The organism is Halomonas sp. AOP43-D1-4 (assembly GCF_052446175.1).
Lineage (GTDB): Bacteria > Pseudomonadota > Gammaproteobacteria > Pseudomonadales > Halomonadaceae > Vreelandella > Vreelandella citrativorans.
On the sequence record NZ_JBQSVY010000007.1, the window covers coordinates 115,343 to 227,612 of the forward strand.

Consider the following 112,270-nt stretch of genomic DNA (forward strand, 5'->3'; position numbering starts at 1 on the left):
CACCGCCATTAAGCCCTGCCGGCAAAGGCAAGTGGAAAACCCATGGTCAACACCAGGGGAAAGAGGTGCCCATACTACTGGTCGAAAAAGCAGCTGACCGCTTTGCAAGCTTATGGTTTGACAGTAGCCATACGCCTTGGATGACCGACCAGGAGTGCGCGCAACACGCCGCAGAGGCGCTGCAAACGGAAGTGCGCTGCTCGCTTGGCGGCTGGCATCCAGGCGATGATCCTGACCGCTTCTGGCAGGTGCTACCCGGTGGAAAAGAAGGCGCTATTGAGTGGCCCGACTCAGGCCGCTAACGCTGCCTGAAAGAAGACGGCATAAAGGCGGTTTTTTTTTAAGACTATTTTTGAAGACTGTTCTTGAAATGCAATCGACCCCGCCGGGGCGGGGTCGATTATGTTCACATTGGTACTACGCTTGTGGACATGCTACTCAATAATGCTCACATCATCGGCCTGTAAACCACGGTCATTCTTGATGACGTGGTAACGCACAATTTGGCCTTCTGCCAGCATACGCGGGCCGCGACCCCGAATAGCACGAAAGTGAACAAACACATCTTCGCCATTATCACGAGTAATAAAGCCATAGCCTTTATTGGTGTTAAACCACTTTACTTCACCCTCTTCCCGACCGTCGTTGGGGTCGATGACGTCTTCCTCTTCATCGTCCCGTTCGTCGGCAGGCTGGGGCTGACGCGGCGCAGCTTTAACACGCGTGTCGCCTGAGCTTTCTACTTTCGGTTTAACGACTAGCGGAGGAGCCAGAGCAGCCGACGCTAACGTACCTATAAATAAAACGATGAAGCTGCCCAAGGCAACGGCAATGTAAACACCACTGATACCGCTAATGGCTAACTCTGCCTGCCATAAATCGGCCAGAGGCGCGTTGGTTAAATGAACAATCCCCGCCAGCAAAAGCGGCGTGGGGGCGGCTAGTAATACACTGATTAAGAAACAGCGAAACACAACTTTTGGATTCATAGATGATAAAAGCTCTCTTGTTGTATGGGTAACGAACGAAAGACAATACCCGAACCATCAGGCCCATTCCTAACAGTACCGGACATATTACACAAGGTTGCCATGTTACCATGACACAAGACTTTTCTCCTGCTGAGCTAAATCAACTTTTCGAAAATCTCGAAAGCCGCCTGGCTTACCAGGAGCACTGGCTGGACACGCTTGACCAAGCAGTTGCCCAACAGGAAAAGCGGCTTGCCAAGCTAGAACAGCTTAGCGCATTAATGCGTGAACGCCTGCGTGAACAGCATCAAGCGTTCCAGGCAGGCGACCATCAGGGGGAAAGCCGCCCTGAAGATGAGGTGCCGCCTCATTACTAACGATGACAAACATTAAAAACCCACTGTCGCGCCCTGCGGGTTAGCGCACCTGATCGGTCATTCGTACTTATCGTGATGCCGCGCTTGCTGGGGCGATACACGCCAAACCAAAGGCATCGGCAACGGCCTGGTAGGTCACCTGCCCTGCATGCACATTAAGCCCTGGCAGAAAGTGAGGATCGTCGTGTAGCGCCTGCTGCCAGCCTTTATCGGCCAGCGCCAGCACGAAGGGCAGCGTGGCATTGGTGAGTCCAAGGGTTGACGTGCGTGATACGCCGCCCGGCATATTGGCTACACAGTAATGAACAATGCCCTCCACGATATACGTAGGCTCGGCGTGAGTGGTGGGCTTACTGGTTTCAAAGCAGCCACCCTGATCAATCGCTACATCCACCAGCACGCTGCCTGGCTTCATATCGCTCAGCATAGCGTGGGTAATCAACTTGGGCGCCGCCGCGCCCGGGATTAACACGGCGCCAATAATCATATCAGACTCGCGCACAGCGTTATCCAGCGCATCGGCGGTGGAATAAACCGTTTTGATGCGCCCCTGGTAGCGGCTATCCAGAACGTCTAGCCGCGCCAGTGAGTTATCCAGAATAGTGACATCCGCGCCCAGCCCCAGCGCCATTCTCGCGGCGTTTTCACCTACGACGCCGCCGCCTATTACGGTGACGGTTGCCGGTGCAACCCCCGGCACGCCCGGCAACAGAACGCCAGCGCCCCCTTGGGCTTTTTCCAGGCCATGCGCCCCTGCTTGAACGGCCATACGCCCAGCCACAGTACTCATTGGCGCAAGCAGCGGCAGCCCACCATTGGCATCTGTAATCGTTTCATAAGCGATACAGGTAGCCCCGCTCTCCATCAAGCCCCGCGTCAGGGCTTCTTCCGCTGCAAGATGCAGATAGGTAAACAGCGTATGCCGGGAAGTGAGGCGCGCAACCTCTTCCACCTGTGGCTCTTTTACTTTAAGAATCAGCTCAGCATTCTTCCACAAGGCGTCGACATCACTTTCGATCTGCGCACCCGCAGCCTCATAGTCGCTATCGCTAAAACCAGCGCCCTCTCCTGCGCCTGCCTGCACACTAACGGTGTGGCCACGCTGGGCAAGCTCACGCACGCCGGTGGGTGTTAGGGCGACACGATATTCATGGTTTTTGATCTCTTTGGGGACGGCAATCTGCATAGCGATCTCTCTTTTTGTGCGTAAGATTAAACAACGGTCTTAGCATTACAGCACAGCTCAAGCGACCCACCACTTCCTTAAGCACAAAACAAAAAAACGCCGGTTAAGGCGTTTTACAGGAGTAAAAATCCAGCGTTTGAGGGTTTTATACCGAAAACTTAACGTCACTCTGTTATTAAGGCCCCGCCGTAGACTCTCTGATACTCCTCTGGCAGGCGCTTGGGGCGCCCGCTTGAAAGCGCAATACACGCAAACCGGGTGCGCGCCTGGAAGAGTATTTTGGCATCTCGCACCCGCTTAAGCTCGAAACGCCGGGTAAGGCTAAAGCGCCCATCACAGGCGACGACCCACGTCGCTAATTGAAGCTCATCACCCGCAAAGGCAGGAGCAAGATAGTCCAGCTCATGGCGATGTATGGCCAGGGCGCGGTCCAGCTCGCGGTAGCGCTCGATGGAAAGCCCCAAGGCTTCGGAGTGGGCCCAGCTAACCTGCTCAACCCAGCGCAGGTATTCGCTGTTATTCACGTGCTGATAATCATCTATCGCCGCTTCGCTAACATGAATATCGATCACAAAGGGATCGGGTAACGCCCACTCCATTGCTCTGCTCCTTGTGCCACTACCGTGCTAATCCAGCTTGCCCACCCCGCCTAATGACTCAATGGATTAATCGCGAAACACGCGCACGCCCAGCGCTTTAAGATAAGCGGTTTCTGGAATGGCCGGGTGAATGGGGTGATCTGGCCCTTGATGGCCCTGGAAGATCACCTGCCCATGGCGATCCTGATGACGTACCGCGCCTCGCACGACATCTACCAAGCGATCTTCCCCCAGGTGCATGGAGCACGACGCTGAAAGCAACAGGCCATCGCGGCCCAGCAAACGCATCGCTTCGCGATTCAAGCGCGCATAGGCCCGCTCGCCATTAGGAATATCCTTACGCTTCTTGATAAACGCAGGCGGATCCAGAACCACCACGTCGAACTGTTCGCCATCGGCTTTTAGTGCTGCCAAAGCTTCAAAGGCATCGCCTTCGCCAATGGCGACCTGCTCTTGCACACCGTTAAGCTCAGCATTTCGCGCCACTTGCTCAAGCGCGGGGCCTGAAGCATCGATACACAGCACCTCAGAGGCGCCATTGGCCGCCGCCTGGACACCCCAGCCACCCACATAGCTAAAGACATCCAGCACGCGCTTGCCAGCCACCTGGCGGTTCAGCCAGGCACGGTTCTCGCGGTGATCAAAGAACCAACCGGTTTTCTGACCGTTAAGCACCGGCACGGCAAAGCGTGTGCCGTTCTCTTCGATCAATACTTCATCGGGCAGTGTGCCTTTCACTACATCGACGTGAGTTTCCAGCCCTTCCTGACGACGCCCGCCGGTATCGTTACGGAACACGATGACGTCAGGCTTAACCACTTTCTCAAGCGCATCGACAATCTCATCGGCCAGCGCCTGCATGCCGGCGGTATTTAGCTGAACAACCAATACATCGCCAAACCGGTCAATCACCAGACCTGGCAACAGGTCACCCTCACCGTGAATCAGGCGGTAAAAAGGCTTGGCATATAAACGCTGACGCAGTGACAGCGCTTGATTGAAACGGTGCACAAACAGTGAACGGTCCAGACGCATGTCCGGATCACGGGACATCACGCGACCCGCAATCAGCGAGTGCGGATTGATATACGCCACGCCCAGGACTTTACCGTTAGAGGCCTCGACCAACGCGGTTTCGCCAGCAGTGAAATTCTTAAGCGGCGTTTCTTTAATATCCACTTCGTTGGAGTAGATCCACAGATGGCCTGCTTTTAAGCGGCGATCGGCGTTTTTATTTAAGCGCAGGCGTTGAGTCACAACAGTCTCCAAAAGCGTAGACAACAGATAACAAAAGGGTAATCAGCTATCAATGCTGACAGCCAGGGCAAAACACACTGGCGCGCTGGCCAAGCGTAATACGCCGAAGCTCCCTACCGCAGCGTAAGCAGGGCTGCCCCTGGCGCCCATAAACATTTAACCGCTGAGCAAAATAACCAGGCTCACCCTGGCCGCTCACAAAATCGCGCAGCGTGGTACCACCTTGAGTGATAGCCGCCGCCAATACTTCTTTTACAGCCGCCGCTAACTGCTCATAGCGGGCAAGAGAAATACGCCCGGCTGCACGACGAGGATCAATACCGGCCATGAACAGCGCTTCAGTGGCGTAAATATTCCCCGCGCCCACCACGACCCGGTTATCCATTAAAAAGGGTTTTACCGCCACGCGCTTGTTACGCGAAAGCGCATATAGCCACTGGCCATTAAAGGCCTCATCAAACGGCTCAGGCCCAAGGTGGACAAGGCGCCGGTCTGCCGTCCCATCGCCTAACTGCCAATCCACAAAACCAAAGCGACGTGGGTCATGATAGCGCAACACATAGCCGTCTGCGGTGACCACATCGACATGATCATGCTTTTTGGGGATATCCCCCACTTGGGCAATGCGCAAACTGCCCGACATTCCCAGGTGCCACAGCAACGTTGCATCGTTTGGCGACTGCTTTACAGGGATTTGCAGGTATTTGGCACGCCGAGTCAGGGTGCCGATGCGCGCACCGACCAAACGCTCAGCCAAATCGTCAGGCACCGGAACACGCAAGCGCGGCTGGCGAACACGCACCTCGGTAATTTCCTGGCCTTCCAAATAGGGAGCAATACCGCGCTTGGTAGTTTCGACTTCGGGCAGTTCGGGCATGAAGAGAACCTGATTAACGATAGGGATATCGACAGGATAGGCACTTACAAGGCAGGCAATGCGAAGCCACTATTAAGTCGCCTGCATCTGCAACCCCCATGTATGCAAAAACCCGGCACGGGCCGGGTTTTTCAACAGGCGCTCGCCTGCAGTGGAAGCCGATCATCATCGCTTACGCGATTACTTGATCTTGGCTTCCTTGTAGATAACGTGCTTACGGACAACCGGGTCGTATTTCTTGAATTCGAACTTATCCGGCGTGTTCCGCTTGTTCTTATCAGTGGTGTAGAAGTGGCCTGTACCGGCACTGGACACCAGCTTGATCTTATCGCGCATGGTTTTACTCTCCCAAAAATGCTGTCTTAGATGGCGTCGCCGCGCTTACGGATATCAGCCAGAACCGTCTCGATACCTTTCTTGTCGATGATGCGCATGCCCTTGGAGGAAACGCGCAGCTTGACGAAGCGGTTTTCGGCTTCAACCCAAAAACGATGGGAGTGCAGGTTCGGCAAGAAACGACGACGTGTCTTACGCTGGGAGTGTGAAACGTTATTACCAGTTACCGGACGCTTGCCGGTAACCTGACATACTTTGGACATGAGAGCCTCCAACCGCTTGGCCAGGATATAAGCCTGAGTGTTCAAAACTGTCGGGCAAACCGGAAGAGAGGGAGTCGACGCCGTTAACCGTCTAGCTGTACCCAAATCCGTTATTCAACCCAAGTTTAAAGGTGGCACTTTATACCAGAGCACCGGACCACCGGCAAGCAAAACCGTCTAAAAAGGCGTAAAAAAGCCACTTTTTAGGTATTTTACCTAGACAGCAGACATTAAATGCCTGCCCTCTATCTACTGCCTATAGCCAGCCGCGCTCAGCAAAAGAGACCACGTCTCCATCTCCCACCACGAAATGATCCAAGACACGTACGTCAAAGAGGCCAAGGGCCTCTTTTAAGCGTTCGGTGATACGACGGTCAGCATCGCTTGGCTCAGCCACACCGGAGGGGTGATTGTGGGCCAGGATAACGGCGCCAGCGCTAAGTTCTAATGCGCGCTTGGCAACTTCGCGGGGGTAAACGGAGGCGCTGTCTAGGGTACCGCGAAACAGGGATTCATAGCGAATAATTCGGTGCTGCGTGTCTAAAAAAATTACCGCGAACTCCTCATGCCCCAAATGGCGCAGTTGAGAGCTCAGGTAATGACGCACCAGTTCAGGCGATGTCAGCGCGTTGCCACGTGCCAATTGGCTGGCTAAATGGCGCTTTGAAATCTCAAGCGTGGCCTGCAGTTGGGCAAACTTGGCACTTCCCAAACCGTGCGCCGCGCAAAAGCTTGCCTGGTCCGCTTCCAGCAGCGGACGCAGGCCGCCAAATGCGGTGAGCAGATCACGCGCCAAATCAACCGCCGAGCGCCCCTGCACGCCCACGCGCAAGAAAATCGCCAGCAACTCTGCATCAGAAAGCGTCTGCGCGCCCATGGTTAATAGCTTTTCTCGTGGCCGCTCACCCTCCGGCCAATGATTTATCCCCATCCCCCTACCTCCTCACCCCAAAGACATGTACGCAAAAAGCTCAGTAAACCTAGCTTACGCATTATTTGTAGCAACATGCCAAATTAGCAAGACGAATGGTATGGTAAGCCTCTTTAAGAACGCGCATGTGGGCCCTTTACCATGGTTTCTGTTTCTGCCTCTGTTACTCCAACGACGCTCTCAACGCTTGCAGGTAAACGCATTCTGTTGGGCATTAGTGCAGGCATAGCGGCTTACAAAAGCGCGCTGATCGTGCGGCTGCTTAAACAAGCCGGTTGTGAAGTGCGTGTGGTAATGACCAGTGGTGCTCAGGCGTTTATTACGCCACTGACACTGCAGGCGTTATCCGGCGAGCCGGTGCGCACGTCTCTGCTTGACCCGGAAGCGGAAGCCGGGATGGGGCATATTGAGCTCGCCCGCTGGGCGGATATTATCCTGATCGCTCCCGCAACGGCGGACCTGATAGCTCGGCTGGTCCACGGCATGGCGGATGATTTACTCACCACGCTGTGCCTGGCCAGCGAGGCCCCTAGGCTGATCGCCCCGGCCATGAACCAGGCCATGTGGCGCCACCCGGCGACGCAACGCAATGTAGCGCAACTGCACGCTGATGGCTGGCAACTTATCGGCCCCGCGGCGGGCGACCAGGCATGTGGCGATGTAGGCCCAGGGCGTATGAGCGAGCCTGATGCTATCTTTGAGGTTGTTGCACGCCTCTTTTCAGGTGCACCCCAGGCAGGCAACGCCCCTCATGTAGTCATTACCGCAGGCCCTACCCGTGAAGCGCTTGATCCCGTGCGTTACCTATCCAATCACAGCTCAGGTAAAATGGGCTACGCCTTGGCGGCGGCGGCGGTAGCGCAGGGCGCTACGGTTACTCTGATTAGCGGGCCTGTGGCCTTGCCAACGCCCAACGGCGTTACGCGTATTGATGTTGAATCGGCCGAGCAAATGCATCAAGAAGCCATGCACCGGGCGCCTGAGGCGGCGTTGTTTATTGGCTGCGCGGCAGTGGCTGATTATCGCTCGGCCTCGCCTGCCGAGCACAAGCTTAAAAAGCAGGAAGATAGTGATACGTTCACGCTTACACTGATCAAAAATCCTGACATCATTGCCGATGTGGCCGCGCTGCCTACCGAACAACGCCCCTTGGTCGTAGGGTTTGCCGCAGAGACACAGCAACTGGAGCATTACGCCCACGATAAGCTTAACCGCAAGGGGCTTGATATGATTGTCGCCAATGACGTCTCTCAAGCGGGCCTGGGCTTTGGCAGCAATGAGAATGCCGCGCTGCTGCTCTGGCGCACAGCGCAAGGCACCGAGCAGCGTTTGGAATCCCCTCAGCCAAAAACTCAGCTTGCGCAGGTCATTGTTCGTCAAGCGCTAGCGCTGATCTAGCCCTTAGCACCTATTTTTAAAGCTGTTTTCAATATCCTTTTTACTATCGTTTTTTTAAATGTTGGAGCTCTACATGACCACCCGCCCCCGCCTGCAGTGCAAAGTGCTTGATGAGCGCTTACACGACCACATGCCGCACTACGCCACTGATGGCGCTGCGGGCATGGACCTGCGGGCGCTGCTCGACGAACCGCTAACGCTCAATCCTGGCGAATGCCAGCTCGTACGAACGGGTCTTGCCATCTATATTGAAGACCCAAGCCTTGCTGGCATGATTCTTCCCCGCTCGGGCCTGGGCCATAAACACGGCATTGTATTGGGCAATCTGGTAGGTCTGATCGATTCAGACTACCAGGGTGAGCTGATGATTTCGGTGTGGAACCGCGGCCAAAGCGCTTTTACACTGTCGCCTTTTGAGCGGCTAGCCCAGTATGTTCTCGTGCCGGTGGTGCAAGCAGAACTCTCTATTGTTGATGCCTTTACCGACTCCACCCGAGGCGGCGGCGGATTTGGCAGCACTGGCCGTCATTAATACGGGGCGGCATTAATACTGTCCGTCATTAACAAGGCTCGGGCGAACGTTACGCGCTGACAGGAGTAGCCAATGGATGTACCTGCTTCGATTTTTCGTGCCTATGATATCCGCGGCATTGTCGATAACACGCTGAGCGAATCCACCGCAGAGTGGATTGGCCGTGCGATTGGTTCAGAAGCGGCCGCCCGGGGTGAGCAGTGTGTCATCGTTGCCAGAGACGGTCGCTTATCCGGCGAGCGCCTGCAAGCCGCCCTGATTCGAGGCTTAACAGCCGCTGGGCGCGACGTTATTGATATCGGCATGGTGCCCACGCCTGTTCTCTACTTTGCCACCCACGTGATGCCTGAGAGCTGCTCAGGGGTCATGGTGACCGGCAGCCATAACCCGCCCGACTACAATGGCTTCAAAATTGTCCTGGCAGGTGAAACATTATCAGGCGACGCTATTGCCGCGCTGTATGAACGCATTCACACCCATGACCTCACCAGCGGCCAGGGCAGCATTCATCAATACGACATCCGGCACGCGTACCTTACCCGTATTTTGGAAGATGTTAGCGTTAAGCGCCCTATCAAAGCTGTTGTAGACTGTGGTAACGGCGTAGCCGGTGAGCTAGGCCCCGAGCTAATCAAGCAGCTGGGGGTTGAAACAACGGTCTTGTTTGGTGAGATTGACGGCCATTTTCCTAACCACCACCCTGACCCCGGCAAGCCTGAAAACCTGCAAGACCTGATCAAGAGTGTTCAGACAACCGGCGCGGATATCGGGCTTGCCTTTGACGGTGATGGCGACCGAGTTGCCGTTGTTACACCGCGCGGCCGCATCATCTACGCTGACCACCTCCTGATGGCCTTTGCGACCGACATGCTTTCGCGTAACCCAAGCGCTAGGGTGGTCTATGATATTAAATGTACGGGTAACCTTGCCCGAGTCATTAGCGAAGCGGGCGGCGAGCCAGAAATGTGGCGTACCGGCCATTCGCTGATTAAAGCGCGCATGAAGGCAACCAACGCTCTGCTGGGCGGGGAAATGAGCGGCCATATTTTCTTCAAAGAACGCTGGTATGGTTTTGATGACGGCCTTTATTCCGCCGCGCGCCTACTGGAAATTCTGGCGCTTTATAACGAAGATGCAGACGCCTTTTTTGACCGCTTTCCTCAAGATCCAAGCACGCCAGAAATTAATATACTCGTTAGTGATGACGAAAAATTTGGCCTGATCGAGGCACTTGCCCGTGAAGGTGACTTCGGCGAAGGTATTAAAACCACGCTGGATGGCATTCGCGTTGATTACCCCGATGGCTGGGGCCTATGTCGCGCATCCAACACGACACCTGCCTTGGTGATGCGCTTTGAAGGGAAAAATGCCGTGGCACTAATGCGTATACGGGAATGTTTTGTCAACGCGTTAGCTCGTGTGGCACCGGCACTCAAAATTCCCGAGATGCCAGCTTAACCGCGCACTCGTGATATGCAGCACGATAACAATATTCATTAGCCACGTATCATCTGGATAAAAGAAAACAGCAAGCAAGGGACAACACGATGAATTCAGCCAGTCGCGACCCGCAGGTCGTTGTGGAGGTGCTTTCCGAAGCACTCCCCTATATTCAGCAGTTCTCCGGCAAAACCGTTGTGGTCAAGTACGGCGGCAATGCGATGACTGAAGACACGCTCATCAACTCTTTCGCACGTGATATCGTGCTAATGAAAGAAGTTGGCATTAATCCCGTGGTGGTTCATGGCGGCGGTCCACAAATTGGCAGCCTGCTTGAAAAGCTTAATATCGAATCGCGCTTTGTGAACGGGATGCGCGTGACCGACTCCCAGACCATGGACGTGGTTGAAATGGTACTGGGCGGACTGGTGAACAAAAGCATCGTCAACCTGATTAACCAAAGCGGTGGCAAGGCAATAGGCCTAACAGGGAAGGATGGCGCACAAATTCGTGCTCGCCAGCTAAAGGTCGAGCACCAAAGCCCCGAAATGACCGTTCCGGAAATTATCGATATTGGACATGTGGGAGAAGTCGAGTCCATTTCAACAGACCTGATCGAAATGCTCGCTGCCCGCGACTTCATTCCAGTGATCGCGCCCATCGGCGTTGACGATGAAGGCCATAGCTACAACATTAACGCCGACCTGGTGGCGGGTAAATTAGCCGAGGCATTAAACGCTGAAAAGCTAATGCTACTGACCAACGTCGCCGGCCTCATGGATGCGGAAGGCAAGGTATTAACCGGGCTAAGCACGCTTCAAGTGGATGCCCTGATTGCCGACGGCACCATTTATGGCGGCATGCTGCCCAAAATACGCTGTGCGCTTGATGCCGTTAAAAATGGCGTTAACAGTGCGCATATTATCGACGGTCGTGTTCCCCATGCAGTGTTGTTGGAGATTTTCACCAACGCTGGCGTAGGTACGCTTATTACTGACGCGAGCTAACGGCAACGGAGGGCTAACGTCATGAGTGACGACCGTAAACCTCGCCGTCGCGAGCAGATTCTTCAAGCACTCGCGTTAATGCTGGAAGAAGATAGTGGAAAGCGTATTACCACGGCCGCCCTTGCACGCCAGGTCGGCGTTTCCGAGGCGGCACTGTACCGCCACTTTCCCAGCAAAGCGCGAATGTTTGAGGGCTTAATCGACTTTATTGAAGAGAGCATTTTTGCACGCATTACGCGTATTTTAGAAGAGGTGCCCGACGCCATCCCCCGCTGTGGCACTATTCTGGCGCTACTACTGGGCTTTACCGAAAAGAACCCAGGACTTGCCCGAGTGATGGGCGGCGATGTATTGACCGGCGAAACAGCCCGCCTGCGCCAGCGCGTTCATCAGCTATTTGAGCGTTTGGAACTACAACTCAAGCAGATTATTCGTGAAGCCGAACTGCGCGAAGGGCGCCGCGCCAGCATTCCAGCCTCAGCGGCCGCTAACCTGCTCGCCGCCCAGGCGGAGGGACGCATTTCTCAATACGTGCGCAGCGACTTTAAACGCCTGCCCACTGAGTACTGGGAAGATCAGTGGACGCTTCTATCAAGGCAGTTACTGCTCGAAGCGCCACAACCCGCCTAAGAGTATCAAGTTGGTCAACAGGGACGTTGGCTCATTCTTGGTTAACATGCTCTCTCCCCTGCCACAGGAAGGCACTTTTGAATATTACCCACCTTGAGCACACGATTATCGCGCTGATCATTATCTTCCCAAGATTATAAATGGTATTACGAATAGCAGAAGCCACTACCAGGCTGACCATCAAAATGCGTTGCTTCAAAGAGAAAATAAATGAGCTTAACGATTAGACAGGCGACCCTCGAAGATACTAATGGGCTCGTTGATATTGGCCGTAAGACTTACCTTGAAACCTTTTCTGATTTCTATCCGCCCGAAGTCATGAGCAAGTATCTGAGCCAAGCATTTTCTGTCGATCAAATGGCAAATGAGTTACAGCGCGAACAATCCCAGTTCTGGCTGCTGGAAGTCGAAGGCCTATGCGCGGGCTACCTAAAAATAAATTGGGGAAGTGCTCAAACCGAGATGCAGGAAGGAGCAGGGCTGGAGATTGAAAGAATTTACCTCGCGCATGAGTTCAAAGGAGCAGGGTTCGGCAAGCTGCTTTTCGAGAAAGCCCAAGAAATTGCCAAAGCGCTTGCTAGGGTAATCCCCCCGAAAAATAATTTGGTTACTAATTGACTTTATTCAGCTCATCAGGTAAGCAGACAACCACATAGAAACCGAGGCTATTGGCCTACGATTTGCCGCACTCCCCTAATTGTATAGATGGTCCGTCAGGTTGGTCTTGACATGCTGGGTTGTCGGAAGAACACCTCGTATTTCACTGTTTGTAGCGACACTGGCCATGGCACCCATTCATGGTCGTTGGCTTCGGCGCTGCTGGTCGGCGCTGGGGCCTTGCTGGTGCAGTTCTTCGCCATCTTCCTAATGTCAACGTCGATGAAGGTTGTCGGCTTTGGGGGTGCGGATGAATACATGAACTACCTCCGATGTAGTCCAAGATTTCATCTGCACCCCCTTTACGGACTTATAGCACCGTTGCTGACACTAATGCCGACAGCACTCGCAATGCGCCTGTTGGTCGCCACTTCCATTATGGTCTTCTCTGCGCTGCAGATTCACTTGCTCTCCGGCCTGATCGAAGTTGACAGCATTTTCTGATCTTCATCTTATTGTCGGTGCTATTGGCCTATCGCGACTGGCGCACGATAACGTGGGGAGCTGTGGTTATCGCAGACCATACCTTTTTCTGTTATCTCCAGCATAACGGCTTCGGCATTTATGTGATGTCTGATATGTACCCAATGTCATCGCCTCTCTCCATGGTAGTGGTACATGCCGCTTATTTAGTCGTGCAGACCATTGCGTTATGCATTCTTTCTCTGCAGATGGAAAAAGACGCTAATTCCGCCGAGTAATTAGGACGATTGAGCTCGCATATCGGTCGCCGTCAGGGCGTGTTCGGTCTGGGCTTTAGCAACACCGGCATACGCAGCCATCTCGGCGCTCACTTCAAGCGCACCATGCTGGCGGTGCGCAGCAAGCTGACGAGTGTTTCCAGCAGTATTTCCCATGTCTCGCGCACCTGGGAGGTTATTCCCAAGGGAAACAACGACCTTCCCGCACGCAATAAACGCCAGCATGACGCGTTAGGCCATACGATTGGTGCACTTTACCGAATGGGCGTTCCCGATATAGCAAAAACCAGACTACTGTATTCAGGATTCCTGTCACATTATGAGCCCAATAGCCCTTTTACATGTCGTAAAATAAGTGACTGGTTAAGTGACAAAATTTGACGGCCCGCACTTCCTTGCACACGCTGTCACTTAATCGAACGTATATGTGACAGGTGCAACATGCTGATAGGTTACATGCGGGTATCCAAGGCTGACGGCTCCCAAGCCACCGACCTACAGCGCGACGCGCTAAGCGCTGCCGGTGTCGAGCCGGCACATATCTATGAAGACCAGGCGTCCGGTAAACGTGAGGATCGACCCGGCCTGACGAACTGCCTGAAAGCACTCCGGCCAGGAGACACTTTGGTCGTGTGGAAGCTGGACTGACTCGGGCGCGACCTGCGCCATCTGATCAATACCGTCCATGACCTAACCGGCTGCGGCATCGGCCTAAAGGTGCTGACCGGTCATGGTGCATCCATTGACACCACGACTGCCGCTGGCAAGCTGGTATTCGGGATCTTTGCTGCTTTATCTGAATTCGAGCGTGAACTGATTTCCGAACGGACGCAGGCGGGACTCGCATCCGCACGAGCACGAGGCCGAAAGGGTGGCCGGCCGTACAAGATGACAGCTGCAAAGCTGCGCCTGACGATGGCCAGCATGGGGCAGCCGGAAACTAAGGTCGGCGACTTGTGCCGGGAGCTTGGGATTACCCGGCAGACGCTCTACCGGCATGTGTCTCCAAAGGGCGAGTGTCGTCCAGACGGAGTAAAGCTGCTCTCCCGCAGTTCAACTGTATAGTTGGTGACGACCTGTAACGGACAGCGGTTCACTTCGGCAACGATCCAATTTCTTGTGTCGACCTGAAGCGGTAATTTCGACGAAGGCAGCACGTACGTTTATTGATATTGGGCGCAGTGGTATCTCTCTCGCCGGCGCACCGGTTGATGTCAGCTCCGTTTGCCTGGAGGAACCATGTCAAAACCCTTTGTGAATCTTGACGACCTCGAGCTCAAGGATCTTGAGGAAAATGGCTACTACACCTATCGGCGAGCACGGTTTAGTTCTGCTATTGGTGCCCGAAAACTTGGGTACAATCTGACGGAATTGCCACCGGGCGTGGCACAATGCCCATTCCACTCGCACCGTGCCGAGGAAGAGGTGTTCCTTGTCCTCGAGGGAGAGGGTGAACTGCGGTTCGGTGGTCAGAATTACCGTATTCGCAAGCACGATGTCATTGCATGCCCCACTGGCGGCGCTGAGGTCGCTCATCAGCTTATCAACACTGGCAGCAAACCTATGCGCTATCTGTCATTGTCGAATGTGGCAGAAGTAGAGATCTGCGAATATCCGGACTCAGACAAAATCGGCGTCTACGCCGATGCGGCCGAGGCGCCCAGCCTGAGGCAGCTCCACCGCACTTCCTCGGTTGTGGATTATTACGACGGGGAAAGCAAGGATCAACCAATTGAGTAGCGCCCAACAAGTAGCTGCAGTCGATCGTCACTGTCGGGGCACCGGCAGAGCGCGGCGTTATGTCGGCCCACGCTGAACGTCCGTTTAATAGCGGAATACGACCCACAGCGGACATGGCGGCAAAGAGTACCTAGTAGGACGATTCACATCTCAGACAATTCTTTAAAATCAGCATCTTGCTCCTCTCTGCATAGGCGAATTGCAGAGAATTTACAGAGAGAAGATCAAACAGAATCGCCATGAAGCTCAAGTAGAATATCCAGGAATACCAGACGCTGGCAGTCGAAGCACTGGTGGACATACCGCAGGTGCTGCGCTTATTGATTGAATTCAAGATTACTAGAAATGAATTTGTTAATCAGAGTCTAGCCAGATTCTGTATTTATGACCGACGCCGACGTTTCACTATGGCCCTCCTAGAGCCTCACCGCTTGATCCAATGCTTCGGGTAGGCACCGGAAATCAACGCCAACGGACCTATTAGACATGGCGATCTCAAATTCCAAGCGCAACACTATTGAAGTGTGTCTGGTCCAGCGACTGATTTTCTAAGGACTTCTGCGTAAACTTCCAGCGGCGTGCGCCAGTCCAATGTCATACGGGGTCGTGTATTCATCGAATCGGCGATCGCATCGAGTTCTTCCTGGCTGTAGACAGATAGGTCTGTGCCTTTTGTCAAGTACTGACGAAGCAGACCATTGGTGATTTCGTTGGAACCGCGCTGCCAAGGACTATGCGGATCGGCAAAGTAAATCGCCGTGCCCGTCTTCTGGGTAATCTCGGCATGGCGGCCATTTCCTTGCCTTGATCGTAGGTCATAACCGTAGCGCTCGTGGCACCTCGTTGAGCTTGTCACTGAAGCCGATGGAGGCCGCGGTTGCCGTGGTGCCATGCATCTTCGCCAGGACCACCAGGAGGGTTGTGCGTTCCACCAGGGTGCCGACGGCTGACTGATTATCAGCGCCCATGATTAAGTCGCCTTCCCAGTGGCCGGGCATAAGACGATCTTCGGTCTCGGGTGGGCGGGGGTGGATGCTGACCAGATCCGGTAATTAACCACGTCGGTCCTTGCCACGACTACGGGGCCGGCGCTTGCCGTTTCCCTGGCGTAAACAGGCAACGAGTTCTTTCTTGAGCGTGCCGCGTGGCATCACGTAAAGCGGGTTATAGATAGCTTCATGCGATACCCGACGGCGGGAATCATTGGGACACATAACTCTCAGTGTGCGCGCTATTTGTTGAGGTGACCAGTACTTGCGAAGCAGGTACCCACCAGTTCGAACAGCTCTCCACCGGGATGCAGCTTGGGCTGGCGACGTGATCGATGACGCGCCAATCGAGCCCGATGTCCGGCTAGGCTGGCGTCGTAGCGTTGATCTGCCCTGAAGGCATGCCGAGCTATTTCTCGGGATACCGTACTGGGTGCTCGTCCGATATGTCGGGCGGTAGCGCGGATGGAATGGCTTGCCTGCATCTGCATAATGGCGGCTCGATCTTCAGGGGCGAGATGGTGGTAGCAATGTGACATGGCAGTACGATACCTGATAGGTCAGGTGTTGCACTTGGTCACTGAGACCGCCCTCGTATTTAGCCGCTTTCAATTTTCTGAGGGCGCTCAGCTCAACCCGATTCCCAGGGGCGAGCTGAACTGACTGAAAATATGTGTTTCTCGATGGGCGCTAGCTAGTTTTACAGCCGCTTCTCACTATAGCCCTCCTAGACAGACATATTTCAGCTCTGTAAATTCATCCAGACCATAATGAGCCCCCTCCCTCCCAAGGCCCGATTCTTTAATGCCACCAAAAGGGGCTAATTCTGTAGTTAGCAAACCTTCATTGACAGCAATCATGCCACATTCCAGACTTTCCATGACGTGCCAAATACGCTGGTAATCTCGAGCAAAGAAATACGCAGCCAAGCCGAATTCGGTATCATTTGCCATAGCAATGGCCTCCTCATCCGTCTCAAACCGGAATACAGGGGCTAAAGGGCCAAACGTTTCCTCTCGCGCCACGAGCATCTCAGAGGTAACATCAGCTAACAAGGTAGGCTCAAAAAATGTGCCGCCCAGCTCGTGGGGCTTACCCCCACAGACAAGACGGGCGCCCTTGCTCAAAGCATCTTTGATGTGGGATTGAATTTTATCCACCGCAGCTTGGTTAATCAGCGGTCCTTGATCTACACCTTCATCTAAGCCATTACCGACGTTAAGTTCCCGTATACGTACCGACAATTTGTCAAGGAAAGCATCATATACGTCAGCTTGAACTAGAAGTCGATTGGCGCAAACGCACGTTTGTCCTGAGTTGCGAAATTTTGACGCAATGGCACCCTCCACTGCTGCATCCAGGTCGGCGTCATCAAATACGATGAAGGGAGCATTACCGCCCAACTCCATGGACGCTTTCTTAACTGTATCCGCACATTGAGCCAACAACCGCTTACCTACAGGGGTAGAGCCTGTAAAGGATACCTTACGAACACGAGTATCAGAGGTTAAAACCTCGCCAATAGCTGCGGGTTGCTCGGCGGTAATCACATTGAGTACGCCCGCAGGTATACCAGCATCATCCGCTAAACGCGCCAGCGCAAGCGCGGTCAGTGGAGTGGACTCGGCGGGCTTGATCACCACAGGGCAACCAGCCGCCATGGCCGGAGCACATTTTCGGGTGATCATGGCCAGCGGAAAGTTCCATGGCGTGATCGCCGCGACTACACCTATCGATTCACGGAATACCAGGATACGCTTGTTGACGCCATGACTGGGCAGAGTCTCCCCAGCCATGCGCTTGGCTTCTTCAGCATAAAACTCGACGAAAGAAGCTCCATAAGCCACTTCTCCACGAGACTCAGCCAGCGGCTTACCCTGCTCCATTGTCATCAACCGAGCCAGAGCCTCCTGATTGGCCATGATACGCTCATACCAATTTCGAAGCAGAGCCGCCCTATCCTTTACCGTGCGCTTTCTCCAGGCAGGCCAGGCAGCCTCTGCAGCTGCAATAGCCTCGCGCGCCGCGGCAGGATCCAGATCAGGAACCTCAGCCAGCAATTCACCCGTTACTGGATTGGTGATAGCAAAATGATGGGGAGCATCACGCCACTGACCATTAATATAGGCTTTGGTTACTAGCAACTCGGGTAACGACATGGAATTTTCCTTTTTAGAACTAATTAGAAGGCTCACTACCCCTACTCGACCAGGATCAATATATTCCGATGGGAATAGCTAACCGCACGGTTGTATGTTGAACTTTATTTCTGTCTAGATCGCCCTAGCACCCTACGTAGCGCAACCTGCCCAGGCATTTGCGAGCTGGGCGGCATTACGCAGAGGTAGTGCGCCATTCGGACTATGCCAACGGGCCGGTATTGAACGCTGAGCTAGGAGAACTCTTCATTACGGAAGCCGAATGCTAAGGGAACCATTGCCCTCCCAAAACACTAGGGCATCGAGCGACGCATCTGGAGCGAAATGGCACGTCGGCTGGTGATGCCTTATGACCGACGCGCCCAACTCTGTGAATTAAGTTGGCTGGCAGCCGCCAACTGCTCCGCCAGTTAACTCACATAGCCTGAAATATTTATAAACACCCTCTTAGAACTCGACCACCAGCCGAATAACTTCCCCTCGATCCAACCTATCGAAGCCTTCATTGATCTCCTCGAGAGAGATAATGTCGCTCAACAGGCGATCCACGGGTAGCTTTCCGGCTCGATAGAGCGCTATATATCTCGGAATGTCTCTCACCGGTACGCAGGTACCGATATAGCTGCCCTTCAAAGTTCGCTCTTCAGCAACCAGACTGACGATATTGACCGGCAAATCGACATGGGGCGCAGGCAGCCCTGCCGTTACGGTGGTTCCTCCCCGCCGCGTCATCCGATAAGCGGTTTCCAGCGCCTTGCCCGACCCCGCGAACTCGAGTACGACATCCGCTCCACCTCTGGTGAGTTCGCGGACTCGCTCGATCGCGTCCGGCTCCGCTGCATTGATTGTCGTTGTGGCTCCCAATTCACGGGCGATCACGAGTTTCTCATCGGAGAGATCGATAGCAATAACCTGTTCGGCACCGGCCGCCAAGGCACCAAGTAGCGCGGCCAGCCCGACACCCCCCAAACCGATCACGACTGCGGTCTGACCAGCCTGAAGCTTCGCTGTATTTATGACGGCGCCTACCCCGGTCAACACCGCGCAACCAAACAAAGCCGCCTCGGCGAATGATAGAGCTGAATCGATCTTGACCAAGGAGCGACGCGACACCACAGCGTATTCGGCAAATGCGGAGCAGCCCAGGTGATGATGAATCTCCGTGTCTTGACCTCGAAACCGAATATGGCCCGAGAGCAACGTACCGGCCGCGTTCGCTGCGGCACCGGGTTCACAAAGCGCTGGCCGCCCCTCCGCGCAAGGCAAGCAATGCCCGCAACTGGGTACGAACGTGAGCACTACGTGGTCGCCCACGGCGAGATCGTCGACGTGGTCGCCCACGGCGAGATCGTCGACGTGATCGCCCAGCGCTACGACCTCTCCCGCCGCCTCGTGACCGAGCGCCATTGGCATGGGCCTGGGTCGGTTGCCGTTGATCACGGATAAATCAGAGTGACACAGTCCTGCGGCGCGGATTCTAACCAGTACCTCGCCCGAGCCTGGATCGTCGAGCTCAAGATCCACCAATTCCAATGGGCGGCTCGCGCTGTAGGGTTTAGCGGGTTTCATTTCCCTTAGAACGGCAGCTCGAGTTTTCATGAGGCGGTCTCCGTAGTGATCAAAGTTTGTGAACTGACCTTTTTAGGGGCGAATTAGGCGAAGGGTGAAAAACTAAGGATTTTTGGAGCAGGAAAATCCCGTCCACCGATTTCACCATCTTCGGCGAATTCGAATTCCATGTTGCCCTTCCGCGTGCGAACTCGGCCCGCGTGCGGAGCAATGAAGTGGCCGGTCATCAGAAGCGTCGAGGTGTCGGTGATCTTCTCGACCAGCTGGCGCCGGGTCTCATTGGCCTGCTCGGGTTCTGCGCAGCCGATGCAGCTCCAGTGGGGGTAGCGTAGCTGTATGGGGTGATGAATGATGTCGCCAGTAAAAACGCATGAGGCACCGCGCGAGCGCAGCCAGAGGGCTACATGTCCCGGCGTGTGCCCCGGCGCCGGATGCACGCTGAGGCAGTCGTCAATAGTGAAGCCATCATTTATGATCTCGACCTGGCCGGCCTCAATCACCGGTAGCACACTGTCGCGGTAGGCCGCTAGGTGATGTCCGGTGCCATCGTCGTCGTGGGCAGCCTTCTCCCAGTAGTCGTACTCGACTCTCCCGATGAGATAGGTAGCGTTAGGGAACGTTGGCCGCCACTCACCGTCGATTAGTTGCGTATTCCAGCCGACGTGGTCAGCGTGAAGATGAGTACACAACACGTAATCAACGCTTTCCGGCGAAATGCCAGCGTCTGCTAAGCGCTCGAGAAAAGGCGTTTGCAAGTGCGTCCAATGAGTTCGAGCGTGGCGCTCCTTGTTATTGCCCACACAGGTATCCACTAGCACGCGATGCTTGCCGGTATCGATCACCCAAGTATGAATGCTAAGCGTGATGCAGCGGGTCTCTGGGTCGAGAAAAGGCGGTGCCAACCAGTCGCTCTCGGCCGCCAGGCTCGCCTCGTCGGCCTTGGGAAAGAACTGACGAATCTCGAAAGAGTGGTCCTCTATCTCTCGCACAGCGCGCACTCTTATATCGCCTACGCAAAAGTCGCTCATGACTTGCCTCCCTAGCGTTGCTCGGCGTCTGTCGTCTCTCCGGCTTCTTGCGTCGCCACACTCGGCATAGGCGGCCAGCCGGAGCCCGCTTCATCTATCGCGAGCTTACTCAACAGTTGTTTAAGTACGCGAATGTCGTTGTCTTCCATCGGCGTCAAGCACTGTGCCTCTGATGACTTGAGTATCGCCACAATTTCAATCATCGCGCGCCTACCGTCGGAAGAAAGCCAAGCTCTTGACATGTCGTCGTTACCGCTGGGGTGTAATTCGATTAAACCGCGGTGCTTAAGATCCTCTAATGTTTCTTGGTTGACCTCATCACCCCGTGAGCGACCGATCTGATAGATTTCGTCAAGCGTTCGGCCATCCTCATGCCCGAGCAACGTCATTACGGCGTAATTGGCACCGCTCCAGCCGCGTCTTTTTCGCTCGGCGACGGCCGCCTCGCGGATCCGATAGAACACGCGAGAAATCAGGTAAATGAAGTCTTCTGGCGAGAGGCTCTCGGCACGACGGGCGAAAGAGAGCTCAGCCTGATTATGGCTCACCAGTTGACCATAGCGGCCGCCGTGAAAGAGCAGCGGCGGCGTCGACGAGTGCTGGAAATCAATCACTTCACCTACGAAAATGATGTGGTCGCCGCCCTCGTACTGATAGGTCGTCTTGCACTCGAATCGCGCCGCACACTCCTCGATCAGGGGTATGCTATCGTGTCCGCGCTTGACAGCCACGTGGTCGAATGAATTCGCCGATGAAGAGGCGAAGGTTCCCGATAGCGCGTCCTGATCGGCAGAAAGGATATGCACTGCGAAGTAGTCCGCCTGCTTGAAGGCATCGAAAGACGAGGAAGTTTTCGACAGACTCCATAATATTAGCGGTGGATCGAGCGAGACGGAGCTGAAGCTATTGGCGGTTCTCCCCAGATCTTTGCCGTCCTGTGTCTTGGTCGTGACAATCGTCACGCCAGTGGCGAATGCCCCGAGAGCGTTCCTCAGGATACGTTTTTCGTCGCTCATAATGCTCCTCCTTTAGTACCTTGTATGCCGACGACCGAGGCACCTGATTTTGGGTGTACGGACGTCTCGTGGTCGCGGCCGTGGGGTTGTCCCGACGCATCTTGAATGCTGCCATCGGCTGCCTCGAGTGATGCTCCGGCTGCTTCACGCAACGGCAGAATCGAGAATACGGAGAGGCAGGCCGCTGCGATGATATAAAGTGCCAGCGGAATCCAGCTGCCTGTCCACGCCCACAGCGTTGCTGCGATGATGGGTGTGGGACCACTCCAGATCACAGTAGCGAACTGATAGGCAATGGAGACACCGCTATAGCGCATTGATGCGTCGTACTGCTCAGCGAACAGACTCGGCTGGGTAGATTGGGTTGTGGCCTGCCCGAAGACAATTGCCACCGTCATTCCGATCGTCACTGCCATGGCATTTTGCATGTCGAGCAGCAAGAAAAACGGAATAATGAAGAGGCCGTTGAAGATCATGCCACCGGCGAAGACTTTCCGACGGCCGATCCGATCGGAAAGTGCACCGAAGATCGGCTGTGCTATTACGCAAAAGACGGCCGCTATCATCAGTGACTCGAGCACGGTAGATCTCTCCATGCCCACCACGGTGGTCAGATACGAGAGCGAATAAACGGCCAGCACGTAAAAACTGACGTTCTCAGCGGCTTGTGAAGCCACTAGCCGAAACGTCTTGCGACCATGCTGACGAAACACTCGGGCTGCTGGGAACTTCTCGCGTTCGCCACTCTCCTGAATTTTACGAAAGCTCGGCGACTCCGAGAGAGTCCAACGTAATACGATGCCCAACACCAGCAGTACGCCGCTGAATAGAAAGGGTAATCGCCAACCCCATGCCATGAACTGCGCTTCGCTAAGCAGAGCGCTCACCGCAGCCATCACGCCGGATGAAAGCAGCAATGCCGATGGGATGCCCATCTGCGGCCAGCTCCCATAAAAGCCACGCTGCCTCTGTGGCGCGTGCTCAACAACCATCAGCGTAGCCCCGCCCCATTCGCCCCCAACCGCGAATCCCTGTAGGAACCGCAGCAACGTGACCAGGATCGGCGCCCAGATGCCAATCGAGGCATAGGTAGGCACCAATCCGATCAGGAAGGTTACTCCGCCCATCATTGTCAGGCTCAGCACCAACATCGCCTTGCGCCCAATGCGATCACCATAGTGGCCGAAGACGATGCCGCCCAGCGGACGCGCGATGAAGCCCACGGCGAATGTCGCGAAGGCAGCAATCGTACCTGTCAGGGGATCGAAATCTGGAAAGAACAGCTGATTGAAGACCAGTGCAGCTGCGGTACCGAATATAAAAAAGTCGTACCATTCCAAAGTCGAGCCGACATAGCTTGCCAGCGCGACTTTGCGGATATCGGATGTCTGAGTTGTCATTGTTATTCACCTCTTCGGGCCATGACCTTTCCAGCCCGCCCGACGATTGGTCATCGCCGAACGGAAGCGTTAAAGTCGTGCCACTAGTAGTCGAGTGCCTTGCCCAGTCGCTATTGACTAAGCCGAGATGGGTATATCGACGTCGAGCAACGGAGCATGCTGCTGTGCCCCGTAAACGTCGGTATCCCCTAAATCTCCAGCAGGAATAGTGCGTGGCAGGGTCGCTTTGAACGCCAAAGCCGTGTCGTAAGGCGTGAAAAGCACGTCATTCTCTTCGACCCCATAAAGCCGAGAGAACAGCGCGGCACAGAGTACGCCAGTCTTTTTGACTTTGGCGTAGGTCTCTGGATCCTCAAAAAGGACATCAATAGTGATATAGAAAGGGCCAGCATTCTTGCTTTTGCAGATTTGTGCGATGTCTTTGATCAAAGCCATGGTCGTCAAACCTCTTCATATTCGATAGGAAAGATTGAACAGGGATCATCGAGCTCGACGACATGGAAAATACTGAAGCGATAGCACTCCCCCATCTCGATATCGGAGGGGCTGAACGGGAAAGCCATGTTACCCTCCTTGCACAGTCGTCCCTGGAAGTCGGCATGGAGCATTGAGGTTCTCGCCATGGCCAGCACGGCGTTGGCGGCCTCCTGGGTCTTGCCGACGACCTCAATCACAAAGCCGAGCTCGTGAGACTCGAACGTCTCGAGCGGCTCCCAGTCGCCCATAACGCCGTTGCGGCCATAGCAGTGCACGATCAGCGAATAATCCTCGCGAGAGACACCGAAGGATTCAGCCTTGCTCATCACCTTCTCGCGGTGCACCGCCAGATAGTCGTCGATCTGGCGGATCAGTATCGGGTCGCGGGTACCACACAGCGTGATCGCACGATAGCCCATGCTCTCGACGCCCTCGAGCTTGACGGTGTAACGCTCGGCGGGCTGCCAGGTCATGCCATCGATTTTCACCGCACGGTCATTGAGGGCTTCGAAGCGACACTCGCTGGTATCGAGGAGCCCACCAGGTTCGATGTGATGAATCGGGCTGGCATTCTCGTGCATCGCGAAGTTGGCCACAGCCAGCGGGGTAGAACGCCGAATCGGATTGGGCGGCTCGCACACGACATGATCCTCGCGCACGCGCAGAAAAATGCAGTCCGGCTCCTTAGGCACGGTGGGCTCGGCGCCGCACTCGAGCATCTTGCCGGCGTACCAGGAAGGCGCCGGTGACATACCTGCGCGGATCGCCGGCGCGGCCCATTGAGCGGGGTCACTGCTGCGCCCGGCGAGAATGACCTGCGCCCCTTCGTCGAGCGCTTTGGCGAAGGGCTCCGGGCCCATCATCGCCACGATTCGTTCGGCTCGATCGACCGTCGCCGTATCGAGTGGCGCCATACGTGCCAACGGCTTTGTCGCACCCGCATCGATCCACGCTTTCACGTCTTCCTTGGACTGCTCAGAGTGGATCAGAGCCATTTTAAACGACAGCTTCTCCTCCCGGGCGATCTCGCGTACCAGCGCCGCCATGTCCTGCAAGTGTGGTTCACCGCCGGAGCCACCTGCGGTTCCGACGATGCACGGCACTCTTGCTTCGACGCTCGCCAGAAGCATTAGGCGCAGGTCGCGCTTGACCGAGAGCCGGGAACAGAATGACTTGCCGGCGCCGAGGTAATAAGGCCCAGGATCCGTGCTTCCACCGTCGCAACCGATGACGTGGGGATCCCAGGACATCCCGATCTTGAGCGACTCCTCGGCGAAGCCGTAGCCGAGGATTCCACTCGTCGACAACATTCGAAATTCTTTCATATCAGCCTCACGTAATAAGCGGTAAATCACGGCGTTTGCTTGCGACAATCAAACTGAGCGACCAGGCACCTTCAGGCCTAAGCTGTCGCGCAGAGTAGTGCCCGGATAGTCGTGGTGATAGAGCCCGCGTCTCTGAAGCTCGGGGACCACCATACGGGTGAAATCCTCAAAGGCGCCGGGGGTATGAGTAGCGGCGAGCACGAAGCCGTCGCAGGCGCGCTCGACGAACCACTTTTCCATCTGGTCGGCGACCGCAATGGGGGTACCGCAGAAAATCGGAAATTCACCGATGGTCCCGCGCCCCGAGAAGTGAACGAAGTCACGCACCGTCGGGTTGGGCTTGCCACTCAGATCTACCACACGCTCGCGGAAACCGGTCCAGGAGAGTTTCTCGAGTTCTTCGTCGGTGAACTCGTCGTCCATTGACTTGCTGCCGAAGTCGTAATTGAGCGCTTCCGAGAGAAGCACCAGAGCATCGATCGGCTTGGCTAGATTGCGAATATATTCGCGCTTCTCTTCGGCGATTTCTTGGGTCTCACCGACGCAGACATAGCAGGCCGGGCAGATCGCTACGTCGTCGGGGTTGCGCCCAGCCGCCTCGACCTCCTGCTTGACCGCGGCATACTGCTTCTTGCCCGCTTCTAGGTTGGGATAGACAACAAAGATCAGTTCACCCCAACGCCCGGCGAACTTCCTTCCGCGGCCGCTCTGACCAGCCTGGATCAACACCGGTTGGCCTTGAGGCGAACGCGGCACAGGTAGCGGGCCACGGGAGGAGAAGAATTTACCCTCGTGAGAAAGTCGATGAACCTTGTCGGCATGGGCGAACTGACCGCTCTGTTTATCAACGACCAGGGCGTCTCCGTCCCAGCTGTTCCAGAGTCCCTGTACGACTTCCAGGAATTCATCGGCACGCTCGTAGCGGAGATCGTGGGCCAGATGCTCGGTGCGCCCAAAATTGGCGGCTTCAGAGTTGTTTAGTGACGTCACCACATTCCACGCGGCACGCCCCTTGCTCATTAGATCCAGCGTGGCAAAGAGCCGAGCAACGTGGAACGGCTCGTAGTAGGTGGTCGAGTAGGTAATGCCCAGCCCGATTCGGCTCGTGGCCATTGCGATCGCCGAGATGATCGACACCGGATCCATTTTGACAACGCGCACACCGTTCTCGACGGCTTCGCCGTGATCATCTTGGTAGATGTCCGGCATCGCCAAGCGATCGTCGAAGAAGGCCAGATGGAACTTGCCTTCCTCCAGCACGCGTCCAATGCGCTGGTAATACTCGGGCGTCAGGAAGTCCGTCGCGCTGGCCGGATGGCGCCACGATCCGGGCGCAATCGAGCAGTTCTGGGCTTGCAGGAAACCCACCATTTTCATCTGACGTTTCGTTTCTGCCATCGGAGTCGACCTCACTAAGCTCGATAATTTCATTGGGTGCGCAAACGTTTGCGCAACTTTGGAGTCTATGACCGATTTTTATTCATGACAAGTGCTTCTCTATTAGCAATAAGGCTAATAAGGATGCGCCGAGCAAGCCCACGAGATAACATAGGTATGAAATGAGCGCGTCATTTACGTTAAGCTCACGCAGTCAATCTCACGCATAAAGCAGACGCCAATGTTATCCGACAGCCGCCGCGCCACCATCGTCACGCTCTCGCAAATGGCGGGAGTTGCGCCCTCCACGGTGACTCGCGCGTTACGTGGAGATACGCGTATCTCGAAAAAGACCCGGGAGCGCATCTTGGCTTTGGCACACGAGCACGGATACACTCCCAACGTGCTAGCTAGAACGCTCTCGTCGGGACGTAGCGGTCTTTACGGTTTGGTACTCGGCCCCTCCACCAACCCTTTCTATACTGAGCTATTACACGAGGCGACCCGCCAGGCGGAGGCCTTGGGATATCGCTTTCTGGTCATTCACGCAGGCTCTGGGCCGGTCGAAGAGCGAACGACCGAGGCACTACTGCAGTATCAGGTCGACGGCTGCCTGGCCTCATCCGCGATACAGAGTTCAAGAGTGGCCGAGGTCTGTGAGAAAAATACTGTTCCCTTGGTGATGGTCAACCGCGTTGCGCTCCAGCACGGCTGCGCCGTGACCTGCGACAACTTCTCCGGCGGACGCGATCTAGCACGCTTGCTGATCGATAACGGGCGCGAGAAATTTGCCATCGTGACCACGTCTTCACACAGCTCGACTGCTCAGGAACGCGAAAATGCCTTCACCGGCGAACTGGCACAGGCTGGCTTGAAGCTCAAGCACCGTTACGACGGCAAGTCCCATTACTACGGCGGCTATGAGGCGGGACTGGAGCTAGTAAAACTGTCGAAATCGCGCCGACCCGATGCTGTTTTCGCACTTAGCGATATCATGGCAATGGGGCTACTCGACGCGCTGCGCCTGCATGGCATAAAAGTACCCGACGATATCGCCGTGGTGGGCTTCGATGGCCTGCCCTCCTCGGCCCGCCCGATTTACGACCTGACCACCATCGAGCAGCCATTGTCGGTGATGATCGAGCGGGCTTTCGCTATGCTTGCCAGCCGCGTCGAGAGTCCCCATCTACCTGATGAAACCGTCAGCCTCAGAGGGAAGCTGATCATTCGCAGTTCCAGCGGCTCACGCTGACTACCCCACTCAGCTATAAAACGGGATATAGAGCACCACCTGTGGGAAGAAATAGATGATGAAGACCGTCGCCAGTATGATCACTACGTAGGGCAGCACCCCGCGCACCACATCCTTCAACGGCGACCCCGCCACGGACTGTATGACGAACAGATTCATGCCCACCGGCGGCGTAATTAGAGCCAGTTCGATCATCAGCACGAAGAAGATCCCAAACCACACTGGATCCAGACCGTGAACGCCGAGCGAGGGCAGTAGGATCGGCAGTACTATGAGAATCATGGCAATGCCTTCTAGGAAGAGTCCCAGCAGTAGCAGCACGAGCATCACGACAAGGAAGAACATGAACGGTGTCGCAATACTCGAGGCGATCCAGCTGGAGACCTCGTAGGGAATCCGATAGAGCATGATGCCCTTACCAAAGACACTGGCCCCGGCAATGATCAGCAGAAGCTTTGACGTGGTAAGCCCCGCCTCCGTTACCGCCTCGCGTAACTGGTGAAGCGCAATGGTACGTTTGAACACCAGCACATAGACTAGGCTGAGAACCAGCCCGACCGCCGCGGATTCCGTTGGGGTGAAGACCCCAGCATAGATCCCCCCGATCATGGTGAAAGCGATGCCGAGAGTGGGTAGCGCCTTGAGCGTCGCCCGGAACCGGGCATTGGCATCCCCACCCTCCCCCTTGTCCGCGATTGGCGCGCCGCCCATGAACGACTTGATCACGCAGTAGCAGAGAAACAGCCCGATTAGCAGAAGTCCCGGACCGATACCGGCTAGGAACATGCTGGCAGTCGATTGCTCGGCCACTGCCGAGTAGATGATCAGCGGAATCGACGGAGGAATGAGTATGCCCAGCGTGGCCCCAGCGGCCAGCGTCCCCATGACGAAGCGCTTGTCATAGCCGCGACTAGTCATTTCGGGGATCGCCACGGTGCCAATCATGGCGGCAACGGCGACGGACGAGCCAGAGATCGCAGCAAAGATGCCGCAGGAGAGAATGGTGGCGATGGCGACACCGCCGCGAACGCTCCCCATCCAGCTGTGAACAGCATCGAAAAGATCACGCGCCACACCCGCCTTGAGCAGAATATTGGATGTCAGCAGAAAGATCGGAACTGCCAGCAGGATGAAACTGTTTATCGAGCCGAGAAACTCCTGAGGAATGCTTGCTAGCGGCACGCCCAAAGACAGAATCAGCGCGATTCCCATCAGCGTCAGCGCAATGCCGACTGGGATTCCTGTCAGTAGTAGCGCCAAAAGCCCGCAGAGGATAATGAGGGTATCCATATCAGTGCGCATCCTCGCTGTCTTTTTTATCGAACAAACGCTCACCGCTTAAACAGATCCAGATCATCTCCAGAATCGCCTGTACTCCGAGCAGCGCAAAGCCGATCACCAACGCGAGATGAAAGATCCAGTAGGGCAGCGACATGCTGGTTGCAGTGGCACGCCCCATCTCGATCGACTGCACCATCTGCACGAAGGCAAACCAGCCGACCAGCGCTCCGACGGCGATCATGGCCAATAACTGCAACAAATCCAGCAGCAGTCCGACTCTGCGACCCACGCTATTGTAAAGCAGCGTAATGGAGATCATCTGGCGATGGTTGAGACATGGCGCCAGCAGCGCGAAGGTTGCCCACACCATGCCGACCCGCGATATTTCCTCGACCCAGGCAGTAGGACTATTGAAGAAATATCGCGACACGACCTCATACGCTACCGCGATACCTATGCAGAAATAGATCCAGGATGCGGCCTCACCCAAACCGCGGACGAGCCGGCGCCAGGTGAGAAGGGCGTGATTGAAACGGGTATCAGACATAGCAGTCATCTCTAAAGCTCATGAGCTAATGGAGCCCGGCTGATCTCGAACCGTCTTTCACCGCCGGCCCGCTATCCGGGTCGGCACGTGAACAACGGTTCGGAAAACCGATGGCTGTCGACATCACTGAATTTTTTCAGCTTCCTCGAAAACTTTGCGGGAAACGGCATCGCTCTGCTCGTAGAAATCATCGGCGACCAACGACGAAGCTTCCTGCCACTGTGCCCTCTCGTCGTCGTTGAGCTCGATGACTGTCATATGGTCTCTCAAATCCTGTTTGACCTGCTCAGTCTCATCGACGAGGTCGGTGCTCAGCTGCGCTTCGAGTGCCTGGCCGGCGTCTTCGAAGATCTGGCGCTGATCATCACTCAGCGATTGCCAGACCTGCTGATTCATGAGTGCGAAGTGCGTTTCGTACATGTGGTTGAGCGCTGTGACGTTATCAGTGACCTCGTAGAGTCTGCGATCAAGCACCGACGACCAGCCGGTCAAGCCACCATCGACGATACCGCGCTGCAGGGCGAGGAACTGCTCTCCGCCGCTGGTCACGACCGGTAAGCCGCCCACCGCCTCGATGAAATCACTGACCGTCGAGCCAAAGGTACGGACCTTCATGTCTTGAATGTCATCGGGGGTTCTGACGGGTTCTTCCCGCGTGACGAGAACGATCGAACCGTAGGGAATCCAGAACGGTGTAACGAATCCTTTTTTCTCCATCTCGCCGTCGAGAATCTCGCGGATGGGGCTATTCGGGGTGACCGACTGCTCTAGTTTCTCACTAGTATCGAAGAGGAAGGGAACAGCAAAAATATTGAACGCAGGGATGGTCCCCGCCAGGATCGACGCCGAGGCGACCCCGATATCGACCGTACCGTTGCTGACCGCCTGGTCCATCTGCTGGTCAGTGACCAAAGACTGGGCCGGATAGATCTCAAAGGTGATGTCACCGTTGGTGCGCTCAGCGACCTCATCGGCGAAGCGTTTGACGCTCTGCGTCAGATAGTGCGCTTCGGGAACGCTCGTAGCGATACGAATGAGGTGTTCATCCGCCTGCACCAGTGGCGTCAGCGTGAGTATCGCGGGCGTTATCATACAGGCGATTAGTTTACGCATATTGTTGTCTCGCTCTTAATGGATTTTCCAGCATACCGAGATGCTCGAGGCGGCTCTCTCGCCTGTGTGCAAACGGTTGCGCAGCGGGGCATAGTAAAAAATTTAAACTCATGGGGGGTCAATAAGCATTTCGTATAATAAGCGTCGACGAAGAGCGCTAGCGGGACGCTTCACAGGTAAAAATTCTGTATATATTCTCGATTATGTTGGTCAGCGGAGGAATATTGGCAATCGCGTAGATGCCGAAGTGAAACGCTCGATGAGCGTAGAGGTGCGGTGATCATCGATGATGCCGCGGCGCAGGAGGGCCTGCCCGTCGCAAAATACGCGGAGGCCTTGCGTAGGAGGGTCTCGTTGGCCTGCTTCAACTCCCGATTCTCGCGTCCAGCGCCTTGATCCGCTCACGCTCGGTGGTCGTGGTGTGTCTTCCCGGCGCCCGGCGTCACGCTCAACTTAACGGCAATGCCAACCTTCCTGTGTCATTTATTTAGACCAGTTAGATCGGACACATTGTCAGGCCGCAGCTATCTGCTCAACTTCCCTAGGTTTCTGGTGAACTAAATATCCGTCATCCATTGGCCTTATGTCTTATGAAGAAAAAATCACTAAAACCCGCTCAGGGCTTAGCTTGCCGCCAAAGTAATTCGTTTTTATGATCAATTGATTTGATAAATACTTTTGAAATTTATCAATATCATGACTTAAATCAAGGCAACACAACGAACAATATGTATCAGAACACATGCCTGGAGCCGTCAATGGAACTCTACATGTCAGCAAACTCACCCTATGCGCGAAAGGTAAGAGTCGTCACGTACGAGCTTGGCTTGCACGAAAAAGTGACAATGACAGAGACCAATCCCCGCGATCCCTCGACGGGATTTCGGGATGTAAATCCTCTTGGAAAAATCCCCGCCCTCGTGACGGATAGTGGCGACGTCCTTTATGACTCTCCGGTTATCTGCGAGTACCTCAACGATGTAGAAGGCGATGGTCATCTCTTGTCAAAGGAAACTAGAGAGCGTTGGAGAACATGTACATTGGTCGCGCTCGTTGACGGAGTACTGGATGCAGGAATGGCTGTTCGATTGGAAAAAATGCGCCCCGAGCATGCACGTTCAATAGCCTGGATTGATAAGCAGATAGCAACCGCATCACGAGGTATGGACACGCTGGAAAAAAGAGTCACCGAGTGGGCTGATGAAGTGAATTTGGGAACCATCGGCATGGCGTGCGCGATTGCCTGGTTGCAATTTCGTCATAGTGATCATGATTGGCTGAGCACACGGCCACAATTACGCACTTGGTATGAATCCTTTAACCAAAGAGATTCTCTACAAATAACGATGCCTGACCAGACACGCTAGACCTATCGGAATACAGCATAGTTAAGCGCTGAAATATTCATTTAATTAATCAGCTTAAGCCGGAGTCGTCGACAATGATAAAGAAACAGACAGTCTTGGTAGTCAGCTCAACAGCCCTACTCACTACTAGCTTGGGCGCTGCTCAGGCCCAAGATTCCGTAACGTTATCAATGGTACATGGCAGTCCCGACAGTCATGTGATCACCAAGCAAGGCGTAGAGCCTTGGATGTCCTGTGTCAGCGAAGAGACTAACGATCAGGTCAGCTTTGATTACTATCCAGGCGGGCAAATATCGAAAACGACTGAACTCCTCAATGCAATCGGTAGCGGTATCGCTGACGTAGCCCCGATCCCCATAGGTTACGCGAGCGATGATATGCCCTTGAATGGTGTCTCGATGCTTCCGGGGCTGGGAAGTACTGCTACTGAGATCGTCACCAGCTACTCAGACACCCTAAAGAGCGGCATTCTCAAAGACGAATTTACCTCGAACAATCTAATGCCACTTGCCGTCATGGCCTACCCTCCCTACCAAGTGGTTTCCATGAGCGACAAAATCGATACTGCTGCCGCCTTCGAAGGCAAGGTACTACGCTCTGCGGGTGGCGCAATGAACCTGGCCATCAGCGAACTAGGTGCATCACCTGCCGAAATTCCAATCGGAGACACTTATATCGCCCTTGAACGCGGCACGGCAGATGGCACTATTTCCGCCTTTGCCAGTATTAAGCCCTTCAGTCTCCACGAACTAATGAGCAGCAATGGCGCGTTTGGGACATTTACGAATGTTCTCAGCATGCGCCTGGATGATTTTAATGCCTTGCCGAGCAAGTTGCAGGATGTTGTAACGAATTGTGGGACACGCACAGAGGAGGCCATGGCTAACTACTTGGATGGTCAGGTAATCCCCCTGAAAAATAATCGCGTTGATAAGTGGAATTTTGTAACCTGAAAACACAGGAGATTTCACATGCGCAAATCACGTTTTACCGACAGCCAAATCATGGCGATTTTGAAGCAGGCGGAGTCTGGTGTGCCTGTCCCTGAACTGTGTCGCGAGCACGGCATGAGCAGTGCCTCATTTTATAAATGGCGCTCCAGGTACGGTGGTATGGACGCGTCCATGATGAAGCGCCTCAAGGACCTGGAAGACGAAAACCGTCGGCTCAAGAAGATGTACGCCGAAGAGCGCTTGAAATCCGAGCTTCGCCAGGAGGCCCTTGAGGGAAAGTGGTAAAGCCATCTCAACGCCGAGAGATGGCAAAAAATGCAGTTGATGCTGATCGCTGCAGTGTACGGCTGGCCTGTGTGGCCTTTGGTATCAGTGAGACCTGTTATCGCTACCGGGCAAAGCTGAGCCATGAGAACGCGGTGATTGCCGACTGGCTGGTGCGTTTAACCCATAACCAGCGTAACTGGGGTTTTGGGCTGTGTTACCTGTATCTGCGCAACGTGAAGGGCTTCGGCTGGAACCATAAGCGCATCTACCGGATTTACCGGGAGCTGGAGCTTAACCTGCGGATCAAGCCCAAGAAGCGACTGGTGCGGAAAAAGCCGGAACCCTTGTCGGTACCGCAGGTTCTGAACGGCTGTTGGTCTATGGACTTCATGCACGACCAGTTGGCAGACGGCCGAACGTATCGATTGTTCAATGTGCTCGATGACTACAACCGGGAAGGTCTGATCATCGATGCAGACTTCTCGCTGCCGGCAGAGCGCGTAATACGCTCTCTCACGCAGTTGATCGAATGGCGCGGCAAGCCAAAAGCCATTCGCTGTGACAACGGCCCGGAATACATCAGCGGTAAGCTCGTTACCTGGGCAAGGCAGGAAGGCATTGAACTTCGATATATCCAGCCGGGGAATCCGCAGCAGAATGCTTATGTTGAACGCTACAACCGAACAGTCCGTTATGATTGGTTGAGCCATTATCTTTTCGACTCGATCGCTGAAGTACAGGATTTTGCCACACGCTGGCTCTGGACGTACAACCACGAGCGACCGAACATGGCATTGGGTGGGATAACACCGAAACAGAAGGTGGCCATGGCGGCCTAACCAACTCTACTTATCGCTTCGGTTATAAATGGGGGGATTACCCTAGCACATACCTATGGCTAGGCGTATGGGAAAATAACCAACAAGCGATAGCATTTTACAAGTCACGAGGATTTGTCGTCATTGGTACACATGACTTCCTGATGGGTGATATTTGCGATACGGACTTCATAATGAAGCTAGAACTAACCAGTTGATATCTGATATCCAGAGCTTATCTTTTTCCTTAATCTTTAGACCTCAGGTGGTTCAAGCTCCAACACTTCGATGGCGGCCTATAGACACATCATCCATGCCAGATCAACCATTCCGCCAAAGGAAGGCGCTTTTGAATATTACCCACCTTGAGCACACGATTATCGCGCTGATCTTTCAAGGCTTGCTATGGCCGTTTGTTGGCCGCTGGGTGGCGGGTTGTTTGGTGGTGGCCATCTTTTTAGGCCGCGAGATAGCCCAGCATGAATATGCGGGTGGCGGGCCCAACGAGGTGTGGTACCTCTATGGTTTATTCAACCACTGGACGTTGGACTCGTTTTTGGACGTTGCAGCGCCCGCAGCAGCCTGCTGCTTTATCGCGTTAATACTGCCTGGTGGCGGGCTGTGGAAATATGTCAGAGCACGGCGTTAAAAAACCACTTCATACGCATAAAACAGCCATAAAAAAACCGGCGCTCTAATTGATAGAGGCCGGTTTTTGGCTATGAACAGCTAACTACGTAGACTTACGCCGCGATAGCATCGCCCATTTTTTGGCGCAGCTTTTTCATCGCGTTTTTCTCAAGCTGGCGAATACGTTCAGCGCTAACGCCGTACACATCGGCCAAATCATGCAGGGTCGCTTTATTATCGGTCAGCCAGCGGCGCTGCAAAATGTCCCGCGAACGCTCATCCAGACCTTTCAAAGCAAGCTGCAGACGGCGCGTTGAGTCTTCCTCAAAATCACTGTCTTCAAGCTTGGTCGCCGGGTCAGCAGAGGCGTCATCCAAAAAGTAAGCGGGCGCCTGATACGTGCTCTCTTCGTCATCGCTCGGTGAAGCATCATAGCCTGCATCATAAGCGGAAAGGCGGCCTTCCATATCCCGCACGACTTCCGGCTTAACGTCGAGGTCTTTAGCGATGGCATCTACTTCATCGTTGTTCAACCAGGCAAGGCGCTTCTTGGCGCTGCGCAGGTTAAAGAACAGCTTACGCTGAGCTTTCGTCGTGGCGATTTTAACAATCCGCCAGTTACGCAGTACAAATTCGTGTATCTCAGCCTTGATCCAATGAACCGCAAACGATACTAGGCGTACCCCCTGGTTAGGATCAAAACGCTTTACGGCTTTCATCAAGCCGACGTTACCTTCCTGAATCAGGTCTGCCTGGGGCAACCCATAGCCTGAATAACTGCGAGCAATATGCACAACAAAGCGCAAGTGCGAGAGAACCAAGCGGCGCGCAGCCTCTAAATCAGCTTCATCATAAAGACGAAAAGCAAGTTCGCGCTCTTCCTCAACGCTCAGCACCGAAATGCCGTTAACTGCTCGAATGTAGCCGCCCAAGTCGTGACCTGGAGAAAGCTGTCCCACCGGTAGAAGACTAGTGCTCATGTGCAGGTGGTCTCCCTTATCATCTATCGTGATTGACGTACGTAGTTGTAATGACGTCGTTGTATTTACGTCCGCACGCCTCAATTAACCATTAAGACCTTGCCTAAGCGGCAAAGTTCACTTGTTTCTGCTGCCTGTTTTGCCGAAATGTGCTATCGGCTTAAGCCAGATTGCGTCGGCGCTAGCCAGAGTAATAAAACATTATTACCGTTCGCAGACAGCGCCACACACGCTTAGCGGGGGCGGATACTGGAAAGATGACGGGTCACTGCCAGCCAAGCGCCCAACCAACCTAATAGTGTACTGCAGGATAGCAAAATTGTAGAGCCTGTGATATCCAGCTGCGGCAACGAAAAGCTTGCACCATAGCTAGCCGCTAACGCGGCGACCGGCAGCGACAGCCAGTGATTCCCCAAGCCCAGCAAACCCAGCGACAATATACCGCCCCCAAGACCATACCACGCCCCGCTGTATAAAAACGGGCGACGTACAAAAGCGTGCGTGGCACCAATCAGCATGACCACCTCGATTTCGCGGCGTCGGCTTTCAACGGCCAAGCGAATCGTATTACCGACCACCAAGAGCACCCCTAATCCAAACAGCAGACCTAGCGCTAACGCAACGCGTCGGCCAAGTGCAGCCAAATGGCGTAAGCGCTCCACCCAGGCCAAATCCACCCGAACCTCATCAACGCCTGTCAGAGAGGCTAACGAAACAGACAGTTGCTCCATGGATGCCAGCTCCACGCTTTGTGGACGCACCACGATGCTCGCGGGAAGCGGATTAGCATCCAGCCCCGCCAGCGCATCGTCCAGCCCCAGCGACTCTTGAAACTCGACCATACCCTGCTCGGCACTGATCAAGCGCGTCTCTAGCACCGCCTGCTCAGCGCTTACCGCCTCATCAATCCGCGCCGCTTGAGCCGGGTCAACGGTGGTTTCTAAGTACACCGTGAGGGTTGCGCTCTCATCCAGCTCGGCATCCAGCAATCGAGCACTATCCAGCGTCAGCCACAGCGCAGCCGGAAGCACGAGGGCAATAGCAATCGCGAGCATTGTCAGCAGGCTGCCGACGGGGTGGCGCAACAGCCGATAAAAGCTGTCCCAACTCATCGCCCGATGGTGGCGCCCCCAGGCACGTAAACGGCTTGAAAAACGCGTTTGCTGCGAATTGGCTCCGCGCCGTTTGGGAGGTGGGGCTTCCTGACGCTGGGTAGATACTTTGCGCCCCGCTTTCGGTGCAGCGCCTTTTGCGCGACGCGGTGTTGCCGATGGTTTCATACTGCGCCCTCATCAGCCACTAAGCGCCCATCACGCAAGCGCAAAATACGGTGGCGCAAACGAGCAATCAGCGCGAGGTCGTGACTTGCGATCATTACCGTGGTGCCGATGCGATTGAAGTCTTCAAAAAGCGCCATGATATCGGCGGAAAGCTGGGGGTCCAGGTTACCGGTTGGCTCATCGGCCAGGAGAAGCGCGGGCTTATTAACCACCGCTCGGGCAATGCCGACACGCTGCTGCTCACCACCGGAAAGCTCAACGGGCAGCGCCTTCTCACGGTGTAAAAGCCCCACTTTATCGAGCGCGGCGCGCACGCGGCGCGCCGACTCCCGCGGCTCAATGCCTTGAATATCCAGCGGCAGCGAGACGTTATGAAACACGCTTCTATCAAACAGCAGTTGGTGATCCTGAAACACCACCCCAATCTGGCGCCGATAAAAAGGCACCTGGCTTGCATGAAGCTGGGCAATATTGTGCCCCGCCACGATCACACGCCCACGGCTAGGCTTTTCAAGTCGCATAATCAGGCGCAGCAAAGAGCTTTTACCCGCGCCCGAGTGACCGGTCAAAAACACCATTTCACCGCGGGCCACACGAAAGTCCAGATGCGCCAGGGCTTCAAAGCGCCCTCCATAGCGCTTGCCGACATGCTCAAAAGCGATCATGCGCTGGCATCGTCCTCTTGGCGGTCAAACAGTGCGCTAACGAAGTCGTCTGCCTCGAAGGGGCGTAAATCGTCCAGCCCTTCGCCTACGCCGATAAAGCGAATGGGCGTCTCGAGCTGTTTGGCCAAGGCAAAAATAATTCCCCCTTTGGCCGTACCGTCCAGCTTGGTTAGCGTAATCCCCGTGATGGGCACGGCTTCGTGGAATGTGCTCGCCTGCGCAATCGCGTTTTGCCCCGTACCTGCATCCAGCACCAGCATCACTTCATGCGGCGCTGTGCTATCCAGCTTTTGCATCACACGATGGACCTTCTTTAACTCTTCCATCAGATGGCTTTTGTTGTGCAAGCGACCTGCCGTATCGGCAATAAGAATATCTACGCCGCGCGCTTTAGCGGCGGCGACTGCATCATAAATGACCGAAGCGCTATCGGCGCCAGTATGTTGAGCGATGACCGGTACGCTATTGCGCTCTCCCCACACCTTAAGCTGCTCAACCGCCGCCGCCCGGAAGGTATCCCCTGCGGCCAGCATGACGCTTTTTCCCTCGCGCTGAAAACGCTGGGTCAGCTTGCCGATCGTCGTGGTTTTACCCACGCCGTTCACCCCTACTACCAAAATCACAAAGGGGCCGTCCGTTTGCTTACTCAAATCAAGCGGCGTTGCCACCTGCCCAAGCATGGCAGCCAGCTCTTCCTGAAGCGCACGATAAAGCGCCTCAGGGTTATTCAACTCTTTACGCGAGACGCGTGCTTCAAGGCGTCCAATAATCTCGCTGGTCGCTTCAATCCCCACATCCGCCATCAGCAGTTGGGTTTCCAAATCCTCTAAAAGCTCATCATCAATCTGCTTTTTTCCCAAAAACAGATCGGCGATGCCGTCGGTTAAGTTAGCGCGCGTTTTGCCCAGGCCTGACTTAATTCGCGCAAACCAGCCCTTCTTCTCGCCACTAGTGGCCACCGGCTTTTCTTGAAGTGCAGGCTTCTGCTCGGGCTGGCCCTCCGGCTGAACGTCAAGCTCAGTCGGTTCCGGGTCGACTTCAGGCTCAGGAACCGGGCTAATGTCGGGCTCACGCGCTGGCTTAATTTCGGGTTCCGGCGATTCCGGCTTCACCTCGGGAGGCGCAGGTGCGGGCTCAACCTCAGGCTCAGCCGGCTCTGGCTTAACTTCAGGAGGCGCTGGCTTAACCTCAGGAGGCGCTGGCGCGGGCTCAACCTCAGGCTCAGGCGGTTCTGGCTTAACGTCAGGTGGCGCTGGCGCAGGCTCGACCTCAGGCTCAGGCGGCTCTGGCTTAACCTCGGGCTCAGGCTCTGTCACTGGCGCGCCATTTTCAACGTCGGCTAGCGGTTCCTGCGGCGGCGCGTCAAGCTGCGCATCATCATTGAGTTCCTGCGGGCGTTGCTCTTGCGGCTCCTGTTGGGAGTCGTGCTTTTTCTTACGTTTGAAAAAACCAAACATGGGAGTCATCCGACTTAAAAGGTGAACATTGTGACCATCCTACCACCGCCAACCAAGACTTTGGATAAGTAGCCCGCTACAATCCCCGATATGACACGACAACGCTCCTCTCGCCCATCCGCTTCCAAAGGCACGCCCACCCGGCAGCCTGGCAAGCTTCGTATTATCGGTGGTGATTTTCGCCGCCGCCAGCTACCTGTGCTTGACCGGCCCGGCTTACGGCCAACGCCAGACAGAGTACGTGAAACGCTGTTTAACTGGCTGGGGCAGCAGCTCTATGGCCAACATGTGCTGGACCTGTTCGCGGGCACCGGCGCACTGGGTATTGAAGCGCTTTCGCGCGGTGCCGCTCACGTTGACTTTATCGAACGTGACAACAGTGTAGCCGCCTACATTACTCAAAACCTGGCCACGCTTGGCGCAACCCAAGGCCAAGTCACTGCATGCGATGCAAACACGTTTTTGAGCCAGCCGCCTAGCCCTTATCACCTGGTATTTCTTGACCCACCCTTTCACAAGGGGCTTGCTACACGTTGCTGTAACGCACTGGAGACTCTTGGCTGGCTCGCGCCCGACGCCATGATTTACCTGGAAACCGAACGCTCATTAGACCCAACGCCTCCTGCTAACTGGCAGCTACACCGCGAAACCCAAGCGGGTGAAAGTACTGCCCGGCTTTATCAACGCCAGACCCCGTAAACAGCGCTTGCCGATGACGCCTACGGGCGTTACGCTCGCTTGATTCAACCTGTTGGCACGCCTGTTGTTTGTTTTTATAACCTGGAGGTTTACATGAGCCTGGAACTGTTCAATCAGCTTGAGCAAAAAGTCACCGATACGGTGGAAGCGTTGGAAATGATGAAGCTGGAAAATGAAGAGCTGCGCGACGAAAACACCAAACTCAAGCAAGAGCGCGAAGAGTGGGAACGCCGTTTGAACAGCTTACTCAGCAAGTTTGAAGGGATCGCTAACTAAGCGTACGCGACATTAGCAGTGCGTCTTCACGCCCGGCAGCACCCTGTACTGCCGGGTAATAGCCTTTACGCTGCCCATCCACCTCAAAATCAAAACGTTGATAAAGGCTAATCGCAGCCTTGTTGCTCGCCCGCACTTCCAGCAGTAAACGCTCACTTTGCCACTCAGCCGCTTTTAACATCACTGCCTGCATTAACCCATACCCCAGCCCTAAATGGCGGTGAGCAGGGTCTACGCCAATGGCTTGAAGCTCAGCATCAAAGGGTAAGCGCGCTACCAGCGCATAGCCTACCAGGACATTTTCTTGAAAACAGCCCACTACGCAGGCATCCGTATCGGTTAATGCCGCATTAAGCTGGCGCTCACTCGCTCCACTTTGGGCCTGCGCTTCAAGAGTGACTAAGCGTAGGCCGTCGCTTGCCTGAAGCTCAGCGATCATTGTCGGGGTCATTGAGTGTTTTCCACTGCTGGCCTAATGCGTGCAGCTGGGGCCAAAGGTCACGCTTGGCAGCGCCATTTTTAACAAGATGTTCAAGCGCTACGCCCTGCCATATCGGCAGTTCCAGCGTATCGCTACGCGCTTGCTGAATATTCAAAACGCTAAGGATATCAGCAGCGCTATCGTCTTCGGGTTGCTCCCCCCACCAGAGTACGCGCTCAAGCGCCCAGCCCTGTCGACTCGCACAGCCTGACATAAACGCAGAGAGCCCTTCTCTGGCTTCTTCAAGAGGGTCTTCTGCAAAGGTATTGGCCATTAACGGCCACTTAAACAGCGTGACGCTGGATAACGCATCCGGCGCGATACCAACGGCCTGCCAAATGTTGGCAAGCAGGCGCTGCGCCTGGGGCGTTATCTCGCCAGGGTGCAAGCTCAACCATCGCTGTCCTATACACACGCAGGAAAGCGAAAATTGCAGCGGTTTAGCTGATACCGCAGGCGTCGAGCCAGGTACGGCTTCAATGGGTACTGATTCAACGGGCATTGGTTCAGTAGGCGGCTTATCCGCTGGCGCTTGGCCGAGCAAAGCACGCACTGAAGAAGGCGCTGGCGCAGGCGAGTTAACGCTTGGTGCCTTGGGCTCGCTACGCGGGGTTGGCGCATCGTCAAGCAACGCCTGGAGACGCTCACGCGGGGGCGTTCTTTCCGGCGGCGTCTCATCCCACTCGCAAGCTTCGGTCGGCAGCGCATTGGGCAGTTGATAGCGCGATGCCCAGGCGGTAATGCCCATGGCATCCAGATAGTGGCGCCGGGTAACCTCTGGCGTCACTGGCCGCCGCCACGACAGTTGGGTGAATCAGGACGTTCTCCGCCTCTCGCCTGCCATTCAACCGGCGTATAAAGATGCAAAGCTAGCGCGTGCACCGGGCCGGAAAGCTCATCGGCCAACAGTGCGTAGATTTTCTGGTGACGCTTCACCGGCATCAGGCCATCGAAAATGTCACTAACCAGCGTTACCTTGAAGTGGGTTTCGGAGTTGGCGGGCACGCTGTGCATGTGGCTTTCGTTCTCCACGCGCACTACTTCAGGCACTAGCGCCGCTAACTTCTGTTCAATCTGTGCTTGCACCGTCATTAATGCTCTCCTCGATATTCAACATTTTTATTGTACGCGCTTACTAGCCACCAGACGATGCCCGGCGTTCAACCAGTGCACGCCGGGCAAGCGACACTCTTGAAAGGCTTGCCAAAAGCGCCAGAAACGACGTTGCCGCTCCCAGCCAGAGGGTTATCTGAACCTCAAACCCAAGCGCTAATGCTGCCCCAACTATCGCCACCCCAAACGACTGACCTACCGTGCGAATAGTGCTCATCACGCCTGACACACTGGCACTGCGCTCCGCCGGAAGGCTGCCCATCATTTCGCGGTTATTGGGTGGCTGGAACAGACCAAAACCGATACCGCACAGCGCCGTACGCCATAGGCTTTCCATGACGCCCATGGTTTCATCCACCAGTGCCAGCGCGACCAGACCGATAATGATCAACCCCAGGCCGGTGCTTGAAAGCACGCTTGGATTGATTCGATCCGCCAAACGACCCGCCAACGGCCCTACCAGCATGATCCCAAGCGGCCACGGGGTAAACAGCCAAGCGGTCTCCAGGGGCGAAAGCCCCATTTGCTCCTGATAATAAAACGACAGCGCGACAAAGGTCAGACCCTGACCAATAAACGCAAGGCCTGAGGCGGATACCGCAAGCGTAAAGCGCTTTTCAGCAAACATACTCAGCGGTAGCAAGGGATAAAGCGCGCGACGTTGGCGCATAATAAATCCGGCAGCACTTGCTATGGTAAGCAGTATCCAGGCGCCCACCAGGCCAAACGGTGCTGCGTGCCCCACCGCGTCCATGGCCAGAAAGAAACTCGCCAGCATCAGCATGGACAACAGCGCCCCCAGAACATCAAAACTTCCTTGCCGGGGCTTATCCCGAGGCAGTGCGCGCTTGGCAAACCATAACGAGCACAGCCCCAGGGGCAGATTAAGCGCAAACAACCACGGCCAGTCCGCAAAAGATAAAATAACACCGCTCAGCGTTGGCCCTGCGGCATAACCACCCGCGACAACGAGCGCACTTAACCCTAACGCACTACCCAATAGGCGTGAGGGAAATATCGCCCGGTAAAGCGAAGGGCCAATAGAGAGCGTGGCGGCGGCGCCTAGCCCCTGCAAGGCACGAAACACCAGCAGCGTTTCTAAATTACGTGACAGTGCCGCCCCCAATGCGCCCACCATAAACGTGCCAAGCCCAAACAGATAAATACGCCGCCGCGTTACCAGCTCGCTGACCCCGGCAAACACCAGTAAGAAGGCGGCACACACCACCTGAAACATGTTGGCGATCCACACCGAGCGTGCAGCAGAGGCGTTTAAGTCTGCTGCAATGGTCGGCAGCGCCAAATTAATCATGGTGGTGTCCATCACCGCCATTAGCGTGCCAGTAATCAGGGCCAATACCGCCAAGGCACGCTCCGGCCCGGGCAGGCCGTCGTCTCCAGGACGGGTTTGAAACAGTCGCATGAGTGGGGTATTCCTAAAACGAAACGGCTAACACGTTAAAACCGGCCTAAGCCGGTTTTAACGTGTCTGAGCACAACTGCCCAAGAGCAGAGAAGTGCGTCATGAGTTACGTCATGATGAGATAGCGCCTAACTAGTGCCGAACGTTAATCCTGGTCGCTGTCGAGCAGTAACGCATCATCAACGTCAGAAATTTCAAGCGCTGTCTCATCATCCAGATCGATGGCGAGATAACTGTGCTCAACGCTAAGAAATGACTTGAACAGCGCCCAATCAAGCGGCTCTGGCCATTGGCGCTCATCCTCTTCCCAAGCGCGCAACTCGGTTTCGAGGATTTCTACATAGCGGTCGTGCACGAAGGTTTCGAGCGCTTCCGGGGTATCCATTTCAGGAATCAGGTAAATGGTACTTTCACGTTCGACGTCGTCCAGTGTCAGGTCGTCGTCTCCCATGGTGGGTTCCAGCGCATTGATCCAGTCCACAAAGGGCTGGGTCGGCCTGACGCTCAGAGCGGAGCGGTTTAGCAGTTTCATGGGATTCTCCTCGCCGTCGAAACGTTGACCATTATGGGCGCTAAATCGCGCCCTTACCAACTTTTAGTCTACCTCATTCCATCCAGCGTGCTACTCAGCCTCAGGGCGCATTGCTGGGAACAGCAATACATCACGTATGGACGCGCTGTCGGTAAACAGCATGACCAAACGATCAATCCCGATACCCTCACCGGCGGTAGGCGGCATGCCGTACTCCAGTGCACGCACGTAGTCAGCATCGTAGTACATCGCTTCCAGGTCGCCTGCATCTTTCTCGGCGGCTTGTGCGCGGAAGCGCTCGGCCTGGTCCTCGGCATCGTTTAGCTCCGAGAAGCCGTTGGCAATTTCACGCCCGCCCACAAAGAACTCGAAGCGGTCAGTGACAAACGGATTAGCATCGTTGCGGCGCGCCAGCGGGCTGACTTCAGCCGGGTATTCGGTAATAAACGTCGGCTGGTCGAGCTTATGCTCGGCCACTTCTTCGAAAATTTCCGTTTGGACTTTCCCCAGGCCCCAGCTGTCTTTGACCTTGATGCCCAGCGCCTGAGCGGTCACGCGCGCCGCTTCAAGGCTACCCAGGTCTGCATCGGTAATGCCATCACCGTGATCCAGAATCGACTGTTTAAGCGTCAATCGCTTGAACGGCTGGCCAAAGTCGTAGCTTGCCCCTTGGTACTCAAGCGTGGTGGTGCCCAGCACTTCTTCGGCTGCAGTGCGCAGCATCGCTTCGGTCATATCCATCAGGTCGTTATAGTCGGCATACGCCCAGTAGAATTCGACCATGGTGAATTCAGGATTGTGCCGCGTCGAAAGACCTTCATTACGGAAGTTGCGGTTGATTTCGAAGACTTTCTCGAAACCACCCACCACCAAACGCTTAAGATAAAGCTCAGGCGCGATGCGCAGATACATATCCATATCCAGCGCGTTGTGGTGAGTCACAAACGGACGCGCCGTCGCACCGCCAGGAATCGCCTGAAGCATCGGCGTTTCCACTTCCATAAAGCCACGCGTTTCAAAGAAACGGCGCATGGAGCTGATCACCGCCGCCCGCGTTTCAAACGCTTTGCGCGACTGCGGGTTCATGATCAGATCCACATAGCGCTGGCGATAGCGCGCCTCCTGGTCCGTCAGGCCGTGGAATTTATCCGGCAGCGGGCGCAGGCTCTTGGTCAGAAGCTGGGCATCGACCATCATCACGTACAGGTCGCCCTTACCGGATTTATGCACCGGGCCGCGCGCCGCCACGATGTCACCAATATCCCAGCTCTTGATGTCATCAAGCACATCCGCCGGCAGGCCTTTTTTATCCACGTAAAGCTGGATCTGCCCCGCCACGTCCTGAATCACGATAAACGGACCGCGCTGGCGCATGATGCGCCCCGCCACGGATGCGTGATGGTCAAGCGTTTCCAGCTCGGCTTTTTCCTTCTCGCCCAGCCGTTCCTGCAGCTCAACGGTCAGGCTATCGCGGCGAAAGTCATTCGGGAAAGCACTCTTCCCTTGCTCTGCGGCCAGCTCACGACGCGCGGTGAGCTTGGCGCGACGTTCAGCAATAAGATGATTTTCGTTTTCAGGAGAAGACGCGTCTTGGTTAGCCATGGGGCACCCTATTCATGTTCGAACGCTAAAAAGATTACAAACCCTGCTTGAGACTGGCGACGATAAACTGGTCCAGGTCGCCGTCGAGTACCTTGTCACAGTTGCTGGACTGCACGCCGGTGCGCAAATCCTTGATACGCTGGTCATCAAGCACGTAAGAGCGAATCTGGCTGCCCCAGCCGATATCGGCCTTGGAGTCTTCCGCTTCCTGCTTGGCGGCATTACGCTTTTGCATTTCATGCTCCCAGAGCCTCGCCTTTAACTGCTTCATGGCGAAGTCACGGTTGGCATGCTGGCTACGCTGGTTCTGGCAAGCCACCACAATACCGGTAGGTTCGTGGGTAATCCGCACCGCTGAATCGGTGGTGTTAACGTGCTGACCGCCCGCACCGCTGGAGCGATACGTATCAACGCGCAGGTCCGAAGGGTTAATATCAACCTCGAAACTGTCATCAACTTCCGGGGACATGAATACCGACGCAAACGACGTATGACGACGGCCGCCGGAGTCGAACGGGCTTTTACGCACCAGCCGGTGAACACCGGTTTCAGTACGCAGCCAACCGAACGCATAGTCACCCTGAACATGCAGCGAGGCCGACTTAATACCTGCGACTTCGCCTGCGGAGATTTCGGTTATTTCAGCCTTGAACCCGTGGCTTTCTGCCCAGCGCAGATACATGCGCAGCAGAATATTGGCCCAGTCCTGCGCTTCCGTACCGCCCGAACCGGATTGAATATCCAGGTAGGCGTTATTTTCATCCATTTCGCCGGAGAACATGCGACGAAATTCGAGCTTTTCAAGCGCGACCTGAAGGCCATCAAGCTCTTGGCGCACTTCTTCAACCGTGTCCTCATCCTCTTCCATCTCGGCGAGTTCCAGAAGGTCGCGGCTGTCGCCAAGGCCCTGGTCCAGTTCGTCGATGGTTGCCACAATGGCTTCCAGGGAAGAGCGCTCTTTACCCAGCTTTTGTGCGTAGTCCGGGTCGTTCCAGACATTCGGGTCTTCGAGCTCGCGAGAGACTTCTTCTAGCCGATCTTTACGCTCGGCATAGTCAAAGATACCCCCTAAGAACGTCTGTCCGCTCAGACAGGTCCTTGATCTGGTTATGTATCGGGTTGGTTTCCAACATGGATCGCCCTGGCCTTGGTCAATATGACATGGTTCAAAAGAAAGACGCGCCGCTGTGGCATCTTGGCTTGATGATTCCAAGCCAGCACCACAGCGGCGAAATTCTGAAAACCCATTGTAACGAAACCTGGCGTTTCTCGCATCCACTCGCCATGACGACGAATGCCTGAACCCGGCGAGTGCCGGGTTCAGAAGTAGAGCTACCGATTTAGCGCGTGAGAAACGTATTTCACCAAGACGTCTAAAACATGGGCTTAAAAACGATCAGTTTAAAAACGATAGGTTAGCTGAGCACCGAAACCGTGGGCTTCGTTTTTATAGCCGGCGGAGTAGGTAGATGTAATGGGCGGTGTCTGCTGTCCAGCCACAGTGAAGCTATCCGTCTTTGTTTGATCCACTTGGGTTGAGCGCTCGGTTAGATAAGAGTAAGCGAAATCAAGCGTTAGGTCCGGTGTAGGGCTCCAGCCAGCACCCAGCGAGAAGATACGCCGGTCATCAGAAGGAATACGCACACTGCGTGTCGTATCCTGCGTTGGTGTAAAGTCCAGCGCTACCCCTGCTCGCAAAGCCAGTTCAGGTGTCAACTGATACTCGCCGCCGGTGGAGAATGCCCAAGCATTGGAGTAATTTTGCTGTTCGTTAGTGATCTCTTCACGCTCAGTGCCGGTAACAAGGATTTGATCAAAGCGACTCCAGCGAGCCCAGGAAGCCCCAAACATGAGTTTGAGGTTGTCGCTCATTTGCTGGGTTATCGAGAAGTTAACCGTCTCAGGCGTAGTCAAGTCCAGTGCAGCCGTATCCGTTACGGTTCCAATACCTAACTGATCAAGCACAGGGGAGCTTGCGGAAAAGCTACCGTCCAAATTGAAGTCAACTTTTGAGCGATACGTTAAACCAAACGTGGTTTCAGGCACCGGTTGGTAAATCACCCCCAGGTTATATCCCCATGCGTCATCATCACCTTCAACACGTGAATCCACCTCAGTAACGATCGGAGCCCCATTGGCTGCCTGCCCAACCGCAACGGGCACCTGTCGGTGCAGTTCGCCATCAACGCGGTTATAGGTAATCCCCAACCCGACGCCCCACTGCTCGTTAAAGCGGTAGGAGACGGTTGGCTGGGCAGTCATTACCTTCACCTCCGTATAATTCCCCTGGTTACGCCCCTCGAAACCACCTTCATACTCTGTTTTTGAACCAAACGGTGCATATACGCCGAAACCAAACGCTAACTGCTCATTGACCGGTTGTGCATAAAAAGCAAAAGGAACCAGCGTACCGGGCACCATGTCACCTTCATTGGTTCCTTCTACTGACCCCAAAGGCAGTGAGCCCGCAGGCGTTTCCAAAGAACGCCCAGAGGTAGCATTATTGACATCGGTATTGACATGAAGATAGGTGCCCCCCACCGTGATCTGCGCACGATCAAGGAACGACATACCTGCCGGGTTACCGTACACAATAGAGGCATCGTGTACGTTAGAACTGCGCCCAGCATGACCATAGCCTTGGCCGCTAACGCTTTGCTCGTTAATTTGATAACCGCCAGCGTGTGCCTGGCTTGCGAAGACAGCTGCCGAAACCGCAGCTGCTAGAGTGAGCTTATTAAATTTATTATACATGGTTGGCCTCTTGTCCCGATGATCCTGTGGATGGCGACATCCGCTGGTACTGTTTTTATAGCGTAGGCATACACTTCAGTTTTCGCCCAATGTGGCCTTTGGTTCAAGGGCAAACGAGCGTTTTATTTTGTTTTTCGCTCATACATTAGTCGTACGACCGTTTTAAATCATTGTTTTATTCGTTTTAAGCCCTTTTTAGCGAATTATTGAACAGCCCTTCTTGACCTGCGTGTTACCCATAGGTTTTACACTACGTGCATTCCCACCGCTTACTAACAGCGGACAAAAACGTAAGGAGTGCGCGATGAAAGTCAGCGAGCTTGCCAAACAGGGCGGTGTAACGGCAGAGACAGTTCGCCACTACACCCGCGAAGGCTTACTTCTCCCGAGCCGCCAACCAGATAACGGCTATCAGCTTTTCTCAAGCACCGACCTTGAGCGGCTGCACTTTATTCAGCGTGCACGCAAGCTGGGGTTTAGCGTAGCGGAGATACGCGACATTCTCCTGCATGCCGACCAGGGCGACTCGCCCTGCCCGCTGGTGCGCGACCTGCTCGCCTGCCGCCTGCCGCAGATCCGTACACGGATTGCCGAACTTGAAGCGCTGGCCCAGCGAATGGAGCAAGCGCTGGAAAGCTGGGAGCACATGCCAGACGGCACACCTGATGGGCATAGCGTGTGCCGCCTTATTGAAAGCTTTCCCGATGAGTCCTCTTCCAGGGAGGCCTTATGAACGACACAACCACTTCACGTCATACGGTTTTCCGTACGGTAGGTGGCATGAGCTGCCAAGGCTGCGTTAAGCGGATGCGCGAGGCGATTCAGGCAGAAGACCCAGCGGCTGAGGTAGTGGGCACCCCAGCTGAAAAACGCCTTGAAGTTACTACAAGCCTGGACGATAGCCGCCTGAACACGGCGCTGGAAAAAGCCGGCTACCCGGCCAGCAGCGAACCCGCCTCGCCGACAGCGCCTGAAGCACCGCCAGAGGCAGCTGAGATACCGGCCACAGCTGCCAACCTGCGCTTGGCAATTAGCGGCATGACCTGCGCCAGCTGCGTTAAAAGCGTTCAGAATGCACTGAAAAATACCCACGGGGTAGAAGCCGCCAGCGTTAACTTCGCGACCCACACCGCCCAGGTAATGGGCAGTGCCGATACACAAGCCCTTATCAACGCAGTCGCCTCAGCGGGCTACACGGCGGAGCCAATTGTGGATATGCGTGAAGCCGAGCGCGTTCGCACCGAGCAAGATGCCACTACCTATCGGCAGCGGCTGCGGGGTAGCACCATCGCGCTGGCATTGGCCATCCCCCTGATGCTCAGCATGTTTATCTATCATCCCCACGTTATAGGCCTGGGCCGCGTTTACTGGCTGGTGATTGGTATCTTGACCCTGGGCGTGCTTGCCTTTCCCGGGCGCCACTTTTTTGTCAATGCGTGGAAGAATCTCAAACGCCACCAGGCCAATATGGATACATTGGTGGCGATGGGTACGGGCACCGCTTGGCTCTACTCCATGGCGGTGGTGCTGTTTGCACCCTGGTTGCCTGAAATAGCCCAAGGAATCTACTTTGAAGCCTCGGCGATGGTGGTTGGGCTTATCCTGCTGGGTAACGCCATGGAGCTTCGCGCCCGTGGGCGTACCAGCAACGCGCTAAAGCGCCTGCTTGATTTGCAAAGCCGCACGGCACGCGTCATTCGCGACGGCCAAGAGCAGGAAATAGACGTGGATGATGTTCGTGAAGGCGACCAACTCCGCGTGCGCCCCGGCGAGCGCTTACCCGTTGATGGCGAAGTCACCGAAGGCCAGAGCCATATTGATGAGTCCATGTTGACCGGTGAGCCGCTGGCCGTCAGCAAGCAAACCGGCGATGACGTCAGCGCAGGCACGGTCAACGGCCAGGGCGGGCTGGTATATCGCGCGACCCGTGTGGGCCGCGATACCCGGCTTGGGCAAATCACCGAGCAGGTCGCCAGCGCCCAGAATTCGCGCCCGCCAATTGGTGAGCTGGCGGATAAAGTATCGAGCATCTTCGTGCCGTCCGTCATCATTATTGCCGTACTGGCGGCACTTGCGTGGTTTAACGTTGGCCCTGAGCCACGCGTGATTCATATGCTGGTGGCGGCCACCACCGTACTGATTATTGCCTGCCCCTGCGCACTGGGCCTTGCTACCCCCATTTCCACCATGATTGGCGTGGGCAAGGCCGCCGAACAGGGCGTGCTGGTAAGAAGCGGCGAAGCGCTACAAACCGCCAGCAAGCTCACCACGCTGGTGGTGGATAAAACCGGCACGCTCACCGAAGGCAAACCCAGTGTCACCGATGCACAGCTGTTTGGCATGAATCAAACCACTGCGCTGGGCCTGGTTCATGCCCTGGAGCGTGGTTCTGAGCACCCGCTGGCGGCAGCCCTTATCGCTTACGCGGATGCTCAGGGCGCCGCGCCTGCTGAGATTCAAGGGTTTGAAAGTGTTACGGGTGGTGGCGTAAAAGCCGAAACCCGCGATGGAAAAGCGCTGCTGCTGGGCAATGCGCGCCTGCTTGAGGCTGCCGGAGTTGATCTTTCATCTGCCCAGCAAGCGGTTAACACGCTACAACACAAGGCGCGTACGCTGGTATATCTGGCAGTGGATAATCAGCTAGCGGCGCTCTTCGGGATTAGCGACCCACTACGTCACGATGCCGTCGCGGCCGTTAAGCGCTTGCAGCAGGATGGACTGAACGTGGTCATGCTGACCGGCGATAACCAGCATAGCGCCGCGGCGATTGCCCGCGAAGTAGGCATTACAACGTTCAAAGCGGGCCTGACACCCGAGGACAAGCACGCTGAGATTGAGCGCTTACAGCAGGCAGGCGAAATCGTCGGCATGGTGGGCGACGGTATTAACGATGCCCCGGCGCTGGCGCGCGCTAACGTCGGCTTTGCGATTGGCCAGGGGACGGATATTGCCATGGAAAGCGCGGGGATCACCCTCATGCGTGGGTCGCTTCACGGCGTGGCCTCAGCCATTGAAATCAGCCGCGCCACGCTTGCCAACATCAAGCAGAACCTGGTGGGCGCCTTTGGTTATAACGTGCTGTGCATCCCGGTTGCGGCAGGCTTGCTCTACCCGGTAACCGGCATGCTGCTTTCACCGATTATCGCGGGGGTCGCCATGTCGCTCTCCTCCATCACCGTGGTGAGTAATGCCAATCGCCTGCGGTTCTGGAAGCCCACTCAACAGGAGGCCTCATGAGCTTATTGGTTAACGCGACGGGCGTGGGGCTCATTGCCCTGGTCGTCTGGTGGTTCTGGCTTAGCTAGAGCGCTAACTCACGCCGATGTATCGCCCGGGCTTATGGTTAAGGGCGATAATCAAGTTCAACGTCAGCGCTCCCAGCACCGAGTAGCCAACGCGGTCTAACGGTAGCTGGGTAAGCGCTACCAGCAAAATCATCCCATCGATGCCTAGCTGCACATAGCCCGCCCGCAGGCCGTGGCGGTCCTGCAGGTAGAGCGCCAGAATGTTGATGCCGCCCAGGCTTGTACGGTGGCGAAACAGCATCAGCATGCCAATGCCCATCAATGCCCCGCCCATGAGTGCCGCATAGAGCGAAGGCACGCTTTCAAACTGCACCCAGCGCTGGGTTAGTTCAGAAAACAGCGACACCAGACCAATGGCAATAAAGGTACGCAGCGTAAAGCTCCACCCCATACGCTTGATCGCCAGGTAGTAAAACGGCAGGTTGATGGCAAAAAACCACAGCCCAAACCCCCACTGCGTCACGTAATTAAGCAGCAGCGCCAAGCCCGCAGTGCTGCCAGTTAGCAGCACCGCTTGGGTATAAAAGGTAACGCCCAAGGCAACGAAGAACGTGCCCAGCAGCATCGCCATTACATCCTCATAGAGGCGGTGCGGGTCCTTGGGTAAATCGTCCACGCGCATTTTTAAACGCCCTTATGAAGTGTGCTGGGGTGATGAACAGGGTTAATGAACCGGGTTGATGAAAGCGTTTTAAACTGCGCTTGCGTGCTCAACCATCAACTGCAACGACTCCCGCCCCCGCCAGCGGTTACGGTTAAGCTTGTAAGCGCAGTGCAGCGTGTCGCCGATGGCGAACGCGGGCAGCTCACCTGGCGTTAAGGCACGAAACCAGATTGCTTTACAGGTGATGGCACCCATGGAGAGCTCAAGCATCAAGTGCGCGCCATCGGCACCCACTGGGCGCAGCGCTTCGACGATAAAACGCCCTTCAAAAAGCGGTGCGTCAAATTCACGCCCATAGGGCCCCAGCGCGTCGATCTCCTCAAGCGTGGCAAGAGAGAGCTGCGCAGTAGAAAGCTCGCCGTCCGTCCATAGCCTAGGATAGAGCGAACGCCCCTCCAACAGCTCCGCTACGGCTTTGAGAAACGCCTGTTTAAACACGTCCAGCTGTTCGCGGGGAACGCCCACCCCAGCGGCCCCGCTGTGCCCGCCAAAGCGTGGCAGCGCCTCTGGGGCCAGCTCAAAAGTACGCTGCAACGCATCGCGCAGGTGCAAGCCATCGATTGAGCGCCCGGAGCCGGTGAGCATATTGGGTGCCGCCGCCTGCGTCAGCACCAGCGCAGGGCGCCCGTAAGACTGCACCAGCCGGGAGGCCACAATGCCTTGAACGCCGGGGTGGCCATCTTCCAGAAACACCACCACAGCAGGCTCATCGGCTAACAGCGCACTGGCGGCCAGCGCCCGTGCCTCTTCGGCCATATCAGCCTCAATCGCCTTACGCGACTGGTTATCCTGATCCAGCACTTCCAACTGACGATTAGCGACAGCGTCGCTCTCGGCCAGCATGAAATGCAGCGCGGCGTAAGGGTCATCCAGCCGCGAGCGCGCATTGATCCGCGGGCCCATCTGGAAGGCCAGGGTTTCGGCGTTGAACGGCACGCTGTCCGCCCCCAAGCGCGCGGCCATGGCGCGCCAGCAGGCGGCGTCCATGCGGTTGATCAGAGTTAATCCATAGCTCACCACGGCGCGGTTAGCGGGGCTTCCGCCCAGCGACACGCAGTCCGCCACGGTGCCCAGCGCCACATAGGAGAGCCACGGCGAAAGTTTGGGCGTAGCCTCGGGCAAGGCCCCCCACTCCACCAATACGCCACGTGCCAACGACATCAACAGCCACGCCACCATGCACCCGGCGATGGTTTTATCCGGATAAGTGCAATCGTCACGTGTGGGATTTACGCAGGCGTAAGCCGAAACGGGCGGGCCTTCCAACGGCAACGCGTGGTGATCACTGACCACCACGTCAATGCCTGCCGCTTTGAGTCGCGCGATACGTGGCTCGTCGCTGCTTCCGCAGTCGGCGGTAATCACCAGGGTCGGGAATGGCTTAAGCGCCAGCGTGCGCTCAACCAACGGCAAGCTGATCCCGTAGCCATCGTGAATACGGTGGCCAATCAGGCTATGCAGCTTGTGCTCGGGCACACCAAACAGCTCAACTAGCGTGCGGCGAATAACCACGTGGGAGGTAATCCCATCCACATCGTAATCGGTCAGAATCCCGATGGATTCACCCTCCGCAACCGCCTGAGCAATACGCTCGGCAGCGCGGCGCCCATCGGCAAGCTTTTCCGGGTGAGCCAGATAGCGCAGGCTAGGCGTTACCAGCGGGGCAAGCTCGCCCTGATAGCCGGGCAGCCGTGAGGCGAGAAGGCGCGCCTGAAGCTCGCTCAAGCCTTGTGCCTGGGCACGGGCGTAGACAGCCTCGTCCAGCGGACGAGGCTCCAACATTAGCTGCGTGGTGTGCTGAGGTGTAACGGGCGGATTGGCATCTGGCAAAGCAGTCATCATGTGTTAACGACGGTTATCCGCCACAAACTGCTGTACGGCGCTCAGCTCAGCTGGCAATACCGTGTAGCGCTCTTCACGCTCCAGCAAATCATCCATATGCGTGGGCAGCGGTACGCCCTGGAAGCCTGCTTTCACCACCGCTTCAGCAAACTTGGCCGGGTGTGCGGTGGCAAGCGTTATCATTGGCGTTGAGTGATCAGCGCGCACTCGCTCAGCAGCGCGGTAGCCCGTGGCGGTATGCGGGTCGAGCATTTCACCAGTACGATGATGCGCTTCGCGAATGACGTCCAGAATGGTCGCATCGTCCACACTAAAACTTGAGAACTTCTCACGCAGCTTGGCAAGCGGCGCATCGGCAAGTGCGGTGGGCTCTTGCTGAAAGCGCTCCAGCAGTGCCGCCACGGCCGCACCATCGCGCTCATAGGCGTCAAACAGAAGACGCTCGAAGTTCGACGACACCACGATATCCATGGAAGGCGCGAGCGTTGCCTCAAGTTCCTTCTTGGAAAAGTCGTTGGCGGCCAACGTGCGGTGCAGAATGTCGTTGGAGTTGGTGGCAATGATGAACTGCTTGACCGGCAGCCCCATTTTGTACGCCATGTAGCCCGCAAACACGTTGCCAAAATTGGCCGACGGCACGCAGAAGCTGACCTCGCGATGCGGTGCCCCCAGCGCGACACCCGCCGCTACGTAGTAAACGATCTGAGCCATGATGCGCGCCCAGTTAATCGAATTGACCGCCACCAGGCGCGTGCCGTTCAGAAAGTCCTGATTGGCAAAACTTGCCTTGACCATGGCTTGAGCGTCGTCAAAATTGCCTTCGATAGCAATATTGAAGACGTTATCGGCCAACACCGAGGTCATCTGGCGGCGCTGCACTTCGGACACCCGCTGGTGCGGATGCAGGATAAAGATATCCAGGTTGTCGCAGTGGCGGCAGCCTTCAATCGCCGCTGACCCGGTATCGCCCGAGGTGGCGCCCATGATCACCGCACGTTCGCCACGCTTTTTCAAAAAGTGATCCAACAGGCGGCCAAGCAGCTGTAGCGCGACGTCTTTAAATGCCAGCGTCGGGCCATGGAACTGCTCAAGCAGGAAGTGATTGGCGTCGAGCTGCTTGAGCGGCACCACCGCATCGTGAGTGAAGGTGGAATACGCGTCGGTCACGATGGTGCGGAAAGTGTCGTCGTCGATCTCGCCGTTTACAAACGGCTTCATGACCCGAAAAGCAATCTCGGCGTAAGAGAGCCCGGCCATATCGGCCAGCGCTTCTTTCGAGAGGGTGGGCAGCTCTTCCGGTACGTAAAGGCCGCCGTCGCTGGCCATACCGGTTAGTACGACTTCTTCAAAAGAGAGCGCGGGCGCCTGCCCACGCGTACTGATATAGCGCATAGTGGGTTACTCCCCTTCGCTCAGGCTTTCCACGCGGATGCGTGTCACCGGCCCGGCGATATCGGCCATCGCTTCGATTTCACGAATTGCTTCGTTCATCTGCTTCTCTTTGGTGCGGTGCGTCAGCAGAATAATCGGCACCAGCTCGCCTTCGGTTGCCTCTTTCTGGATCAGTGCCTCAATAGAGATGCCCTGCTCCGAAAGAATGGTGGCTACGCGCGCCAGTACACCAGGGCGATCCACCGCCAACAGGCGCAGATAATACGCCGTAATGATGTCTTCCATCGGCATAATCGGCAGTTGGCTGACATCTTCATCAATACCGCTGAACGCCAAATAGGGCACGCGATAGTGGTGGGCAGTTGTAATATCACGAGCCACATCCAACACATCAGCAACCACGGCGGAAGCCGTTGGTTCAGCACCCGCACCGGCACCGTAGTAAAGCGTGGGGCCTACCGCGTCACCCATGATGGCAATGGCATTTTTGACGCCATGCACGTTGGCTAGCAAACGCTCTTTGGGGATCAACGTGGGGTGAACGCGTAGCTCAAGCCCCTGGTCGGTACGCTTGGAAATACCCAAGTGCTTAATAACGTAGCCCAGGTTATCGGCCTGCTCGACATCTTCAGCGGTAATCCGTGAAATACCTTCGGTGAAGGCTCTTTCAAACTGAAGCGGCACGCCGTAGGCAATCGAGGCCAGAATGGTCAGCTTGTGCGCCGCATCGATACCTTCCACGTCAAACGTGGGGTCGGCTTCGGCGTAACCCAGTGCCTGCGCTTCGGCAAGCACGTCTTCAAAGGCTCGGCCTTCGTCACGCATGTGCGTCAGAATAAAGTTGCCGGTGCCGTTAATGATGCCTGCCACCCACTCAATGCGGTTAGCACCCAAGCCTTCACGCAGCGATTTGATAACCGGAATACCGCCTGCAACGGCGGCTTCAAAGGCGACAATAACGCCCTTTTCATGAGCCGCCTTGAAGATTTCATTACCGTGAACAGCAATCAACGCCTTGTTGGCAGTAACCACGTGTTTGCCATTGGCAATCGCGGTGAGTACCAATTCACGCGCCATGTCATAGCCGCCAATTAGCTCGACCAGCACATCAACGTTAGGGTTAGTTGCCACCTCGAAAACATCGGTGGTTGCGTTAATACCGGTAATATCGCAGTCAGGGTGAATACTGCGATGAGCCACCTGCTCAATCACAATAGGGCGGCCTGCACGGCGTGCAATATCATCAGCGTTGCGCGTCAATACATTGAACGTGCCGCCGCCAACCGTGCCTAGCCCACAAATGCCTACTCTTACCGGTTTCAAAATACATCCCCTTTCGTGGTGGGCGCCCTTGGCGCCTGGTCTTAAATTCAGTGTCTCAGCGTCACCGCTCGTTAACGGTGCTCTCTATTGGTGGGCACTTGTTGGGCGTGCCTGTTGCTATGTTTCTGTTGCTACGTTTCTGTTGCCAGGCGCCTGCTTCAAAGCGCCTGACAGATCAGGCTTAGGTGTCGCCCAAGCCTAACATGACGGCAAGCCTTTCTGGCGGTACATAGCCTGGTACCATTTGGCCATCGGGCAGAATAATCGCGGGCGTGCCCTGTACACCCAGCGCCATACCCAGCTCATACTGTTCAGCCACCGGGTTATCGCAATCCGAAGGACCCGATAGTGGCTGGCGCTGCTGGGCACGGGTCATCGCTTCACTACGATTATCCGAACACCACGCTTGCTGCATGGAGGTCGCCGCATCGCTGCCCATACCCGCCCGTGGGAATGCTAAATAGTGTACCGCAATCCCGCGCTCATTAAGCTCAGGCACGGCTTCGTGAAGACGCTCACAGTAGGGGCAAGTGGGGTCGGTAAATACTACCACGGTGGCTTTTGGCTCATCGACACCGCGATACACAACGCGCTCAGACTCGGGGATGCTTGCCAGTGCCGCAACTCGCTCCTGATTTTTGGACTGCTCGGTTAAATTGACCAGCCCCGTCTCGGCATTTTCGAAAAGATCACCCACCAAAAAGTGGCTGCCATCGGCATTGGTGTAGAACGACTCGCCGCTTTCCAGACGCACGTGGTAAATGCCTTCCATCGGGGTCGTCGTTACGTGCTCAACCGGTATCGGCTGACCATTAACGCTCAGCGACTCACTCAGTCGTTGCGTGACGGCATCTGCGTGAGCGGCGACCGGCAAAACGCTTGCGATGGCGAGCGTGAGTAATGCCGTGCGTAAAGAAGGAGTAACCGTACGTTGACGCATTCTATCTTCAACCTCGCGGATGGTGTTCTGCATGTAAATGCTCCAAGCGGGCTTGGGCAACATGCGTATAAATTTGAGTCGTAGATAAATCGCTGTGGCCTAACAGCAGCTGTACGACCCGTAAATTGGCCCCATGATTCAATAAATGTGTCGCAAAAGCATGCCGCAGCGTATGCGGAGACAGCGGACGCGAGATACCAGCCGTGATGGCATGCGCTTTTATACGGTGCCAGAAGGTCTGTCGCGTCATGGCTTTATCATGGCGCCCTGGGAAAAGCGCTGACCTGGTCGGGTCGCTCATCAGCGCAGGTCTGGCCGTCTTCATATAGTGCGCAAGCCAATCTGCTGCTTCTTCCCCCATGGGCACCAAGCGGTCTTTATCCCCCTTACCGCGCACACGCACCACATTTTGGCGCAGGTTCACCGCATCGCCGGTCAACGATACAAGCTCCGATACGCGCAGCCCACAGGCATACAGCAGCTCCAGCATGGTGCGGTCGCGCACGCCCAGCGGCGTATCAACATCAGGCGCCATCAGCAGGCGCTCGACCTCCGCCTCTTCCAGCGTATTGGGCAGGCCTGGCTGCACTCTGGGAAGCTTAACATCCACCAGCGGGTCGCTAACCACATGCCCGTGTAAGCGCGCCCAGCGATAAAAACTTCTGAGGCTCGATAACAACCGGGCATTGCTTCGCAACTGGTAGCCTTGCTCTCGGCGGGCATCCAACCATACGGGAAGCCGCTGCCCCGTGGGAGACAATATATCCTCACCTTCTGCTACCAGATAGTGCTGCCACGCGGTTAAATCGCGCCGATAGGCGGCTAACGTATGATCACTGGCGCCTTGCTCTAACCAAAGGGCGTCCAGGAAAGCATCAATGACGCTCATACGTTAATCGTCTCCTGCTGAGTATATGAACACATAAACAAAACCCCGCCCCGCAAAGCGGTGACGGGGTTCTGGTATCCGGTGCGACACGTGCCCAAGACGTACGTCAAGAACAGTGCGCGCCCGAGAAAGCGTCGCTTAGGACAGCTTTTCTTTGATACGTGCTGACTTACCGCTACGCTCACGCAGGTAGTACAGCTTGGCTTGACGCACGTCACCACGACGCTTGACTTCAAGAGAGTCAACCAGCGGGCTGTAGGTCTGGAAAGTACGCTCAACGCCAACACCGTGAGAAATTTTACGTACGGTGAAAGCGGAGTTCAGACCACGGTTACGCTTGGCAATAACCACACCTTCAAACGCCTGCAGACGCTCGCGGGTGCCTTCCTTAACTTTTACTTGAACGATAATGGTGTCGCCCGGCGCAAAAGAAGGAATCTCTTTGCCCATCTGCTCGTTTTCGATCGCCTGGATCACCTTGTTCTTGCTGCTCATCTTCATACTCCTAAATAACGGAATGGTTTGCCACTCAGTTGTGGAAGGGGCAAACCGTGATCCCGGCGCTCGAATTGAGCCACACGGGAGTCGTTATGGGTGACACAGGTCCGTAGGCTTGCCGTCAATATGTAGACGACGTGCCCTTTCCGTCCTGCACCGCCGCTCTGCACCAGGTCGTTGAAAATAACCTACTTGGCAGACAGAGCGTGTTCCTCGATAAACTCGTTCAGCAACTGCTGTTGCTCAGCATTAAGCGCGCGCCCTTCTAACAGATCGGGACGGCGCTGCCATGTGCGGCCTAACGACTGCTTCAACCGCCAGCGCTTGATGGCTGCATGATTACCGCTTAGCAGCACATCCGGCACCTGGCGCCCGTCGATATTTTCTGGACGGGTATAGTGCGGGCAGTCCAAAAGACCGTCATTAAACGAGTCTTCGATAGCGGAGTCCTGATGCCCCAATACACCGGGAACCAACCTCGCCGCTGCGTCAATCAGCACCATGGCGGGCAGCTCACCGCCGCTCAGCACATAGTCGCCAATCGACCACTCTTCATCGATGTCACTCTCCACCACACGCTCATCAATCCCTTCATAGCGCCCTGCCACCACCACAAGGGGGCCAGCAGCGGCTAATGCCTGAGCGCCTTTTTGATCAAGCTTACGCCCCTGGGGCGAAAGGTAAATCACCGTAGGCACCTGGCCGGTGGCTTGATGTGCCCGTTCACGGGCATCGTGGATAGCGCCACGGAGTGTATCGACTTTCATCAACATACCCGGGCCGCCGCCATAAGGGCGATCATCCACACTGCGATGGCGGTCGGTGGCGTAATCTCGCGGGTTCCAAAACTCTAGGGCAATACGTTGCTTCTCTATCGCCCGGCCCACTACGCCCTGCTGGGTGAGTGCATCGAACATTTCAGGAAACAACGATACTACGCCGATCCACATAGCGGGCGTATCCACATCATTGCCAAGCACCGCTGTTTGCATATCGGCCGCTTCGTCATTGATCAAAACTCAGGGTCCCAGTTAACGACCATACGGCCATCTTCAAGGCTGATTTCGACAATCACGTCATCAGGCAAAAACGGGAGTAGCCGCTCGCGTTTGTCGATCGCGTCGTCATCGCCGCGAACCACCATGACATCGTTGGCGCCGGTTTCAAACAGGTAGCTTACCCGTCCTAACCGCTCGCCGGCTTGAGTGAAGACAGCCAAGCCTTCAAGCTCATGCCAGTAATACTCATCGGCTGCCAGTGTAGGCAGTGCATCTTTGGGCAGTAAAATATCCGCTTGCGCCAGTGCTTCAGCGGCATTGCGGTCATCTACGCCTTTAATCTGCACAACAAGGCCTTTACCTTGCCGACGTCCCTGAACAATGGTCATTCGCATCAGGGTTTCCCCTTGGCGCACCCACCATTCGGGATAATCCAAAATGCTGTCCATGGGGCTGGTGTAAGAATACACCTTGAGCCAACCCTGCACCCCGCGGGGGCTAGTCAGCTTGCCTAACACCACATGCGTGTCGTCAGTTTGGCTTGTTTCAAAACGCGTCATCGACGACCTCAACGTACAGCAGTCCAGACTCTACCGTGAACAGACTTACGCCTGTTTACGCGCTTCTTTAACCAGCTCAGCAACACGACCAGACAGCTGGGCGCCTTGGCTCTGCCAGTGAGTAACACGTTCTAGATCAACGCGCAGACGCTCTTCCTGACCACGAGCAACCGGGTTGAAGAAGCCGATACGCTCGATGAAACGGCCGTCACGGGCGTTACGCGAGTCAGTCACAGTCAGGTGATAAAAGGGACGCTTCTTGGCGCCACCACGTGCCAAACGAATGGTAACCATACGATAACTATCCTTCGGTTGAGGTTACGAGAGTGGAAAATAGCGCAAACCGCCACCAGAACACTCATCATACTGTTTTCTTGATACGCGGCTCACTTGAAGATAAGTGGCTGCTTTGTACCATTTTAGGCCTTCACAACCGGATGTTACGGCAATGCTTACGCATATTTTGCCAACACCCACGCATGAAGAGGCCGCATTCTACGCAAATGCGCCCTGATTGGAAAGCCTGACAGCCAGAAAACTCACAGGCCGTCAACCTTACCGACGTCGCCGCAGCGCCTAAACTAATGTGCTTAGCGCCAAGGCAGGCCACCGGGGCCACCCATACCGCCACCGCCCATGCCGCCCATTCCACCTGGGCCGCCAGGACCTCCGCCGCCGCCCATCATGCCGGACATGCCGCGCATCATTTTCTGCATGCCGCCTTTCTTGCCCGCTTTCTTCATCATCTTCTGCATCTGCTTGTGCTGCTTGAGCAGACGGTTCAGGTCGGGCACCTGCAGGCCAGCACCGGCGGCAATCCTGCGCTTGCGCGAGCCGTTGATGATATCCGGCGCGCGGCGCTCCTTGGGCGTCATGGAGTTGATCAGCGCTTCAAGCTTACCCAGCTCCTTTTCAGGGCCTGGGCCTTGAGCCATTTCGGCCATTTGCCCCATGCCAGGCAGTTTGCCCAGAAGACCACCCATGCCGCCCATCTTTTTGAGCTGCTGCAACTGGTCGCGGAAGTCTTCCAGATCAAAGCCATCGCCTTTTTTGACCTTGCTGGCAAGCTTGGTAGCTTTGTCTTTATCAACCGTGCGCTCGGCTTCCTCAATCAGCGACAGCATGTCGCCCATGCCGAGGATGCGTGATGCCACACGATCCGGGTGGAAGGGCTCCAGAGCGTCAACTTTCTCGCCCACCCCCATAAACTTGATGGGCTTGCCGGTAATATGACGTACCGACAACGCCGCACCGCCACGCGCATCGCCGTCGGCCTTGGTTAAAATAACCCCGGTCAGCGGCAGCGCATCGTGAAACGCTTTTGCGGTATTAACCGCATCCTGGCCAGTCATCGCATCGACGACAAACAGCGTTTCTTGCGGTGAGATCGCTTTATGCAGCGCCTGGATCTCCGCCATCATGGCTTCATCAATTGCCAAGCGACCCGCGGTATCTACCAGCACTACATCGTGGAACTGGATTTTGGCGTGCTTAATCGCCGCTTCGGCAATATCAACAGGCTGTTGGTCAGAGCGCGACGGGAAGAAGTCAACTTCGACCTCTTTGGCCAGCGTCTCCAACTGGTCGATGGCTGCCGGACGATAAACGTCAGCCGACACCACCAGGACTTTTTTCTTCTCGCGCTCGCGCAGGTAGCGGGCAAGTTTGGCTACCGACGTGGTTTTACCCGCCCCTTGCAAACCGGCCATCAACACAACGGCTGGCGAGCCTTTGAGGGTTAGGCCTTCGTTGGCCTCGCCCATAATGGCTTCCAGCTCCTGCTGGACGATTTTGACGAACTGCTGGCCGGGCGACAGGCTCTTGGACACCTCCTGCCCAACCGCCCGCTCGCGAACGCGTTCGATAAAGGCCTTGACGACCGGCAGCGCTACGTCGGCTTCAAGCAGCGCTTTGCGCACTTCGCGCAGGGTATCTTTGATATTGTCGTCGGTCAGGCGCGCCTGACCTTTAATCGACTTCAACGTCTGGGAAAGACGCTCACTGAGATTCTGAAACATGGGGCCTCTCTGCCTCCGTCGCTGTCGCCGGGCCTACGCCCCTAGACTGATGTACATGGATTATACGCGCTCACGCCTTGAGTCTCCATGACTGTCCGCGCGGGCTAACGATGGCTGTGCGATACTGCTTTGATTGGTTATAGTAGTCGGTACACGTTAACTTAACTGTTTTTTACTGCAACGCGCGAAATGCGCGCACGGATATAGCATCATGCAGGCGCTGCCTTTCGCCACGATCGCTTTTGTGCTCTATGTTGCTGCTGCCACTTGGCAGGGCATGACCCTTTTTCGCCGCGTGCCGCCACGCCAAGGCATGGTGCGCCTGCTGGGCGCCTTGGGCCTATTGCTCCATATCCCGGTGGTCGTCCAACTGATGGGGCAATCCCCAGGCCTCCTGCCTGGATTTACCACCAGCGCGACGCTTTTCATGGCGGTCGCCGTTAATGTGCTGTTGATAGCGAGCCTTTTCAAGCCAGTGCTTAACGTCGGCATCGTTCTCTTTCCTTTAGCGGGTGTCGCGCTGATTACCGCCACCTGGCTCCCCAGCCACACTAGCCACACGGGCCTGACACCCGGCATTCTACTGCATGCCATTAGCTCCGCGCTGGCGTTTGCCATGCTCGCAATTGCAGCGATACAGGCAATCCTGGTGGGATTACAAAACCAGGCGCTGCGCCATCACCATATTCGCGGCATCGTGCAGTCGCTTCCTCCGCTAACCACGATGGAACGCGTCCTGTTTGAGTTGGTCTGGGCGGGCATTTTGCTACTAACGCTCTCGATTGTGAGCGGCTTTATCTTTCTTGATAATATTTTTGCCCAGCATTTATTACATAAAACCGTTCTCTCGCTAGGGGCGTGGGTTATTTTCACAACCCTACTGATTGGCCGCTATCGCTTCGGTTGGCGCGGTATGCGTGCAGTACGGTGGACGCTGGGTGGTTGCACGCTTTTGATACTGGCCTACTTTGGCAGTAAGTTTGTGCTTGAGATACTGCTCAATCGCTAAGCCCATATACACGGCTATGGCTGTCTTGACACACCTTTTTCTAGCTTCTACAAACCGTGCTTGATACGGCATAAAGGAATTTTCGACTTGAGCGACGACTTCCCCTTGGGATTACTATTCGGCCTTCTTGGCTTACTAGTACTGCTATCGGCTTTTTTCTCCAGCTCTGAAACCGGCATGATGTCGATTAATCGTTACCGCCTGAGCCATCAGGCCAACAGCGGTGATCGGCGCGCCAAACGGGTCATGCGCCTGCTTACCCGCCCTGACCGCTTGATTGGCGTCATTCTAATCGGCAACAATTTCGTCAATAACCTTGCGGCATCCATTGCGACCATCATCGCTATTCACTTTTTCGGCGAAGTATCAGGTCCGGCGATTTCTACTGCCATTTTAACGATTACCATTTTAATTTTTTCCGAGGTTACCCCCAAAACCTACGCGGCGATTAAACCTGAGCGTATTGCCTACCCCAGCTCTATGGCGCTGGAGCCGCTTTTGAAGCTGCTTTATCCGCTGGTGTGGCTGGTGAATATGATCTCGAACGGCCTACTGCGCCTACTGGGCGTGAAAAGCGTGGAGAATGGCGGCGACAACCTTACCCGCGACGAGCTGCGTACCGTGGTGCATGAGGCCGGCACGCTGATTCCCTACCGCCACCGGGCCATGCTGCTGTCGATCCTGGACCTTGAGAATGTCACGGTCAACGACATTATGGTGCCGCGCCATGAAGTGCTGGGGATAGATCTGGACGACTCGCTGGAAGATATTCTGCCCCAAATTCGTACCAGCCAGCACACCCGCTTACCGGTATATAAAGGCGATATCAATAACATCATCGGCATGCTGCACTTGCGCAATGCCGCGCGCTTCTTATCCCGCGACGAAGTAACCAAGGCGGCCATTGTCCAGGAAGCACGCGAACCCTACTTTATTCCTGAGTCCACACCGCTCCATACCCAGCTGCTTAACTTTCAAAAGCAGAAGCGGCGTATCGGCATCGTGGTAGATGAGTATGGCGATGTCGAAGGGTTGGTAACGCTTGAAGATATTCTGGAAGAGATCGTTGGCGAGTTCACCACGGACGTATCGGAAGATGAAGAGATTCATCAGCAGGACGACGGCAGCCATGTCATTGAGGGCACGGCCAACATCCGTGAAATTAATAAAATGCTGGGGTGGCACTTACCAACCGATGGTCCCAAGACCCTGAACGGGTTGATTTTAGAGCACCTTGAAGCGTTCCCCGAAGGCCCCGCCAGCCTGCAAATTAACAATATCCGTATGGAAATACTGGAGATCCGCGACAACCTGATCACCTCTGCCCGCTGCTGGCAAAACGTGCGTCTTCCAAGACGCCAGCCCTGACAGCACTTGGGACAACATGAACAGGTAGCGCGTTAGCGCGCGTCAATATCTTTATCGGCGGCCACTTTTAGCGCTCGCACCCGCGTTTCCAAATAGCCACGCAGCGTAACCCCATCCACCTCTTGCACATTAATGGGTGGGCCAAAATGCAGGCTAACCGGCGCCCTAAAGCGGCTTGGCCACTTTTTCAGCGCTTTACCGTTGTAGTGTGATGTCCAGGAGCCCCACAAGCCTGCCAGCCCGGCAGGAATCACCGGCACATTATCGCGTGCCAGAATAGTTTCCAGCCCACGCCTGAAGGTATGGATATCACCGTCTGGCGTTAACCGCCCTTCCGGAAATACCATAACGACTTCCCCTCGGCGCAGTGCCTGGCTCACTTCATCCAGCGTACGCCGCAAGGCGCCGGGGCTACGCCGCTCGGACTCAATGGGAATAGCGCCGACAAGCTGAAACCACCACTTGAGCCAGGGCGAATCGAAAATTGGCTGATCCATAACAAAACGCAGTGGCCGAGGGCTGCCGCCCCCCAGGACCAGAGCATCCATAAAGCTTACGTGGTTGCACACAACCAGCGCACCGCCGCGTTTGGGGAGGTGATAACGCCCATGCACATGCAAGCGATAGCAAAGTCGCATAGCCAGATAAATCAGGCTACGCAGCACTTGGCGGACAGCATTGACCCACCATCTCACGACGCCGGCTCCCGGCGTCGAAGCCCTGCCAGCACCGTACTGACCAACTGATCCAGCAGTTCATCCACTTTAAGCTGCTGGCCTTGCCAATACCCCAAGCGTTCATTTAAGCCCAGCTGTACAAGCCCATGTACGCTGCCCCATAGCGTGCGCCCCAGCCGCCGAGCTTCGAGATCGTCAAGCGTGGGCTGGTACTCTTTGAGGGCGGATTCCACCTGGGTAAACAGCGCTTCAATGAGATGGCTTTGACGCTGATCAAGCTCCCCTTCTTGCGCCAAAGGATAATCAAACAGCAGCTTCCAGCGGTAGCAGTCTTGCTCGGCGAAATGCCAGTACGCATGCGCCAGCGCACGCAGCCAAGGCTCTGGCGCGTCTGCCGATAATGACGTAATGGTCTGCTTCAAGCCTGCCAACGTTTCGACGTTAACGTGCTGCAATAAGTTGTTAAAGCTGCCGTAAAGTTTAAGCAGCGTACTGGGCGCGCAGCCAACCTCTCTAGCCAGGGCACGCAGGGATAAATCGTGGACTGACTGTACAGCCAACCAATCATCACAAGCTTTCATGACCTGCGCATGGAGGGCATCGGGCGCATGCTGTCTAGGACGGGCCATGGCGATCTCTTCAGGTCAACGAATAACAAGAAAGAATGCCTCACAGCGCTTTAGCGTGAGCAAGGGGTGATATAGGATACCTTATATCGAACACTGTTTTCGACACTAAAACGCCACATTTAGCGCATTCTTGTGCATCTGTAATCTCTCCCATGACATGATTGAGCCGATTCTGCTTAAGGAGACTGGCATGACCGGACGCCTACATGTACACAACTTACCGCTCAAGCGTCTTCTGCCCTCACTCAGGGCGACATCCGCGCTGGTGGAATCCCCCAATCTGGCACCCCGCCAACCCGTTTCGGCTATTCGTTTAGCCCAGGGTGAATTGCAGCTCGAATCAGTTTTTTGGGGGTTAACCCCCCCGTGGTTAACGGTGCTGGATCACGCTCCACACTGCGCTAGAGCTGAGACACTCACTTCAAAAGCCATGTTCCATGAAGCGTTTCAGGCTCGCCGCTGCGTGATTCCTGTCAGCGGTTTTTACGTTTGGAAAGCACTGCCGCGACACAAACAGCCTTATCTGGTCACAGAGGTTAGGCGCGCGCCCTTGCTGCTCGGTGCGTTATGGTGCCGCTACCATACAACGCTTACCGCGTTTACTGACTCAACAGCACTGATTAGCGTACCGGCCAACGCATGCCTGGCACCGCTTAGCGACCGATTGCCGGTGGTCATTCCCCCTCATGCGTTGACCACATGGCTTGATCCCGATAGCCCTTTGGAAACCGTTAAAACGTTATTAACACCCGCACCCTTGGAACTATTAGGTGCGTTTCCAGTATCCAAGCATGTCAACAATCCTGCCTATCAATCAGCCGCTTGTGCCCACCCGGTTGGGCCAATGCTGCAATGGACCGTCCCACAGGAGCCGTAATGTTACGACCGAAAAGTAGACTATTTTATTCGCGCGTTGTACTGGCAGCGGTGCTCAGCACCGTATGGTTTTCCCCCGGCGTGCTGGCCGCTGGTGATGATCCGATAGAAGACACTGTCATCCCGATTGCCAGCCCCTTTGACAGTCGCGACTATCGCGTGCTGACGCTTGAAAATGGTCTACAAGCACTATTGGTAAGCGATCCTGACGCCGCTAAAGCCGCTGCATCCATGAACGTCCGAGTCGGTAGCGCCCAGGATCCTGATGATCTGCAAGGGCTTGCCCATTTCCTTGAACACATGCTGTTCCTGGGTACCGAGGCGTATCCCGCTCCAGACGCCTATCAGCGCTTTATTTCTGACCACGCGGGCTCCCATAACGCCTTTACCGCTCAGCAAGATACCAACTATTTTTTTGATATCGAGCCCTCCGCTCTGCCGGAAGCGCTTGATCGCTTTAGCGAGTTTTTCCTGTCACCGCTGTTTAATGCCGACCATTTAGAGAGCGAGCGCAATATCGTTCATTCTGAGTACATGGCAAGAATTCGCGATGAGTCCCGACGCGAAAACGACGTGCTTAACCAATTGCTCAACCCTGACAATGCCACCACAGGATTTGCCGTTGGCAGCCGCGAGACGTTAGCCAGCCCGCCGGCGGGAGAAGCGACGCTACGCGAACGTGTCATCGATTTTTATCACCAACATTACGATGCCAACGTAATGAACCTGGCCGTCGTAGCCCCTCAGCCGCTTGATACACTCGAAGAGTGGGTGGTGGAGCGTTTTGCGGATATTCCTGACAATGGCCTGAGCGTTCCTACGATTGATGCACCGCTGGTAGATACCGATACCCTGCCACGCTACGTTGAGCGTCAGTCACTGCAAGATCGCCGCCAGCTGCGTTTTTACTTCCCCATCCCTGATCCCGAAAATGAGTACCACGCAAAACCCACTCATTTAATGTCGCATTTGCTGGGCGATGAAGGGGACGGCAGCCTTTTGGCGGTACTGCGTAACGCAGGTTTGGCCGACGGCCTGTCCGCAGGTGTTCAGCGCGGCGATGGTCAGGACGCCCTGTTTACGGTTTCCATTAGCTTGACGCCCGCCGGTGCCGAGCGGCTTGATGATATTCAGGCTACGCTATTTGCCGCCATTGATCAGTTGCGTGACGATGGATTGGCTGACTGGCGCTATACTGAACTGCGCGATTTGAGCGAGCAGGCATTTCGTTTTCAACAGCACGGCGCACCCCAGCAGGAAGCTACTCAGCTCGCCATGAATTTGTCTCGCTACCCGGTTGAGGATGTGCAGTATGCCGCGTATCGCATGGATGCACCGGACACTGAGCGCCAGCAAGCGTATCTGGCTGCGTTAACGCCGGACAACATGCTGCGCTTTTACTCTGCGCCCGAGGTGGAAAGTGACACGGTTTCGCCCTGGTTCTCGACCCAGTGGCGAGAACAACCGCCTGTTCAAGAAGGTCTCGCGCTTGAGGGTTTAGCTCTGCCTGAACCCAACCCCTTTATTGCCAGCGACCTTGCCCTTATTGAAGGCCAGGACGAGCACCCAAGCCTAATGATCGACACGCCATTCTTTAAGGTTTGGCACATGCAGGATTCACGCTTTAATACACCAAGCGTTGAGTGGCGGGTCAGTTTGCAGTATCCCGACGCCAGCTATTCGGCCGAAGAGGTCGTACTGACGCAGCTGCTGGCTGGGTGGCTAAACGACAGCTTGAATGAATCACTTTATCCCGCATGGATGGCCGGTCAGTCGTTTAGCGCCTACCCGCACGCACGTGGGATGACGCTATCATTTTCCGGTTGGCGTGATGGCCAGACACCGCTTATTGAGCAAGCCATTGATCAGCTTAAAACGGCTGAGATTAGCGAAGGCGCCTTTGATCGCGTGCAATATCAGCTGCAGAGAGAGCTGGTTAATGCGCCGCAATCATCGCTTTATGGCCAGGCAAGCCGCACGCTGGGTGAAGCCCTGTTGACCCCACGCTGGTCGACAGCCGAACTACTTGACGCCAGTCAGCGCCTTGACCAGCAGCATCTTGAGAACTTCCGTAAGCGCTTTCTGGGCGGGCTCTATATCGACGCCATGGCGATTGGCAACCTGGATGAAGCACTCGCCCAGGAGCAAGCCGAGCGGGTGCGCAGCAAACTGCGCCCAGGCTTGACGCGAGAAGATATTCCAACGCTTAGCCCGCTGGCTATTGACACGACTTCCAGCGTACTGCACCCGCACAGCACCCGCGACGAGTCCCTGGTGCTGCGTTACTTACAAGGGCGCGACCAAAGCCCTAAAGAACAAGCAACCATTAGTGTGATTGCCCAGTGGCTGGAGACGCCCTTTTATCAACAGCTGCGCACGGAAGAACAGCTGGGCTATATTGTGAACGCGGGTTATTCACCCCTGCTTGAGGCACCTGGCATTGCACTACTCGTTCAATCGCCGGATGTGGACAGCGAAACGGTCGCTGCGCACATGGATGCCTTTTTAGCTGACGCTGGCGAAGCACTTAAGCAACTCGACGATGCTGAACTCGACGCCTATCGCAAAGCGGTCCATGCCAGTCTGAGCGAGCGTGATACCAGCCTTGCGGGCATGGCCAACCGTTACTGGCAGGCCACCGCGCTGGATGAGATCCGCTTTGACCGTCGTGAAGAGCTGGCCAACCTGGCACTTGAGGTTAGCGCTGCGGATATTCAAGCTGCATGGCCAGAGCTACTTGGCCACCAGCTTGATATACGCTTCAACCCGGGTGATGAGCCCAGCGATGTAATGCCTTACCGCGAAGCGCTAACGCCGTTTGCCAAGCGCAACACTCCGTAAATGAATGTGCCGCTCAGGCATCGAACGCCTGGGCGGGCATCATGGCCTCGACAAACATCACCAGTTCTTCAAGGATCTGCCGCTCACGCTCGCTGAGCGGCTGCTGATTGTAGCGCTCGATCTCCCGAGCAAAGGCCTTAAGCGTAAAGCCGGACATCGCCGGATCATTAATACGCATCCAGCGAAACGCCTCCCACTGCTCGCGCTCGTCACCTTCCAGCGTGTCAGGGTAGCTACGCGCCCGATAGCGAAACAGCATCTCCTCAAGGCGCGGGTCCTGAAAGGCAAACCGCTGCCCTACCAGATCCCAGGGTTCCATCTTACGCACCTGCTCCATCTGCTGCCGGTCGGCGGCGGAAAAGAAGCTGCCGGAATAAAGCATCATGTCAGGGTCGTGGGGTGCGTCATCAAAGTTGGTCTTAAAGACCTCGGCCACTTTAGGCATCACCCCTTGGGCGCTGCGCAAGGTTTTCCAGTGCTGACGGCACGTTGCAATATCCAACCCAAGGCGCTCAACAATCGCGCCATACGCTCCTTTTTGCGGCCCCTCTATGTCCTTGAGCACGCTCGACGGAAAGATCACCGGGCAACGGTTGATATGAATGACCTTGAGTGGAATACGCGCCTCACCTTCTGCTAAATCCTGCTGACTGACAAAGACGCGCTCGCGTATTTGCTCAGGCGAAAGCGTAAGGAAATCGCTTGGATCAACACTCAGGTCGTACACGATCATCCCATTAGGGTTGGTAGGGTGCTCAGCTAACGGCATTACCAGGGCGCTGCAACCACGGCTGGCCGGGTAGCGGCGGGAAATGTGCAAAAGTGGCTTGGCATTAGGCAGGTCAAGCTGCTGGGCAACCGCGCGCTTGCCGCGCAGGCCAAGCAAGTAATCGAAGAGCTTAGGGTTACGCGTTTTTAGCAGTCGCGCCAGGGCAATGGTTGCCCGAACGTCGGCCACCGCATCATGCGCACCTTCATGCTCAATCCCGTTGGCTTTGGTTAAATGCTCAAGCTTAAAGCTTGGCGCACCATCTTCACGTAGCGGCCACTCAATGCCGTCCGGGCGTAGCGCGTAAAATGCGCGCACCACATCAATTAAATCCCAACGGGAGTTACCGTTTTGCCATTCGCGGGCGTAGGGGTCGATCAGGTTGCGATAGAACAGGTGACGAGACACTTCATCATCAAAGCGCAAGCTGTTGTATCCTGCAACACAGGTGCCCGGCTCGCTCATGTGGCGCTGCACTTCACTGGCAAACTGCGCTTCAGGCAGACCGTGACGTCGCGCTTTTTGTGGGGTAATCCCGGTAATCAAACACGCAGCAGGATGAGGCAGGTAATCGTCTGCTGGCTTGCAGTAGAGCTCGATAGGCTCACCGATCTCGTTTAAGTCCGCATCGGTACGCAGCGCAGCAAATTGAGCGGGCCGATCTCGACGCGGATCGGCCCCGAATGTTTCATAGTCATGCCACAAAAAACTGGCAGGGGCGGCATTAGGTGGCGCCATGAACAAGCACTCCGCAAGGCAGCAAAAACCCTAGCCTAGCACACCCAGCGCCTTTCTCGCCGCCTGTTACCCTCCTGTCTTGTCAGCTTTTGGGCAACGTCACATTCAGCTCAAGTACTGAGCAGTTATCTTCGCTATCCAGCGAAATCTGAATGGCATTGTCGTCAACATGTACATAGCGACGAATAACTTCGAGCAGTTCGCGCTCAAGTAGCGGCATGTAGTCAGGCTGACCACGCTGGCTTCGCTGATGCGCCACGATGATTTGTAACCGTTCTTTGGCCACCGAGGCGGATTTCTTGCGCTCACGCTTCAAGAATTCCAAGAGTTTCATCGACGGTTACCTCCAAACATACGGCTAAGCAGACTTTTGCGCTGCACCTCATGAAAACGTAACGGAATCTCCTCACCCATCAGGCGTGAAACGGTATCCGTATACGCCTGACCTGCATCACTTGATGCATCGTGAGTGACCGGCACCCCCTGGTTCGAGGCGCGAAGCACGGCTTCGGACTCAGGAATCAGGCCCAGTAAGTGAATGGCCAGAATTTCACGAATATCCTCAAGGGTAAGCATATCCCCGGAGGTCACCCGTTCAGGGTTATAGCGAGTAACGAGCAGATGCTCTTTAATCGGATCACCACCCTGCTCAGCACGCCGGGTTTTTGATGCCAAAAGGCCCAAAATACGGTCAGAATCGCGTACTGACGAGACCTCTGGGTTGGTGACCACAATCGCTTCGTCGGCAAAATACATGGCAAGCTGCGCACCACGCTCAATACCGGCAGGCGAGTCACAGATAATAAAGTCAAATTCTTCTCGAAGCTTTTCCAGCACCTCCGCTACCCCTTCTTGGGTTAGCGCATCTTTGTCCCGGGTTTGTGAAGCGGGCAGGATATACAGATTTTCAACGCGCTTATCACGGATCAACGCTTGGTTAAGGCCAGCTTCGCCCTGTATAACATTTACAAGGTCATACACTACACGACGCTCGCATCCCATAATCAGGTCAAGATTTCGAAGCCCTACATCAAAATCAATGACCACGGTTTTTTTACCACGTAGGGCCAGACCTGTTGAGATTGCTGCAGCGCTAGTGGTTTTACCGACCCCCCCTTTACCTGAGGTCACAACAATAATTTTAGCCAAGATTCACTTCCTTCTTGAAGTCGTTCATCGCGAGCGCATGACGCTGAACGAATAACGGAAACGTCAATGTCACAAAAGCCCTACTGTAACGGATAGGCAAGGCAGCGTCGCTAAGCATTAAGCATGGATGCACGCTGCGTTGAAAGCATCAACCCAACGGCTTAATTTCAAGCTGCTCTTTTATAAAATGAACTTCTGCAGCGCAGCCCAAAAGCCGGGGGTCAACATCTTCGAGGCGTTTGTAATTCCCAGCCACCGAAAGCAGCTCAGCCTCAAGCTCGCGGCAGTAAATACCGGCTTGAGTATTACCATGAATACCGGCCAGCGCCCGCCCCCGCAGAGCACCGTAAATATGAATACTACCAGCTGCTAATACTTCTGCACCCGCATTGACGGCACCAATTACGATCAGATCCCCATCCGGTGCGCTGACTTGCTGTCCAGAACGAACAGTGCCGCGATAAAGTCGTGTTGCCGCACTCTTGGCCTGTGCCTCAATACGGTCGTCGTCAGGGGCATTGTTTTTTGAGGTTTCCTCTTTGCTGCTGACGCTCTCCAGTGCTCGAGCACGCGTCTCCTCTGTAGGTGCAAACCAGCCAAGCCCCAATGCCCAGGCCGATTGACGTACCGGCTCTGAGCCGCCGCGTACGGCTACCGGCAAAAGTTTATGATCTCGGCAAACGGCGCATATCCGCTCCAGGGCCAAGTGTGGTTCATCAAGCTTTTCCACGCTAAGCACAACCGGTGTATGCTGAAAGAATGCCGGAGATTGAGATAGTTTACCGGCCAGCTGCCGCCGGATATGCTCAGGGTCAGCGCTACTTAATTCCATGACGGTCATCGGCAGCATGCCGCCTTTAAAGGTAAACGCCACGTTGGCACTATCGGCGTTGAGGCTCATAGCCGAACTCCATGTCATGTTCAGGTAAGATAAAGGTAGCGCAATTTGGCGCCTTTGGGTGTGAAGAATCAATTTCTATCACACCCTAGTAAGGCAAAGCTAAGCGACAGCGCCGGTGACTGCAACCGCTGTTCAATAATGGCTAATTTTTTTCATGCTACGCACCTCTACGCAGGATGATCCATGCACGGACTGTTAAGACGCCTGTTCGCTCCTCGTTGGCAACACCCCGACCCCGAGGTACGCCGACAGGCCCTCTCTCGACTTGACCCCCACCAGGCTGAACAGCGCGAAGCGCTGCAAGCACTCGCGCACGATACTGACAGCAGCATCCGCTTGGCGGCACTGCTCGCGCTGGATGAAGTCGAAGGATTGGTGGCGGCTTACCCTGACCACAGCCAGCAAGAGGCATGGTTCAATGCCGTGAGCCAGCGGCTTAGCGGTCTTGAAGGCAGTACCGAACTGCAACAACGCCAAGCCCTGGTGGAAGGGCTGGACGAGCCGCGGCTTTTAAACGTGATTGCCTTACAAGGCGACAACCTTGATCTGCGCCTGACCGCTCTTGCCCGGCTAACCAGTGAAGACGACTTGATTAAGCAAGCGTGCCAAAACGGTGTCGCGGCTGTTCGTCATCGCGCCGCCGAGCGTATTGAGACAGAAGAGGGCCTAAAGCGCCTGCTTAAAGATGCGCGACGTGATCGTTATGTAACTCGCCTTGCCCGCGAAAAACTCGGCCAGCAGCGAACCGATGCCGAATGGCTGGCTCGCCAACAGCAGCAGCTGGAGCACCTTCTTCACCAGATGGAACAGCAGGCTCGCGCGCCTTGGGAGCCGCTATATGGCGGTCGCTTTCGCCATTTAGAGCGCGAATGGAAGAACCTGACGCCCCCGCCCAGCGCCGAGCAAGAGCAGCGCTTTCATCAAGCCATGCTGAGCTGTCGTAAAACGCTTCACGACCATGAAACGCAGGAGCAGGCTCGCCAGCAGAGCCTTGCCCGCCGAGAGGAAGCGGATCAGACACGTGATCAGCTGCTTGATGGGCTAGAGGAGACGCTTGAAAGCCTTCATCATGCTACCGAGCTGACCGTCCAGGATATTGACAGCCTGCGTGCCCAACGCCAACTTTTCAGCCAACGCTGGCAAGTACTCTCGGACGTACACTCGCCCAGCGAACCTGCAAGCCAACGCTACACGCAAGCCATTATTCAATATGAGCAGTGTCTGGATGCCTGGCAGCGCTGGCAAGATGTCAGCGTTGTGCTTGAGAAAGCGCTTGCGGATAATGACCACCACGCCACGCGTCGCCTGCTTAACGAATGCGACTGGCCAAAAGCATTTACGCCGCCCGCGTTGATACAGCGCGCTCAAGCAACACTTGCCAGCGAGCCACACACACCGGCATCTAGCCCACACGCCTCGGTTTCATTAAGCACTTATGAAGCAGAGCTCGATAGCTTTGAGCACCTGCTTGAGCGTGGCGCCTTCAAAAGTGCCAGCCATCTTCACCAGCGCTTAAAGCCGCAAATCGAAGCCCTGCAAATGGCGGAAGCCAAGCCGCTGAAGGCACGCTTAAAGCAGTCCGGCGCGCGCCTTGCCGAGCTACGCGATTGGCGCGGCTTTGTCGCAGGGCCCAAGCGCGAGCAGTTATGCTCAAGCATTGAAGCACTGGCCAACGACCCGCACATGGCGGAAACCGCGCTTGACCGCCACCACCGCCAGCTAGTGAAAGAGTGGAAGTCGCTGGGCGATGCCGCCGCCAATCGCGAACAGTCCGCGCGCTTTCGTGCCGCATCTGACCGCATCCATGAGCGGCTAGCCCCATGGCGCGACCAACTAGGCCAAGAGCGTGAAGCGAACCTGCAGGCCCGCGAGCAGCTGTGTGAACAGCTTGAAATACTGCTCGCCCAGCCAGCGGAGGACGCTGACCCGGATGTACTACGTGAAATTCGCGACAAGGCACGCCATCAATGGCGTCACTACTCGCCGGTGCCTCGCGAGCGCTCTGAGGCTGTTGGTCAGCGGTTTGGGAAAATCCGCCATCAGTTGCAAACATTAATTGATCAGCGGGCCGAGCAGATCGCCTCTCAAAAGCAGGCGCTCATTGACGAAGTGCGGGCGCTTCGTCACGACCAGCAACAGCCTTTGGCTCAACGCATTACACAAACCAAGCAACTACAGCAGCACTGGCGCCAGTTAGGGCGCGCACCCAAAGGGGCGGAACAAACCCTTTGGAAGGCGTTCCGGCACGAGTGCGATCAGCTGTTTGCTCAGCGCGAAGCCCACAAGAGCGAGCAGGCTGCCCATCAGCAACAACAGCTTGAAGCCATGCAAATACTTATCGATCAAATGGACAGCTGGCAACCCACTACCGCCAATGAAACCAGCACGCTGGACGACTTTTTGAACCAAGTCAGCCAGCTTGAGCCACTGCCGCGAAACCGGCGTAGCGAAGGCATGCAGCGTCGCCTAAGCGGTATTGTGCGCGCCAAGCGCGAGCGTTTGAGTCGTCTGAAGATTGCGGATACCGTTCAGCAATGGCAGCTTATTTTACCGCTCGTTAACGCACACCTGGCCGCCGATCAGCGCTATCTGGACGGCGGGGCCGCGGAAATTATTAACGCTGACAATATCATCAGCACGCCGCTTCCCAGCGTATTTGTCGAGGCGCATCAGACGCGTAACCACCAGCGTCAATCCACGCCACTCCCTTTGTCACTGGACGATGAGGCAGCACGAGCAGACGCCATTTCTCGGCTGCGGGTGCACCTGTCTTTATTAACCAGCGGTAGCATCCGACAAAGCGACGAGCCTTTGCGCCTGGCGATTCAGGTAGAGCGCTTGAATGAAGGTATTCGCCAAGAGCGTAGTCGCGAAGAAGAAATTATCGATGTCTTAGCCGCACTATTAGCGCTTGGCCCGGTATCGATGGCGCAGTGGGAAAAAGAAGCCAGGGAACTGGATAGCTTATTGCGCGACCTGGGGCATATTCCGCCCCCCTGACCGCCCCATCAATGCGACAACAACAAAGCGGGAGGCGATTCGCCTCCCGTTTTGCATGCTCCCTTGTGAGGAATAAGCCGTCGCGTAGGCATGGGTGGCCTAGCCCATAAATTGCCCACCGTTAATATCGATGTTGGCGCCGGTAATAAAGCCAGACTCTTTATCGGCAAGGAACGTCACCAATCGGCCAATTTCTTCCGGCGTACCGTAGCGTTTTACCGGAATCGTTTCGCGAATGGCTTCACGCACTGACTCCGGAATTTTCATAATCATGTCGGTGGCAATATAGCCAGGCGATACGGTATTTACCGTAATGCCTTTGGTGGCCGTTTCCTGCGCCAGCGACATGGTTAAACCGTGCATACCGGCTTTAGCGGCAGCGTAGTTAACCTGGCCAAACTGCCCTTTACGGCCATTGATGGAGGAGATATTAATAATTCGACCATAGCCATTTTCGAGCATCATCTCGATCACGCTACGGCAAGTATTAAAGACGCTATTAAGGTTGGTATCGATGACCTGATACCACTGTTCGTAGGCCATTTTTTTCATCGTGCCGTCGCGGGTAATGCCAGCACAGTTTACCAGCACGCTAATTGGACCGTGCTGTTCGTGGATCTCACGCGCAGCATCCAGGCATGCGTTATGGTCAGACAGGTCGACTCCGAGTGTTGTAATACTCTGATAACCGGCAGCTTGCTGGGTGTCCTGCCAGGTTTTGGCTTTTTCGGGATTGTTATACCCTGCCACTACCCTATAACCCGCATCTGCCAACGAACGACAAATTGCCGTGCCGATTCCACCAGTTCCACCAGTTACCCAGGCGACGGGGGCTTGATTGGCCATTGACTACCTCCCTGATATGACAAATGGCTTGGACGCTAAGTACTGTTATGGTTCGTAAACCATTTCGAATAAGCGTCAAGCGCTTGTATCACCAACAGCACGCCACCGATTTTATTGTCAGGCGGCCTACCGACAGTAAGCTTTTTATTGGGACCATGGGAAGCATAGCTTTACTCTTTGCATATTGCAGTACGATGAATATCAGCCTTTTGTGCTTTGTTTGCTACAAAGGGTTGACGTGGCGCAAAAAATCCGTAGAATACGCCTCACGTTGATGCGGGGTGGAGCAGCTTGGTAGCTCGTCGGGCTCATAACCCGAAGGTCATCGGTTCAAATCCGGTCCCCGCTACCAATATTTTGAAAGGCAGATCAGTTACTTACTGGTCTGCCTTTTTTGTTGCCTGTCTTTTCAAATTCCTCTGTGCCCACATTGTGCCCACACCGTGCCCAATATTTTCATTGCCTCTGAAGATCAAAAATTTGCATGACCTTCAGGCACCTGACGGCAAATCCCTACCTCACCATTAATTTCCACACTACGTTCTTAGTCGGCCAAAGGCGCAGACTCATCATTAGCCTCCTTAACATGAGTTACCAGTTGCTCAATCTCACAATCGAAGTAGTAACAAAGCTTGTCGAGATTATCAGTCACTGTGCTATGGCCTGGATGATTGATAATTTTCGATAACGTCATTCGATTGATACCTGTTTCTTTTGCTATCTCGCCAATCGTAATCCTGCGCCGTTCTTCAAATTCTTTCTCAGCGATCAGCTCTTTTAAGTGATACCGAATCATCTCTTTGTCCAATATGATCATAAAAATTATCAAAAACGTGTTGAAATAATCATTTGATCGTTTATATTCATTATCGAACGATTAAATATATTATCAAATGATCACTTGAGCGAGGAGATAGTCTCATGGACTGCACTTTTTTGACAACGGAAGAGCTCGCATCGCGAATCAGTGCTCCAAAGTGCTGCCCGTATAAGAGTTGATTGCAGCTCCCTAACGTTTCCACGCCATGAGTGTTGGAGAATAATTTCTTTTGCATTAGCGGAAATTTTTTTACCTAAAAATACTGAGTCTTGCTCGCCATGAGCTTTAAGCACCATGTCTGCGAGAAGCGAAAGATCCCCCTCACGGGCACGAAGAGGTGGAAGATGCAAAACACCCACGGCCACACGGTAAAACAAGTCTTCCCGAAAGAGTCCGTCTGCAACCGCTTCCATAAGATTGCGGTGTGTAGCTGTGACAATGCGTACATTTACAGGCCGCTCTTTGTCGCTACCCACCGGTACTATTTTTCCTTCTTGTAGCACTCGGAGTAGACGAACCTGCGACTGTGCAGATAGCTCTCCAAACTCATCATGAAGCAAAGTGCCACCATCGGCTTGCTGAAAAACACCAAGACGATCAGAGACCGCACCTGTAAATGCCCCTTTCTTATGACCGAAGAGTGTTGAATCAACCAGCTCTTCTGGAATGGCACCACAATTTAATGCAACAAACGGCTTATCAGAACGAGAGCTAGCGTTATGAATCGCTCGGGCAAATAACTCCCTGCCTGTACCACTTTCGCCATAGATCAGTATTGGTACATTACGCTCAGCAAGAATTCGCGCCTGATGTTTGAGCAACTGCATGTGAGGGTTCTGAGTAACAATATTATCGAACGCAGCATTGATCGGCGCCCGAGAATCCATGAGGGCATTCAGTTTTTCATCTGAAATATCTGAAACCGCAGGCACAAACTCTGCAGCAAGTTTGAACGGTATTTTTACCCTCTCCACACCTTTTTCAAGAGAAGACTGATAGAAAACAGCCGAGAACTTAGTTTTCCCTAATAGAATCCAGACTGCCTGCATAGCCGGAGCACCAGGGCTTAGGAGAATGGATATTTCAGTACCGGTTGAAGCAAGCTTGGCTAGGTAAGGTTCCACCGCCAAGTAAATTTCCCCAAAGTCGACAGGGGAGCTAAGACTTGCCTCACAAGCATCAATTGCGATGTCAGTGTGACGTTCGAGCCAAGCAATATAGGGAGACACCTGCTCGTATGGATAGGCATAGAGTAGTTGCACTGCGTCAAATGGGATGTTTTTCAACGTCGACCATATTGGGCCAGCAGGTTCATGGCCCACAGCTTTTAGATCATTAGCCCCGATCCAGCTAATTAATGTCCTGTGTAATGACTTAGGCATCCGCGTTTTGAATCCAATTGGTTGGCAGACGGAGTTTTATACTTATCCGTGGCTAATTTCTTTATCGACTGACCGAGCCTTTTTCAGTAGATGCAGGATGCCGTGCTTCTTCATTAGCCGGCCATAGCGTTACAGCAGCTTGTGCACTGCCAGTCAGCAGGATTATGCTTTTCAGCTTAGCCAGCTGAGTACTCTGCGTTTGCTTCAAAATACGCCAGAACAGCTTTTCATCAATGACATACTGGGCATTGAAATCTATAGGCAAGCCAAGACGAAAACCGCTGTTGGCCACCAGATCGTCGGCCGGTGTTTGCCTCACATCGCCGGCAGCTTTCATCTCCTCGGTTGTCATACCAGTGAGGGCCTGCTCGATAGTAGTCTCCAGTGCATGCTCATTGGTTTGGCTAACCATCACTGCCTTCTCCCTGTTGGTAATGCATCCGCAGCACCTCAAGCATCCGTTTTTGGTGTGTGGCAAGTTCTGCCTCGGCCCACTGATTTCCGATATCGGTGTGCAGCTCAAAAATCTCTTTGAGCTTTAATGAGTCATACCGGGGTTTACTTTGAAAATCTGCCTTTTTCTTGAGCACAGTCTGATTGCTGTAGGATGAGTTCTCACCCGGACTCAACAGCACCAAGTTACCGAACGCATCCAACGAACTCTTTGCTAGGGTAGTTTTATGCTCCTCATTCTGAGGATGCACATGCTCAACAGAATTCTTCGAGGTGATGCGATAGCGTTTCAGCTTGTCATTGCGCTTATCGCCATGCTTCCACAGCAGGTACTCCAGCTTCTGAAACCAGTAGTGCTCAAAACTGGTACCAAGGGGCGTATCCAAATACCGCTCCTTCGTGGACCAGTCAGCCAACACTGGGTGCCGCCCGCTGGCTATTTTAAAGCTGGCTTCTTTCTGGGTTTCAGTGGTTAACGACAGTTCGTTATCCAGTTGCTCCAGTGTTGCCAGTACCTGTGAGTCCGTCATATCAGGCTGGTCAATCAAGCGGCCAAGCAGCGCTGTTAGCCAATACTGGGCTGAGCGATCGCCGGTAAAATTACGCACAGACTGCAACTGCACCAATTCGCTCAGATCTTTTGCCGTGCGGTTGATGTAGTAATCATTTCCAGAAAAAGATCGGCTGATGGTGGTTAAACGTAACTGAGGGTCTTCCCTGTCATCATGTTCAACCCACTTCACCACCCAGGTATCAAACTGGTAGCGCACTTGCCACAGTAGCTCGATAAAGGCCTTAATGACGGCCTCATCCTGCTTTAGTAGCCCCTCAAAACAGGCTAGCAAATGACCGGCCTTGATGCGTTGTCCCAGATCAGGCCAACCTTTTTGTGCATGAAAAATTCGCAGGGCATGAATCAGCAGCAGCTCAAAGCCGATGATGGAACGACAGTAAACCGTTTCTGCGTCGATATTTTCCGTAGTGTCGTTCAGTTCTTTTTCTTTGACATTTTCCGGGGCATCACCGGCATTCATCTCTGCCAATAACTGAGCCACTGATTTGCCCTTTCTATCTTCTATACCCGATGCGCTGTCCGGTTGTGAAAAGGCACCACTGAACCGTTTCAGATCTTCGTATTCCAGATCATTCCTACCGGCTTGGGGAAACAGTTGACGCAGGTTGCGCTCGAAATAGTTTTCCAGATGCTCGCAAGCCTGCCAGATCTTGCTATACAACGCTTTATCGGTGTTGATCTTCTTCAGGAGGCGGGCTTTCAACAGATCCACCGGCTCCAACTGAATGCCGGCAGTATTCATGCTGGCAAAGAGGCGGTTTAGATCCATGGTGGCTGGCACGAGGTTGTTGACCCAAATAACCTTGCTGTACAGGTAATCGGCAAAGGCACCGAGATCAAAGTCAGCGTCCTTTTTCAGTCTTTCGACCTGCTGCTGGAGCACTGTCAGGTTGGCTGCCAGCGATTTCAGGTATTCATCGTGTTTGATTTCTTCATCCCCTGGCCGGGGAAGTTTTTCCAACCCCGCATAACTGCCTAGCAGATTGCTGACAGAATCGCGGATCTCAAAGCTCAGGCGTGAATGCTCACCCAACAGCGATACTTCAGCCAGTTTTGAATACACGCCCTCTGCCCATGCCTTGAAGGCGATAGAAATGAGCATCAGGGTCGTTGTGCGCTGCTGCCCGTCGATCAGTTCGTACACTTCTCGATCATCAAAAGCTCGCCGAGCAGAAAGCGAACTACCAATAAAGTATTGCGTCTCGCCGGTTGAGAAAGCCTCTTTGATGTCCTCAAACAACTTGACCACATCCTCGTCTGACCAGACATAGGGCCTCTGATAGCTGGGAATCAGAAAGCCCAGGCCGCGGTCGTTCACCTTCTGCAAGGTCAGTAGTTCTGTGTTCACCTGATGGCAGGTTGCCACTGAACTCATAGTGGATCTCCTGCCACTTTAAGAGTGAGCGCCTGAGCAAAGCTTTCTTTGTATTGCCCAGGCTTCAATTCCAAAGCAAAGAATTCGCAGACTTTGTCCATATAGCGTTTTTTCACGCTGTTTTTATCCAGATTGCTGCCCTCCACCGTCAACACAAAGCTATCCAGATAGGCGAAACACTGCTCCGGCGTGTAACTGAGCCCGATCCAATCCAGTACCGGATATTCTCTGGCAAAGGCATAAATTGATTTTTCACGTACGGCTTTCTGATTGCTGACCCGCCGTGAATACACTACGCGGAAGAGTTTTTTGGCTGCTTGTTCCAGCTGGTTCTCGCCGAACTGGCTGATGTAGAGCAGCAGGCAGGCTTTGTACAAACCTTCCAGATAGCCGCAGCCCTCCATGCCTTTAAGCCAGACGATGAGTGAATGATAGCCGGGTAGATGGGGCAAGTCGGGTTTTCCCCAGTAGCAGTTATACAAGCCCTGGAAATAGCTCAAATAACGAATGGTATTGACCCCGGCATTCAGCGGCTGGCGCACATCGTAGCCCTGTTGCGCCTGGTGTTGGCTGACATCACCTGCCAGCCCGGTGTGGCGATAGGTACGGCCAAAAGCGATATCTTCACCCTTGCCGGTTTGTTGTGCGAATTCCGACACGATGCAGTCCCGCAGCTGTTTTTTTTGCTGATGCGAAGGAAGCTCACGCATACTGATCCGCTGCCAATAGCGGCCCTTTAACAGCGCGCTGACGGTGTCATCCAGCTTGCCCAAGGATTCCCACTGTTTGGCAAACGGCTTCTGATGCAGCTTATCTACCGCACGCAGGTGGTGCGCCTTAATAATATCCGGCCCACCCAAACGCACACCCCCGGTATTCTGGGTTTCAAAAAAGCGGTAAGCGTCGTCTTCCGTCAGGGTGACCACCAGTGTGAATTGCAGCTTGTTAAAATCCACCAAACCTTGCCAATACTCCGGCTGGCTGCTGAATTTCTCTTTCAGCCATTTCAGGTTGTGCTTGATCTGCTGCTGACTGATGGGATGCTCGTACTCCAACCCTTGCAGCAAAGAAGCCTGAATTTCGCTGTGCTGTTGTAGCAAGCAACCCATCAACGCCAAGGTGGTGATGCGCTGCTGGCCATCAATAATATTCAACTGACCATGGGCCTGATGCAGAATCAGGCTGCCAAGGTAGTAAGACAGCGCCGGGCGGTGTCTGCTGTGTTGAGTAATATCCTGCAGCAAGGCGTTCAACTGGGTATCCTGCCAACAGTAAGGGCGTTGATACTCGGGAATCGTCAACTCCCCAACAATGGCCGTGCCATCACTGCTGAGAATGCGAGCATCACCCGTAATCTGATCTTCCAGCAAGTGACCGGAAAACAACTGGGCAGCACTGCATGTTGCAACCTGAACCGTCATCTTTGGTCAGTTCTCCAGCATCTTGTGGGCGAATTGATTTTTCCTGTCACAACTCTGTGGGTCAGAGTGGTTTTGATCCTGACTAGTAACAATGGACACCTCAACGTTTCATCCTGACAGCAATACAACTTGTAGCTGATGGACTTTTTCTATGGTGAAGTTGTCCTTATCGACGCGCCAACCTAACTTCCGTGACGCCTGATTATCTTGCTCATTTATAGCAACACCAATGTTTGGGCCCCACCAAGCAAGCTCCAGATTCGCCACTACCTCGCCTTTATCATTTACGATATCGCTGGCATACCCGCTGCACGATACTGTGCTATAAGGCCCTCAACAGCTGGGTCAGCAAACTTGGCGATTGCATCCCAACCCGATCCTATCTCAACTTGAAACTGCTCACGCCGTAGCCGAGATTCAGCGGGGTCGAGCATGCGAATGGCACCGGTCTACTCTTCCAGTTTGATAAGAAAACGCGCGCTTTTGCCGCTCACCAGTTCCGAAAGGCCCTCCACGGTGAGCACATAGCCGCCGTCGTCACTGGGCCTGCCCGACGGACGATCCATTCGCAATCACGGATAACCACCCGCTCACCGAGGGCGTAAAGAGCTGACATGCCTGTTTCCTTGTATCAACCAGAGGCGACAAAGGGATGCCAGGAGGATAAGCAAAAGCTCCGACACTCCCCGTCGCACTGTGTCTATCATGCTAAATAGTGAGGAAGTATTAATGATGATGAAGGTATCATTATGCTAAGCAAGGATATAGGTACTGTCCTACAAATACTTTTGGTAATGTCAGTGAAGCCCAAAACTGGCCGAGCTAAATAGCGAGATCCCGCGCCTTATGTGTTTGAATTAACTGATCATGTATCGCGATGTACTGATGCTGACACCTAAATCTTTGTTAAGCGGTAATAGTTGCTGCTCTAGGTTCTACAAACACCTACGGCTCGAGTATATAAACCAGCTCACCAGAGCCAGGGACTTATATAAGCAATGGTAGACATGGAGTAATGCTAAATAATCATGAACAAAATAGATAAATTACACAGGGCAAAAGATGAGCTGGATGTACTCACTTCAGTAACCTTTGCTGGTTCTGTGCAATAGACCCGTGTGTCAGTTAAATATTCAAACCATGCACCAACCTCAGAATAATTGGCTATTCTAATAATAGAGGCTGTGGCTTTGAACCGGCAGTTGTTTCTATTGAGTAAGAGTGCGCGTCAAAGACAGAGTTGGTCAGTCCTTAAGCCATTGTGTAGGGTTATTAAAAACAATGCCCTCTTCTAGTCACGAGCACGTTTCATCATTCAAAGAGAGAAATAGCGCCATGCAACGTCTATGTATTCGCCATCCCCTACTCGTCGCTACTCTGTTGGCTAGCGCGGTCACTTACGGTAATGAAAATTCGCAATCGTATGAAGCATGTATGCAGCAAGCTGTTAGCACTGTCGATATGGTTACCTGCATATCAAACGAATATGAGCGTCAGGACCAGAGGCTCAATGACAACTACCAGCAGCTTCGTAGCCAGTTGAGCAGTGAACGGCGCGACCAGTTGCTTACCGCCCAACGTGCATGGATTACATACAAGGAAGCCAATTGTGGTTTCTATGCTGACCCGGAAGGAGGAACAATGGCGCGCATCAACGCCAATTCATGCTTGCTCAGCGAAACCACCAAGCGAGCAGATGAGTTGAAAAACCTGATGCAACCCTATTAGTCAGGCTAACAGGCATGATGACCTTTATTACTGCACTGACGATAAACTAGCGCTTATAAGCTGTACTGAATTACTAGATCATCAAATAAAAGAACCGCACTAAGCACGAGGTAGGTATCCGAGCAGATCAAGAACTCGCTGCTATTGAGCTGAGATTATCAGAGCTTGAGAAGGAAAAGGCTGCCCTTCTTTCCCGGAAGAGCGAGCTGCATCATGCTGCGCACCGACCTACAGTACCGCAGCTAACCCCCGATCAAAAAACCAAACTGTTCCGGAACCTTTTTCGGGGCAGGCAGGATGTCTATGCGATTCGCTGGCAGAATTCCGGTGGCCGTTCCGGCTATGCCGTCGCCTGTGACAACGAATGGGTCCCAGGGCTCTGTCAGAAACCCCAAATCAAGTGCGGGGAATGTCCCAATAGAAAATTCAAACCCCTGGACTTTAATGCAGTATACGACCACCTGTCGGGTAAGCAGGTGGTTGGCCTTTACCCTTTACTACCGGATAGCTCCTGCTATCTGTTGGCAGTAGATTTTGATAAAGAGAACTGGAAAGCAGATGTCCGTGCGCTAGCTCAGGCTTGTCGTGATGAAGATATTCCTTATCTTGTTGAGATCTCTCGGTCTGGAGCGGGTGCCCATCTGTGGGTATTCTTTTCGGAAGCCGTTCCGGCTTGGTCGGCGAGGACGTTGGGTTTCAAGTTGCTGGATAAAGCCATGGACCACCATCCGGGCTTGTCCTTCAATTCCTATGACCGGTTATTCCCCAATCAGGACACGATGCCCGCTGGTGGGTTTGGCAATTTGATTGCCCTTCCGCTTCAACACCAAGTGCGAAAACGCGGATGTACTGTGTTCGTCGACGATGACTTGATTCCTTATCCGGATCAATGGGCATTGCTCAGTCGGCAAGAATCTCTTTCACCGGCTCAACTCGGGGAAAAGGTGGGCAGGGAGCCTGATTCCGATGCTACCGCAGACGTTACATTGCCGTGGGAACAAGGGTTATCAATTGAAACAGAGAAAATTAACGGATGTCCTGAAACCGTCACGCTCATACTGGCCAATCATATTTATATGAAGTTGTCAGACATACCCGGGACACTGGCTGCACGAATTAAGCGCATGGCGAGCTTTGCCAATCCCGTATTTTTTAAAACACAGGCACTGCGTTTCTCAACGCATGGTATCCCTCGCTACATATCCTGTGCCCGAATCGAGCAAGGTTATCTCTCGGTACCAAGAGGCTGTTTTGATGAGCTCCAGGCATTGTTGCTGGGCCAGGGAATAACGGTAGAAATCGATGACCGCAGACTGCCAGGCCTGGTTCTAAATGGTATCAGTCTGAAAGCAACGCTGCGTGATGATCAGAATAGGACGGTGGAGGCACTTGCCGAGCATGATACCGGAATACTTCATGCGCCGACCGCTTTTGGTAAAACCGTAACGGCCATTGGCCTTATAGCCAAGCGGCAGGTCAACACATTGATCCTCACTCACAGTCGCCAGTTACTAGGACAATGGAAGGAGCGTCTGGAAACCTTTATTGAGGGTGTCTCCGTGGGTGTGATAGGCGGTGGGAAAAAGAAACCTACCGGTCAGGTCGACGTTGCCACCTACCAGAGTCTACTCAATAAGAAAGACAATACGGTCTCCAGCGTGGTTAGAGACTACGGCCAGATCATCATCGATGAATGCCACCATATCTCAGCCCCTCGCTACGAAATGCTTCTTAATGAAGTCAGCGCTCGCTACGTCGTCGGCCTGACCGCAACACCTGACCGCCAAGATGGGCACCAAAAGATCATGTTGATGGTTGCAGGGCCCGTTCGTCACAAAGTACGGGCGGAACACAGCTCCCAGTTTGTCCAACGTGTCATTCTTCGGGAGCGTCATGAAGTTCCACCTACCGATATCTATCAGTCTCGTGAACGCCCCCATATAGCCTCAGTTTACCGTTGGCTTGCACAGAGCAACGCCCGGAATCAGGACATTGTTCAGGATGTAGCAAGCTGCGTGAACAACCAGGCAAACTGCCTTCTACTGACGGAACGACGAGAGCACGCCGAGACACTGGCAGCACTGCTGGCCGCTGAATCCATATCGTCGGTTGTGTTGCGTGGTGGGATGCGTGTCAGAGAACGCCAGGCGGCGGAAGCGCAGTTACATAAAGCTCAGGTTATCGTTGCAACTGGCAAATACATCGGAGAAGGTTTTGACTTGCCTCGGTTAGACACGTTGTTTTTAGCCCTGCCCATCGCCTGGAAAGGAACGCTGTCGCAGTACGCTGGTAGGATTCACCGAGCGGTTGAAGGCAAACAGGAAGTCACTGTCTATGACTACCTTGATACTGGACTGCCAATGCTTGAACGCATGTTCCGAAAACGCGAGAAAGGCTACAGAGCAATGGGATATCAGCTGGCCTCTTCCGAGCAAACTAGGTTGCTATAGACTTGGTGTTACAAGAGAAACCACTCGTCACCATCGCATGAATGACTTCCTGAACCAGCACGCAATCCGGCCGGTAATCGACAACGTCTATTCGTTTGAAGAAGCCCCTCAGGCCTACGAGCACCTAGCTCGCGGTGCGTTCGGCAAAGTAGTCATCAAAGTTTCCTAAGCGCTGGGCGCGAGGGATGTAGGGTTGAACAAGCACCGCTCTAAAAGAGCCTGACACTGGCGTTCCAGTAATGAATACAGTCAAGAATCTTCCTCAACTTGCGAGCGTCCTAGAGCCGACGTCACCCACAGATGGTAAATGCATAATCTGAGTGCAACACGCTCATTGGATGGTTGACGGGAGGCCGCACTAAAACCTGCTACCGCTGAAGTAGCGGTTGCATCGTCCATTTAAGCTAGGATGAGATAGTCACTGCTGAATTCTAACAAGGTGCCTACTGCTGGTGCATTGTTCTGGATACAGCCACACAAAGGCAAGGGCTTCTGATATTAGACTTGAACCCACTGCCCCGTCTGATCTGACGTTTCAATAGCCTCTATTAATCGATTAACCCGCGCGGCTTCGCGGAAGTCTGGATAGAGGGGACGGTCGTTGATGATGCCTTCGACCAGATCGCGCACCTCGATAATCTTCTGATCGTTATAGCCCAGACTATGGCCCGGTGCGGGGCTGAAAGCGGCATAGTCAGGGTGTTCCGGGCCTGCTAACAGGGTGGTGAAGCCGCGCCGGCCGTGGGCATCGCCATGGCGATACAGCTGCAGCTCGCTCATGCGCTCCTGGTCAAACACAATGGCGCCTTTGGTGCCCGTTAGCGTGTAGGCCAAGCCCATTTTGCGCCCAGCCGCCACCCGGGAGGTTTCGATATTACCGATTAACCCCTGATCAAAACGCAGCATTGCCTGGGCTTGATCATCGTTCTCTACCGCCGCCATACCGCTGCCGTCGGCCTTGGGCCGAGTGGGTATGACAGTTTGTAGCTGGCCGCATACCTGGGTAATGCGCTGCCCGGTTAAAAACTCGGCCATATTGAGAATATGCGACCCCACATCGCCTAATGCACCGGCGCCTGCGGTCGCCCGCTTGGTATGCCAGTCGTGGGGCTTTTCCGGGTCGAGCAGGTAATCCTCGTTATGCCGACCACGAAAGTGAATCAGCTCTCCGATGTCGCCGCTGGCAACAATCTGGCGGGCCAGCTGGGTGGCAGAATTGCGAATGTAGTTAAAGCCCACCAGGGTTTTGACACCCGCCTTTTCAGCCGCGGCGACCATCTCATTGGCGTCTGCCGTGCTCAGTGCCAGCGGTTTTTCGGCGTAAACATGCTTGCCAGCGGCAATGGCAGCCAGCGCCATCTCTTTATGCAGAAAATTGGGCGCACAGATATCCACCACGTCCACCTCACTGTCTGCTACCAAGGCGCGCCAGTCGTCGGTGGCGCGGGCAAAGCCCCAGGCCCGCGCTCGGCTCTCTGCAGTGGCGAGATCGACGTCCGCCAGCAGTTCGCAAACGGGTTTGGCGGGCAGCTCAAAAACGCTGGACGCTGCATTAAAGGCGATGGCGTGGGCTTTGCCCATAAAGCCGGTGCCGATTAGGCCAATCTTGAGGGTTTTCATTGTGACTATCCCTATTTTAAAACAATAACGCCGGGCTAGACCCGGCGTTAATTAATGTCCTGCCCCGTAGACTGTTTACATGGTCGGCATGGTGAAGTGGTTGGTCTCTTCACGAATGCCGCTGGGCCAGCGCTGGGTGATGGTTTTCATACGGGTATAGAAACGCACACCGTCCGGGCCGTGCATATGCAGCGGGCCAAACAGCGAGCGCTTCCAGCCGCCGAAGCTGTGGAACGCCATGGGCACCGGAATCGGCACGTTAACGCCGACCATGCCAACCTGGATCTGCTCGCAGTACTGGCGCGCCGCATCGCCATCGCGGGTAAAGATCGCCGTTCCGTTACCGTATTCGTGGGCATTGATCATGCTGACCGCTTCGTCGAAGCTCGCCACGCGAGCAATGGCCAGTACCGGGCCAAATATCTCCTCGGAGTGAATACGCATGCTGGGCGTCACATGGTCAAACAGACTGCCACCGATAAAGTAGCCATCGCCTGCGCCATCAACCGTGGTCTGGCGACCGTCGACCACGAGTTCTGCGCCTTCATCCACGCCGACCTGGATATAGCCCGCCACTTTCTCAAGATGCTCGCGGGTGATCAGCGGCCCCATATCGTTATCCGGGCCATCGACCAGGCCAGGCCCGACCGTCAGCTTATCCAGTTCGGCCACCAGTTTTTCGCGCAGGCGGTTGGCGGTTTCTTCGCCCACGGGCACCGCGACGGAAATCGCCATGCAGCGCTCGCCTGCCGAGCCATAGGCCGCGCCCATGAGGGCACCCACGGCTTGATCGAGATCCGCATCGGGCATGATTACCATATGATTTTTAGCCCCGCCCAGGGCCTGAACACGCTTGCCATGGGCTGATGCGGTAGCGTAGATGTACTCAGCGATGGGCGTGGAACCCACAAAGCTAACTGCCTGGACACGCTCATCGGTGAGCAGCACATCCACCGCTTCTTTATCACCATTGACGACATTAAAGACACCATCCGGCAGGCCCGCTTCTTTAAGCAGCTCGGCTAAGCGCAGCGGCGTAGAGGGGTCTTTCTCCGAAGGCTTCATGATGAAGGTATTGCCGCAGGCCAGGGCGATGGGGAACATCCACATGGGCACCATGGCGGGAAAGTTGAACGGCGAGATACCTGCACACACGCCCAGCGGCTGCATCATCGAGTAGCTATCGACGCCGGTGCCGACGTTCATGGAGTGCTCGCCCTTCTGGAGATGGGGAATGCCACAGGCAAACTCGACCACTTCCAGGCCGCGGGTCACTTCGCCTTTGGCGTCAGAAAACACCTTGCCGTGTTCGCTGGAGACCAGTCGTGCCAGCTCATCGGTGTGCTCCTCGACCAGCGCCTTGAACTTAAACAGAATACGCGCGCGCTTCAGCGGCGAGGTTTTAGACCAGGCGGCAAAGGCCTCATCGGCGATGCGCACTGCTTCGCAGGTTTCGTCAGCAGTGGCGAGCGCTACTTGTGCGCTCTGCTCACCGGTGGCGGGATTATAAACCGGCGAAGTGCGCTGGCTCTGCCCGGCGGAGAGTTGGCCATTAACATAGTGGGATAACGTTTGCATACAAGCTCCTGATTAAAAGGCGTTACTGGCGCTGTTTATGTTTAGCTGGCAACGTCAAAACCTGCCTGCTCGGCAAGTTGGCGTAAGTTGCGGTAACCCAGGCGGGCATAGGCCAGCGGGTGAGCGACTTCCGGGTCTTGTTCGGCTTCAACCACTAACCACCCCTGGTAGCCCTGTTCGCACAGGTGGGTTAAGGCAGGCAGGAAATCCACATTGCCATCCCCCGGCACCGTAAACAGGCCGTCTAACACACCGTTTAAAAAGCTTTTGTCGCGGTTGTGTACCGCGTCCAGCACTGGGAAGCGAAGGTCTTTGCAGTGCACATGATGGATGCGCCCGCTGTAACGCTTGGCGATGGCGAGCGGGTCGCCGCCCGCACCGCGCAGATGACCAAAATCAAGCAGCAGCCCCACCCCTTCACCGGTGTTGTCCATTAAGCGCTCAACATCGGCCTGGCTTTCGATCACCGTGCCCAAATGGTGGTGATAAACCAGCTGTATACCCTGGGACTTTAGGTAGTCGCCCACCACCTCCAGGCCATTCATCAGGCGCTGCCACTCTTGCTCGGAAAGATGCGGACGTTGGGAGAGCGGGCGCTCCTGATCGCCATGTACACAGTGGGTAACTTCACACAGCACCATTACCTTCGCACCGCATTCCTTGAGCAGGTTCATATGATCCTGAATGGCGTCAATCTCCTCTTCAGGAGTGCGCTCCAGCAGCTGCGCGGAGTACCAGCCCGACACAAGCGCCAGGTCGTGGGCGCTCAGGACCTGTCTCAAGGCGTCGGGCGTGCGGGGAAATTTATTACCTAATTCAAAGCCGCTAAAACCCGCTTCGCGCCCCTCTTGCAAGCAGGTTTCCAGCGGTGTTGCGCCGCCCAGGCTGGGCAAGTCGTCGTTCGTCCAGGTGAGCGGGTTGATGCCTAAAGTAACCGTTGGCATAGCGTATTCCTTGTGATCATGTTTGTTGGTATTAATGGCGTTGGCGCTGCTTGGCCTCGCGATAGCCCTGATAGGCTTTATTGACCGCTTCACGCTCGGAAACCTCGGGCACAGCGACGTCCCACCAGGCACCGCCTTCCTGGGTGCTGGGTAACGGGTCAGTATCCAGAGCAATCACATAGGTCGAGGTGGCGCTGCGAGCGCGCACCAGCGCCTGCTCCAGCTCCGCAATGCCGCTCACCGATTCAGACTCACAGCCCAACGCTTTGGCGTGGGCGGCAAAATCGGTTTTGGGAGCGCCGGCCTCGACAGTGCGGCAATCTTGCAGCAGGTTGTTGAACCCTGCGCCACCGGTGGCCTGCTGCAAGCGGTTGATACAGCCATAGCCCCGGTTATCCAACACCACTACCGTCAACTTGTGGCCCAGCATCACAGATGTCGCCAGTTCCGAGTTATGCATCAGGTAGCTACCGTCGCCGACCATCACCACTACCTCGTTGTCAGGCTTGGCCATCTTGACGCCCAGCCCGCCCGCAATTTCATAGCCCATGCAGGAGAAACCGTACTCAACGTGGTAGCTGCCGGGGCCCGAACATTGCCAGAGTTTATGCAGCTCGCCGGGCAAGCCACCGGCGGCGCATACCACGGTGGTATCGTTGCCTGCCTGGCGATTGACGGCGCCGATCACCTGAGCATCGGTGGGCAGTGCCAGCCCTTGATCGGCGGTCACATTGCGCACGACCTCAGCCCATTCGTGCTTGAGCGTTCCGGTTTGTTCGCGCCATTCATCGCTGCCGCGCCATTCGCCCAGCGCTGCGTCGAGTTGACCCAGCCCGACCAAGGCATCGCAGCTTAGCGGCAGCGCTTGATGCTTCAGGCTGTCGAATCGGCCAACGTTCAGGGCAATCAGCGTTTTTTCGCTACCTTCAAACAGCGCCCGGGAGCCGGTGGTAAAGTCCTGCAGCCGCGTGCCCACCGCCAGAATGACATCCGCCTGCTCCGCCAACTGGTTAGCGGTTGCGCTGCCAGTTACCCCGATGGCCCCCACCGCGCAGGGGTGGCTATCGGCCAGTGCGCCTTTTCCGGCCTGGGTTTCAGCGACCGGGATGCCCCGTACTTTGGCAAACTCTGCCAAGGCATCGCAGGCAGAGGCGTAATGCACGCCACCTCCGGCAATGATCAACGGGCGCTTGGCCTGTTGCAGCGTGGCGATGGCTTGGCGAAGCTCGACAGCATCCGGTGGCGAGCGGCGAATGCGATGTACCTTGGGGGCAAAAAAGGCCTCTGGGTAATCGTAGGCAAAGGTTTGCACATCCTGGGGTAACGCCAGGGTCGCGGGGCCGCAGTGTTCGGGGTCAAGCAGGGTGGCAATCGCCTGGGGCAGGCTGGTCAGCAGCTGTTCCGGGCGATTAATACGGTCGAAGTAGCGCGACACCGGACGAAAACAGTCGTTGACGGTAATGGTTGGGTCACCGAAATGTTCCACCTGCTGGAGTACCGGATCCGGCTCGCGGGTGGCAAAGGTATCCCCCGGCAGCAGCAGGATCGGCAAACGGTTGGCGTGGGCGAGCGCCGCGGCGGTGACCATATTGGTCGCCCCTGGGCCGATGGAGCTGGTCGCCGCCATCAAGCGCTTACGGCCATTGGCTTTAGCAAAAGCAATCGCCGCGTGGGCCATGGACTGTTCGTTATGGGCGCGGAAGGTCGGCAATTCGTCTTGCACGTGGTAGAGCGCTTCGCCTAACCCCGCCACGTTGCCATGACCAAAAATCGCAAACACGCCTTCGAACAGCGCCACTTCTTGGCCATCCATCTCGATACGCTGAGCGGCGAGGTACTTGACCAGCGCCTGGGCCATGGTGAGTCGAATGGTGCTCATCTTACGCCTCCTCCGTGTGAGCCAACGTTTGCGGCTGTGTCTGTCTTAATTGTCGCCACGCCTTTATCAGTTCGGCATAGTTCTGGGCGACCCGCTCTACCAAGCTGGCGTCGTCGATACGCCCGGCCAGCCAGTCGCGACTCGCGCTGGCAAATAGCGTGCGCCCAACGGTGAAACCCTTACAGCAGGTATGATTGGCCGCTGCTTCAAAGCCGCGTTTCATATCGTCCATAGGGGCGTCGAGTCCGAGCAGTACAACCCCACGGCAGTAGGTATCCTCCCGCTCAATCGTCTCGCCCACCGCCTTCCAGGCTGCATCTGACATGGCAGGTAGTTTCCACCAGTCTGGGCGAATGCCCAGGTTGTAGAGCCGCTGAAGGCTGCGCGGCAGGGTAGTATCGTCATTGGGCATGGTCGCGGGTGGTATGACTTCAATCAGCAGTTCCAGTCCATAAGCACAGGCCGCCTGATAGAGCTGGCGCAGCCGCTCCTCCTGCTCTAAGCGCAGCGAGAGTTCATCGTCAGGATGGTAGAACACCAAGCATTTAATTATCTGTTCTCTAGGCCAGTTGCGCAGGCAGGCACCTAAATCATCGCCATGCTGGAAACGCAGCGGGCGTGAGCCTGGAAGCTCTACCGGTCGACCAATCCACCAGCCTTTTCCACTGGCTTGATTGAGCGCATCCTGACCCAGCACGTCGTCTACCAGAATCGCGGGAGTGGATATACCACCCAGCTTGGCGCCCTCTTCGGCGGCGGTGACCAGGAGTTTTTTGAGTGCTGGCAGCCGCGCGCTGTCGGCATACTCTTCGCGGGCCATATCGGTGAGCTGGCGGCGGTGATCAAATGCCAGGCCCAGCACTTCGGGCCACTGCGCAGGCATGCGGGTGGTGACCCGGTGCAGATGATTCAGGCGTTGATCGATATCCGGGCGGGGTACCTCGTCGCGGCGCGCCAGGTAATCGAATAACTCGTCTTCGGTGGGCATGGCCGGGGCACAGCCGTGGCGGGACACCACCAGCGCGCCACAGGCATTGGCGAAACCCGCACTGGTTTGCCAGGGTTCATTGCGTAGCCAGCCACGTAGCAGCCCGCTCATAAAGGCATCCCCGGCGCCCAGCACATTGAGCACCTCAACCTGTACGCCCTTGACCAGAATGCCGTCTTCAATGCGGTCAGGAATGGCGCCTTCAAACACCACACAGCCCATGGGCCCCAGCTTGCATACCAGGGTAGCCTCGCTAACCTCACGCACCGCGCGCAGGGCCGTTAAGGTGTCCGTACTGCCGCCAGCAATATGAAACTCCTCTTCGGTACCTACAATCAGATCAAAATCTGACAACCAGCGCTGCAGATCGGTGGTCACTTTATCATCGGCGATAAAGCGGGTTTCACCATCGCCAGGGTTAGTCAGCCCCCACAGCACGGGGCGATAGTCGATATCCAGCACCCGCTTCACGCCATAATGGGCGGCGGCGTCCAGTGCCTTGCGGCAGGCTCGGCGGGTGGTATCGGTAGAAAGATGCGTGCCGGTAATTGCCAGCGCTTTTGCTCGGGCAATAAATTCAGGGTCGATGGCGTCGGCGTCGATGGCCATATCGGCGCAGTCGCGGCGGTAAAATAGCAGCGGGAAACTCTCGCGATCTTTTAACGCCAGCAGCACCAGGCCGGTATGGCGCTCGGGGTCGGTTTGTAGCGCGGAGGTATCCACGCCCACCCGTTCCAGCTCTTCGCGCACGAAGTTGCCCATCTGCTCGTCGCCGACCCGCGAGAGCATGGCGGATTTCAACCCGAGACGAGCGGTACCGTAAGCCATATTGCCCGAGCTGCCACCCAGGTATTTGGCAAAGCTGGCGACATCTTCCAGGCGGCTGCCAATTTGTTCGGCGTAGAGGTCAACCGCTACGCGCCCCAAGCAAATCAGGTCAAGCGGTCTGTGTTGTATATTGTTATTCAGCATAAACGTCTCCCCACGTCACAAATTCGCGGTACTAGTCACAAGATGACACTGGGCATAAAAGCGTCTTGGGTGGCAATCGATAAGATTTAACAGCCGCTAAAGTGAGAAGGCAGCACGGAAACGATCGAGAGCGAGATCGTCGTCGCCAGAGGCCCAGCCTTCCAGCCCTACGGTGCCGCGGTAGCCCATATCGTTCAGCGCTTTGGCAATGGCCGGATAGTTAATCTCGCCAGTCCCTGGTTCGCAGCGTCCAGGCACATCGGCCACCTGTACTTCACCTATGTACGGCCCGCAGCGGCGAATCAATTCGATCAAATTACCTTCGCCAATTTGGGCGTGATAAACGTCCAACATAATGCGCAAGCTGGGCCGATCAACACTTTCTACAAGCGCCAGCACATCTGCCAGGCGAGCAAACGGCACGCCGGGGTGGTCAACGTCGGTATTAAGGTTTTCAAGCACAAAGGTGACGCCGTGCTGCTCGCCGAGATCCGCCAGCCTATTGAGCGTGTCGCGGGCTTTTAACCACATAGCGCCGGTCATCTTTTGGCAAGACTGAACGGGCAAACCATTACCATCTAGCCCGGTGCCATGAAGGTTAAGGCGCGGAATACCAAGGCGCTTTGCTACCTCAACCGACTCAGCGGCGGTGCGTAGCAGTTCATCGGCACCAGCGGCATCCGCTAAGGTGCCGGTGATATAGCCAGTCATGGATGAGAATGTGGCACCACTATTGGCCAGTGCCTCGATGTCGTGCTTAGTCCAGTCCCAGATTTCGATTTGGAAGCCCAAATCAGAAATGCGCTTAATTCGTTCCAACACAGGTAAATCGCGGAACACCATTTCAGCGCAGACGGCCAGCGTAAACGGGGATGATGGAGTAGGTTTGTTCATCATGGCTCCTTAATAGCCGCTCGCAGTTCGCGGTGAAGGGGGTTCAGTGCTGCTTGTTTCATCCGAAGATTGAGTGTCTTGTTCGGTTAAGCTGGCCTTCTTGGCTTTATCGTCACGCTGGAATTCCGCAAGCTCTGCATCCAGGCTTTCAAGCTCAGCGCCACCCGCCATCATATTGAGCACCTCTTCGCGGCTGACTTCTTCTTTGCGGAAGGAGCCCAAACTGCCGCCGCGTGACAATAAGGTGAACGCATCAGCCACTGGGTAAGCATGGTGAACATTGTGGGTAATAAAGATGACCGCAAGCCCATCCGCACGGGCTTTGGCAATGTAACGCAGTACGACAGAGGCCTGCTTAACCCCAAGCGCTGAGGTGGGCTCATCAAGAATCAGCACCTTGGCACCAAAATAGACGGCACGGGCAATCGCCACACACTGTCGTTCCCCGCCAGAAAGCGTGCCCACCGGCTGGCTAGGGTCGCGCACATCGATGCCGATTTTAGCCATTTCCTCTTTAGCAACCCGGTCGGCATACTTCCAATCAATCCGCTTTAAAGGCCCCCAGCCCACCGTCGGTTCGCGACCCATAAAAAAGTTACGGGTAATCGACATCAAAGGCACCATCGCCAGATCCTGAAAAACTGTTGCGATACCAGCGTCAAGTGCATAAGCCGGGGACTTGAAACGAGCGGGTTTGCCATCCAGTAGCATTTCGCCATGGGTGGGCTGGTGAACACCGGAAAGGGTTTTAATCAACGTTGACTTGCCAGCACCGTTATCCCCCAGCAGGCACATAACCTCACCGGAATAGACCTGCATCGAGATATCACTGATGGCGATGACACTGCCGAAGTGTTTGCTGACACTGCGCATTTCAATCATTGGAGTGCGTGTAGTCATGTTATTTAGCCTCCATCGCCTTTTTGCGCATGTAATTATTGAATAACACCGCCACCAGCAACATCACACCCAGGAAAACCTGGAACCAATCAGTGTTAACGCCGGTGTAAAAAATGCCCATTTGCACCATGCCGAAGATCAGCGCACCCAGCGCTGCGCCTATAGCGGATCCATAACCACCGGTCAGCAAAGCGCCACCGATCACCACCGCAATAATGGCTTCCAATTCTTTTAGCAGGCCACGGATGGTGTCCGCCGAACCGGTATCCATCACCTGTATGCAGGCAAAGATGGTGGCGGAGAAAGCGGTGAACATAAACAGTGAAATCTTGACGCGATGGACGGGGACGCCCGAATTGCGTGCCGCATTGGCATCGCCACCGCTGGCGAAGATCCAGTTACCGTAAGGCGTGCATAGCAGTACCCAAGTCGCTACAGCGGTTAAGCCCAGCCACCAGACAATTGAGACGGGAATACCGGTGACCGTGGGGTTGCCCGCAAAGTTGGTCGCCATCCAGCCATTTGCCGCCATCCAACTAAATAGTCCCGTAGCGACTTCTCCAGAGAAAAGCGCCGCGAACCAATCTCCAGGAATATGATCCTGCACTCCCCCCACCTGAGTACGTCCCGTCAACAACCGGCTAGTACCGATAGCCAAGCCACGCAGAATGAACAGGAAGCCCAGGGTAACGATAAATGACGGCAACCCCGTTTTATTGACTAGATTACCGTTAATCCAGCCCACCAGGCCCGCACAGGCGAACGCCAATAAAATTGCAGCCCATAGCGGCCAGCCATACTCCACTGCAGGGATGGCAATTAGAATGCCTGCCAAGCCAATCATCGAACCAATCGAAAGATCAAACTCTCCGCCGATCATCAACAACGCAGCCGCCGTGGCGATAATGCCGAGCTGAGCGGCGACTTCAAGAAAATTAATAATACCCGCTGGGGTAAACATCCCAGTGCCGCTGGAAGCAGCGATAAAGAAGGCAAGCACCAACACGGCACCGGCCAGCGCCCCCAGTTCAGGGCGATTAAGCGCTTTCTTCCAGAAAGAGACTCTCTGGATACGCTCATCTTGAGGAGCTATTGCTGGCGCAACAGTTTGATTTGTTTCATCGGAACTCATGGCGATCGACTCCCAAGGCTCGATAGCATCGAGCCTTTTCGATTAAGTATTTTTTCAACGGATGCCCTGGCTACTCAACTCAATGACCTGCGCAGCGTTTTCTTGAGTGACAAATCCTGGGCCGGTGGCAACACCCCCTGCGGGTAGCAGACCGTTCTTGACGAACTGATCTAGGAACATCACGGGCAAGTAGCCCTGCATGTACTGCTGTTGGTCGATCGCAAAGTTTAGCTCACCCGCATCCAAGGCCTCCAAAATACCGGGTGAAAGATCAAAGGTACCGAGGGTGAACATATCGGTTGCCCCCTGCTCACGCATGGCCCGAATCATCGGATCAGCGGACAATGCACTCAAGGTCAGCACACCGCGCACATCACTGTTCTCATTAAGGTAAGCGATAATGGCATTGCGAATGTTGGTGGGGTCGTAGGTGGTCGCTAGCTGCTCAGCATTGCCATCGAAGCCCTCGACAAAGCCATCACAGCGCTGATCGAGTCCCTGGTTGCCTTGTTCATGGTTAACGCAGACGCCTTTCTCAACACCCATTTCTTGCATGCGCTCAGCAGCCTGCTTCCCTGCTTCATACTCACTCTGCCCGACGTGCAGCCGGGCACCATAATCCCTCGCCACGTCACCACCGGAGTTAATGGTGATGACAGGTATGCCATTATCGACAGCATTTTGGACAGCGCCGCCCAGGGCATCTTCGTCGGTAAAAGAGAGGATCAAGCCATCCGGATCCGATGCCACCGCTGCCTGTACAAGTTGCTGCATCTTGGCCATATCAAAGGTCGATGGTGCACGGTACTCCAGCTCAGCGCCTACGAGATCAGCGGCTGCCTCTGCGCCGTTTTTCACCACTGACCAGAAAGGATCAGAGGGAACACCATGGGTCACCATGACGAAACGGCTCGCTTCTTGTTCCGATTCCTGTGCTTGTGCGGCACCCGCCATTAATGCCGTGGTGGCGGCAGAGGCTAGAAGCCATTGAGATAGACGTGCCATAAATAATTCCTCATAACGTTATCGTTGTTGGTAGGGAAGTGGCATTAAATGCCTTGGCGCTATGGAATATAGATTCCAAATAGCAGTTAATGCAAATTGTTTATTCTATACTTTGGTATAAATGGAATATTTATTCCAATCAACTAGACTGCATAACAACCAGTCACTTTGCTCAGTACTGCATACCCAGTAGTCCATAAGCAAAGGGGAGCTAGATGGACAAACGCGAAGGAATTTGTATGCCACAGCCACCACAAAGCTACCGTGAGCTGGAAACGCTGATCACTGCGGAGTACGACACGCTAAGCAAACGTTTGCAGCAAACAGCGCGTTTTATGCTTGATTACCCCCAGGAGGTTGCTCTGGCGACCGTGGCCAAAATTGCCGAACAGGCAGATGTCACTCCATCCACCTTAATTCGCCTGGCTAATAGCTTGGGCTTTAAGGGCTTTTCCGAAATGCAGCAGCTGTTTCGCAGTCGCCTGGTCGATGAGCTGCCTAACTACACCGAGCGGATTCGCGCCGTACGCAGCGCCACCGGAGAAACACCGGATAGCACCCAGCTGTTATGGGAGTTCGCTGACGCCAACCGCGCCGTGCTAGAGCAGCTACCCAGCCGCATTAATCCAGAGAGTTTGGAAAAAGCGCTGGATATTTTTGAAAAGGCGCATGCGATTCATGTAATGGGCGCACGGCGAAGCTTCATGGTAGCTAGCTACATGACCTATGCCCTGGCGCATGTGGATAAACCTGCACTGCTGGTCAATGGGCTGGGAGGAATGTACGGCGAGCAGCTGCGCGCTATGAGCCAACACGACGCCCTACTAACCATCAGCTTTTCTCCCTATGCCGAAGAGAGCCAAAAAGCCTGCGAAGACGCCCATCAGCGTGGCCTGCCTATTGTGGTGATTACCGATTCGAACCTCAGCCCGCTGGCCCGCTTCGCAGATGTCGTCTTTGTGGTCAACGAAGCCGAAGTAAAAAGTTTCCGTAGTTTGACCGCGTCGCTCTGCTTGACCCAGACCTTGGCAATTGCCCTAGGGGTGAGGCAAGACAAAACACGCGACAAAGAAAAGGGCCATGACAAAAAACGTAAGGCCTAAACACCAAAAGCAAGCCAACAGCAAAAACAAAACAGGAGAGCTTATGAAACTCGCACTCATCGGCGCAGGACGCATCGGCAAGGTGCATGCCCAGGCCATTTATTCACACCCGAACGTTACCCTGGCCGCCGTGGCTGATTTCCATCATCCCGCCGCAGAGGCGTTAGCCGAGCAGTACGCTAGCCGTGCGGCTTCTGTAGATGAAATCTTCGCGGATGACGCCATTGACGCCGTACTGATTGCCTCAAGCACGCCCACTCACGCTGAGTATCTGGAGCGTGCCGCACGCGCGGGCAAAGCAATTCTGTGCGAAAAACCCATCGCCTTGGATTTAGCGCGCACGCGAGATGCTCTGCAGGTACTCAGTGAGCATCCCGTGACCTGTACGCTAGGCTTTAATCGCCGCCACGATCCTCAGTTTTCCGCGCTTAAACAGGCCGTTACCGAGGGGCGTATTGGCGCGCTGGAAACCCTCACTATCATCAGCCGCGACCCGTCTCCCCCGCCTGCCGAGTATGTGGCTGAGTCCGGCGGCCTGTTTCGGGACATGATGATTCATGATTTCGACATGGCACGCTGGCTGCTAGATGAACCGATCGAAAGTGTCTTTGCCGTCGGCAGCAGCATCATCGATCCTGCGATTGGTGAAGCAGGTGATGTGGATACCGCTATGGTCACCCTTACCACCGCCAGTGGAAAGCTATGTCAAATCAGCAATTCCCGACGCGCCAACTACGGCTACGACCAGCGTATCGAAGCTTTTGGAAGCCTAGGCATGCTGCAAGCCCAGAACGAGAGCGACACCCGGCTGCGCTTCACCGGTGAAGCAGGCCAAGTGGAAGACAAACCCAAGTTGTTTTTCCTGGAGCGCTACGCTCAAGCTTACCAACTTGAAATTGGCGACTTTGTCGCAGCATGGAAAGAGAAGCGTGCGCCGCTCGCAGGTGCCCAGGATGGTCTAGAGGCGTTGCGCTTAGCCGATGCAGCGGAGCGTTCATTGCGTGAAGGTCGCAAAATTCTACTCGACGCTTCGGTGTAAACAGATGCAAACGGGTCTGTTTTTCTTACTTTTCATAACGAAAATGGCCAGCTGCCAAACGAGCAGCTAGCCATCAGAAGGAGCGACATATGGCTTCACTACTGGTACGCCCCACCGCCCCAGATGCCCAAGGCACCGTGATTGACGTTACCCCTAAATCGGCTGGTTGGACGCATGTTGGCTTTCGGGTGCATAAACTCGCCAAGGGCCAGCGTCTGGAGACCAGCAGCGATGACCAGGAAGTCTGCCTGGTGCTGCTCACCGGTCGCGCTAATGTGGTCTGCGGCGAGCACCGTTTTGAAGACATCGGCGAGCGCATGGATATCTTTGAACAGATCCCACCCTATGCGGTTTATCTGCCGGACCATGTTAGCTACGCGGTGGAAGCCACAACGGACTTAGAGCTCGCGGTGTGCGCAGCCCCTGGGCAGGGCAATCACGCCCCAAGGCTGATCGCCCCCGACAACATCAAGCAAAGCACCCGTGGCCAGGGCACCAATACCCGCCATGTTCACGATATTTTGCCGGAAACCGAGCCCGCTGATAGCCTGCTGGTGGTCGAAGTATTTACACCTGCTGGTAACTGGTCGAGCTACCCACCCCACAAACACGATGTGGATAACTTACCCCAAGAATCACTCCTGGAAGAGACCTACTACCACCGCATTAACCCTGCCCAAGGGTTCGCCTTCCAGCGCGTTTACACCGATGACCGCAGCCTAGACGAGACGATGGCGGTGGAAAACGGCTGCTGTGTATTGGTACCCAAGGGCTACCACCCTGTGGGCGCCTCCCATGGCTACTCGCTCTATTACTTAAATGTAATGGCGGGCCCCAAGCGAGCGTGGCAATTTCACAACGATCCCGACCACGAATGGCTGATGAACGCTCAATGAAGCAACACTTCGCCAGCTACCGTTTACGCACGCTATGCAATTGTGCCCCGCTGACGTGGGGCATTTTGGTGGTGAGCCAGGCATGACACCCAGCGTCATGAGGACACTCTACGGTTGACAGGTTTGATTGCTAAGGGAGAGAACTTCCAAGTATCTCGGTAATGATGCAGTAAGATGGGTTAGTTATTCTTCTTGAGCCGCCGAACACGGAACCGTAAGTACGCCAATATGGGAGACGAGGGGACAGCCTCCCTAACCGACATTTATACAAAGCAACAATTGTTTATTTATCTCGCACCCACAATACTCAAGCCATTACCTCAATAATTCATAAGGCAGTCGGCGGGGACCTCGTCGAGTTAGAATTAGGGAAGGTCTGAACAACTGCCAATATTCATCAACTCTCACGTGAGCTGATAGAAAAACGAAAATTCAGACACTTTTCTCCCGTTCCTTGTCCATGTTTGTCTGTTTCCCACTCATTGAGCGGGAAACAGGCGCAGTAACCCTACTCTCACAGGTATTTCTCACTCAACAGCAGGTTGCTGAACGCTGCCAACAAGTGCAGGCGTTGGGTGTTTTTGGCCAACCCACGATAGCGAACCTTGCCATAACCAAAGACCTGTTTGATGTACCGAAACGGATGCTCCACCTTTGCACGGATACTCGCTTTGATTTTTTCAATTTTCTGTTGCCGGGGATCCAGCTTTTTTCGGGTGCCCGGCCGCCTGGCGATATACCATGCGACGCCGTCGCGATGTTGGTGTTCCTCTCGCTTTTGAATACCCAAATAGCCCGCATCACCGAAGACACGTTGCTCCTCACCGTGAAGCAACTTGTCGGCAGGCACAATGTCATGGACATTGGCCGCCGTGGTATCAATGCTGTGAATCAACCCGAGCTTGTCATCGACCCCGATGTGCATTTTCATGCCAAAGTGCCATGAATTACCCTTTTTTGTCTGGTGCATTTCCGGGTCTCGCTCACCTTGCTTATTTTTGGTGGAGCTGGGCGCAGAAATGATCGTGGCATCGACAATGCTGCCTTCACGCAGCATCAGACCATTTTTCTCCAGGTGCTTGTTCACTTCCTGGAACAACACTTTTCCAAGACCGTGGCGTTCCAGAAAATGGCGAAACTTGAGAATCGTAGTTTCGTCCGGTAATCGATCCAGCTTCAAACCGGCGAATTGGCGCATGGACTCGATCTCGTAGAGAGCGTCTTCCATGGCCGGATCGCTTAGGTTGTAGAACAATTGCATGCAGTGGACGCGGAGCATGGCAGATAACGGATACGGAGGACGCCCACTCTCGCCCCTGGGGTAATAACGGGCTACCGTCATCGGTTCAAATCCGGTCCCCGCTACCATATTTATCAGAAAAGCCGTTACCGAAAGGTAGCGGCTTTTTTGTGTCTATACCAAGGGCGTTGATGTTAAGTATTCACATTATGCCCCTCTTGGCCCAGCCTTCTCTTCAGATTTACATGATTAGCACCGTTCCGGCTTGAATATGGCGGTGACTGCCTGCATATCATAAGCAATTATTTTTCTGCGAAGCTGAGTTTACCCATGTCAATCATTGATCCTCGCACCGGCAAACCGCTGACAGCGGATACCGCAAGCACGAATACTGCTGACACCGAACGTGCGCCAGTGCGCCCTGAAGATGTGATCATCGAACTTGATGCGAGCAACATTCAGCAAGTGCTGGAAGCGTCAATGCAAGTGCCAGTACTACTGGGCTGCTACTCACCAGCCGATAGTAGCTGCGCCACACTGCTGACGGTACTGGAGAAGCTGGCGCTCGAATACGCGGGCACCTTCCTGCTTGGTAAGCTAAATACAGACGCTAACCCGGAAATTTCTGCACAGTTGGGTGTGCGGGCGGTACCGGACGTTAAACTGGTGAGCCAGGGCGGCCTTGTGGATAATTTTCAGGGCGCACTGCCCGAGAAAGAGGTGCGTGAATGGTTAGGCCGCTACTTCCCTGCCCCGGCCGATGCACCAGAGAGCCCTGAAGAGCAGGCCGAGGCGGCGCTTGAGCAAGGCGACACCGCAACAGCCCACGGCATTTACCAAGACCTGGTGACGCAATACCCGGAACACTACGCCTACCAAGTGGCGTTTGCCCGCGTATTAGTGGCTGAAGGGCGCGGAGATGAGGCGCGCAGCGTGCTGGAAAATCTCCCCCCCGAAGAGCGCGATGGCCCCGCAGCACGTGGCGTACGCGCCAGCATTACGTTCAGTGAACAAGCGCTTTCCGCAGAAGACATTGCGGCCTTGGGTGAGCGCGACGATAGCGAAGCGCAGTTCCAGCGCGCCCTGCGCCAAGTGGCCGATGGTCAATACGATGCAGGGCTTGAAGCACTGCTTACGCTAATGAAGCACGACCGTACCTACAACGACGACGCGGCACGTAAAACGCTGCTGCAGGTGTTTGATGCGCTAGGCGCCGACCACCCGTTGACGGTCGCCTATCGCCGCAAGCTGTTTGCGCTGCTTTATTAATGGCTAAGGCTTCAATAGCGCATCCATGCGCGTTAATGCTGCTTCCAATTGAGCACCCGTAGTACCAAAATTTAGCCGTACAAAGCCGGGGTAGCCAAACGCTGCCCCATCTGAAAGCGCCACCCCGGCCTGCTCCTTGAGCGTTTGGTAAGGCGTTTCTCCCAGCCCCGCTTCCCTCATATCAAGCCAGGCCAAATAGGTTGCCTCCGGTGCGCTTAGATGCACACCCGGCCAGTTGGCAACGCGTGCTTCAAGCGTGGCGCGGTGCTGACGCAGCACATCCAGCAGCGCTTGACGCCACGGTTCACCCTCGCGATACGCCGCTTCTGCCGCCACTAACCCCAGCACGTTAACATCGGGCAACAGGCCCTTGCAGGCAGCGGCAAACCGCTGGTGCACTTCAGGGTCAGGGATGATCGCACATGCGCTGCTTAACCCCGCTAGGTTAAAGGTTTTAGAGGGCGCCCAAAGGGTAATCGTGCGTTTGGCTAGCTCAGGAAACATAGCCGCTAACGGGCGATGCTGAGCATCTTTATCCAACAGTAGATCGCAGTGTAGTTCGTCAGAGACAACCCATAGATCGTGCTGTTCAACCAGTTTCACCAACGGCGCCAACTCTTCACGGCTCCAAACCCGCCCGGTCGGATTATGTGGATGGCACCAGAGTAATATGCGTGTTTTGGGCGTGATGGCGGCTTCAATCGCACTAATATCCAACTGCCATGGCTCGCCTGGGCGTTTAGGCGCGGCCAGCATGGCCTGCTGGGGCAAACGCCCGGTACGCTCAGCGACGGCTAAAAATGGTGGATAAATAGGCGCTACCGTTAGCACGCCATCGCCTGGCTGGGTTAACGCCAGCGTGGCGAAGTGGAGCGCGGCCACGACACCCGGCAGCCAGTGCTGCCAGTCGGGCTGGATCGTCCAGTCATAGTGCGTAGCGCTCCATGTGCAGAGCGTTTCTGTTAACGTAGCAGGCACTTCTCCGTAGCCGTAAACACCATGAGCGACCCGTGCTTGTAGCGCCTCAATCGCCGCGGGCGGCGAATAAAAATCCATGTCGGCAACCCATAGAGGCAGTACTTCACCGTTATAGCGATGCCATTTTTGGGATGAGTAGCCACCTTCGGGGTGGCGTCGCTCGATAGGCGTGGCAAAATCAAAAGCCATAACAGATCTCACTTATTGACGAAGGTTGGTAACGAGCATGCCGCAAGATGATTTCTATACCAAGGTGCGCGCAGGATTATCAGCGCTATTGCGGCAATGGCAAGCGCTTGGTCAGGCCGATGCTGACCAGTTAGCGCTCATACTGGCGGAAACCGCACGGGTTGCCAAACTGGGCACGCCGGACACGACGCCTGATGGGGCAATGCTTAAACACTGGAGCCAAACACGTGAGGATGACATTCCGCTGTGGGCACCCCGCACAGCGGTTTTTCTGCTCAACCAAATGCCTGCCAAGCCAACACCTCAAAGCGAGGCTGAAGCCAGTGCCTGGGCTTACTGCTGGCTGCGCAACCGCACGTTTAACACGTTAGAGGCCGCGCACTCTGCGCTTCCAGCCCACCTTCAAGTACCACTAAAAAGTGCTTTGGAGGCGGCCTGGCGCGATCAGCAGGGACTACGTTTAGTATAAAAAAACGTTAATGCTTTCGATAGCGCGGCTTGTTGTGCAGCGGGCGGATATACTGGCTGACAAACGAAGAAAAATGTTTAATCAATTATAAGGATAGTCATTGATGCTGGACGTTCCGATTAGCTGGCAACTGGCCAAAGTAGCGGTGTCAGTCACGATGGTGCTGGGGCTGGGGGCGATTGCTGTACGTGTGAGCCCCAAAGTGGCAGGGCTTTTATCAGGCTACCCTTTGGGCACCGCGCTGGCACTGTTCTTTATTGGCTTGGAGATATCCCCAACGTTTTCCGCTGAAAGTGCCATTCATACACTAGCGGGCTTTACCGCGACCATGGCACTTGGCGCGGGTTACTGGCTTTGCGGCCGTAAGCCCGGCTTGAAGGGTGTCGCCAGCGGAATGGCAGGCGCGATCACTCTGTGGCTTATGGCAAGCCTGGTGCTTGCCCAGTTCGATTTTACTCGCTTGACGGGTACGCTGGTGACGCTTTGCGCTATTGTATTTTTTACGTGGATTTTCCGGCGAATACCCGACAGTCTGGCCACTGCACGTCAGTCTTTCTCATGGGGTGCTTTATGCATTCGCGCCTTGCTGGCGACGCTTATTGTTTTTGCCATCACAAGCCTTGCCCATTGGGTACCGCCTGCCTGGGCAGGCACGTTGGCGGCTTTCCCCGTCACCATGCTGCCTTTCCTGCTAATTTTGCATATAACCCAAGGCCCCGCGCCTACCGCGACCGTTATCAAACACTACCCCGTGGGGCTGGGCTCGCTGTTAAGTTACGCCCTGTGTGTCTCTTATACGTATGAAACGTTGGGGCTTGCCTGGGGCACGCTGGCCGGATTTTTGGTAGCAACGCTATGGCTGCTGGGCTGGCTACAGGTCCAACGCTGGTTTGCCAAGCGACGCGAAGGCAACAGGCAAACTGCTTGACCTAGCGCTTGCCTGAATTTACAACTCCTGCCAACGATAAGGTGATTGCCATGTTTACCCGTACGATTGAGCCGGCGTTTTACGATACCGATGCGCTGGGCCATATTAACAATACGCGCCTACCCGCCTGGTTTGAGCTAGCCCGCAACGACCTATTCAAGCTTTTTACACCTGACCTGAACCCGAAGCAGTGGCGTTTGATAATGGCGCGGATGGAAATAGACTACCGTGCAGAACTGTTTTACGGCCATGACGTCGAATTACGCACCTACTTAACGCGGCTGGGCAATAGCTCATTTACCGTCACTCAGGAAGCACGCCAACATGGCACGCTCGCCAACCTCGGCCACACGGTGATGGTACAGTACGATCACCAGGCTAAATGCGCCGTACCTATTGAGGGCACGCTGCGCGACGCCTTGTCGACTCACTTACAAGATGCGCCCGCCTAACGCACCAACCCGCCGGACGGGGCGACCAGGAGCACAGCATGGCCATTCGCTATAATCTCTGGCTGGACCCTGACAATACTGCGCAGCATCGCGCTGTCGAAGCGGATATTGAGCGCTATTTTATTGAGCGCTTTGCAGACTATCCGCATATCCGCTTGTTTGGGGCTGACCCTTACGATTATGATGCCCCGTTTAACCGCCTTTATGACGTACTAATGGCGCGGGCCGCCGAGTATTGCGAGCGGACATGGTGCTATGTAGCGTCTCCTGAGCAGTTGAATCGCTGCTTTTTTCGTGCTGTTGGCCGCTCCAATAAATTTGTTCAAGACGACCGTTCGTGAGAGACCAACCTAATGGTGATCCGCACCAACCAGGCGCCCGATGAGCGTCAGCTGGCGATTATTACCCAGCAGTTAGGCCGCGCACCACGTGGCATCGAAGCCGTTGCCGCCACTGATAGCGAAGGCACACCGCTGGTGCTGCGTATGGCGCCGATTGTAGACAGCAAACCCTTTCCTACCCTGTACTGGCTCTGTTCTGATGTACTAAAGGTAGAAATTTCACGCATTGAAGCGGTGGGGGTTATCAAATCACTTGAGCAGCGCCTGCAAGAAGAGCCAGAATTTCTAGCGCATTATCAGCAAAGCCATCGTGACTATGTAAAAGCCCGCTGGGATTATATGAGCGACGCCCAGCGCGCCGAGGTTGCACGGCTGGGATACACCGATGTGTTGACCGAGCGTGGCATTGGCGGTATCAGCAACTGGCAACAGATACGCTGCCTGCACACTCAGTATGCCCATCATTTATGTGGCGATAATGTGATTGGTCAGTGGATGGATGAGCACTACCAAGTAGACCAGCACCTTCCATAACACCGCTTCTCTCATAAGCGTTAAGGAACCCAATTAATGTCCCGAATTTGCGTTTATCTCGGCTCACGAGAAGGTAACAGCCCGGCTTATCGCCAAGCAGCCCAGGCATTAGGTACTGTGCTGGCAGAGCGGGGGCACACCCTGGTATACGGCGGCGCGCGTATTGGCCTAATGGGCGAGCTTGCTAATGCGTCGCTGGCGGCAGGCGGCAACGTGATTGGCGTTATGCCGGACCATCTGGTAGAGCGCGAGCAAGCGCACTTTGGACTCACCGAACTGATCCGCGTGCCCAACATGCATGAACGCAAAGCCACCATGGCCGCTAACGCCGACGCATTTATTGCCATGCCAGGCGGTATCGGTACCTTTGAGGAGCTGTTTGAGATTTGGACCTGGGGCTATTTAGGCCTGCATGAGAAGCCCATGGGCCTACTGGACACCGAGGGGTTTTATACGCCACTACTGGCATTTCTCGACAACACCGTGACGCAGGGTTTTCTAGCTCAAACGACACGGGATATGCTGCTGGACGCGGTAACACCAGAGGCGCTACTTGACGCGCTGGAGAGCCAGCTTAGGTAGAGGTGAGCGAAGCGGGCATGGCAAGCGCGCTACGCGCCGCGGATAACGTTGCGGGTGCGCTGATAGGTGAGCTGGAGCAGACGGGCATCGTCTCCCGCTCGGTGACGATGGATATCGACCTCGGTAATCATGGCCTCTTTGGTACCGCTCCATATCGCTTGCTGCTCTTCGCTCAACAAAATGCGCAGCGCCTCCAGGCGGAAGCGAGGCAGCATGCCGGCATGGTGGAACAACAGCGAAAGCCAGGTATTATCGTAGCCCCAGCTGTCGCTGTACGCTTTGCCTAACCCGCTTAACTCATCGTTGAGCCATTGGGCCACCTGACGAACAGGGTGCCCTTCCTGGTACAAGCGATCACGCGAAATACCGTGCAAGAGCTCTGCTTTAGGGTCCCAGTGCGTCCACTCATCCAGTGGCTGAATAAGAAACGCGCAGCAGCTACCGTCAGCACGTGCAATGCCGACTTCTATGGGATAACTACCACGCCCAAATCCGGACGCTTCAATATCTAATACAGTGGGTAGCGTCTCGGACACTGACTTCCTCATTCAATCATTACGCGGCGGTCACATCGTTGTGCGGATGATGCTCAGCGAACTGTTCCCAGTAGGTAGCCTGGCTCGCATCTATGCTTAAGCCTAGCTCACCCAAACGATAGGCGCTGGCCAGCCGCTCAGCAGCCAAATAGTGACCGGACTGCGCCGCACGGGCATACCACGTTACCGCATAATCTTCACGGCGCGGGTACTGCGCGCAGCCGTGCTCGTAGATCTGGGCCACCTGGTACTGCGACTTCACATCACCCGCTTGAGCGGCTTCCACCACATAGCGTGCCCCCCGCGCTTTGTCCTGCGGCGATAAGCTACGATGAAACAGCATATGCCCGTAAACGGACAGTGCATCAGGATGCCCCGCTTCAGCGCAGCGCTTGAACAAACGCATGGTAAGACGCTGTGTGCGCTCTGAACGCGGTAACAACCAACGGTTTTGAAACAGCCGTTCAGCTAAACGAAACTCTAGCCGAATAAACAAAGATGATGCCTGCGGCATGGCAAACCACCCTGCCAATTTGTTGAGATATTGAATTAGCGGTCACTACATCATTTGACTGCCAATCACACGAAAAACCGGGGTCAGCCGGCCAATGGGGTGGCAAGCATACGCCTGCCTTTACGACGACTCAACCCCATTGATTTGCTGCTTTCAAATAGCCTCGCTAACATGCCTCTCACACACCGTCATTCATCACCTTTACAAACGCCCATTCGGCGATAATTTTCGCTTTAGCGAGGAGACAAAAATGCAAACGCGCCCACTTGGCAGAACGGGAATTGAGGTCAGTCGGCTCTGCCTTGGTACGATGACGTTTGGCGAGCAAAACAGTGAGGCAGAAGCTCACGAACAGCTGGATCGCGCCGTCGCTTTCGGTATCAATTTTATCGATACAGCTGAGATGTACCCCGTACCGCCCAAAGCCGAAACGCAAGGATTAACGGAAACCTATGTGGGCAGCTGGCTGAAACAGCGTGGCGACCGCGATGACGTTATTATCGCCACCAAGGCGGTAGGCCCCGGGCCTGAGCATATCCGAGGTGGCCCACGCTTAACGCGTGACCATATTCACCAGGCCATCGACGCAAGCCTTAAGCGCTTACAAACGGACTATGTCGATCTTTATCAGCTGCATTGGCCAGACCGCAACACCAACTTTTTCGGCAAGCTGGGCTACGCGCATCAGGAGAATGAAGAGGCCACGCCGCTTGAAGAGACGCTTTCAGCACTCAAGGAGCTGGTGGATGCTGGCAAGGTCAGATCGATCGGCCTCTCCAATGAAACCCCGTGGGGCGTCATGCGCTCGCTTCAATTGGCCGAAAAAATGGATCTACCGCGAGTGGCCTCCATACAAAATCCTTACAACCTGCTTAATCGCTCGTTTGAAGTGGGCCTGGCGGAGATTGCTCATCGTGAAGACGTGGGCTTGCTGGCTTATTCGCCCCTGGCCTTTGGCGTTCTTTCTGGCAAGTATCTTAATGGCGCATGGCCCGAAAAAGGCCGCCTGACGCTTTATGAGCGTTTTAAGCGCTACACCTCACCAGAGGCAGAGGCGGCGACAAAGGCCTACGTTGAGCTGGCCCGCGAACATGACCTTGACCCCGCACAAATGGCACTGGCGTTTATTAATTCACGCAGCTTTCTTACCAGCAATATTATTGGTGCCACCACACTGGACCAGTTGGAAAGCAACCTGGCCAGTGAGAGCCTTAAGCTGGACGACGATGTGCTTAGCGCGATTGAGGATATTCATCGCCGGATGCCAAACCCCTGCCCCTAAGCATTGATACACACGCTATTAAAGCGATAGCCTCGGCCAACGCCGAGGCTTGATATACTATCGGCCATGATTTTGTTCTTATCTGGTTTTGCATCGGCCGAAGGAGCTCACCTTGCTAAGCGTTATTTCGCCAGCGAAAACGCTGGATTTTGAAACGCCCTCCACCACTCACCAGGTGACACAGCCCGGTTTTCTAACGGAAAGCCAAGCGCTGATCGATATCCTGCGTGATTATTCACCTCAGCAGATCAGTGAGCTGATGGGCATCAGCGACAAGCTTGCTGGCCTTAATGCAGCACGCTTTGCTGAATGGGAGCCGCCGTTTTCACTAGAGAATGCCAAACCTGCCGCTCAAGCATTCCAAGGCGATGTTTATACTGGCCTGGAGGCGCAAACATTCAGCGATGCGGATAACCGGTTTGCCCAGCAGCACTTGCGTATTTTGTCAGGCCTGTATGGCTTACTGCGCCCACTGGATCTAATCCAGGCGTACCGACTGGAGATGGGCACCAAACTGTCTAATCAGGCGGGTAAGGATTTATACGCGTACTGGAAGCCTACACTGACCAACGCCCTTGATCAGGCTATTACAGAAAGCGGCTCAAAGGTTCTGGTGAATCTTGCTTCTAATGAGTACTTTAAAGCGGTAGATGCCAAAAAGCTGAACGCCCGCGTCATCACGCCGGTGTTTAAAGATGAGAAAAACGGCACGTTTAAAATCATCAGCTTTTATGCCAAAAAGGCTCGAGGCTTGATGAGCGCCTGGATTATTCATCAGCAGGTGAATGACCCTGAGGCGCTTACAACATTTAACGTGGCAGGCTACCAATTTGATGCAG

108 protein-coding genes, 1 tRNA gene and 5 pseudogenes (2 of these 114 cut by a window edge) are annotated in these 112,270 nt (G+C 55.1%); 44 read left to right on the forward strand and 70 right to left on the reverse strand.

Annotation, left to right across the window (positions count from 1 at the left end):
• A protein-coding gene (locus ACT3RQ_RS09315) for a hypothetical protein (RefSeq protein WP_444621793.1) crosses the window boundary here: on the forward strand, positions 1 to 302 show its 3' portion. It extends 88 nt beyond the left edge of the window; 302 of the gene's 390 nt are visible here — the last part of the coding sequence; its start codon lies beyond the left edge, outside the window; it ends in the stop codon at positions 300 to 302.
• A 132-nt stretch (positions 303 to 434) separates the two neighbouring features.
• On the opposite strand, the gene ACT3RQ_RS09320 is transcribed toward ACT3RQ_RS09315, so the two are convergent.
• Positions 435 to 989, reverse strand: a complete 555-nt coding sequence (locus ACT3RQ_RS09320; RefSeq protein WP_216658099.1) for a cold-shock protein — start codon at positions 987 to 989, stop codon at positions 435 to 437.
• Between the two features lie 110 nt (positions 990 to 1,099).
• Here ACT3RQ_RS09320 and ACT3RQ_RS09325 point away from each other — a divergent pair, with 110 nt between their 5' ends.
• Positions 1,100 to 1,348 carry a SlyX family protein gene (locus tag ACT3RQ_RS09325; protein WP_193055199.1) on the forward strand — a complete coding sequence of 83 codons (249 nt, stop codon included), beginning with the start codon at positions 1,100 to 1,102 and terminating at the stop codon, positions 1,346 to 1,348.
• Positions 1,349 to 1,415: 67 nt separating this feature from the next.
• Here ACT3RQ_RS09325 and ald read toward each other — a convergent pair whose 3' ends face one another.
• From ald to radC, 7 genes are all read right to left on the reverse strand, one after another.
• Complete coding sequence (ald, locus tag ACT3RQ_RS09330; protein ID WP_444621792.1) at positions 1,416 to 2,534, reverse strand: alanine dehydrogenase; 1,119 nt, start codon at positions 2,532 to 2,534, stop codon at positions 1,416 to 1,418.
• Between the two features lie 164 nt (positions 2,535 to 2,698).
• The gene (locus ACT3RQ_RS09335) at positions 2,699 to 3,133 is read right to left on the reverse strand and encodes an acyl-CoA thioesterase (protein ID WP_444621791.1); all 435 of its coding nucleotides are present in this window, start codon (positions 3,131 to 3,133) and stop codon (positions 2,699 to 2,701) included.
• Positions 3,134 to 3,199: 66 nt separating this feature from the next.
• Positions 3,200 to 4,390 carry a class I SAM-dependent rRNA methyltransferase gene (locus tag ACT3RQ_RS09340; protein ID WP_444621790.1) on the reverse strand — a complete coding sequence of 397 codons (1,191 nt, stop codon included), beginning with the start codon at positions 4,388 to 4,390 and terminating at the stop codon, positions 3,200 to 3,202.
• 49 nt (positions 4,391 to 4,439) lie between these two features.
• Positions 4,440 to 5,267, reverse strand: coding sequence for a bifunctional DNA-formamidopyrimidine glycosylase/DNA-(apurinic or apyrimidinic site) lyase (mutM, locus tag ACT3RQ_RS09345; RefSeq protein ID WP_172118507.1), 828 nt, complete (start codon positions 5,265 to 5,267; stop codon positions 4,440 to 4,442).
• Positions 5,268 to 5,447: 180 nt separating this feature from the next.
• Positions 5,448 to 5,603: a 50S ribosomal protein L33 gene (gene rpmG / locus ACT3RQ_RS09350; RefSeq protein WP_009098622.1), complete on the reverse strand. Its 156-nt coding sequence runs from the start codon at positions 5,601 to 5,603 to the stop codon at positions 5,448 to 5,450.
• A gap of 26 nt (positions 5,604 to 5,629) precedes the next feature.
• A complete protein-coding gene (gene rpmB, locus ACT3RQ_RS09355; protein ID WP_172118508.1) occupies positions 5,630 to 5,866 on the reverse strand; it encodes a 50S ribosomal protein L28 in 237 nt (78 codons plus the stop codon).
• A gap of 256 nt (positions 5,867 to 6,122) precedes the next feature.
• Positions 6,123 to 6,797 carry a RadC family protein gene (gene radC / locus ACT3RQ_RS09360; RefSeq protein WP_172118509.1) on the reverse strand — a complete coding sequence of 225 codons (675 nt, stop codon included), beginning with the start codon at positions 6,795 to 6,797 and terminating at the stop codon, positions 6,123 to 6,125.
• 141 nt (positions 6,798 to 6,938) lie between these two features.
• Here radC and coaBC point away from each other — a divergent pair, with 141 nt between their 5' ends.
• The 8 genes from coaBC to ACT3RQ_RS09400 all read left to right on the forward strand — a co-directional run bounded on the left by coaBC (position 6,939) and on the right by ACT3RQ_RS09400 (position 13,162).
• A complete protein-coding gene (coaBC, locus tag ACT3RQ_RS09365) occupies positions 6,939 to 8,195 on the forward strand; it encodes a bifunctional phosphopantothenoylcysteine decarboxylase/phosphopantothenate--cysteine ligase CoaBC (RefSeq protein WP_444639739.1) in 1,257 nt (418 codons plus the stop codon).
• A 73-nt stretch (positions 8,196 to 8,268) separates the two neighbouring features.
• A complete protein-coding gene (gene dut / locus ACT3RQ_RS09370; protein ID WP_172118511.1) occupies positions 8,269 to 8,727 on the forward strand; it encodes a dUTP diphosphatase in 459 nt (152 codons plus the stop codon).
• A 72-nt stretch (positions 8,728 to 8,799) separates the two neighbouring features.
• Positions 8,800 to 10,185 (forward strand): phosphomannomutase/phosphoglucomutase, encoded by a 1,386-nt coding sequence (locus ACT3RQ_RS09375; RefSeq protein ID WP_444639738.1) that lies wholly within the window; start codon positions 8,800 to 8,802, stop codon positions 10,183 to 10,185.
• Between the two features lie 89 nt (positions 10,186 to 10,274).
• Positions 10,275 to 11,174, forward strand: a complete 900-nt coding sequence (gene argB, locus ACT3RQ_RS09380; protein WP_193055420.1) for an acetylglutamate kinase — start codon at positions 10,275 to 10,277, stop codon at positions 11,172 to 11,174.
• A 21-nt stretch (positions 11,175 to 11,195) separates the two neighbouring features.
• Positions 11,196 to 11,804, forward strand: coding sequence for a nucleoid occlusion factor SlmA (slmA, locus tag ACT3RQ_RS09385; protein ID WP_444639737.1), 609 nt, complete (start codon positions 11,196 to 11,198; stop codon positions 11,802 to 11,804).
• A 210-nt stretch (positions 11,805 to 12,014) separates the two neighbouring features.
• Positions 12,015 to 12,422 (forward strand): GNAT family N-acetyltransferase, encoded by a 408-nt coding sequence (locus tag ACT3RQ_RS09390; protein WP_444639736.1) that lies wholly within the window; start codon positions 12,015 to 12,017, stop codon positions 12,420 to 12,422.
• 111 nt (positions 12,423 to 12,533) lie between these two features.
• Positions 12,534 to 12,905, forward strand: a complete 372-nt coding sequence (locus tag ACT3RQ_RS09395; protein ID WP_444639734.1) for a hypothetical protein — start codon at positions 12,534 to 12,536, stop codon at positions 12,903 to 12,905.
• A gap of 62 nt (positions 12,906 to 12,967) precedes the next feature.
• A complete protein-coding gene (locus ACT3RQ_RS09400) occupies positions 12,968 to 13,162 on the forward strand; it encodes a hypothetical protein (protein ID WP_444639733.1) in 195 nt (64 codons plus the stop codon).
• Here the strand turns inward: ACT3RQ_RS09400 and ACT3RQ_RS09405 are convergent, their stop codons facing one another.
• Complete coding sequence (locus tag ACT3RQ_RS09405; protein ID WP_444639731.1) at positions 13,163 to 13,318, reverse strand: hypothetical protein; 156 nt, start codon at positions 13,316 to 13,318, stop codon at positions 13,163 to 13,165. It abuts the gene before it with no gap.
• A gap of 300 nt (positions 13,319 to 13,618) precedes the next feature.
• Between ACT3RQ_RS09405 and ACT3RQ_RS09410 the strand changes: the two are divergent.
• Positions 13,619 to 14,227 (forward strand): annotated as a pseudogene (locus ACT3RQ_RS09410) (recombinase family protein).
• A 174-nt stretch (positions 14,228 to 14,401) separates the two neighbouring features.
• Positions 14,402 to 14,902: a cupin domain-containing protein gene (locus ACT3RQ_RS09415; RefSeq protein WP_444639730.1), complete on the forward strand. Its 501-nt coding sequence runs from the start codon at positions 14,402 to 14,404 to the stop codon at positions 14,900 to 14,902.
• A gap of 514 nt (positions 14,903 to 15,416) precedes the next feature.
• Here the strand turns inward: ACT3RQ_RS09415 and ACT3RQ_RS09420 are convergent.
• The 9 genes and pseudogenes from ACT3RQ_RS09420 to ACT3RQ_RS09460 all read right to left on the reverse strand — a co-directional run bounded on the left by ACT3RQ_RS09420 (position 15,417) and on the right by ACT3RQ_RS09460 (position 26,263).
• Positions 15,417 to 16,430 (reverse strand): annotated as a pseudogene (locus ACT3RQ_RS09420) (IS30 family transposase).
• A 177-nt stretch (positions 16,431 to 16,607) separates the two neighbouring features.
• Positions 16,608 to 18,050: an NAD-dependent succinate-semialdehyde dehydrogenase gene (locus ACT3RQ_RS09425; protein WP_444639729.1), complete on the reverse strand. Its 1,443-nt coding sequence runs from the start codon at positions 18,048 to 18,050 to the stop codon at positions 16,608 to 16,610.
• Positions 18,051 to 18,497: 447 nt separating this feature from the next.
• Positions 18,498 to 19,649 carry a zinc-dependent alcohol dehydrogenase family protein gene (locus ACT3RQ_RS09430; RefSeq protein WP_444680352.1) on the reverse strand — a complete coding sequence of 384 codons (1,152 nt, stop codon included), beginning with the start codon at positions 19,647 to 19,649 and terminating at the stop codon, positions 18,498 to 18,500.
• Between the two features lie 53 nt (positions 19,650 to 19,702).
• Positions 19,703 to 20,647, reverse strand: coding sequence for an MBL fold metallo-hydrolase (locus tag ACT3RQ_RS09435; RefSeq protein ID WP_444639726.1), 945 nt, complete (start codon positions 20,645 to 20,647; stop codon positions 19,703 to 19,705).
• Between the two features lie 11 nt (positions 20,648 to 20,658).
• Positions 20,659 to 21,663 carry a flavin reductase gene (locus tag ACT3RQ_RS09440; protein ID WP_444639724.1) on the reverse strand — a complete coding sequence of 335 codons (1,005 nt, stop codon included), beginning with the start codon at positions 21,661 to 21,663 and terminating at the stop codon, positions 20,659 to 20,661.
• A complete protein-coding gene (locus ACT3RQ_RS09445) occupies positions 21,660 to 23,063 on the reverse strand; it encodes an MFS transporter (RefSeq protein WP_444639722.1) in 1,404 nt (467 codons plus the stop codon). The genes ACT3RQ_RS09440 and ACT3RQ_RS09445 overlap by 4 nt, the downstream gene beginning before the upstream one ends.
• 117 nt (positions 23,064 to 23,180) lie before the next feature.
• Positions 23,181 to 23,498, reverse strand: coding sequence for a DUF4387 domain-containing protein (locus ACT3RQ_RS09450; RefSeq protein ID WP_444639721.1), 318 nt, complete (start codon positions 23,496 to 23,498; stop codon positions 23,181 to 23,183).
• Positions 23,499 to 23,503: 5 nt separating this feature from the next.
• Entirely contained in the window at positions 23,504 to 24,865 is a 1,362-nt protein-coding gene (locus ACT3RQ_RS09455) for an acyclic terpene utilization AtuA family protein (protein WP_444639720.1), read from the reverse strand.
• 48 nt (positions 24,866 to 24,913) lie between these two features.
• Positions 24,914 to 26,263, reverse strand: a complete 1,350-nt coding sequence (locus tag ACT3RQ_RS09460) for an LLM class flavin-dependent oxidoreductase (RefSeq protein ID WP_444639718.1) — start codon at positions 26,261 to 26,263, stop codon at positions 24,914 to 24,916.
• Between the two features lie 265 nt (positions 26,264 to 26,528).
• Between ACT3RQ_RS09460 and ACT3RQ_RS09465 the strand changes: the two genes are divergently transcribed.
• Positions 26,529 to 27,494, forward strand: coding sequence for a LacI family DNA-binding transcriptional regulator (locus tag ACT3RQ_RS09465; protein ID WP_444680353.1), 966 nt, complete (start codon positions 26,529 to 26,531; stop codon positions 27,492 to 27,494).
• 9 nt (positions 27,495 to 27,503) lie between these two features.
• Here the strand turns inward: ACT3RQ_RS09465 and ACT3RQ_RS09470 are convergent, their stop codons facing one another.
• The 4 genes and pseudogenes from ACT3RQ_RS09470 to ACT3RQ_RS09485 all read right to left on the reverse strand — a co-directional run.
• A complete protein-coding gene (locus ACT3RQ_RS09470; RefSeq protein WP_444639716.1) occupies positions 27,504 to 28,784 on the reverse strand; it encodes a TRAP transporter large permease in 1,281 nt (426 codons plus the stop codon).
• A 1-nt stretch (position 28,785) separates the two neighbouring features.
• On the reverse strand, positions 28,786 to 29,322 hold the full coding sequence (locus ACT3RQ_RS09475) for a TRAP transporter small permease (protein ID WP_444639715.1): 537 nt from the start codon (positions 29,320 to 29,322) through the stop codon (positions 28,786 to 28,788).
• 123 nt (positions 29,323 to 29,445) lie between these two features.
• Positions 29,446 to 30,435: a TRAP transporter substrate-binding protein gene (locus ACT3RQ_RS09480; protein WP_444639714.1), complete on the reverse strand. Its 990-nt coding sequence runs from the start codon at positions 30,433 to 30,435 to the stop codon at positions 29,446 to 29,448.
• 278 nt (positions 30,436 to 30,713) lie between these two features.
• Positions 30,714 to 30,853, reverse strand: a pseudogene (locus ACT3RQ_RS09485) (IS3 family transposase); the annotation flags it as partial.
• Positions 30,854 to 31,193: 340 nt separating this feature from the next.
• On the opposite strand from ACT3RQ_RS09485, the gene ACT3RQ_RS09490 reads away from it, so the two are divergent.
• From ACT3RQ_RS09490 to ACT3RQ_RS09505, 4 genes are all read left to right on the forward strand, one after another.
• Positions 31,194 to 31,802, forward strand: coding sequence for a glutathione S-transferase N-terminal domain-containing protein (locus ACT3RQ_RS09490; protein WP_444680354.1), 609 nt, complete (start codon positions 31,194 to 31,196; stop codon positions 31,800 to 31,802).
• A gap of 170 nt (positions 31,803 to 31,972) precedes the next feature.
• On the forward strand, positions 31,973 to 32,755 hold the full coding sequence (locus tag ACT3RQ_RS09495; protein WP_444680355.1) for a hypothetical protein: 783 nt from the start codon (positions 31,973 to 31,975) through the stop codon (positions 32,753 to 32,755).
• 18 nt (positions 32,756 to 32,773) lie between these two features.
• A protein-coding gene (locus tag ACT3RQ_RS09500) for an IS3 family transposase (RefSeq protein WP_444680356.1) occupies positions 32,774 to 33,861 on the forward strand; the annotation gives its coding sequence in 2 pieces (ribosomal slippage) (positions 32,774 to 33,029 and positions 33,029 to 33,861; 1,089 coding nt in all).
• A 328-nt stretch (positions 33,862 to 34,189) separates the two neighbouring features.
• Positions 34,190 to 34,489 carry a hypothetical protein gene (locus ACT3RQ_RS09505; RefSeq protein ID WP_444640453.1) on the forward strand — a complete coding sequence of 100 codons (300 nt, stop codon included), beginning with the start codon at positions 34,190 to 34,192 and terminating at the stop codon, positions 34,487 to 34,489.
• A gap of 94 nt (positions 34,490 to 34,583) precedes the next feature.
• On the opposite strand, the gene rpoH is transcribed toward ACT3RQ_RS09505, so the two are convergent.
• From rpoH to ftsY, 4 genes are all read right to left on the reverse strand, one after another.
• Positions 34,584 to 35,450, reverse strand: coding sequence for an RNA polymerase sigma factor RpoH (rpoH, locus tag ACT3RQ_RS09510; protein ID WP_087110047.1), 867 nt, complete (start codon positions 35,448 to 35,450; stop codon positions 34,584 to 34,586).
• 233 nt (positions 35,451 to 35,683) lie between these two features.
• Positions 35,684 to 36,730 (reverse strand): permease-like cell division protein FtsX, encoded by a 1,047-nt coding sequence (ftsX, locus tag ACT3RQ_RS09515; RefSeq protein WP_444640455.1) that lies wholly within the window; start codon positions 36,728 to 36,730, stop codon positions 35,684 to 35,686.
• Positions 36,727 to 37,395, reverse strand: a complete 669-nt coding sequence (gene ftsE, locus ACT3RQ_RS09520) for a cell division ATP-binding protein FtsE (protein WP_444640456.1) — start codon at positions 37,393 to 37,395, stop codon at positions 36,727 to 36,729. The genes ftsX and ftsE overlap by 4 nt, the downstream gene beginning before the upstream one ends.
• Entirely contained in the window at positions 37,392 to 38,852 is a 1,461-nt protein-coding gene (gene ftsY, locus ACT3RQ_RS09525) for a signal recognition particle-docking protein FtsY (protein ID WP_444640458.1), read from the reverse strand. Before ftsY ends, ftsE begins: the two co-directional genes overlap by 4 nt.
• Positions 38,853 to 38,942: 90 nt before the next feature.
• Between ftsY and rsmD the strand changes: the two genes are divergently transcribed.
• Positions 38,943 to 39,551, forward strand: coding sequence for a 16S rRNA (guanine(966)-N(2))-methyltransferase RsmD (gene rsmD, locus ACT3RQ_RS09530; protein WP_444640460.1), 609 nt, complete (start codon positions 38,943 to 38,945; stop codon positions 39,549 to 39,551).
• Positions 39,552 to 39,644: 93 nt separating this feature from the next.
• Complete coding sequence (gene zapB, locus ACT3RQ_RS09535; protein WP_172118518.1) at positions 39,645 to 39,827, forward strand: cell division protein ZapB; 183 nt, start codon at positions 39,645 to 39,647, stop codon at positions 39,825 to 39,827.
• Here zapB and ACT3RQ_RS09540 read toward each other — a convergent pair.
• The 7 genes from ACT3RQ_RS09540 to prfB form a co-directional block, all read right to left on the reverse strand.
• On the reverse strand, positions 39,820 to 40,278 hold the full coding sequence (locus ACT3RQ_RS09540) for a GNAT family N-acetyltransferase (protein WP_444640462.1): 459 nt from the start codon (positions 40,276 to 40,278) through the stop codon (positions 39,820 to 39,822). The genes zapB and ACT3RQ_RS09540 overlap by 8 nt on opposite strands.
• Positions 40,256 to 41,095, reverse strand: coding sequence for a hypothetical protein (locus ACT3RQ_RS09545; protein ID WP_444640464.1), 840 nt, complete (start codon positions 41,093 to 41,095; stop codon positions 40,256 to 40,258). The genes ACT3RQ_RS09540 and ACT3RQ_RS09545 overlap by 23 nt, the downstream gene beginning before the upstream one ends.
• Positions 41,092 to 41,400, reverse strand: a complete 309-nt coding sequence (locus ACT3RQ_RS09550; RefSeq protein ID WP_172118521.1) for a BolA family protein — start codon at positions 41,398 to 41,400, stop codon at positions 41,092 to 41,094. Before ACT3RQ_RS09550 ends, ACT3RQ_RS09545 begins: the two co-directional genes overlap by 4 nt.
• A gap of 43 nt (positions 41,401 to 41,443) precedes the next feature.
• On the reverse strand, positions 41,444 to 42,844 hold the full coding sequence (locus ACT3RQ_RS09555) for an MFS transporter (RefSeq protein ID WP_444680357.1): 1,401 nt from the start codon (positions 42,842 to 42,844) through the stop codon (positions 41,444 to 41,446).
• A gap of 145 nt (positions 42,845 to 42,989) precedes the next feature.
• Positions 42,990 to 43,376 carry a hypothetical protein gene (locus tag ACT3RQ_RS09560; protein ID WP_172118523.1) on the reverse strand — a complete coding sequence of 129 codons (387 nt, stop codon included), beginning with the start codon at positions 43,374 to 43,376 and terminating at the stop codon, positions 42,990 to 42,992.
• Positions 43,377 to 43,466: 90 nt separating this feature from the next.
• Positions 43,467 to 44,978 carry a lysine--tRNA ligase gene (gene lysS / locus ACT3RQ_RS09565; protein ID WP_444630226.1) on the reverse strand — a complete coding sequence of 504 codons (1,512 nt, stop codon included), beginning with the start codon at positions 44,976 to 44,978 and terminating at the stop codon, positions 43,467 to 43,469.
• Between the two features lie 34 nt (positions 44,979 to 45,012).
• A protein-coding gene (gene prfB / locus ACT3RQ_RS09570; protein WP_172118525.1) for a peptide chain release factor 2 occupies positions 45,013 to 46,111 on the reverse strand; the annotation gives its coding sequence in 2 pieces (ribosomal slippage) (positions 45,013 to 46,035 and positions 46,037 to 46,111; 1,098 coding nt in all).
• Between prfB and ACT3RQ_RS09575 the strand changes: the two genes are divergently transcribed.
• Positions 46,110 to 46,280: a hypothetical protein gene (locus ACT3RQ_RS09575; RefSeq protein ID WP_193055187.1), complete on the forward strand. Its 171-nt coding sequence runs from the start codon at positions 46,110 to 46,112 to the stop codon at positions 46,278 to 46,280. The genes prfB and ACT3RQ_RS09575 overlap by 2 nt on opposite strands.
• Positions 46,281 to 46,379: 99 nt before the next feature.
• Here ACT3RQ_RS09575 and ACT3RQ_RS09580 read toward each other — a convergent pair whose 3' ends face one another.
• Positions 46,380 to 47,732 carry an OmpP1/FadL family transporter gene (locus ACT3RQ_RS09580; protein WP_193055186.1) on the reverse strand — a complete coding sequence of 451 codons (1,353 nt, stop codon included), beginning with the start codon at positions 47,730 to 47,732 and terminating at the stop codon, positions 46,380 to 46,382.
• 304 nt (positions 47,733 to 48,036) lie between these two features.
• On the opposite strand from ACT3RQ_RS09580, the gene ACT3RQ_RS09585 reads away from it, so the two are divergent.
• A complete protein-coding gene (locus ACT3RQ_RS09585) occupies positions 48,037 to 48,465 on the forward strand; it encodes a MerR family transcriptional regulator (RefSeq protein ID WP_444640466.1) in 429 nt (142 codons plus the stop codon).
• The gene (locus ACT3RQ_RS09590; RefSeq protein ID WP_444640468.1) at positions 48,462 to 50,969 is read left to right on the forward strand and encodes a heavy metal translocating P-type ATPase; all 2,508 of its coding nucleotides are present in this window, start codon (positions 48,462 to 48,464) and stop codon (positions 50,967 to 50,969) included. The genes ACT3RQ_RS09585 and ACT3RQ_RS09590 overlap by 4 nt, the downstream gene beginning before the upstream one ends.
• 72 nt (positions 50,970 to 51,041) lie before the next feature.
• Here ACT3RQ_RS09590 and ACT3RQ_RS09595 read toward each other — a convergent pair whose 3' ends face one another.
• From ACT3RQ_RS09595 to ffh, 11 genes are all read right to left on the reverse strand, one after another.
• Positions 51,042 to 51,659 carry a YitT family protein gene (locus ACT3RQ_RS09595; protein ID WP_444640470.1) on the reverse strand — a complete coding sequence of 206 codons (618 nt, stop codon included), beginning with the start codon at positions 51,657 to 51,659 and terminating at the stop codon, positions 51,042 to 51,044.
• 69 nt (positions 51,660 to 51,728) lie between these two features.
• The gene (locus ACT3RQ_RS09600; RefSeq protein ID WP_193055418.1) at positions 51,729 to 53,483 is read right to left on the reverse strand and encodes a single-stranded-DNA-specific exonuclease RecJ; all 1,755 of its coding nucleotides are present in this window, start codon (positions 53,481 to 53,483) and stop codon (positions 51,729 to 51,731) included.
• Positions 53,484 to 53,546: 63 nt separating this feature from the next.
• Positions 53,547 to 54,935, reverse strand: a complete 1,389-nt coding sequence (gene thrC / locus ACT3RQ_RS09605) for a threonine synthase (RefSeq protein ID WP_444640472.1) — start codon at positions 54,933 to 54,935, stop codon at positions 53,547 to 53,549.
• 6 nt (positions 54,936 to 54,941) lie between these two features.
• Positions 54,942 to 56,258: a homoserine dehydrogenase gene (locus ACT3RQ_RS09610; protein ID WP_172118532.1), complete on the reverse strand. Its 1,317-nt coding sequence runs from the start codon at positions 56,256 to 56,258 to the stop codon at positions 54,942 to 54,944.
• A 181-nt stretch (positions 56,259 to 56,439) separates the two neighbouring features.
• A complete protein-coding gene (locus ACT3RQ_RS09615) occupies positions 56,440 to 57,231 on the reverse strand; it encodes a DsbC family protein (RefSeq protein WP_444640474.1) in 792 nt (263 codons plus the stop codon).
• The gene (gene xerD, locus ACT3RQ_RS09620; RefSeq protein WP_444640476.1) at positions 57,206 to 58,087 is read right to left on the reverse strand and encodes a site-specific tyrosine recombinase XerD; all 882 of its coding nucleotides are present in this window, start codon (positions 58,085 to 58,087) and stop codon (positions 57,206 to 57,208) included. Before xerD ends, ACT3RQ_RS09615 begins: the two co-directional genes overlap by 26 nt.
• Positions 58,088 to 58,225: 138 nt before the next feature.
• The gene (gene rplS, locus ACT3RQ_RS09625; protein WP_087110090.1) at positions 58,226 to 58,582 is read right to left on the reverse strand and encodes a 50S ribosomal protein L19; all 357 of its coding nucleotides are present in this window, start codon (positions 58,580 to 58,582) and stop codon (positions 58,226 to 58,228) included.
• A gap of 191 nt (positions 58,583 to 58,773) precedes the next feature.
• Complete coding sequence (trmD, locus tag ACT3RQ_RS09630) at positions 58,774 to 59,535, reverse strand: tRNA (guanosine(37)-N1)-methyltransferase TrmD (RefSeq protein WP_444640514.1); 762 nt, start codon at positions 59,533 to 59,535, stop codon at positions 58,774 to 58,776.
• 62 nt (positions 59,536 to 59,597) lie between these two features.
• Entirely contained in the window at positions 59,598 to 60,143 is a 546-nt protein-coding gene (gene rimM / locus ACT3RQ_RS09635; RefSeq protein ID WP_444640478.1) for a ribosome maturation factor RimM, read from the reverse strand.
• Positions 60,144 to 60,188: 45 nt separating this feature from the next.
• Positions 60,189 to 60,437, reverse strand: a complete 249-nt coding sequence (gene rpsP / locus ACT3RQ_RS09640) for a 30S ribosomal protein S16 (protein WP_009724081.1) — start codon at positions 60,435 to 60,437, stop codon at positions 60,189 to 60,191.
• Positions 60,438 to 60,733: 296 nt separating this feature from the next.
• Positions 60,734 to 62,161, reverse strand: coding sequence for a signal recognition particle protein (gene ffh / locus ACT3RQ_RS09645; RefSeq protein ID WP_444640479.1), 1,428 nt, complete (start codon positions 62,159 to 62,161; stop codon positions 60,734 to 60,736).
• A 211-nt stretch (positions 62,162 to 62,372) separates the two neighbouring features.
• Between ffh and ACT3RQ_RS09650 the strand changes: the two genes are divergently transcribed.
• Together ACT3RQ_RS09650 and ACT3RQ_RS09655 are read left to right on the forward strand one after the other, a co-directional pair.
• Positions 62,373 to 63,170, forward strand: a complete 798-nt coding sequence (locus ACT3RQ_RS09650) for a cytochrome C assembly family protein (RefSeq protein ID WP_444640481.1) — start codon at positions 62,373 to 62,375, stop codon at positions 63,168 to 63,170.
• Positions 63,171 to 63,257: 87 nt separating this feature from the next.
• Positions 63,258 to 64,538 (forward strand): HlyC/CorC family transporter, encoded by a 1,281-nt coding sequence (locus tag ACT3RQ_RS09655; RefSeq protein WP_444680358.1) that lies wholly within the window; start codon positions 63,258 to 63,260, stop codon positions 64,536 to 64,538.
• 32 nt (positions 64,539 to 64,570) lie between these two features.
• Here ACT3RQ_RS09655 and ACT3RQ_RS09660 read toward each other — a convergent pair whose 3' ends face one another.
• Entirely contained in the window at positions 64,571 to 65,176 is a 606-nt protein-coding gene (locus tag ACT3RQ_RS09660) for a 1-acyl-sn-glycerol-3-phosphate acyltransferase (RefSeq protein ID WP_140398993.1), read from the reverse strand.
• 53 nt (positions 65,177 to 65,229) lie between these two features.
• The gene (locus ACT3RQ_RS09665; protein ID WP_172118544.1) at positions 65,230 to 65,844 is read right to left on the reverse strand and encodes a TetR/AcrR family transcriptional regulator; all 615 of its coding nucleotides are present in this window, start codon (positions 65,842 to 65,844) and stop codon (positions 65,230 to 65,232) included.
• 190 nt (positions 65,845 to 66,034) lie between these two features.
• Here ACT3RQ_RS09665 and ACT3RQ_RS09670 point away from each other — a divergent pair, with 190 nt between their 5' ends.
• Complete coding sequence (locus tag ACT3RQ_RS09670) at positions 66,035 to 66,721, forward strand: SOS response-associated peptidase (protein ID WP_444680359.1); 687 nt, start codon at positions 66,035 to 66,037, stop codon at positions 66,719 to 66,721.
• The gene (locus tag ACT3RQ_RS09675; RefSeq protein ID WP_444680360.1) at positions 66,721 to 69,561 is read left to right on the forward strand and encodes an insulinase family protein; all 2,841 of its coding nucleotides are present in this window, start codon (positions 66,721 to 66,723) and stop codon (positions 69,559 to 69,561) included. The genes ACT3RQ_RS09670 and ACT3RQ_RS09675 overlap by 1 nt, the downstream gene beginning before the upstream one ends.
• Positions 69,562 to 69,574: 13 nt before the next feature.
• Here ACT3RQ_RS09675 and sbcB read toward each other — a convergent pair whose 3' ends face one another.
• From sbcB to minC, 4 genes are all read right to left on the reverse strand, one after another.
• The gene (sbcB, locus tag ACT3RQ_RS09680) at positions 69,575 to 71,068 is read right to left on the reverse strand and encodes an exodeoxyribonuclease I (protein WP_444640486.1); all 1,494 of its coding nucleotides are present in this window, start codon (positions 71,066 to 71,068) and stop codon (positions 69,575 to 69,577) included.
• A gap of 82 nt (positions 71,069 to 71,150) precedes the next feature.
• Positions 71,151 to 71,402, reverse strand: coding sequence for a cell division topological specificity factor MinE (minE, locus tag ACT3RQ_RS09685; RefSeq protein WP_018918334.1), 252 nt, complete (start codon positions 71,400 to 71,402; stop codon positions 71,151 to 71,153).
• Positions 71,399 to 72,217, reverse strand: a complete 819-nt coding sequence (gene minD, locus ACT3RQ_RS09690; protein ID WP_444640487.1) for a septum site-determining protein MinD — start codon at positions 72,215 to 72,217, stop codon at positions 71,399 to 71,401. Before minD ends, minE begins: the two co-directional genes overlap by 4 nt.
• Before the next feature lie 148 nt (positions 72,218 to 72,365).
• Positions 72,366 to 73,118, reverse strand: coding sequence for a septum site-determining protein MinC (gene minC / locus ACT3RQ_RS09695; protein ID WP_444640489.1), 753 nt, complete (start codon positions 73,116 to 73,118; stop codon positions 72,366 to 72,368).
• Between the two features lie 183 nt (positions 73,119 to 73,301).
• Between minC and ACT3RQ_RS09700 the strand changes: the two genes are divergently transcribed.
• A complete protein-coding gene (locus ACT3RQ_RS09700) occupies positions 73,302 to 76,118 on the forward strand; it encodes a DUF349 domain-containing protein (protein WP_444680361.1) in 2,817 nt (938 codons plus the stop codon).
• A gap of 99 nt (positions 76,119 to 76,217) precedes the next feature.
• On the opposite strand, the gene phbB is transcribed toward ACT3RQ_RS09700, so the two are convergent.
• Entirely contained in the window at positions 76,218 to 76,964 is a 747-nt protein-coding gene (phbB, locus tag ACT3RQ_RS09705; protein WP_444680362.1) for an acetoacetyl-CoA reductase, read from the reverse strand.
• A gap of 275 nt (positions 76,965 to 77,239) precedes the next feature.
• On the opposite strand from phbB, the gene ACT3RQ_RS09710 reads away from it, so the two are divergent.
• Positions 77,240 to 77,316: transfer RNA gene (locus ACT3RQ_RS09710), tRNA-Met, on the forward strand.
• A 192-nt stretch (positions 77,317 to 77,508) separates the two neighbouring features.
• Here ACT3RQ_RS09710 and ACT3RQ_RS09715 read toward each other — a convergent pair.
• The 5 genes from ACT3RQ_RS09715 to ACT3RQ_RS09735 form a co-directional block, all read right to left on the reverse strand.
• Positions 77,509 to 77,781 carry a helix-turn-helix domain-containing protein gene (locus tag ACT3RQ_RS09715; protein ID WP_252860460.1) on the reverse strand — a complete coding sequence of 91 codons (273 nt, stop codon included), beginning with the start codon at positions 77,779 to 77,781 and terminating at the stop codon, positions 77,509 to 77,511.
• An 80-nt stretch (positions 77,782 to 77,861) separates the two neighbouring features.
• Positions 77,862 to 79,166 (reverse strand): sigma 54-interacting transcriptional regulator, encoded by a 1,305-nt coding sequence (locus ACT3RQ_RS09720; RefSeq protein WP_444680363.1) that lies wholly within the window; start codon positions 79,164 to 79,166, stop codon positions 77,862 to 77,864.
• Between the two features lie 61 nt (positions 79,167 to 79,227).
• Positions 79,228 to 79,578 (reverse strand): hypothetical protein, encoded by a 351-nt coding sequence (locus ACT3RQ_RS09725; RefSeq protein ID WP_444680364.1) that lies wholly within the window; start codon positions 79,576 to 79,578, stop codon positions 79,228 to 79,230.
• The gene (locus tag ACT3RQ_RS09730) at positions 79,571 to 81,568 is read right to left on the reverse strand and encodes a DUF262 domain-containing protein (protein WP_444680365.1); all 1,998 of its coding nucleotides are present in this window, start codon (positions 81,566 to 81,568) and stop codon (positions 79,571 to 79,573) included. Before ACT3RQ_RS09730 ends, ACT3RQ_RS09725 begins: the two co-directional genes overlap by 8 nt.
• Positions 81,565 to 82,989 (reverse strand): DUF262 domain-containing protein, encoded by a 1,425-nt coding sequence (locus ACT3RQ_RS09735; RefSeq protein WP_444680366.1) that lies wholly within the window; start codon positions 82,987 to 82,989, stop codon positions 81,565 to 81,567. The genes ACT3RQ_RS09730 and ACT3RQ_RS09735 overlap by 4 nt, the downstream gene beginning before the upstream one ends.
• A 1,221-nt stretch (positions 82,990 to 84,210) precedes the next feature.
• Between ACT3RQ_RS09735 and ACT3RQ_RS09740 the strand changes: the two genes are divergently transcribed.
• The 4 genes and pseudogenes from ACT3RQ_RS09740 to ACT3RQ_RS09755 all read left to right on the forward strand — a co-directional run bounded on the left by ACT3RQ_RS09740 (position 84,211) and on the right by ACT3RQ_RS09755 (position 87,336).
• Entirely contained in the window at positions 84,211 to 84,717 is a 507-nt protein-coding gene (locus tag ACT3RQ_RS09740; protein WP_444680367.1) for a lysozyme inhibitor LprI family protein, read from the forward strand.
• A 266-nt stretch (positions 84,718 to 84,983) separates the two neighbouring features.
• A pseudogene (locus tag ACT3RQ_RS09745) lies at positions 84,984 to 86,516 on the forward strand (TOTE conflict system archaeo-eukaryotic primase domain-containing protein); the annotation flags it as partial.
• A gap of 12 nt (positions 86,517 to 86,528) precedes the next feature.
• A complete protein-coding gene (locus ACT3RQ_RS09750; protein ID WP_444680382.1) occupies positions 86,529 to 87,167 on the forward strand; it encodes a DEAD/DEAH box helicase in 639 nt (212 codons plus the stop codon).
• Positions 87,168 to 87,204: 37 nt separating this feature from the next.
• On the forward strand, positions 87,205 to 87,336 hold the full coding sequence (locus ACT3RQ_RS09755; protein ID WP_444680368.1) for a zinc-binding dehydrogenase: 132 nt from the start codon (positions 87,205 to 87,207) through the stop codon (positions 87,334 to 87,336).
• 329 nt (positions 87,337 to 87,665) lie between these two features.
• Here the strand turns inward: ACT3RQ_RS09755 and ACT3RQ_RS09760 are convergent, their stop codons facing one another.
• The 9 genes from ACT3RQ_RS09760 to ACT3RQ_RS09800 all read right to left on the reverse strand — a co-directional run bounded on the left by ACT3RQ_RS09760 (position 87,666) and on the right by ACT3RQ_RS09800 (position 99,079).
• The gene (locus tag ACT3RQ_RS09760; protein ID WP_444680369.1) at positions 87,666 to 88,787 is read right to left on the reverse strand and encodes a Gfo/Idh/MocA family protein; all 1,122 of its coding nucleotides are present in this window, start codon (positions 88,785 to 88,787) and stop codon (positions 87,666 to 87,668) included.
• Positions 88,788 to 88,862: 75 nt separating this feature from the next.
• Entirely contained in the window at positions 88,863 to 90,365 is a 1,503-nt protein-coding gene (locus ACT3RQ_RS09765) for a CoA-acylating methylmalonate-semialdehyde dehydrogenase (protein ID WP_444680370.1), read from the reverse strand.
• A 41-nt stretch (positions 90,366 to 90,406) separates the two neighbouring features.
• Positions 90,407 to 91,309: a myo-inosose-2 dehydratase gene (gene iolE, locus ACT3RQ_RS09770; protein ID WP_444680371.1), complete on the reverse strand. Its 903-nt coding sequence runs from the start codon at positions 91,307 to 91,309 to the stop codon at positions 90,407 to 90,409.
• Positions 91,310 to 91,340: 31 nt separating this feature from the next.
• Positions 91,341 to 93,188 carry a 3D-(3,5/4)-trihydroxycyclohexane-1,2-dione acylhydrolase (decyclizing) gene (iolD, locus tag ACT3RQ_RS09775; protein ID WP_444680372.1) on the reverse strand — a complete coding sequence of 616 codons (1,848 nt, stop codon included), beginning with the start codon at positions 93,186 to 93,188 and terminating at the stop codon, positions 91,341 to 91,343.
• 1 nt (position 93,189) lies between these two features.
• Positions 93,190 to 95,148 carry a bifunctional 5-dehydro-2-deoxygluconokinase/5-dehydro-2-deoxyphosphogluconate aldolase gene (locus ACT3RQ_RS09780; protein ID WP_444680373.1) on the reverse strand — a complete coding sequence of 653 codons (1,959 nt, stop codon included), beginning with the start codon at positions 95,146 to 95,148 and terminating at the stop codon, positions 93,190 to 93,192.
• A 96-nt stretch (positions 95,149 to 95,244) separates the two neighbouring features.
• Positions 95,245 to 96,042: a TIM barrel protein gene (locus tag ACT3RQ_RS09785; protein ID WP_444680374.1), complete on the reverse strand. Its 798-nt coding sequence runs from the start codon at positions 96,040 to 96,042 to the stop codon at positions 95,245 to 95,247.
• A 9-nt stretch (positions 96,043 to 96,051) separates the two neighbouring features.
• Positions 96,052 to 96,942: an ATP-binding cassette domain-containing protein gene (locus tag ACT3RQ_RS09790; protein ID WP_444680375.1), complete on the reverse strand. Its 891-nt coding sequence runs from the start codon at positions 96,940 to 96,942 to the stop codon at positions 96,052 to 96,054.
• Between the two features lies 1 nt (position 96,943).
• On the reverse strand, positions 96,944 to 98,074 hold the full coding sequence (locus ACT3RQ_RS09795; protein WP_444680376.1) for an ABC transporter permease: 1,131 nt from the start codon (positions 98,072 to 98,074) through the stop codon (positions 96,944 to 96,946).
• A gap of 54 nt (positions 98,075 to 98,128) precedes the next feature.
• Positions 98,129 to 99,079 (reverse strand): sugar ABC transporter substrate-binding protein, encoded by a 951-nt coding sequence (locus ACT3RQ_RS09800; RefSeq protein ID WP_444680377.1) that lies wholly within the window; start codon positions 99,077 to 99,079, stop codon positions 98,129 to 98,131.
• Positions 99,080 to 99,318: 239 nt separating this feature from the next.
• Here ACT3RQ_RS09800 and ACT3RQ_RS09805 point away from each other — a divergent pair, with 239 nt between their 5' ends.
• The 3 genes from ACT3RQ_RS09805 to iolB all read left to right on the forward strand — a co-directional run bounded on the left by ACT3RQ_RS09805 (position 99,319) and on the right by iolB (position 102,117).
• Positions 99,319 to 100,182 (forward strand): MurR/RpiR family transcriptional regulator, encoded by an 864-nt coding sequence (locus tag ACT3RQ_RS09805; protein WP_444680378.1) that lies wholly within the window; start codon positions 99,319 to 99,321, stop codon positions 100,180 to 100,182.
• Positions 100,183 to 100,225: 43 nt separating this feature from the next.
• The gene (gene iolG / locus ACT3RQ_RS09810) at positions 100,226 to 101,221 is read left to right on the forward strand and encodes an inositol 2-dehydrogenase (protein ID WP_444680379.1); all 996 of its coding nucleotides are present in this window, start codon (positions 100,226 to 100,228) and stop codon (positions 101,219 to 101,221) included.
• Between the two features lie 89 nt (positions 101,222 to 101,310).
• A complete protein-coding gene (gene iolB / locus ACT3RQ_RS09815; RefSeq protein ID WP_444680380.1) occupies positions 101,311 to 102,117 on the forward strand; it encodes a 5-deoxy-glucuronate isomerase in 807 nt (268 codons plus the stop codon).
• A gap of 514 nt (positions 102,118 to 102,631) precedes the next feature.
• Here the strand turns inward: iolB and ACT3RQ_RS09820 are convergent.
• Positions 102,632 to 103,444, reverse strand: a pseudogene (locus ACT3RQ_RS09820) (IS5 family transposase); the annotation flags it as partial.
• 243 nt (positions 103,445 to 103,687) lie between these two features.
• Here ACT3RQ_RS09820 and ACT3RQ_RS09825 point away from each other — a divergent pair.
• Positions 103,688 to 104,626, forward strand: a complete 939-nt coding sequence (locus ACT3RQ_RS09825; protein WP_444640497.1) for a co-chaperone YbbN — start codon at positions 103,688 to 103,690, stop codon at positions 104,624 to 104,626.
• A gap of 3 nt (positions 104,627 to 104,629) precedes the next feature.
• Here the strand turns inward: ACT3RQ_RS09825 and ACT3RQ_RS09830 are convergent, their stop codons facing one another.
• On the reverse strand, positions 104,630 to 105,793 hold the full coding sequence (locus tag ACT3RQ_RS09830; protein ID WP_444640499.1) for a MalY/PatB family protein: 1,164 nt from the start codon (positions 105,791 to 105,793) through the stop codon (positions 104,630 to 104,632).
• Positions 105,794 to 105,830: 37 nt separating this feature from the next.
• Between ACT3RQ_RS09830 and ACT3RQ_RS09835 the strand changes: the two genes are divergently transcribed.
• The 6 genes from ACT3RQ_RS09835 to ACT3RQ_RS09860 all read left to right on the forward strand — a co-directional run bounded on the left by ACT3RQ_RS09835 (position 105,831) and on the right by ACT3RQ_RS09860 (position 109,099).
• Positions 105,831 to 106,262: a hypothetical protein gene (locus tag ACT3RQ_RS09835; protein WP_444640501.1), complete on the forward strand. Its 432-nt coding sequence runs from the start codon at positions 105,831 to 105,833 to the stop codon at positions 106,260 to 106,262.
• Positions 106,263 to 106,365: 103 nt separating this feature from the next.
• Positions 106,366 to 107,190: a hypothetical protein gene (locus ACT3RQ_RS09840; protein WP_172119053.1), complete on the forward strand. Its 825-nt coding sequence runs from the start codon at positions 106,366 to 106,368 to the stop codon at positions 107,188 to 107,190.
• Between the two features lie 50 nt (positions 107,191 to 107,240).
• Positions 107,241 to 107,642 (forward strand): acyl-CoA thioesterase, encoded by a 402-nt coding sequence (locus ACT3RQ_RS09845; protein WP_172119064.1) that lies wholly within the window; start codon positions 107,241 to 107,243, stop codon positions 107,640 to 107,642.
• 38 nt (positions 107,643 to 107,680) lie between these two features.
• Positions 107,681 to 107,983, forward strand: coding sequence for a hypothetical protein (locus tag ACT3RQ_RS09850; protein ID WP_193055160.1), 303 nt, complete (start codon positions 107,681 to 107,683; stop codon positions 107,981 to 107,983).
• Between the two features lie 12 nt (positions 107,984 to 107,995).
• Positions 107,996 to 108,517, forward strand: a complete 522-nt coding sequence (locus tag ACT3RQ_RS09855; protein ID WP_172119055.1) for a DUF501 domain-containing protein — start codon at positions 107,996 to 107,998, stop codon at positions 108,515 to 108,517.
• A 36-nt stretch (positions 108,518 to 108,553) separates the two neighbouring features.
• Positions 108,554 to 109,099: an LOG family protein gene (locus ACT3RQ_RS09860; protein ID WP_172119056.1), complete on the forward strand. Its 546-nt coding sequence runs from the start codon at positions 108,554 to 108,556 to the stop codon at positions 109,097 to 109,099.
• Between the two features lie 29 nt (positions 109,100 to 109,128).
• Here ACT3RQ_RS09860 and ACT3RQ_RS09865 read toward each other — a convergent pair whose 3' ends face one another.
• A complete protein-coding gene (locus ACT3RQ_RS09865; protein ID WP_441679765.1) occupies positions 109,129 to 109,635 on the reverse strand; it encodes a hypothetical protein in 507 nt (168 codons plus the stop codon).
• Between the two features lie 19 nt (positions 109,636 to 109,654).
• Positions 109,655 to 110,149, reverse strand: a complete 495-nt coding sequence (locus tag ACT3RQ_RS09870) for a tetratricopeptide repeat protein (protein ID WP_193055156.1) — start codon at positions 110,147 to 110,149, stop codon at positions 109,655 to 109,657.
• Between the two features lie 250 nt (positions 110,150 to 110,399).
• Between ACT3RQ_RS09870 and ACT3RQ_RS09875 the strand changes: the two genes are divergently transcribed.
• Together ACT3RQ_RS09875 and yaaA are read left to right on the forward strand one after the other, a co-directional pair.
• Positions 110,400 to 111,431 (forward strand): NADP(H)-dependent aldo-keto reductase, encoded by a 1,032-nt coding sequence (locus tag ACT3RQ_RS09875; RefSeq protein ID WP_444640503.1) that lies wholly within the window; start codon positions 110,400 to 110,402, stop codon positions 111,429 to 111,431.
• Positions 111,432 to 111,543: 112 nt separating this feature from the next.
• Positions 111,544 to 112,270: the 5' portion of a peroxide stress protein YaaA gene (yaaA, locus tag ACT3RQ_RS09880; protein ID WP_444640505.1), read on the forward strand. The gene runs 53 nt beyond the window's last position; only the first 727 of its 780 coding nucleotides appear in the window; it begins with the start codon at positions 111,544 to 111,546; its stop codon lies off the right edge, out of view.

Excerpts from the sequence above, each read along its gene's own strand:
- ACT3RQ_RS09320 (WP_216658099.1), bottom strand. The coding sequence starts at position 989 with ATGAATCCAAAAGTTGTGTTTCGCTGTTTCTTAATCAGTGTATTACTA.
- ACT3RQ_RS09325 (WP_193055199.1), top strand. The coding sequence starts at position 1,100 with ATGACACAAGACTTTTCTCCTGCTGAGCTAAATCAACTTTTCGAAAAT.
- ald (WP_444621792.1), bottom strand. The coding sequence starts at position 2,534 with ATGCAGATTGCCGTCCCCAAAGAGATCAAAAACCATGAATATCGTGTC.
- ACT3RQ_RS09335 (WP_444621791.1), bottom strand. The coding sequence starts at position 3,133 with ATGGAGTGGGCGTTACCCGATCCCTTTGTGATCGATATTCATGTTAGC.
- mutM (WP_172118507.1), bottom strand. The coding sequence starts at position 5,267 with ATGCCCGAACTGCCCGAAGTCGAAACTACCAAGCGCGGTATTGCTCCC.
- rpmG (WP_009098622.1), bottom strand. The coding sequence starts at position 5,603 with ATGCGCGATAAGATCAAGCTGGTGTCCAGTGCCGGTACAGGCCACTTC.
- rpmB (WP_172118508.1), bottom strand. The coding sequence starts at position 5,866 with ATGTCCAAAGTATGTCAGGTTACCGGCAAGCGTCCGGTAACTGGTAAT.
- radC (WP_172118509.1), bottom strand. The coding sequence starts at position 6,797 with ATGGGGATAAATCATTGGCCGGAGGGTGAGCGGCCACGAGAAAAGCTA.
- coaBC (WP_444639739.1), top strand. The coding sequence starts at position 6,939 with ATGGTTTCTGTTTCTGCCTCTGTTACTCCAACGACGCTCTCAACGCTT.
- dut (WP_172118511.1), top strand. The coding sequence starts at position 8,269 with ATGACCACCCGCCCCCGCCTGCAGTGCAAAGTGCTTGATGAGCGCTTA.
- ACT3RQ_RS09375 (WP_444639738.1), top strand. The coding sequence starts at position 8,800 with ATGGATGTACCTGCTTCGATTTTTCGTGCCTATGATATCCGCGGCATT.
- argB (WP_193055420.1), top strand. The coding sequence starts at position 10,275 with ATGAATTCAGCCAGTCGCGACCCGCAGGTCGTTGTGGAGGTGCTTTCC.
- slmA (WP_444639737.1), top strand. The coding sequence starts at position 11,196 with ATGAGTGACGACCGTAAACCTCGCCGTCGCGAGCAGATTCTTCAAGCA.
- ACT3RQ_RS09390 (WP_444639736.1), top strand. The coding sequence starts at position 12,015 with ATGAGCTTAACGATTAGACAGGCGACCCTCGAAGATACTAATGGGCTC.
- ACT3RQ_RS09395 (WP_444639734.1), top strand. The coding sequence starts at position 12,534 with ATGCTGGGTTGTCGGAAGAACACCTCGTATTTCACTGTTTGTAGCGAC.
- ACT3RQ_RS09405 (WP_444639731.1), bottom strand. The coding sequence starts at position 13,318 with ATGGGAAATACTGCTGGAAACACTCGTCAGCTTGCTGCGCACCGCCAG.
- ACT3RQ_RS09415 (WP_444639730.1), top strand. The coding sequence starts at position 14,402 with ATGTCAAAACCCTTTGTGAATCTTGACGACCTCGAGCTCAAGGATCTT.
- ACT3RQ_RS09425 (WP_444639729.1), bottom strand. The coding sequence starts at position 18,050 with ATGTCGTTACCCGAGTTGCTAGTAACCAAAGCCTATATTAATGGTCAG.
- ACT3RQ_RS09430 (WP_444680352.1), bottom strand. The coding sequence starts at position 19,649 with ATGAAAACTCGAGCTGCCGTTCTAAGGGAAATGAAACCCGCTAAACCC.
- ACT3RQ_RS09435 (WP_444639726.1), bottom strand. The coding sequence starts at position 20,647 with ATGAGCGACTTTTGCGTAGGCGATATAAGAGTGCGCGCTGTGCGAGAG.
- ACT3RQ_RS09440 (WP_444639724.1), bottom strand. The coding sequence starts at position 21,663 with ATGAGCGACGAAAAACGTATCCTGAGGAACGCTCTCGGGGCATTCGCC.
- ACT3RQ_RS09445 (WP_444639722.1), bottom strand. The coding sequence starts at position 23,063 with ATGACAACTCAGACATCCGATATCCGCAAAGTCGCGCTGGCAAGCTAT.
- ACT3RQ_RS09450 (WP_444639721.1), bottom strand. The coding sequence starts at position 23,498 with ATGGCTTTGATCAAAGACATCGCACAAATCTGCAAAAGCAAGAATGCT.
- ACT3RQ_RS09455 (WP_444639720.1), bottom strand. The coding sequence starts at position 24,865 with ATGAAAGAATTTCGAATGTTGTCGACGAGTGGAATCCTCGGCTACGGC.
- ACT3RQ_RS09460 (WP_444639718.1), bottom strand. The coding sequence starts at position 26,263 with ATGGCAGAAACGAAACGTCAGATGAAAATGGTGGGTTTCCTGCAAGCC.
- ACT3RQ_RS09465 (WP_444680353.1), top strand. The coding sequence starts at position 26,529 with ATGGCGGGAGTTGCGCCCTCCACGGTGACTCGCGCGTTACGTGGAGAT.
- ACT3RQ_RS09470 (WP_444639716.1), bottom strand. The coding sequence starts at position 28,784 with ATGGATACCCTCATTATCCTCTGCGGGCTTTTGGCGCTACTACTGACA.
- ACT3RQ_RS09475 (WP_444639715.1), bottom strand. The coding sequence starts at position 29,322 with ATGTCTGATACCCGTTTCAATCACGCCCTTCTCACCTGGCGCCGGCTC.
- ACT3RQ_RS09480 (WP_444639714.1), bottom strand. The coding sequence starts at position 30,435 with ATGCGTAAACTAATCGCCTGTATGATAACGCCCGCGATACTCACGCTG.
- ACT3RQ_RS09490 (WP_444680354.1), top strand. The coding sequence starts at position 31,194 with ATGGAACTCTACATGTCAGCAAACTCACCCTATGCGCGAAAGGTAAGA.
- ACT3RQ_RS09495 (WP_444680355.1), top strand. The coding sequence starts at position 31,973 with ATGGTACATGGCAGTCCCGACAGTCATGTGATCACCAAGCAAGGCGTA.
- rpoH (WP_087110047.1), bottom strand. The coding sequence starts at position 35,450 with ATGAGCACTAGTCTTCTACCGGTGGGACAGCTTTCTCCAGGTCACGAC.
- ftsX (WP_444640455.1), bottom strand. The coding sequence starts at position 36,730 with ATGAAACCATCGGCAACACCGCGTCGCGCAAAAGGCGCTGCACCGAAA.
- ftsE (WP_444640456.1), bottom strand. The coding sequence starts at position 37,395 with ATGATCGCTTTTGAGCATGTCGGCAAGCGCTATGGAGGGCGCTTTGAA.
- ftsY (WP_444640458.1), bottom strand. The coding sequence starts at position 38,852 with ATGTTTGGTTTTTTCAAACGTAAGAAAAAGCACGACTCCCAACAGGAG.
- rsmD (WP_444640460.1), top strand. The coding sequence starts at position 38,943 with ATGACACGACAACGCTCCTCTCGCCCATCCGCTTCCAAAGGCACGCCC.
- zapB (WP_172118518.1), top strand. The coding sequence starts at position 39,645 with ATGAGCCTGGAACTGTTCAATCAGCTTGAGCAAAAAGTCACCGATACG.
- ACT3RQ_RS09540 (WP_444640462.1), bottom strand. The coding sequence starts at position 40,278 with ATGACCCCGACAATGATCGCTGAGCTTCAGGCAAGCGACGGCCTACGC.
- ACT3RQ_RS09550 (WP_172118521.1), bottom strand. The coding sequence starts at position 41,400 with ATGACGGTGCAAGCACAGATTGAACAGAAGTTAGCGGCGCTAGTGCCT.
- ACT3RQ_RS09555 (WP_444680357.1), bottom strand. The coding sequence starts at position 42,844 with ATGCGACTGTTTCAAACCCGTCCTGGAGACGACGGCCTGCCCGGGCCG.
- ACT3RQ_RS09560 (WP_172118523.1), bottom strand. The coding sequence starts at position 43,376 with ATGAAACTGCTAAACCGCTCCGCTCTGAGCGTCAGGCCGACCCAGCCC.
- lysS (WP_444630226.1), bottom strand. The coding sequence starts at position 44,978 with ATGGCTAACCAAGACGCGTCTTCTCCTGAAAACGAAAATCATCTTATT.
- ACT3RQ_RS09575 (WP_193055187.1), top strand. The coding sequence starts at position 46,110 with ATGGATCGCCCTGGCCTTGGTCAATATGACATGGTTCAAAAGAAAGAC.
- ACT3RQ_RS09580 (WP_193055186.1), bottom strand. The coding sequence starts at position 47,732 with ATGTATAATAAATTTAATAAGCTCACTCTAGCAGCTGCGGTTTCGGCA.
- ACT3RQ_RS09585 (WP_444640466.1), top strand. The coding sequence starts at position 48,037 with ATGAAAGTCAGCGAGCTTGCCAAACAGGGCGGTGTAACGGCAGAGACA.
- ACT3RQ_RS09590 (WP_444640468.1), top strand. The coding sequence starts at position 48,462 with ATGAACGACACAACCACTTCACGTCATACGGTTTTCCGTACGGTAGGT.
- ACT3RQ_RS09595 (WP_444640470.1), bottom strand. The coding sequence starts at position 51,659 with ATGCGCGTGGACGATTTACCCAAGGACCCGCACCGCCTCTATGAGGAT.
- ACT3RQ_RS09600 (WP_193055418.1), bottom strand. The coding sequence starts at position 53,483 with ATGTTGGAGCCTCGTCCGCTGGACGAGGCTGTCTACGCCCGTGCCCAG.
- thrC (WP_444640472.1), bottom strand. The coding sequence starts at position 54,935 with ATGCGCTATATCAGTACGCGTGGGCAGGCGCCCGCGCTCTCTTTTGAA.
- ACT3RQ_RS09615 (WP_444640474.1), bottom strand. The coding sequence starts at position 57,231 with ATGCAGAACACCATCCGCGAGGTTGAAGATAGAATGCGTCAACGTACG.
- xerD (WP_444640476.1), bottom strand. The coding sequence starts at position 58,087 with ATGAGCGTCATTGATGCTTTCCTGGACGCCCTTTGGTTAGAGCAAGGC.
- rplS (WP_087110090.1), bottom strand. The coding sequence starts at position 58,582 with ATGAGCAGCAAGAACAAGGTGATCCAGGCGATCGAAAACGAGCAGATG.
- trmD (WP_444640514.1), bottom strand. The coding sequence starts at position 59,535 with ATGTGGATCGGCGTAGTATCGTTGTTTCCTGAAATGTTCGATGCACTC.
- rimM (WP_444640478.1), bottom strand. The coding sequence starts at position 60,143 with ATGACGCGTTTTGAAACAAGCCAAACTGACGACACGCATGTGGTGTTA.
- rpsP (WP_009724081.1), bottom strand. The coding sequence starts at position 60,437 with ATGGTTACCATTCGTTTGGCACGTGGTGGCGCCAAGAAGCGTCCCTTT.
- ffh (WP_444640479.1), bottom strand. The coding sequence starts at position 62,161 with ATGTTTCAGAATCTCAGTGAGCGTCTTTCCCAGACGTTGAAGTCGATT.
- ACT3RQ_RS09650 (WP_444640481.1), top strand. The coding sequence starts at position 62,373 with ATGCAGGCGCTGCCTTTCGCCACGATCGCTTTTGTGCTCTATGTTGCT.
- ACT3RQ_RS09660 (WP_140398993.1), bottom strand. The coding sequence starts at position 65,176 with ATGCGACTTTGCTATCGCTTGCATGTGCATGGGCGTTATCACCTCCCC.
- ACT3RQ_RS09665 (WP_172118544.1), bottom strand. The coding sequence starts at position 65,844 with ATGGCCCGTCCTAGACAGCATGCGCCCGATGCCCTCCATGCGCAGGTC.
- ACT3RQ_RS09670 (WP_444680359.1), top strand. The coding sequence starts at position 66,035 with ATGACCGGACGCCTACATGTACACAACTTACCGCTCAAGCGTCTTCTG.
- ACT3RQ_RS09675 (WP_444680360.1), top strand. The coding sequence starts at position 66,721 with ATGTTACGACCGAAAAGTAGACTATTTTATTCGCGCGTTGTACTGGCA.
- sbcB (WP_444640486.1), bottom strand. The coding sequence starts at position 71,068 with ATGGCGCCACCTAATGCCGCCCCTGCCAGTTTTTTGTGGCATGACTAT.
- minE (WP_018918334.1), bottom strand. The coding sequence starts at position 71,402 with ATGAAACTCTTGGAATTCTTGAAGCGTGAGCGCAAGAAATCCGCCTCG.
- minC (WP_444640489.1), bottom strand. The coding sequence starts at position 73,118 with ATGAGCCTCAACGCCGATAGTGCCAACGTGGCGTTTACCTTTAAAGGC.
- ACT3RQ_RS09700 (WP_444680361.1), top strand. The coding sequence starts at position 73,302 with ATGCACGGACTGTTAAGACGCCTGTTCGCTCCTCGTTGGCAACACCCC.
- phbB (WP_444680362.1), bottom strand. The coding sequence starts at position 76,964 with ATGGCCAATCAAGCCCCCGTCGCCTGGGTAACTGGTGGAACTGGTGGA.
- ACT3RQ_RS09715 (WP_252860460.1), bottom strand. The coding sequence starts at position 77,781 with ATGATCATATTGGACAAAGAGATGATTCGGTATCACTTAAAAGAGCTG.
- ACT3RQ_RS09720 (WP_444680363.1), bottom strand. The coding sequence starts at position 79,166 with ATGCCTAAGTCATTACACAGGACATTAATTAGCTGGATCGGGGCTAAT.
- ACT3RQ_RS09725 (WP_444680364.1), bottom strand. The coding sequence starts at position 79,578 with ATGGTTAGCCAAACCAATGAGCATGCACTGGAGACTACTATCGAGCAG.
- ACT3RQ_RS09730 (WP_444680365.1), bottom strand. The coding sequence starts at position 81,568 with ATGAGTTCAGTGGCAACCTGCCATCAGGTGAACACAGAACTACTGACC.
- ACT3RQ_RS09735 (WP_444680366.1), bottom strand. The coding sequence starts at position 82,989 with ATGACGGTTCAGGTTGCAACATGCAGTGCTGCCCAGTTGTTTTCCGGT.
- ACT3RQ_RS09750 (WP_444680382.1), top strand. The coding sequence starts at position 86,529 with ATGGTTGCAGGGCCCGTTCGTCACAAAGTACGGGCGGAACACAGCTCC.
- ACT3RQ_RS09755 (WP_444680368.1), top strand. The coding sequence starts at position 87,205 with ATGAATGACTTCCTGAACCAGCACGCAATCCGGCCGGTAATCGACAAC.
- ACT3RQ_RS09760 (WP_444680369.1), bottom strand. The coding sequence starts at position 88,787 with ATGAAAACCCTCAAGATTGGCCTAATCGGCACCGGCTTTATGGGCAAA.
- ACT3RQ_RS09765 (WP_444680370.1), bottom strand. The coding sequence starts at position 90,365 with ATGCAAACGTTATCCCACTATGTTAATGGCCAACTCTCCGCCGGGCAG.
- iolE (WP_444680371.1), bottom strand. The coding sequence starts at position 91,309 with ATGCCAACGGTTACTTTAGGCATCAACCCGCTCACCTGGACGAACGAC.
- iolD (WP_444680372.1), bottom strand. The coding sequence starts at position 93,188 with ATGAGCACCATTCGACTCACCATGGCCCAGGCGCTGGTCAAGTACCTC.
- ACT3RQ_RS09780 (WP_444680373.1), bottom strand. The coding sequence starts at position 95,148 with ATGCTGAATAACAATATACAACACAGACCGCTTGACCTGATTTGCTTG.
- ACT3RQ_RS09785 (WP_444680374.1), bottom strand. The coding sequence starts at position 96,042 with ATGAACAAACCTACTCCATCATCCCCGTTTACGCTGGCCGTCTGCGCT.
- ACT3RQ_RS09790 (WP_444680375.1), bottom strand. The coding sequence starts at position 96,942 with ATGACTACACGCACTCCAATGATTGAAATGCGCAGTGTCAGCAAACAC.
- ACT3RQ_RS09795 (WP_444680376.1), bottom strand. The coding sequence starts at position 98,074 with ATGAGTTCCGATGAAACAAATCAAACTGTTGCGCCAGCAATAGCTCCT.
- ACT3RQ_RS09800 (WP_444680377.1), bottom strand. The coding sequence starts at position 99,079 with ATGGCACGTCTATCTCAATGGCTTCTAGCCTCTGCCGCCACCACGGCA.
- ACT3RQ_RS09805 (WP_444680378.1), top strand. The coding sequence starts at position 99,319 with ATGCCACAGCCACCACAAAGCTACCGTGAGCTGGAAACGCTGATCACT.
- iolG (WP_444680379.1), top strand. The coding sequence starts at position 100,226 with ATGAAACTCGCACTCATCGGCGCAGGACGCATCGGCAAGGTGCATGCC.
- iolB (WP_444680380.1), top strand. The coding sequence starts at position 101,311 with ATGGCTTCACTACTGGTACGCCCCACCGCCCCAGATGCCCAAGGCACC.
- ACT3RQ_RS09825 (WP_444640497.1), top strand. The coding sequence starts at position 103,688 with ATGTCAATCATTGATCCTCGCACCGGCAAACCGCTGACAGCGGATACC.
- ACT3RQ_RS09830 (WP_444640499.1), bottom strand. The coding sequence starts at position 105,793 with ATGGCTTTTGATTTTGCCACGCCTATCGAGCGACGCCACCCCGAAGGT.
- ACT3RQ_RS09835 (WP_444640501.1), top strand. The coding sequence starts at position 105,831 with ATGCCGCAAGATGATTTCTATACCAAGGTGCGCGCAGGATTATCAGCG.
- ACT3RQ_RS09840 (WP_172119053.1), top strand. The coding sequence starts at position 106,366 with ATGCTGGACGTTCCGATTAGCTGGCAACTGGCCAAAGTAGCGGTGTCA.
- ACT3RQ_RS09845 (WP_172119064.1), top strand. The coding sequence starts at position 107,241 with ATGTTTACCCGTACGATTGAGCCGGCGTTTTACGATACCGATGCGCTG.
- ACT3RQ_RS09850 (WP_193055160.1), top strand. The coding sequence starts at position 107,681 with ATGGCCATTCGCTATAATCTCTGGCTGGACCCTGACAATACTGCGCAG.
- ACT3RQ_RS09855 (WP_172119055.1), top strand. The coding sequence starts at position 107,996 with ATGGTGATCCGCACCAACCAGGCGCCCGATGAGCGTCAGCTGGCGATT.
- ACT3RQ_RS09860 (WP_172119056.1), top strand. The coding sequence starts at position 108,554 with ATGTCCCGAATTTGCGTTTATCTCGGCTCACGAGAAGGTAACAGCCCG.
- ACT3RQ_RS09870 (WP_193055156.1), bottom strand. The coding sequence starts at position 110,149 with ATGCCGCAGGCATCATCTTTGTTTATTCGGCTAGAGTTTCGTTTAGCT.
- ACT3RQ_RS09875 (WP_444640503.1), top strand. The coding sequence starts at position 110,400 with ATGCAAACGCGCCCACTTGGCAGAACGGGAATTGAGGTCAGTCGGCTC.